This is a genomic window from Micromonospora matsumotoense (assembly GCF_900091525.1).
Lineage (GTDB): Bacteria > Actinomycetota > Actinomycetes > Mycobacteriales > Micromonosporaceae > Micromonospora > Micromonospora matsumotoensis.
The window spans coordinates 29806-143196 of the sequence record NZ_FMCU01000014.1 but is presented as its reverse complement, the minus strand read 5'-3'; the positions used below and the strand labels follow the sequence as shown (position 1 = coordinate 143196).

105 protein-coding genes, 1 tRNA gene and 6 pseudogenes (1 of these 112 only partly in view) are annotated in these 113391 nt (G+C 72.5%); 55 read left to right on the top strand and 57 right to left on the bottom strand.

Annotated elements, in window-relative coordinates:
- A protein-coding gene (pepN, locus tag GA0070216_RS24085) for an aminopeptidase N (RefSeq protein WP_091250608.1) crosses the window boundary here: on the top strand, positions 1-1812 show its 3' portion. 735 nt of this gene lie to the left of the window's left edge; only the last 1812 of its 2547 coding nucleotides appear in the window; the start codon falls outside the window, past its left edge; its stop codon occupies positions 1810-1812.
- A 140-nt stretch (positions 1813-1952) separates the two neighbouring features.
- Here the strand turns inward: pepN and GA0070216_RS24080 are convergent, their stop codons facing one another.
- Both GA0070216_RS24080 and ctaJ read right to left on the bottom strand, forming a co-directional pair.
- The gene (locus GA0070216_RS24080) at positions 1953-2366 is read right to left on the bottom strand and encodes a DUF5130 family protein (protein WP_091250605.1); all 414 of its coding nucleotides are present in this window, start codon (positions 2364-2366) and stop codon (positions 1953-1955) included.
- On the bottom strand, positions 2353-2652 hold the full coding sequence (gene ctaJ, locus GA0070216_RS24075) for an aa3-type cytochrome oxidase subunit CtaJ (protein ID WP_483819058.1): 300 nt from the start codon (positions 2650-2652) through the stop codon (positions 2353-2355). The genes GA0070216_RS24080 and ctaJ overlap by 14 nt, the downstream gene beginning before the upstream one ends.
- A 377-nt stretch (positions 2653-3029) precedes the next feature.
- Here ctaJ and GA0070216_RS24070 point away from each other — a divergent pair, with 377 nt between their 5' ends.
- Entirely contained in the window at positions 3030-3977 is a 948-nt protein-coding gene (locus GA0070216_RS24070) for a poly(ethylene terephthalate) hydrolase family protein (RefSeq protein ID WP_425413186.1), read from the top strand.
- 51 nt (positions 3978-4028) lie between these two features.
- On the opposite strand, the gene GA0070216_RS24065 is transcribed toward GA0070216_RS24070, so the two are convergent.
- The gene (locus GA0070216_RS24065; protein WP_091250598.1) at positions 4029-4931 is read right to left on the bottom strand and encodes a tryptophan 2,3-dioxygenase; all 903 of its coding nucleotides are present in this window, start codon (positions 4929-4931) and stop codon (positions 4029-4031) included.
- Positions 4932-5075: 144 nt separating this feature from the next.
- Here GA0070216_RS24065 and GA0070216_RS24060 point away from each other — a divergent pair, with 144 nt between their 5' ends.
- The 3 genes from GA0070216_RS24060 (at position 5076) to GA0070216_RS24050 (ending at position 7040) form a co-directional block, all read left to right on the top strand.
- Positions 5076-5546, top strand: a complete 471-nt coding sequence (locus GA0070216_RS24060; protein WP_091250595.1) for an Lrp/AsnC family transcriptional regulator — start codon at positions 5076-5078, stop codon at positions 5544-5546.
- Between the two features lie 87 nt (positions 5547-5633).
- On the top strand, positions 5634-6158 hold the full coding sequence (locus GA0070216_RS24055) for a hypothetical protein (protein ID WP_245722672.1): 525 nt from the start codon (positions 5634-5636) through the stop codon (positions 6156-6158).
- A gap of 12 nt (positions 6159-6170) precedes the next feature.
- The gene (locus GA0070216_RS24050; protein ID WP_091250591.1) at positions 6171-7040 is read left to right on the top strand and encodes a class F sortase; all 870 of its coding nucleotides are present in this window, start codon (positions 6171-6173) and stop codon (positions 7038-7040) included.
- Between the two features lie 78 nt (positions 7041-7118).
- Here GA0070216_RS24050 and GA0070216_RS24045 read toward each other — a convergent pair whose 3' ends face one another.
- The 3 genes and pseudogenes from GA0070216_RS24045 to GA0070216_RS36475 all read right to left on the bottom strand — a co-directional run bounded on the left by GA0070216_RS24045 (position 7119) and on the right by GA0070216_RS36475 (position 9450).
- Positions 7119-7664: an HNH endonuclease gene (locus tag GA0070216_RS24045; protein ID WP_091250588.1), complete on the bottom strand. Its 546-nt coding sequence runs from the start codon at positions 7662-7664 to the stop codon at positions 7119-7121.
- 714 nt (positions 7665-8378) lie between these two features.
- A pseudogene (locus tag GA0070216_RS35695) lies at positions 8379-8521 on the bottom strand (IS110 family transposase); the annotation flags it as partial.
- A gap of 464 nt (positions 8522-8985) precedes the next feature.
- Positions 8986-9450, bottom strand: coding sequence for a peptidase inhibitor family I36 protein (locus GA0070216_RS36475; RefSeq protein ID WP_141723174.1), 465 nt, complete (start codon positions 9448-9450; stop codon positions 8986-8988).
- 635 nt (positions 9451-10085) lie between these two features.
- Between GA0070216_RS36475 and GA0070216_RS24035 the strand changes: the two genes are divergently transcribed.
- The 6 genes and pseudogenes from GA0070216_RS24035 (at position 10086) to GA0070216_RS24005 (ending at position 16166) form a co-directional block, all read left to right on the top strand.
- On the top strand, positions 10086-10649 hold the full coding sequence (locus GA0070216_RS24035) for an RNA polymerase sigma factor (protein WP_218108272.1): 564 nt from the start codon (positions 10086-10088) through the stop codon (positions 10647-10649).
- Positions 10646-11587: a CU044_5270 family protein gene (locus tag GA0070216_RS24030; RefSeq protein ID WP_091250579.1), complete on the top strand. Its 942-nt coding sequence runs from the start codon at positions 10646-10648 to the stop codon at positions 11585-11587. Before GA0070216_RS24035 ends, GA0070216_RS24030 begins: the two co-directional genes overlap by 4 nt.
- A 456-nt stretch (positions 11588-12043) precedes the next feature.
- On the top strand, positions 12044-12589 hold the full coding sequence (locus GA0070216_RS35690; RefSeq protein ID WP_245722682.1) for a tyrosine-type recombinase/integrase: 546 nt from the start codon (positions 12044-12046) through the stop codon (positions 12587-12589).
- A pseudogene (locus GA0070216_RS24020) lies at positions 12586-13620 on the top strand (mechanosensitive ion channel family protein); the annotation flags it as partial. The gene GA0070216_RS35690 and the pseudogene GA0070216_RS24020, both read left to right, overlap by 4 nt.
- 704 nt (positions 13621-14324) lie before the next feature.
- Positions 14325-15692 carry an MFS transporter gene (locus tag GA0070216_RS24010; RefSeq protein ID WP_091250576.1) on the top strand — a complete coding sequence of 456 codons (1368 nt, stop codon included), beginning with the start codon at positions 14325-14327 and terminating at the stop codon, positions 15690-15692.
- A gap of 51 nt (positions 15693-15743) precedes the next feature.
- Entirely contained in the window at positions 15744-16166 is a 423-nt protein-coding gene (locus GA0070216_RS24005; RefSeq protein ID WP_091250573.1) for a globin, read from the top strand.
- Between the two features lie 30 nt (positions 16167-16196).
- Here GA0070216_RS24005 and GA0070216_RS24000 read toward each other — a convergent pair whose 3' ends face one another.
- From GA0070216_RS24000 to ettA, 4 genes are all read right to left on the bottom strand, one after another.
- Positions 16197-16778, bottom strand: coding sequence for a type III secretion system chaperone family protein (locus tag GA0070216_RS24000; RefSeq protein WP_091250570.1), 582 nt, complete (start codon positions 16776-16778; stop codon positions 16197-16199).
- 131 nt (positions 16779-16909) lie between these two features.
- Entirely contained in the window at positions 16910-17629 is a 720-nt protein-coding gene (locus GA0070216_RS23995; RefSeq protein WP_176739106.1) for a DUF8185 domain-containing protein, read from the bottom strand.
- Positions 17602-18048: an acyl-CoA thioesterase gene (locus GA0070216_RS23990; RefSeq protein ID WP_091250566.1), complete on the bottom strand. Its 447-nt coding sequence runs from the start codon at positions 18046-18048 to the stop codon at positions 17602-17604. Before GA0070216_RS23990 ends, GA0070216_RS23995 begins: the two co-directional genes overlap by 28 nt.
- 2 nt (positions 18049-18050) lie before the next feature.
- Positions 18051-19727, bottom strand: a complete 1677-nt coding sequence (ettA, locus tag GA0070216_RS23985) for an energy-dependent translational throttle protein EttA (RefSeq protein ID WP_091250561.1) — start codon at positions 19725-19727, stop codon at positions 18051-18053.
- Between the two features lie 326 nt (positions 19728-20053).
- On the opposite strand from ettA, the gene GA0070216_RS23980 reads away from it, so the two are divergent.
- Both GA0070216_RS23980 and otsB read left to right on the top strand, forming a co-directional pair.
- Complete coding sequence (locus tag GA0070216_RS23980; RefSeq protein WP_091250558.1) at positions 20054-21454, top strand: alpha,alpha-trehalose-phosphate synthase (UDP-forming); 1401 nt, start codon at positions 20054-20056, stop codon at positions 21452-21454.
- Positions 21455-21495: 41 nt separating this feature from the next.
- Positions 21496-24057, top strand: coding sequence for a trehalose-phosphatase (gene otsB / locus GA0070216_RS23975; RefSeq protein ID WP_091250770.1), 2562 nt, complete (start codon positions 21496-21498; stop codon positions 24055-24057).
- 158 nt (positions 24058-24215) lie between these two features.
- On the opposite strand, the gene cobA is transcribed toward otsB, so the two are convergent.
- Genes cobA through cobC form a run of 3 tightly spaced genes read right to left on the bottom strand, consistent with a single transcriptional unit; the run spans position 24216 to position 27915 of the window.
- The gene (gene cobA, locus GA0070216_RS23970) at positions 24216-25505 is read right to left on the bottom strand and encodes a uroporphyrinogen-III C-methyltransferase (protein WP_091250555.1); all 1290 of its coding nucleotides are present in this window, start codon (positions 25503-25505) and stop codon (positions 24216-24218) included.
- Complete coding sequence (locus tag GA0070216_RS23965) at positions 25502-26689, bottom strand: nicotinate-nucleotide--dimethylbenzimidazole phosphoribosyltransferase (protein WP_091250767.1); 1188 nt, start codon at positions 26687-26689, stop codon at positions 25502-25504. Before GA0070216_RS23965 ends, cobA begins: the two co-directional genes overlap by 4 nt.
- Entirely contained in the window at positions 26689-27915 is a 1227-nt protein-coding gene (gene cobC, locus GA0070216_RS23960) for an Rv2231c family histidinol phosphate aminotransferase CobC (protein WP_245722671.1), read from the bottom strand. Before cobC ends, GA0070216_RS23965 begins: the two co-directional genes overlap by 1 nt.
- A gap of 136 nt (positions 27916-28051) precedes the next feature.
- Between cobC and GA0070216_RS23955 the strand changes: the two genes are divergently transcribed.
- A complete protein-coding gene (locus GA0070216_RS23955) occupies positions 28052-30184 on the top strand; it encodes a transglycosylase domain-containing protein (RefSeq protein WP_091250553.1) in 2133 nt (710 codons plus the stop codon).
- A gap of 176 nt (positions 30185-30360) precedes the next feature.
- Here the strand turns inward: GA0070216_RS23955 and GA0070216_RS23950 are convergent, their stop codons facing one another.
- A complete protein-coding gene (locus GA0070216_RS23950) occupies positions 30361-31737 on the bottom strand; it encodes a cobyrinic acid a,c-diamide synthase CobB (RefSeq protein WP_091250550.1) in 1377 nt (458 codons plus the stop codon).
- Between the two features lie 179 nt (positions 31738-31916).
- Here GA0070216_RS23950 and GA0070216_RS23945 point away from each other — a divergent pair, with 179 nt between their 5' ends.
- Entirely contained in the window at positions 31917-32732 is an 816-nt protein-coding gene (locus tag GA0070216_RS23945) for an SURF1 family cytochrome oxidase biogenesis protein (protein ID WP_091250547.1), read from the top strand.
- A 520-nt stretch (positions 32733-33252) separates the two neighbouring features.
- Entirely contained in the window at positions 33253-34083 is an 831-nt protein-coding gene (locus GA0070216_RS23940; protein WP_091250544.1) for a hypothetical protein, read from the top strand.
- Between the two features lie 216 nt (positions 34084-34299).
- On the opposite strand, the gene GA0070216_RS23935 is transcribed toward GA0070216_RS23940, so the two are convergent.
- The 4 genes and pseudogenes from GA0070216_RS23935 to GA0070216_RS23920 all read right to left on the bottom strand — a co-directional run.
- Positions 34300-35922 carry an ATP-dependent DNA ligase gene (locus GA0070216_RS23935; protein WP_176739115.1) on the bottom strand — a complete coding sequence of 541 codons (1623 nt, stop codon included), beginning with the start codon at positions 35920-35922 and terminating at the stop codon, positions 34300-34302.
- A gap of 199 nt (positions 35923-36121) precedes the next feature.
- Positions 36122-36328: a hypothetical protein gene (locus GA0070216_RS23930; RefSeq protein ID WP_091250538.1), complete on the bottom strand. Its 207-nt coding sequence runs from the start codon at positions 36326-36328 to the stop codon at positions 36122-36124.
- Positions 36329-36405: 77 nt separating this feature from the next.
- A complete protein-coding gene (locus GA0070216_RS23925; protein ID WP_176739114.1) occupies positions 36406-37758 on the bottom strand; it encodes a dipeptidase in 1353 nt (450 codons plus the stop codon).
- A pseudogene (locus tag GA0070216_RS23920) lies at positions 37751-38614 on the bottom strand (uridine kinase family protein); the annotation flags it as partial. The gene GA0070216_RS23925 and the pseudogene GA0070216_RS23920, both read right to left, overlap by 8 nt.
- Here GA0070216_RS23920 and GA0070216_RS23915 point away from each other — a divergent pair.
- Complete coding sequence (locus GA0070216_RS23915) at positions 38549-38950, top strand: rhodanese-like domain-containing protein (protein ID WP_091250534.1); 402 nt, start codon at positions 38549-38551, stop codon at positions 38948-38950. The pseudogene GA0070216_RS23920 and the gene GA0070216_RS23915 sit on opposite strands and share 66 nt — an antisense overlap.
- A gap of 116 nt (positions 38951-39066) precedes the next feature.
- Here the strand turns inward: GA0070216_RS23915 and GA0070216_RS23910 are convergent, their stop codons facing one another.
- The 3 genes from GA0070216_RS23910 to GA0070216_RS23900 all read right to left on the bottom strand — a co-directional run bounded on the left by GA0070216_RS23910 (position 39067) and on the right by GA0070216_RS23900 (position 42646).
- Positions 39067-40608: a cobyric acid synthase gene (locus tag GA0070216_RS23910; protein ID WP_091250532.1), complete on the bottom strand. Its 1542-nt coding sequence runs from the start codon at positions 40606-40608 to the stop codon at positions 39067-39069.
- A complete protein-coding gene (locus GA0070216_RS23905) occupies positions 40605-41606 on the bottom strand; it encodes a cobalamin biosynthesis protein (protein ID WP_245722681.1) in 1002 nt (333 codons plus the stop codon). The genes GA0070216_RS23910 and GA0070216_RS23905 overlap by 4 nt, the downstream gene beginning before the upstream one ends.
- 155 nt (positions 41607-41761) lie before the next feature.
- Positions 41762-42646 (bottom strand): single-stranded DNA-binding protein, encoded by an 885-nt coding sequence (locus tag GA0070216_RS23900; RefSeq protein WP_091250529.1) that lies wholly within the window; start codon positions 42644-42646, stop codon positions 41762-41764.
- Positions 42647-43088: 442 nt separating this feature from the next.
- Here GA0070216_RS23900 and GA0070216_RS23895 point away from each other — a divergent pair, with 442 nt between their 5' ends.
- The gene (locus tag GA0070216_RS23895; RefSeq protein WP_091250525.1) at positions 43089-43517 is read left to right on the top strand and encodes an HPF/RaiA family ribosome-associated protein; all 429 of its coding nucleotides are present in this window, start codon (positions 43089-43091) and stop codon (positions 43515-43517) included.
- 137 nt (positions 43518-43654) lie between these two features.
- Positions 43655-44707, top strand: coding sequence for an alpha/beta hydrolase (locus GA0070216_RS23890; protein WP_245722669.1), 1053 nt, complete (start codon positions 43655-43657; stop codon positions 44705-44707).
- A 287-nt stretch (positions 44708-44994) separates the two neighbouring features.
- On the opposite strand, the gene GA0070216_RS23885 is transcribed toward GA0070216_RS23890, so the two are convergent.
- Complete coding sequence (locus tag GA0070216_RS23885) at positions 44995-45684, bottom strand: hypothetical protein (RefSeq protein WP_141723172.1); 690 nt, start codon at positions 45682-45684, stop codon at positions 44995-44997.
- A 150-nt stretch (positions 45685-45834) separates the two neighbouring features.
- Between GA0070216_RS23885 and GA0070216_RS23880 the strand changes: the two genes are divergently transcribed.
- Positions 45835-45907, top strand: a tRNA-Arg gene (locus tag GA0070216_RS23880).
- A 95-nt stretch (positions 45908-46002) separates the two neighbouring features.
- Here the strand turns inward: GA0070216_RS23880 and GA0070216_RS23875 are convergent.
- Complete coding sequence (locus GA0070216_RS23875; RefSeq protein WP_091250519.1) at positions 46003-46404, bottom strand: NUDIX domain-containing protein; 402 nt, start codon at positions 46402-46404, stop codon at positions 46003-46005.
- Between the two features lie 237 nt (positions 46405-46641).
- Here GA0070216_RS23875 and GA0070216_RS23870 point away from each other — a divergent pair, with 237 nt between their 5' ends.
- Together GA0070216_RS23870 and GA0070216_RS23865 are read left to right on the top strand one after the other, a co-directional pair.
- A complete protein-coding gene (locus GA0070216_RS23870; protein WP_091250516.1) occupies positions 46642-47277 on the top strand; it encodes an NAD(P)-dependent oxidoreductase in 636 nt (211 codons plus the stop codon).
- A 230-nt stretch (positions 47278-47507) separates the two neighbouring features.
- Positions 47508-48929: a hypothetical protein gene (locus tag GA0070216_RS23865; protein WP_091250512.1), complete on the top strand. Its 1422-nt coding sequence runs from the start codon at positions 47508-47510 to the stop codon at positions 48927-48929.
- A gap of 99 nt (positions 48930-49028) precedes the next feature.
- Here the strand turns inward: GA0070216_RS23865 and GA0070216_RS23860 are convergent, their stop codons facing one another.
- Positions 49029-49619, bottom strand: coding sequence for a TetR/AcrR family transcriptional regulator (locus tag GA0070216_RS23860; protein WP_091250509.1), 591 nt, complete (start codon positions 49617-49619; stop codon positions 49029-49031).
- Between the two features lie 52 nt (positions 49620-49671).
- On the opposite strand from GA0070216_RS23860, the gene GA0070216_RS23855 reads away from it, so the two are divergent.
- The gene (locus GA0070216_RS23855) at positions 49672-50649 is read left to right on the top strand and encodes a ketopantoate reductase family protein (protein ID WP_245722680.1); all 978 of its coding nucleotides are present in this window, start codon (positions 49672-49674) and stop codon (positions 50647-50649) included.
- Positions 50650-50745: 96 nt separating this feature from the next.
- On the opposite strand, the pseudogene GA0070216_RS35685 reads toward GA0070216_RS23855, so the two are convergent.
- The 3 genes and pseudogenes from GA0070216_RS35685 to GA0070216_RS23845 all read right to left on the bottom strand — a co-directional run.
- Positions 50746-51027, bottom strand: a pseudogene (locus GA0070216_RS35685) (hypothetical protein); the annotation flags it as partial.
- A gap of 8 nt (positions 51028-51035) precedes the next feature.
- The gene (locus tag GA0070216_RS34700; protein WP_176739105.1) at positions 51036-51212 is read right to left on the bottom strand and encodes a hypothetical protein; all 177 of its coding nucleotides are present in this window, start codon (positions 51210-51212) and stop codon (positions 51036-51038) included.
- On the bottom strand, positions 51209-51388 hold the full coding sequence (locus GA0070216_RS23845; protein ID WP_091250502.1) for a hypothetical protein: 180 nt from the start codon (positions 51386-51388) through the stop codon (positions 51209-51211). Before GA0070216_RS23845 ends, GA0070216_RS34700 begins: the two co-directional genes overlap by 4 nt.
- 253 nt (positions 51389-51641) lie before the next feature.
- Here GA0070216_RS23845 and GA0070216_RS23840 point away from each other — a divergent pair, with 253 nt between their 5' ends.
- From GA0070216_RS23840 to GA0070216_RS23805, 8 genes are all read left to right on the top strand, one after another.
- Positions 51642-52526, top strand: a complete 885-nt coding sequence (locus GA0070216_RS23840; protein WP_091250499.1) for a helix-turn-helix domain-containing protein — start codon at positions 51642-51644, stop codon at positions 52524-52526.
- The gene (locus GA0070216_RS23835; protein ID WP_091250495.1) at positions 52523-52720 is read left to right on the top strand and encodes a DUF397 domain-containing protein; all 198 of its coding nucleotides are present in this window, start codon (positions 52523-52525) and stop codon (positions 52718-52720) included. Before GA0070216_RS23840 ends, GA0070216_RS23835 begins: the two co-directional genes overlap by 4 nt.
- 210 nt (positions 52721-52930) lie before the next feature.
- On the top strand, positions 52931-53470 hold the full coding sequence (locus GA0070216_RS23830) for a DUF4240 domain-containing protein (RefSeq protein ID WP_091250491.1): 540 nt from the start codon (positions 52931-52933) through the stop codon (positions 53468-53470).
- Positions 53471-53579: 109 nt separating this feature from the next.
- Positions 53580-54413 carry an alpha/beta fold hydrolase gene (locus tag GA0070216_RS23825; RefSeq protein WP_091250488.1) on the top strand — a complete coding sequence of 278 codons (834 nt, stop codon included), beginning with the start codon at positions 53580-53582 and terminating at the stop codon, positions 54411-54413.
- A gap of 203 nt (positions 54414-54616) precedes the next feature.
- Entirely contained in the window at positions 54617-55816 is a 1200-nt protein-coding gene (locus GA0070216_RS23820; protein ID WP_091250483.1) for a sensor histidine kinase, read from the top strand.
- Positions 55806-56999 (top strand): hypothetical protein, encoded by a 1194-nt coding sequence (locus GA0070216_RS23815; protein WP_091250480.1) that lies wholly within the window; start codon positions 55806-55808, stop codon positions 56997-56999. The genes GA0070216_RS23820 and GA0070216_RS23815 overlap by 11 nt, the downstream gene beginning before the upstream one ends.
- Positions 56969-57685 (top strand): response regulator, encoded by a 717-nt coding sequence (locus tag GA0070216_RS23810; RefSeq protein ID WP_091250478.1) that lies wholly within the window; start codon positions 56969-56971, stop codon positions 57683-57685. The genes GA0070216_RS23815 and GA0070216_RS23810 overlap by 31 nt, the downstream gene beginning before the upstream one ends.
- Before the next feature lie 75 nt (positions 57686-57760).
- Entirely contained in the window at positions 57761-58489 is a 729-nt protein-coding gene (locus tag GA0070216_RS23805; protein WP_091250474.1) for a hypothetical protein, read from the top strand.
- 49 nt (positions 58490-58538) lie between these two features.
- On the opposite strand, the gene GA0070216_RS23800 is transcribed toward GA0070216_RS23805, so the two are convergent.
- From GA0070216_RS23800 to GA0070216_RS23760, 9 genes are all read right to left on the bottom strand, one after another.
- On the bottom strand, positions 58539-59288 hold the full coding sequence (locus GA0070216_RS23800) for a lysophospholipid acyltransferase family protein (protein ID WP_091250470.1): 750 nt from the start codon (positions 59286-59288) through the stop codon (positions 58539-58541).
- Positions 59289-59383: 95 nt separating this feature from the next.
- Positions 59384-61444, bottom strand: a complete 2061-nt coding sequence (locus GA0070216_RS23795) for an amylo-alpha-1,6-glucosidase (RefSeq protein ID WP_091250466.1) — start codon at positions 61442-61444, stop codon at positions 59384-59386.
- Positions 61444-61815, bottom strand: a complete 372-nt coding sequence (locus tag GA0070216_RS23790; protein ID WP_091250463.1) for an SCP2 sterol-binding domain-containing protein — start codon at positions 61813-61815, stop codon at positions 61444-61446. The genes GA0070216_RS23795 and GA0070216_RS23790 overlap by 1 nt, the downstream gene beginning before the upstream one ends.
- 211 nt (positions 61816-62026) lie before the next feature.
- The gene (locus tag GA0070216_RS23785) at positions 62027-62443 is read right to left on the bottom strand and encodes a CBS domain-containing protein (protein WP_091250460.1); all 417 of its coding nucleotides are present in this window, start codon (positions 62441-62443) and stop codon (positions 62027-62029) included.
- Between the two features lie 64 nt (positions 62444-62507).
- The gene (locus GA0070216_RS23780) at positions 62508-63533 is read right to left on the bottom strand and encodes an aspartate-semialdehyde dehydrogenase (RefSeq protein WP_091250754.1); all 1026 of its coding nucleotides are present in this window, start codon (positions 63531-63533) and stop codon (positions 62508-62510) included.
- A gap of 280 nt (positions 63534-63813) precedes the next feature.
- A complete protein-coding gene (locus GA0070216_RS23775) occupies positions 63814-65160 on the bottom strand; it encodes a M16 family metallopeptidase (protein ID WP_091250457.1) in 1347 nt (448 codons plus the stop codon).
- Positions 65157-66449, bottom strand: a complete 1293-nt coding sequence (locus GA0070216_RS23770) for a M16 family metallopeptidase (RefSeq protein WP_091250453.1) — start codon at positions 66447-66449, stop codon at positions 65157-65159. The genes GA0070216_RS23775 and GA0070216_RS23770 overlap by 4 nt, the downstream gene beginning before the upstream one ends.
- A gap of 338 nt (positions 66450-66787) precedes the next feature.
- Positions 66788-67003, bottom strand: coding sequence for a hypothetical protein (locus GA0070216_RS23765; RefSeq protein ID WP_091250450.1), 216 nt, complete (start codon positions 67001-67003; stop codon positions 66788-66790).
- Positions 67004-67314: 311 nt separating this feature from the next.
- Entirely contained in the window at positions 67315-68472 is a 1158-nt protein-coding gene (locus tag GA0070216_RS23760) for an alkaline phosphatase PhoX (protein WP_091250447.1), read from the bottom strand.
- Between the two features lie 313 nt (positions 68473-68785).
- On the opposite strand from GA0070216_RS23760, the gene GA0070216_RS23755 reads away from it, so the two are divergent.
- The 3 genes from GA0070216_RS23755 to GA0070216_RS23745 are packed head-to-tail and all read left to right on the top strand — an operon-like array spanning position 68786 to position 70407.
- Positions 68786-69889, top strand: coding sequence for a 3-deoxy-7-phosphoheptulonate synthase (locus GA0070216_RS23755; protein WP_091250443.1), 1104 nt, complete (start codon positions 68786-68788; stop codon positions 69887-69889).
- A 37-nt stretch (positions 69890-69926) separates the two neighbouring features.
- Positions 69927-70169 carry a hypothetical protein gene (locus tag GA0070216_RS23750; protein ID WP_176739104.1) on the top strand — a complete coding sequence of 81 codons (243 nt, stop codon included), beginning with the start codon at positions 69927-69929 and terminating at the stop codon, positions 70167-70169.
- Positions 70170-70197: 28 nt separating this feature from the next.
- A complete protein-coding gene (locus tag GA0070216_RS23745; RefSeq protein WP_091250440.1) occupies positions 70198-70407 on the top strand; it encodes a hypothetical protein in 210 nt (69 codons plus the stop codon).
- 62 nt (positions 70408-70469) lie between these two features.
- Here GA0070216_RS23745 and GA0070216_RS23740 read toward each other — a convergent pair whose 3' ends face one another.
- From GA0070216_RS23740 to GA0070216_RS23730, 3 genes are all read right to left on the bottom strand, one after another.
- Positions 70470-71012 (bottom strand): DUF1360 domain-containing protein, encoded by a 543-nt coding sequence (locus tag GA0070216_RS23740; protein WP_091250437.1) that lies wholly within the window; start codon positions 71010-71012, stop codon positions 70470-70472.
- A 64-nt stretch (positions 71013-71076) separates the two neighbouring features.
- Positions 71077-71394, bottom strand: coding sequence for a hypothetical protein (locus GA0070216_RS23735; RefSeq protein WP_091250434.1), 318 nt, complete (start codon positions 71392-71394; stop codon positions 71077-71079).
- The gene (locus GA0070216_RS23730; protein ID WP_091250431.1) at positions 71394-71714 is read right to left on the bottom strand and encodes a DUF6158 family protein; all 321 of its coding nucleotides are present in this window, start codon (positions 71712-71714) and stop codon (positions 71394-71396) included. Before GA0070216_RS23730 ends, GA0070216_RS23735 begins: the two co-directional genes overlap by 1 nt.
- Positions 71715-71843: 129 nt before the next feature.
- On the opposite strand from GA0070216_RS23730, the gene GA0070216_RS23725 reads away from it, so the two are divergent.
- The gene (locus tag GA0070216_RS23725) at positions 71844-72275 is read left to right on the top strand and encodes a hypothetical protein (RefSeq protein ID WP_091250428.1); all 432 of its coding nucleotides are present in this window, start codon (positions 71844-71846) and stop codon (positions 72273-72275) included.
- A 24-nt stretch (positions 72276-72299) separates the two neighbouring features.
- On the top strand, positions 72300-72626 hold the full coding sequence (locus GA0070216_RS23720; protein ID WP_091250426.1) for a DUF3817 domain-containing protein: 327 nt from the start codon (positions 72300-72302) through the stop codon (positions 72624-72626).
- A gap of 177 nt (positions 72627-72803) precedes the next feature.
- Here the strand turns inward: GA0070216_RS23720 and GA0070216_RS23715 are convergent, their stop codons facing one another.
- Positions 72804-73319, bottom strand: coding sequence for a DUF6232 family protein (locus GA0070216_RS23715; protein ID WP_091250748.1), 516 nt, complete (start codon positions 73317-73319; stop codon positions 72804-72806).
- Between the two features lie 482 nt (positions 73320-73801).
- Between GA0070216_RS23715 and GA0070216_RS23710 the strand changes: the two genes are divergently transcribed.
- On the top strand, positions 73802-74785 hold the full coding sequence (locus GA0070216_RS23710) for a C40 family peptidase (protein ID WP_091250423.1): 984 nt from the start codon (positions 73802-73804) through the stop codon (positions 74783-74785).
- 138 nt (positions 74786-74923) lie between these two features.
- On the opposite strand, the gene GA0070216_RS23705 is transcribed toward GA0070216_RS23710, so the two are convergent.
- From GA0070216_RS23705 to GA0070216_RS23690, 4 genes are all read right to left on the bottom strand, one after another.
- Positions 74924-75913, bottom strand: a complete 990-nt coding sequence (locus tag GA0070216_RS23705) for a sigma-70 family RNA polymerase sigma factor (RefSeq protein ID WP_176739103.1) — start codon at positions 75911-75913, stop codon at positions 74924-74926.
- Between the two features lie 496 nt (positions 75914-76409).
- Positions 76410-77309 (bottom strand): N-acetylmuramic acid 6-phosphate etherase, encoded by a 900-nt coding sequence (locus tag GA0070216_RS23700; protein ID WP_176739112.1) that lies wholly within the window; start codon positions 77307-77309, stop codon positions 76410-76412.
- A 71-nt stretch (positions 77310-77380) separates the two neighbouring features.
- Entirely contained in the window at positions 77381-78295 is a 915-nt protein-coding gene (locus GA0070216_RS23695; RefSeq protein WP_091250419.1) for a MurR/RpiR family transcriptional regulator, read from the bottom strand.
- Between the two features lie 150 nt (positions 78296-78445).
- Positions 78446-79189 carry a dTMP kinase gene (locus GA0070216_RS23690; RefSeq protein WP_091250416.1) on the bottom strand — a complete coding sequence of 248 codons (744 nt, stop codon included), beginning with the start codon at positions 79187-79189 and terminating at the stop codon, positions 78446-78448.
- Between the two features lie 156 nt (positions 79190-79345).
- On the opposite strand from GA0070216_RS23690, the gene GA0070216_RS23685 reads away from it, so the two are divergent.
- The 5 genes and pseudogenes from GA0070216_RS23685 to GA0070216_RS23670 all read left to right on the top strand — a co-directional run bounded on the left by GA0070216_RS23685 (position 79346) and on the right by GA0070216_RS23670 (position 81807).
- Entirely contained in the window at positions 79346-79951 is a 606-nt protein-coding gene (locus tag GA0070216_RS23685) for a nucleotidyltransferase (protein ID WP_091250413.1), read from the top strand.
- Positions 79948-80214 carry a hypothetical protein gene (locus GA0070216_RS23680; RefSeq protein ID WP_091250410.1) on the top strand — a complete coding sequence of 89 codons (267 nt, stop codon included), beginning with the start codon at positions 79948-79950 and terminating at the stop codon, positions 80212-80214. The genes GA0070216_RS23685 and GA0070216_RS23680 overlap by 4 nt, the downstream gene beginning before the upstream one ends.
- Positions 80215-80224: 10 nt before the next feature.
- Positions 80225-80999 (top strand): annotated as a pseudogene (locus GA0070216_RS23675) (metallophosphoesterase family protein).
- Entirely contained in the window at positions 80990-81133 is a 144-nt protein-coding gene (locus tag GA0070216_RS34695; RefSeq protein ID WP_167179460.1) for a GPGG-motif small membrane protein, read from the top strand. The pseudogene GA0070216_RS23675 and the gene GA0070216_RS34695 overlap by 10 nt, the downstream one beginning before the upstream one ends.
- Positions 81134-81312: 179 nt before the next feature.
- The gene (locus GA0070216_RS23670; protein WP_091250404.1) at positions 81313-81807 is read left to right on the top strand and encodes a TspO/MBR family protein; all 495 of its coding nucleotides are present in this window, start codon (positions 81313-81315) and stop codon (positions 81805-81807) included.
- 76 nt (positions 81808-81883) lie between these two features.
- Here GA0070216_RS23670 and GA0070216_RS23665 read toward each other — a convergent pair whose 3' ends face one another.
- Complete coding sequence (locus tag GA0070216_RS23665) at positions 81884-82657, bottom strand: M23 family metallopeptidase (protein ID WP_091250402.1); 774 nt, start codon at positions 82655-82657, stop codon at positions 81884-81886.
- A 278-nt stretch (positions 82658-82935) separates the two neighbouring features.
- Here GA0070216_RS23665 and GA0070216_RS23660 point away from each other — a divergent pair, with 278 nt between their 5' ends.
- From GA0070216_RS23660 to GA0070216_RS23640, 5 genes are all read left to right on the top strand, one after another.
- A complete protein-coding gene (locus tag GA0070216_RS23660; protein ID WP_091250398.1) occupies positions 82936-84276 on the top strand; it encodes an ABC transporter substrate-binding protein in 1341 nt (446 codons plus the stop codon).
- Between the two features lie 74 nt (positions 84277-84350).
- The gene (locus GA0070216_RS23655; RefSeq protein ID WP_091250395.1) at positions 84351-85400 is read left to right on the top strand and encodes a carbohydrate ABC transporter permease; all 1050 of its coding nucleotides are present in this window, start codon (positions 84351-84353) and stop codon (positions 85398-85400) included.
- 1 nt (position 85401) lies between these two features.
- Entirely contained in the window at positions 85402-86367 is a 966-nt protein-coding gene (locus GA0070216_RS23650) for a carbohydrate ABC transporter permease (protein WP_091250392.1), read from the top strand.
- Between the two features lie 69 nt (positions 86368-86436).
- Entirely contained in the window at positions 86437-87510 is a 1074-nt protein-coding gene (locus tag GA0070216_RS23645) for a LacI family DNA-binding transcriptional regulator (protein WP_091250389.1), read from the top strand.
- An 80-nt stretch (positions 87511-87590) separates the two neighbouring features.
- A complete protein-coding gene (locus GA0070216_RS23640) occupies positions 87591-89228 on the top strand; it encodes a glycoside hydrolase family 13 protein (RefSeq protein WP_091250386.1) in 1638 nt (545 codons plus the stop codon).
- Positions 89229-89298: 70 nt separating this feature from the next.
- Here GA0070216_RS23640 and GA0070216_RS23635 read toward each other — a convergent pair whose 3' ends face one another.
- From GA0070216_RS23635 to xylA, 3 genes are all read right to left on the bottom strand, one after another.
- Positions 89299-90711 (bottom strand): MFS transporter, encoded by a 1413-nt coding sequence (locus GA0070216_RS23635; RefSeq protein WP_091250741.1) that lies wholly within the window; start codon positions 90709-90711, stop codon positions 89299-89301.
- 153 nt (positions 90712-90864) lie between these two features.
- Entirely contained in the window at positions 90865-92352 is a 1488-nt protein-coding gene (gene xylB / locus GA0070216_RS23630; protein WP_091250384.1) for a xylulokinase, read from the bottom strand.
- 11 nt (positions 92353-92363) lie between these two features.
- The gene (gene xylA / locus GA0070216_RS23625) at positions 92364-93551 is read right to left on the bottom strand and encodes a xylose isomerase (protein WP_091250381.1); all 1188 of its coding nucleotides are present in this window, start codon (positions 93549-93551) and stop codon (positions 92364-92366) included.
- Between the two features lie 73 nt (positions 93552-93624).
- On the opposite strand from xylA, the gene GA0070216_RS23620 reads away from it, so the two are divergent.
- The gene (locus GA0070216_RS23620; RefSeq protein WP_091250378.1) at positions 93625-94887 is read left to right on the top strand and encodes an ROK family protein; all 1263 of its coding nucleotides are present in this window, start codon (positions 93625-93627) and stop codon (positions 94885-94887) included.
- Positions 94888-95016: 129 nt separating this feature from the next.
- Positions 95017-96693, top strand: coding sequence for a SpoIIE family protein phosphatase (locus tag GA0070216_RS23615; RefSeq protein ID WP_176739102.1), 1677 nt, complete (start codon positions 95017-95019; stop codon positions 96691-96693).
- Between the two features lie 95 nt (positions 96694-96788).
- On the opposite strand, the gene GA0070216_RS23610 is transcribed toward GA0070216_RS23615, so the two are convergent.
- Complete coding sequence (locus tag GA0070216_RS23610) at positions 96789-97301, bottom strand: MarR family winged helix-turn-helix transcriptional regulator (protein WP_091250375.1); 513 nt, start codon at positions 97299-97301, stop codon at positions 96789-96791.
- 93 nt (positions 97302-97394) lie between these two features.
- Here GA0070216_RS23610 and GA0070216_RS23605 point away from each other — a divergent pair, with 93 nt between their 5' ends.
- Complete coding sequence (locus GA0070216_RS23605) at positions 97395-98528, top strand: PP2C family protein-serine/threonine phosphatase (protein ID WP_091250373.1); 1134 nt, start codon at positions 97395-97397, stop codon at positions 98526-98528.
- 65 nt (positions 98529-98593) lie between these two features.
- Here the strand turns inward: GA0070216_RS23605 and GA0070216_RS23600 are convergent, their stop codons facing one another.
- The 7 genes from GA0070216_RS23600 to GA0070216_RS23570 all read right to left on the bottom strand — a co-directional run bounded on the left by GA0070216_RS23600 (position 98594) and on the right by GA0070216_RS23570 (position 107115).
- Positions 98594-100081 carry a sugar transferase gene (locus GA0070216_RS23600; RefSeq protein WP_425413185.1) on the bottom strand — a complete coding sequence of 496 codons (1488 nt, stop codon included), beginning with the start codon at positions 100079-100081 and terminating at the stop codon, positions 98594-98596.
- A 218-nt stretch (positions 100082-100299) separates the two neighbouring features.
- Positions 100300-102042: a substrate-binding domain-containing protein gene (locus GA0070216_RS23595; protein ID WP_091250367.1), complete on the bottom strand. Its 1743-nt coding sequence runs from the start codon at positions 102040-102042 to the stop codon at positions 100300-100302.
- Positions 102043-102211: 169 nt separating this feature from the next.
- The gene (locus tag GA0070216_RS23590) at positions 102212-103243 is read right to left on the bottom strand and encodes a lactonase family protein (RefSeq protein WP_091250365.1); all 1032 of its coding nucleotides are present in this window, start codon (positions 103241-103243) and stop codon (positions 102212-102214) included.
- A 150-nt stretch (positions 103244-103393) separates the two neighbouring features.
- On the bottom strand, positions 103394-103996 hold the full coding sequence (locus GA0070216_RS23585; protein WP_091250362.1) for a GTP-binding protein: 603 nt from the start codon (positions 103994-103996) through the stop codon (positions 103394-103396).
- Positions 103977-104366, bottom strand: coding sequence for a DUF742 domain-containing protein (locus tag GA0070216_RS23580; protein ID WP_091250360.1), 390 nt, complete (start codon positions 104364-104366; stop codon positions 103977-103979). The genes GA0070216_RS23585 and GA0070216_RS23580 overlap by 20 nt, the downstream gene beginning before the upstream one ends.
- Complete coding sequence (locus GA0070216_RS23575) at positions 104356-104778, bottom strand: roadblock/LC7 domain-containing protein (RefSeq protein ID WP_091250357.1); 423 nt, start codon at positions 104776-104778, stop codon at positions 104356-104358. Before GA0070216_RS23575 ends, GA0070216_RS23580 begins: the two co-directional genes overlap by 11 nt.
- A gap of 12 nt (positions 104779-104790) precedes the next feature.
- On the bottom strand, positions 104791-107115 hold the full coding sequence (locus GA0070216_RS23570; RefSeq protein WP_091250353.1) for a sensor histidine kinase: 2325 nt from the start codon (positions 107113-107115) through the stop codon (positions 104791-104793).
- Positions 107116-107537: 422 nt separating this feature from the next.
- On the opposite strand from GA0070216_RS23570, the gene GA0070216_RS23565 reads away from it, so the two are divergent.
- From GA0070216_RS23565 to GA0070216_RS23550, 4 genes are all read left to right on the top strand, one after another.
- Positions 107538-108131 (top strand): hypothetical protein, encoded by a 594-nt coding sequence (locus GA0070216_RS23565; protein WP_091250348.1) that lies wholly within the window; start codon positions 107538-107540, stop codon positions 108129-108131.
- A gap of 13 nt (positions 108132-108144) precedes the next feature.
- The gene (locus GA0070216_RS36650) at positions 108145-109221 is read left to right on the top strand and encodes a hypothetical protein (RefSeq protein WP_091250345.1); all 1077 of its coding nucleotides are present in this window, start codon (positions 108145-108147) and stop codon (positions 109219-109221) included.
- Positions 109222-109471: 250 nt separating this feature from the next.
- Complete coding sequence (locus GA0070216_RS23555) at positions 109472-109675, top strand: hypothetical protein (RefSeq protein ID WP_245722668.1); 204 nt, start codon at positions 109472-109474, stop codon at positions 109673-109675.
- A 75-nt stretch (positions 109676-109750) separates the two neighbouring features.
- Positions 109751-110134 carry a hypothetical protein gene (locus tag GA0070216_RS23550; protein WP_091250341.1) on the top strand — a complete coding sequence of 128 codons (384 nt, stop codon included), beginning with the start codon at positions 109751-109753 and terminating at the stop codon, positions 110132-110134.
- A 276-nt stretch (positions 110135-110410) separates the two neighbouring features.
- On the opposite strand, the gene GA0070216_RS23545 is transcribed toward GA0070216_RS23550, so the two are convergent.
- A complete protein-coding gene (locus GA0070216_RS23545; protein WP_091250338.1) occupies positions 110411-112213 on the bottom strand; it encodes a glycoside hydrolase family 6 protein in 1803 nt (600 codons plus the stop codon).
- A 546-nt stretch (positions 112214-112759) separates the two neighbouring features.
- On the opposite strand from GA0070216_RS23545, the pseudogene GA0070216_RS35680 reads away from it, so the two are divergent.
- Positions 112760-113391, top strand: a pseudogene (locus GA0070216_RS35680) (hypothetical protein); the annotation flags it as partial.

Genomic DNA, 113391 nt, shown 5'->3' with positions numbered 1-113391 from the left:
GTGCGCTACCCGCTGCCCAAGTACGACCAGCTCTGGGTGCCCGACTTCAACGCCGGCGCGATGGAGAACTTCGGCTGCGTCACCCACGCCGAGTCGCACTACCTGTTCCGCTCGCAGGTCACCGACTTCGAGTACGAGCAGCGGGCCAACACGATCCTGCACGAGCTGGCCCACATGTGGTTCGGCGACCTGGTCACCATGCGCTGGTGGAACGACCTGTGGCTCAACGAGTCGTTCGCCGAGTGGGCCAGCCACTGGTGCAACACCCACGCCACCCGGTTCTCCGAGGCGTGGACGACCTTCCTGTCGATCCGCAAGAACTGGGGTTACCGGCAGGACCAGCTCTCCTCCACCCACCCGGTCTACTGCGAGATGCCCGACCTGGAGGCCGTCGAGGTCAACTTCGACGGCATCACGTACGCCAAGGGCGCCAGCGTGCTCAAGCAGCTCGTCGCGTACGTCGGTGAGGAGCCGTTCCTGGCCGGGCTACGGGCGTACTTCGGCAAGCACGCCTGGGGCAACGCCACCTTTGACGACCTGCTGTCGGAGCTGGAGACGGCCTCCGGCCGGGAGTTGCGCAAGTTCGCCGCCCAGTGGTTGGAGACCGCCCAGGTCAACACCCTGCTCCCCGAGGTGACCATCGGCGCCGACGGCGGGTACGAGCGGGTGCTGGTCCGGCAGGAGGCACCGGCCGGTCACCCGACGCTGCGTACCCACCGGATCGGGGTGGGTCTCTACGACCTGACCGACGGTCGGCTGGTCCGCCGGGAACGGGTCGAGGTGGACGTCACCGGCGAGGCGACCGAGTTGTCGGTGCTGCACGGCCGACCGGCCGCCGACGTGCTGCTGCTCAACGACGACGACCTGACCTACACCAAGCTGCGGCTCGACGAGCGGTCGATGGCAACCGTGGTGCAGCACATCGCCGGCTTCGAGTCGTCGCTGGCCCGGGCGCTGTGCTGGACGGCCGCCTGGGACATGGTCCGCGACGCCGAGCTGTCCGCCCGCGACTACGTGGCGCTGGTGCTGGCCGGGCTGCCCGCCGAGACCGACATCAACCTGGTCACCGCCACCCTGCGACAGGCCAGCACCGCGCTGATCTTCTATGCCGACCCGGCCTGGGCGCCGACCGGCTGGGCCGGGCTGTCCCGGACCGCCAAGGACGCGCTGGCGGCGGCCGAGCCGGGCAGCGGCTTCCAACTCGCCTGGGCCCGCGCGTACGCCTCGGCGGCCCGCGCCGACGAGGACCTGGCGACGCTGCGCGGGTGGCTGGCCGGTGCCGACGTGCCCGCCGGCCTGACCATCGACACCGAGCTGCGCTGGACGGTCCTGCAGTCGCTGGTGGCCAACGGGGCGGCCGGCACGACCGAGATCGAGGCGGAGCTGGCCGGCGACCGGACGGCCTCCGGTGAGCGGGAGGCCGCGTACGCGCACGCGCTGGTGCCGACCGAGGCGAACAAGGCGACGGTGTGGTCCCTGCTGACCGGCCCCGACGCGCTGCCGAACTGGCGTAACCGGGCGTTGTTGCAGGGGCTGACCCACCCGACGCAGGTCGCGCTGGTCGCGCCGTACCGGGAGCGCTACTTCGCCACGGTGGCGCAGGTGTGGGCGCAGCGCGACAGCGAGCCGGCACAGGAGTTCGTGCAGTTGGCGTACCCGGCCTACCTGGTCGAGGAGGAGACGGTGGCGGCCACCGACGCGTGGTTGGCCGGCGACGGTCACCCGGCGTCGCTGCGCCGGTTGGTGGCCGAGGGACGCGACGGGGTGGTCCGCGCGCTGAAGGCCCGCGCCCGGGACGCGCACGCCGGCTGAGTCGAGCGGCCCGGGCCGGCGCGGGTGCAAGCCCGCGCCGGCCCCGGAACCGGTCCGCCGGGCCGCCCGCGGATGTGCCGGAGCCCGGTCCGCGTGGTGCGGGCCGGGCTCCGGATTACGTCAGGACGTGCGGGGCGGGCTCAGCCCCGGCCGGCGTGGCTGGCGAGCTGGTCGAGGCCCTGGATGATGCCGCCGGCCAGGTCACCGACGCCGAACGACGCCACCATGGACAGCGCGGCCAGCTTGGCGTACGCGTCGGGGATGCGCTTGCGGGCGTACCTGCCGGTGACGATCTCCAGCTGGCGCTGGTTGGGCGACACGGCGATCAGCACCGACCGGTCCGGCTCGGCGAGCTGGCGGTGCAGCCGCGCGACGTGCTCGCGGACCGGCTCGTCGAGGCCGCCGACGTAGACCGAGAAGACCAGGCCACTGCCCTGGTCGGCCAGGCGCAGCGCCTCGTCGATGCGCAGCAGCTGACGGGTCGAGAACGGGCCGTCCAGCACCTCGGGTGGGGTGCCCGTCCCGGCCTCGGCCGCCTTCTCACCAACGGTCACTTGCGCCTCCGGTTCCACCGGCCGGCGCCTCGATGCCGGCCTGCTGCTGCTTGTGGGTCAGCGCCGGGGCCTGGGCTCCGGCGGCCAGGGCGGTGCCGGCCGAGTCGGTCAGCTGCTCCGGGCGGCCCAGGAACCAGACCGGCGTGAAGTCGAAGCGTCGGCCGGGCCGGTAGCGCTTGGCGCCGCCGCCGCTGCCGTGGTTGGCGGCGTAGACCAGCCCGACGATCACCAGCACCACCGCCGCCGGGATGCCGACGAAGATCAGCAACGTGTCAGTGACAGACAATCCCAACGCCCCCAGGCGGTAAGAGAGACCAGAGCTTCCGGGTCGGGTGGACGATCATGGCGCCGAACTCCCGACTCCGCTGCCATTCACGTTAGCGGAGCCGACGCCCCGCGAGCCTGCGGGGTGCCGATCCCACCTGTCACTCCAGTGTTCCAGTGGCCTCACGGCGGCGACGAGTCGGGTCGGACGTCCCCATCCTGCCGGTTCGACGCCCGGTGTGCCGGGGCGACACGGCCCGCGCGGGTGTGGCGTCCGCCCCATATCCCGCTGACATGACCCGGCCGGGATTGCCGGCCCGCGCGCCGGGGCGCAGAGGATGGCCCGTACCGATCGTCCAGTCTCGATCGGATTCGGTCCACCACCCCCAGGGAGTCCCCGTGCAACCCGTGCCCGCCCTCCACCCCCACCCCGCCCGGTCCCGTCGGCCCTGGCCCCGGCTGGTCGCCCGGCCGCTGCTCGCGCTGGCCCTGGTCGGCGGCGGCGCGGTCGCCCCGCCGAGCGCGACGGCCGCGACCATCGACGGCCGGACCGCCGCAGCGGTCGCCGCCAGCCCCTACGAACGCGGTCCCGCCCCCACGGTGACCAGCATCGAGGCCAGCCGTGGCCCGTTCGCCATCGCCCAGAGCACCGTCGCCGCGTCCGCCGTGAGCGGCTTCCGGGGCGGCACCGTCTACTACCCCACCAGCACCGCCGAGGGCACCTTCGGCGCGGTGGCCATCTCCCCCGGCTACACCGCCAGCCAGTCCAGCGTCGCCTGGCTCGGCCCCCGGCTGGCCTCGCAGGGCTTCGTGGTGATCACCATCGACACCCTCTCCGTGTACGACCAGCCGGCCTCCCGGGGCACCCAACTGCTGGCCGCCCTGGACTACCTGACCGGCAGCAGCGCGGTGCGAACCCGGATCGACCGGAGCCGGCTCGCGGTGATGGGGCACTCGATGGGTGGCGGCGGCAGCCTGTCGGCCGCCAACACCCGGCCGGCGTTGCAGGCGGCCATCCCGCTGACCGGCTGGCACACCGTCAAGAACTGGTCGTCGGTACGGGTGCCGACGCTGGTGATCGGCGCGGAGAACGACAGCACCGCACCGGTGTCGTCACACTCGGAGCCGTTCTACACCAGCCTGCCGGCCAGCCTGGACAAGGCGTACCTGGAGTTGAACGCGGCCGGCCACTCGGCCCCCACCTCGGCGAACGTCACGGTCGCGAAGTACAGCATCTCCTGGCTGAAGCGGTTCATCGACGACGACACCCGCTACGACCAGTTCCTCTGCCCCGCGCCCCGGGGCTCCGCGATCGAGGAGTACCGGGACACCTGCCCGCACTCCTGACCGCACCCCGGCCGGCCCCGTCGCCCCGCACGGCGGCGGGGACCCGGCAGGTCACATCGCGGTGCGGGCCGACCACAGCTCCGGGAAGACCACCCGGGACATGCTGCGCTGCAGCCAGGCCAGCCCGGCCGACCCACCGCTGCCGACCTTGGCGCCCATGGTGCGCTGGACGGCCTTCACGTGGTTCCAGCGCCAGTCGCCGAACTGCTCGGCCACGTCGGCCAGCGCGTCGCCGAGCTGCCGCAGGTGGTTGTCCGGCCCGCCGTCGTCGTAGACCGTCACCCAGGCCGCCTCGACCCGGGGGTGCGGCAGATGCTCGACGGCGACGTCCCGGGTGAGCAACTCGGCGGGCAGGTCGTGACCGTGCCGGCCGAGCAGGGCGACCACCTCGTCCCAGAGGCTCGGTACGGCCAGCGCGGCGTGCAGCTCGTCGTACACCTGGGTCTGCCTGCGGAAGGGGCGGATCAACGCCGGTTCGCGCAGCCCGAGCAGGAACTCCAACTGCCGGTACATCGCGGACTGGAAACCGGAGCCCTCACCGAGCAGGTTGCGGAACCGGTTGAAGTCGGCCGGGGTCATCCAGCGCAGTCCACGCCAGGCGGCGTTGAGCCCCTCCAGGTGCAGGGTGGCCCGGCGCAGCGGGGCGAGCGCCGCCCAGACCCGGTCGGCCCGCAGGTCGTCCCGGGCCTGGCGCAGCTCGTGGCAGGTCAGCCCGAAGTACAGCTCCATGATCTGGCTGACCATCAGGAAGGACATCTCCCCCGGGTCGGCGCTGAGCGGCTGCTGGAGGGTATGCAGGGTGCTGGCGTGCACGTACGCGTCGTAGGGCACCCGGTCGGCGAACTCCAGCGTCGGCTCACCACCGTTGCGGGCGGCCCGGGCGCTGCGCTGCTGCGGGGTGACCGGGCGCACCGCCGGGGTCGCGGCGCGCGCCCGCAGGTCCGTCTGTTCCACCGTCTCGCCTCCTCGGGATGCCTGTCCGACATGATCTCTCGGCGAATGCCGGTTATGGAATGCCGTTTCGACGGCACTCCTACCGATCACCTTCAACATGAAATGTACTTCACCTATAAGACCTGCCGAAGGTAAGGTCACCGCGTGGACGAGATGGACTGGGCGCTGCTGCGGGAGTTGCAGGCCGACGCGCGGCTGTCGTACAGCGAGCTGTCCCGGCGGGTGCACCTGTCCCCACCGGCGGTCGCCGAGCGGGTCCGGCGACTGGAGGAGTCCGGCGTGATCACCGGCTATCACGCGCACGTCGACCTGGCCCGCGCCGGCCGTCCGGTGGTGGCGCTGATCCGGATGTCCTGTTACGGCGCGCGCTGCATCCTGCACGACCCGCAGGTCGTCGACTGGCCGGAGATCCGGGAGATCCACCGGATCACCGGGGACGCGTGCAGCATGCTCAAGGTCGCCGCCGGCTCGATCGGGCAGTTCGAGGCGGTCATCGACCGACTCGCCCCGTACGGGCAGCCGTCCAGCACGATGGTGCTCTCCAGCCCGTTGCAGTGGCATCCGGTCACCCCGTTGCCGACCGGGCCGCCCGCCCCGGGTGCCCGGCACCGCTGAACCCGGGTTTGCCCCCGGGCCAGCGGGAATGCAGGCCCGCACACCCGTCGCAGGATTCCGGCGAATCGTCGCCGGGAGGGGGGAATCATGCGGGGGCTCACTCTGCACCGTCGTGCCATCCACGCCGTACTCGCGATGTTCGCCCTGATCGGGGCGTTCGTCCTGATGACGGCCCCACCGGCGCGGGCCGGCGAGAACACCTTCGTCGAGGTCACGCCGAACAGCGCGCAGGCCGGCACCCGGGTCACCGTCCGGGCCAACTGCGACAACGCCAACAACCAGCAGGCCACCGTGCACTCGGACGCCTTCGGGCGGGTGGTGCTGCGGCCCGACAACGGGTTCCTCACCGGCGCGGTCACCATCCCGGGTAACAAGCAGGCCGGTGACTATCCGGTGGACCTGCGGTGCGCCAACGGCAACACCGCCTCGGCCATGCTGACCGTGCTGAACATGGCCCAGCCGAGCAAGGGTCCGGCGACCGGCGGCGGTGGCACCGCGGGCGACCGGGGCACCGGTTCACTGCTGCTGGTCGGCGGCCTGACCGTGGTCGCCGTGGTCGCCGGGCTCGGCGTCTTCGGCGGCAACCGTCGGCGGACCCGGCCCGGTTCCTGACCGCCCGCCGCCATGGCCCGTACCCGCCACCGTCGGTCCCGGTCGACCGGCCACCGGATGCGGGCGGCGGCCCGGCGGACCGTCCGGGCCGCCGCGCGCTGCCGTCGGGCCGCCGGCCGGGCCCACCGCCGACTCCGTCGGGTCGCCGGTCGCTTCCGCCGGGTGGCCGGCCAGGCGTTCTCCGCCAGCGTGACCACCGCCGACCCGGTCACCCAGGCCCGTCCGGTACGCCCGGTGCCCCGGCAACAGGCATTCGGCGGGCGGTTCTCGGGAGCCGGGCCGGGCCTTCCGGTGCTGGCGATCGCCGCCGTGATGCTGCTGATCGTGACGATGCTCGGGGTGGAACGGGTCACCGGGTTGAGCGTGCTGCCGGACCGGTTCATCGCCGGCCTGCGCCCACCGCCGAAGAAGTTCCCCGTGCTCTCGGGGAGCCCGCCGACCCGGATCGCGATCTCCCGGCTCGACCTGCAGGCCCCGGTGCACCGGGTCGGCATCGCGCCGGACGGCAGCATCGCCGTCCCCGACGTCGCCCGCGCCCAGGAGGCCGGCTGGTACGACCAGGGCCCCACCCCGGGCCAGTACGGCCCGGCCGTGATCGTCGGGCACGTGGACACCACCACCGGGCCGGCGGTCTTCCACGGGCTGAAGGAACTACGTGACGGTGACGAGATCGAGGTGACCCGTGCCGATCACCAGGTGGCCGTCTTCGAGGTCGACGAGGTGCAGCGGTACGGCAAGGAACGGTTGCCGGCCGACCAGATCTTCGGCGACTTCAGCCGCCCCAACCTGCGGCTGATCACCTGCGGCGGGCGCTGGGTCGGCGGCGAGACCGGCTACGCCGACAACGTCGTGGTGTACGCCACCCTGGTCCGGGCCCGCTGACCCGCCCCGGCCGGACGGCCTGCACCGGGGCACGACGGCGGCACCCCGACCGGCGGCGCTACTCGGCGGCGGTCCCGGTCAGGCGGCCTCGGCCTCGCGGAGCGGGTCCCGCAGGTCCAGCCAGTCCGCCCAGCGTGGGTCCGGTGCGCGGTGGCCGAGCACCCGCCAGGCGGTGCCCTTCGGGGCCGCCGGCAGGCTGTGCAGCCGCCAGCCCAGCTCGGCCGGGGTCTTGTCGCCCTTGGTGTGGTTGCACCGGGCGCACGCGGCGACCACGTTCTCCCAGGCGTGCCGGCCACCCCGACTGCGCGGGAAGACGTGGTCGATGGTCTCGGCCGGCCCCCGGCAGTAGGCGCACCGGCCACCGTCCCGGGCGAAGATGGCCCGGCGGGACAGCCCGACGTGGGTGCGGTAGGGCACCCGGACGAAACGGGTCAGCCGCACCACCGAGGGGACCGGGAGCGCGTCGTGGGCGCTGTGCAGGATGCCGTCGCCGTCGGCGACGCAGACGGCCTTGGCGGTGAGCACCAGGATCGCGGCCCGACGCACGGACACGACACACAGCGGCTCGTAGGTGGCGTTGAGAACCAGCGCGCCGGAGCCCACCGTGGGTCGTATGTCAGGCATCGTGCTCACCCTCCCGGTCCAGCCGCTCCCACCGCTGGCTGCGCCGGTCGACCCCCGGGCAGCGGAGGGCCACGACCGACTCCGGCGGGATCACCGTCGTCCGTTGACGCCAATCGTCCCTGATCGGACCTCGTTTTGCACGTACTAATGTCGGAAGCAGCCCCGGCATCACCCAGAAACGGACAGATCCGTCCGCTGGGCAGGGCGGGAGCGTCCAACAGCTCACGACGTTCTACGCCGCTTTTCGCGCTCAGTTGGGCCGGATCTGTGCCCGATGATCATTAAAGCCCATCGGCGTAGGTCACTCGATTTGATCAAGTCAATTCATGATCACTATTGTGCCTGGCGTGAAGCCGCGAGCCACCTCGAAGCGCTGGCCGCAGGTTCTCCTGGCCCTCGTCGTGATGGCGTACTCAGGAGCGCTCGCCGTCCCTGTGGCATGGGCGGTGAAGATCCAGGTTCAGGCGGAGTCGGGCGAGCCGGCCCCGGACGCTGCGGTAGCTGTCTACCTGCTTCGGCTGAGTAGCGGGGATGACGCGGGGCTCCGGCGGGTACTTGCCGCCGACCGCCGTGATGATCTGGCCGACCAGTGGCGCGCGTACCGGGCGGAGATGTCGAGATCAGGCAATCCGCCGAGCCAGCTGGAATCGGGTCCACACTGCGGGTCAGTCCGGTTCGGGACGGTGTCGCCCTGGTCGCCGCAGAGGTTCATGGCTTGTCGAACAGTTGCCGCAGTCGGCCTCGGTATTCGGCAACGGTCCGTCATGCAGCCGTCTGCCGTCCGGGGCCAACCCGACCGCGTGATGACCTTCCTTGCCGCCGTCCAAGCCCAGGAGGACGCCGTGTCCGTCGTTCATCGCACCCGCCTCCACGCATCGCATCGTGGCCCCGGCCGCTGGTCTGGGCGTCGGACTGCCGGCGGCCACGTCAGGAAGAGACCTACCCCGAACACGGGGTGGCCGCGTCCCTATCAGCGGCCCGGCGACGCCACCCGACCCGGCGACAACACCCCCCGGATCATCCGAACGACAGGGGCAGAAAGTCATACCGGGCCGGGCGACCGAGGGTTCCCGGCTGGGGACGATCAAAGGTAACGGGGATACCTCCTGCGGGAGTGGCGCGAGTTCAACTCTCGATGCCTACACCGCGAACAGGTCGATTTTTCACAGTGTGAGTGGCAGCCGGTGCACCGCTTGCGGATCGTTGTGACTCGCCCCGCTCCGCAAGCGACCAGCAGGTCTTGCGTTCCACGCCAGCAGCAGAAGAATGGAAAAATGAGAGACGTGACACGAATGCCGAGCCCACCCATATCCTGGGTCAATTAGCAAGCACGCACACCGTCGATCATGTCATTATAATTCCAGCCAATTCCAATGTTACCGTTCCAATCGAGCGCCTCGGTTGCAAAAAGCTGGACGAAGCTCGAACCATTCCAGTTATAAGCTCTCCCGACGGTACCAGGCGACTGGTTGTTAACGTAACTCGTCACCCTATCGTTCCACTTTCCACCGAGCGGGTAGTTAACCCCACCCAAGTCCACGAATATACAATCGTAGAACCTGATTCTATACCCGGAGAAGCCACTGTCGGCGAACATGCACAGGTAGAGGTACTCGCATCCGTAGTAGGTGGCCAGGGGTGCCACGTCGCGGCTTTCGGCCGGCTTGCTCGCGCCGCTCCAAGTCGGAGCGGGGGGAACGGGCCGCACAGGATTGGGAGACGCGAGGGCTGCTGCTACTGCCTCTTTCGAAAGGACGCGCTGGTCCCGCGGCTGGTCCCGCGGCATGGTGATGTCCACCCCAGGGGCGATCCGGAGAGTGTCTTCGCCAACGACCTCCGAGCCCGGGTAAAGCTCCATTAGCGACTGGAGGGCAACTGACACATTCGGAGATGCGGGCATCACCGAAGTGCCGCTGGCGCGGACGGGGCCGCCAGTCGCGGCCACGGCAATCGCGGCAGCAGAGACGGCCGCCAGGAAACGAACTGACCTCCTGGAAGTTGCCACTCAGTCCTCCCATGCAAGTGGTTGCAGGTCCACTTGAGGAGCAGCGCAGTGCCCTGCGAGCATCAATTCAAGAAAGTCGCAAACGTTCGCTGCCTCAGTGGTTGAAGGAGACGCTAACAGTAACCTGACCGAGAGGAGGGCTCACCCGGAAGGAGTTAACGCTGCATTGGCGGTCATGCATCCCGGCGCGGTTGCAGAGAGTGTGCGTGAGGCCACTGAGAGGCAGGTGGGGTCACCGGTCACGCAACAGATAGTCACCCTCACGGCAAGTAACAGTTAGATAACGATGCTGGTGCTGGCGTCGATGGAGCGAACTTTACGACCGGCTTCTGCATAGATGTGACGTCGCGAGATGTCCTGGGAGGCGGTTCAACCAGTTGATCAATACACATAGGCTCGCTTCAGGTCCACAGACCGTGGACGAGCGTACGGATGCCGAGGTCATCACCGATTCCCTAGCGGAGCCGGCGCGCTTTGGCGTGCTGTACGAACGGCATGCCAGGGTGCTGCACGGGTACGCGTACCGGCGGCTCGGGCGGGATGTCGCAGATGACGTCATCGCAGAGACCTTCATGAAAGCGTTTCGGGCCAGGCATAAGTATGATCCCCGTCACAGCGATGCTCGGCCCTGGTTTTTCGCCATCGCAATCCGAGAAATCGCCCGTCACCACCGTGCTGAGCAAGCCAGATATCGCGTCCTCCTACGCTCTGCTCAGGACTTGGGGGAGGATGACCTGACCGACCGAGTCGTTGAGGCGGCCTCGGCTCGAACACTGCGCAGGCCACTGGTCGAGGCGCTCACCAGGCTCTCACGCCGCGAGCGGGATGTGCTTCTCATGGTCGCGTGGGCCGACCTGACCTACGAAGAGGTAGGCAGAGCACTCGCGATACCACTTGGCACGGTCCGATCGCGGTTACATCGCGCCCGTCAGAAGATCCGCAAGTATCTGCCCGACGACATCGCTGTGGAGTTGACATGAAGGACTTGGACCTGATTAAGCAGTTAGGGGACGAACTCGCCCCACCCGCAGGTGAGTCGCCTACCGCCCTACCCGCGGTCGCCTTTCGCGAATCGCCTCGCCGATGGCCGTTCAAGACATGGCAGGCCGGAGTGGTAACGCTCGCCGTGGTGGGCGCTACCGCAGCCGTGGTGGGCTCCTCATGGTCGCGTTCCGATACTCCACTTGCACATGCGCCCACACCCCGAGCGGCCACTGTCCTCGATAAGGCCGCCGCAGTCAGCCAAGAATCCCCTATCTCACCCTTTCCGAACAGCGCATACATCTTCACCGAGACTGTCAGCAGCTACCCAGAGCAGGTCCAACAGCCTGACGGCTCTTTCACCATCATGCGGCAGGCACCGGTCGTGACACAGGTCTGGCTTCCCGTAGACCCGACGAAGCGGGGCAAACAACGGCAGCGGCCGGCGGCCGGCAACGTCGAGTGGGGCCCCTGGGTTACGGTAGAACCATGCCAGGCGCAGACGGCTTCGACCACGCTTGACCTACCGCAGTGCACGAGGGGGGTTCTGCCCGCGGACTTCCCTACCGAGCCCTCCGCGGTGCTGGCCTGGCTAAAGGGAAATAATCAGGCGGGCGCGCCGAGCCCACAATCGCCCAGCTCCGGACCAATTGAGGGCCAGGACGCCCTGGCTTTGGAGAGGGCAAAGACGCTCCTCGTGACAGGAACATACCTGCTGCCTGACCATCGAAGCGCGATCTTCAAAGCTCTGGCGCAGCTTCCCGAAGTTGTCACAGTAGCCGACGCTCATGACGGTGCAGGCAGGCCAGGTATTGGCATCTCCGCAGGTGGGTTCGAAGCGCTGGTGTTTGACTCTGCATCCTTCGCCTTCTTCGGCACTACCAGCTCAGCCGTCATGAGACAGGGCGCAACTACCGAGGCCGGTAAGGTCCCCTAATCGACCGGGCTGGCTTTTGGACGGCCAAGCCGGGCGTAGCTGACCGCGAAGCCGCTTGGCCTGGCCGTCCAAGACGCGGTGGGCACACCCCGAGGCGATCCCCCGCCTGTACGCGCTGTGGCGGGCCCATCGACCCGGGCTGGGCGTGGCTGACCGGCTACGAACTCGACGGCCAGGGCCAAGCCGTCGCCAAGCGAGATTTACATACGACTGAACGGGTCACGGTGCTTCGACCCTGCTCGTGAGGAGCTGCACGTCGTCCAGCAGTTGCGCCGTTCCGTTGACGACTTCGGCGGCTTCTACCTCGCGTCGCCGAAGAGCGGTTCGGCAGGGACCGTCGATCTGGATGCCGTCGTCGCTGAGGAGTTGGCGGCCCACCTCAAGGAGGTCGGCACGGTCGAGTTTGAGCTTCCGGACATCACTAGCGGGAAGCGGCTAATTCGCCCGGCGGCTCTAGTGTTCACCACACCGACCGGGAAGCTGATCACCGATCGATGCTGGTCTGAGCTGTGGGATGCCTGGCGGTCGGCTGCGGGCTGGCCTAAGGGAGGCACCTTCCACTCCCTGCGCCACTTCTTCGCCACGACCTTGATGAGCAACGGCGTCGAGCCGCAGGAGGTGCAGAAGGCGCTACGGCACGCCAGCCTGCGGATCACGCTGGAGACCCTACGTGCACTGGATGCCGAAGAAGGACCAGCGGCGTGGTCTGGTCGGGCAGTTCCTCCGGCCAGTCAAGAGCGATCCGCCGGCCGATCCGGCTGGTCAAGATCGACTCTAGGTTGTGCCCTGGTTGTGCCAAAAGATCTTGTCTGTACGTTCTTGCAGGATACCGCCGCCCGCATCGCTCAATCAGGGATTGCACGTACTAATCCGGGGTACCCGCAGAACCCTCCGCACGGTGTAGGAAGATCTCCGGTTCGGCGTCGTACGATCATGGGCCGGGACGCTCCCGGCGGGCCGGCCGTCGGCCGTCCGGCCCGCTGCGGTACGAAGACGGGGTGAACGTCGTCAGCCTGTTGTCCACCGTCCTGCCCACCACCCCGAGCCCGGCACCGAGCAGCAGCCCGGGTGCCGGCAGCGGCTCGGGTGCCGACTGTCTGGGCAGCACCTCCTGCGAGTACCTGTTCCGGGTGACCGGATCGGCCTGGTTCGCCGAGGGCAGCTACTGGATCCTGCTCAAGCCGCTGCGGGTGGCGCTGATCCTGCTGCTGGCGTTCGTGGCCCGCTGGGCGCTGCACCGGACGATCAACCGGCTGGTCCGTACGACCGCCCACGGGGCGGTGCCCACACTGCTGCGTCCACTGCGCGAGCGGGTGCCCACCGCCGCGCTCGACCCGACCGAGTTCGTCCCCGAGCGGCGTCGCCAACGGGCCGAGGCGATCGGTTCGGTGCTGCGCAGCATGGTCACCGCCTTCGTCTTCGGCATCGCCCTGCTGATGATCCTGCGCGAGTTCAGCTTCGACCTGGCCCCGCTGCTGGCCAGCGCCGGGATCGCCGGGGTGGCCCTCGGCTTCGGCGCGCAGAGCCTGGTGAAGGACCTGATCGCCGGGCTGTTCATGCTCATCGAGGACCAGTACGGCGTCGGGGACACGGTCGACCTGGGCGAGGCGACCGGAGTGGTCGAGTCGGTGGGGCTGCGGGTCACCACGGTCCGTGACGGTCGCGGGGTGCTCTGGTACATCCGCAACGGCGAGATCATCCGGGTGGGCAACAAGAGCCAGGGCTGGGCGCTGGTCGTGATCGACCTGCCGATCGGGTTCGCCGGCACCGAGGAGGCCAACGCGGTGCTGCGGACGGCCGCCGCCTCGGTGGCGATGGACCCGGAGCTGGCCCCGGAGATCGTCGAGCCGCCCGAGGTGCTCGGGGTGGAACAGGTGACGGTCGACGGCGCGGTGCTCCGCACGGTGGTCAAGACCACGGCGGAGGGGCAGTTCGCGGTCGGCCGGGAGCTGCGCCGCCGACTCGCCGAGGCGCTGGAGAACTCGGGCATCACCGCACGGATCGCGGCGGCCCGGCTCTATCCGGGACTGCCGCCGATCGGCACGACCACCTTCCTGGCGGCCCCCACCACCACCGCCCCGGTCGACCCCACTTCCACCGCCCCCGCCGGCCCCACCGCCACCGGCCCGGCAGCCCCCGCCGGCACCGGCCCGAGCGGCCCGAGCGGCACCGGGTCCGGCGGGACCACCTGACGCCCACCGCGGCAACCACCCGGCTCAGCTGAGCCGGGCCGGTCGCGCCGGACCAAGTCGGACCGGGCCTGGCTGAGTCGGACCGGGCCGGACCGAGTCGCGCCAGACCAAGTCGGGCCGGGCCGGCTGAATCGCGCCGGGCCGAGTCGGGCCGGGCTGCTTCGGGCCCGGCCGGGTCCACAGTGCCGCCCGCCCGGCCAGGCAGGTCCCCGCCCGGCCCTGTCCCGCCCGGCCCTGTCCCGCCCGGCCTTTCCGGCTGGGCCCGGACCGGGTCGCTCCGCACCCGGTGGGACCACCTCCACAGTGCCGTCACCACCTGCGCACCGACCCGAAAGTCGGGGCTCGCATACCGGCTGGCCCCTCGGGTATCGTCCGTTCGTTCAGTCGGGGATGCGACGATCAATCCGTTCGCCCTAGTCAGTTGTCAGACGATCGGGCAGAATCCGGTGCACGCGTTCCCGGGAGCGTGATCACGTCATCGCTGATCCGCGAATCTGACGACGGGGCCCCGCCGGGCCATCACAAGTGGCCGGTGTCGGGGCCCGATGGAGGCGACGGTGTCCGACGAGCGACCCGCCCCGGACCAACCGGCCACCTTTCGTGAGGTGTTCGGGAGGGCCGAGTTCCGGGCGGTCTTCGCCGCCAGCGTCCTGTCCTGGGTCGGCGACTACGTCGCCAAGGCCGCGGTCACCGTGCTGGTCTACCAGGAGAGCCGGTCCGTCGCGCTCTCCGCCGCCGCGTTCGCGGTCAGCTACCTGCCGTGGCTGGTCGGCGGTCCGCTGCTCGCCGCCCTCGCCGAGCGCTACCGGCACCGCCAGGTGATGGTGACCTGTGACGTGATCCGGATGGTGCTCACCACCCTGATCGTGCTGCCCGGCCTGCCGGTCTGGGCGATCCTGGCCCTGCTTTTCACCGCCACCCTCGCCAATCCACCCGGTCAGGCGGCCCGGTCCGCGCTGCTACCGGCGATCCTCACCGGCGACCGGCTGGTGCTCGGACTGTCGCTCAACGCCAGCGCCGGCCAGGCCGCGCAGGTGGTCGGCTACCTGGCCGGCGCGGCGGTCGCCGCGGTCAGCCCGACGGCGGCGCTGCTGCTCAACGCGGCCACGTTCGGCCTCTCCGCCCTGATCGTCCAGTTCGGCGTGCAGGACCGCGAGCCGACGCTGAGCGCGGAGCACCGTACCCATCTGCTGCGGGAGACCGGCGAGGGCTTCCGGATCGTCTTCGGCACCCCGGTCCTGCGGGCGATCAGCCTGCTGGTGTTCAGCGCCATGCTCTTCTCGATCGTGCCGGAGGGGCTGGCTGCGGCCTGGGCCGGGGAACGCTCCGGCAACGGCCTGGACTCCGGCGCCGCCCAGGCCGTCATCATGGCGGCCAACCCGGTCGGTTACATCGTCGGCGGGCTGCTGGTCGGCCGGCTGGTGTCACCCGCCGGCCGGCTCGCCCTGATGCGACCGCTGGCGGTGCTCGCCCCGCTGGCGCTGGTGCCCGCCCTGCTGAATCCCCCACCGGTGGTGGTCGCCCTGCTCGCGGCGGCCTGTGGCTTCGCGGTCGCCGGGCTGATCCCGACCGCGAACGGCCTCTTCGTCCGGGCCCTGCCCAACGGTTACCGGGCCCGCGCCTTCGGCGTGATGGCGACCGGTATCCAGGTGATCCAGGGCAGCGCGGTGCTGGCCACCGGCCTGCTCGCCGACCGCTTCTCGGTGCCGGTGGTGGTCGGGGTGTGGAGCGCCGCAGGGGTGGTGCTGATGCTGTTCACCGCGTTGCACTGGCCGGATCGGGCGACGGTCGACGCCGCCGTGAACGCCGCCGACCGGGCCAACGCCGGCACCGGGCCACCCCCGGACGACCAGCCCGACACCTCGGCCACGCGGCCCGGCGAGCGGGCCCACCAGCGGCACGCTGTGACGTGATCGGCCGGCGGGCGGCGGTCGCGGCACCGGCACACCTGGCAGGATGAGTGGGTGACCTCCGCAGGCGACCCCCGGCCCGTTCCGTCGACGACCCTCTTCGAAGCGGTCGGTGGTGAGCCGACCTTCCGCAGGCTGGTCGACAGGTTCTACGCAGGTATCGCCACCGACCCGCTGCTGCGGCCCATGTACCCGGAGGACGACCTCGGGCCGGCCGCCGAGCGGATGACGCTCTTCCTGATGCAGTACTGGGGCGGCCCGAACACCTACTCCGCCCAGCGGGGGCATCCCCGGCTGCGGATGCGGCACGCGCCGTTCCGGATCGGACCGGCCGAGCGGGACGCGTGGTTGCGCCACATGCGCCGGGCGGTGGACGATCTGGCGCTGCCGCCGGAGATCGACGCCGCCCTCTGGGACTATCTGGAACGGGCGGCCTACTTCATGGTCAACGTGATGGAGGACCCGGCCGCCGGTTGATCCGGCGGACGCGGGTCCCCGGCCGCCCGCTCAGAGCAGGGCGCCCTCGTCGTGCAACCAGTCGACGAAGGTGGTCGCCACGGCCGCCCCGCAGTCCAACATCTCCACCAGCAGCGCGTCGTGCGCCCCGGCGCCGAGCGGCACCTGCAACTCGGCGTAGATCGGCAACTGACCGCGCTCGGTCGGGTCACCGATGTAGGCCTTGCAGAACCGGCGGGTGTGGTTCCACTCGTTGACCACCCGGTAGGCCCGGTCGGCCCAGTCCGGCGGGACGGTCGCGTGCGGACGGGCCCGCATCACCAGGATCTCGTCCTCCGGGCCTTCGAGGGTGACCAGCACGGCGTGCCGCTCCCACATGGCCAGCAGGTTGCCGTCGCCGTCTGCCAGGTAACGCACGTCGAGCAGGTCGAGTGCGTCGCACACCCGGGCCAGGGTGACCGGTGCCACAGAGACTGGCCGGTCGGTCACCACGGGCCGCTCGGTGCCTGGGCAGTCCTCCGCCGGTTGGCGGGGAGCCGGTGGCCCCACCCGGACGCTGTCCACCGAGATCCCGCTTCGAGTTTCCGTGTCGCCGCCACCGGCGGGACCAGGGCGCCATGACCACCACGGCATCGCTCGCGCACCTCACTCCCCAGCGGATCCAATCGCCTACGGTGCGTTGGATCCGAGGATGGACGGTACCCGGACAGCCGGGTTGAGACACCCCCCCAACGGCAGCACCAACCCGGAAGAATGAGCCGGGGTCATACTTTCGGCTGATCCCGCGCCGGACGAATTGCGAGATCGGAGACTTTCCGCGACCAGGCGGCTCCGTATGGTCCCACCAGGCCGACCCACCGGCCGGCCACCCGGACCTGGACCTCCTGGGCCCCGGTGACCTCGGCCGGGCCGAGGAAGCCCATCCGGACCAGGCCCTGCACCAGCCGTTGGGTGATCTCCACCGGCGCGCCGGGGTCGGCGTCCGGAGTGACGGTCACCGCCACGTGGTCGAGCAGCGCGTCCCGCAGCACCCGCTGCCCCACCGCGCGTCCGCGTACCCCTTCGGCGGCGGCCGTGCGCAGGGTGCCGGCCGCGGCCTCGGCGATCCTCCGCAACCCGGCCGCGGGCAGCACCTCGACCGGTCGACTCGCCACCGGCGGCAGCGGCCAGCGCCACCGGTCGTCCCGGCCGGGGGGCAGCGTGGTGTCGGCGGCCGCCAACCGGGCCAGCAACTCGGCCGCCACCACGGTCACGTCGGCGGGAGCCGGGCCGGCCACCGTCCGGACCACCAGCACGTCCCACGGCAACCGGGCCCAGAGCGCGGTACGGCCGACGTCGGGCAACGGGCGCAGCCGGACCACCGTGGCCGGGTCGAGGCGCACCAGCCGGGCGAGGAAGGCCCCCGCGTCGTCGGCACCGGCCAGCCCGTGCCCGGGCCGGACGGTGGACCCGCCGTTCACGCCGCCCCGTCGGTCAGCGCCCACGACTCCAGGAAGGCCCGTTCGTCGTCGCTGATCCGCCGGGGTCGCTTCTCGACCAGGTCGAACGGGACCAGCACCGAACGGGCGGTGCTGGCCAGCACCTCACCGTCGTACAACTCGTAGGCGACGGTGAACGAGGCGGCCCGGATGCGCTCCACCCACAGCTCGATCCGGACGGTCGGCGCGGCCTGGGCGGTGGCCCGGCCGAGCGCGTAGTCGACCGGGCGCAGGTAGTCGACCTCGTGCCGACGGATGACGACCCCGTCGGCGAACGAGCCGACCCCCCACGCCTTGCCGCCGGCGAACATCAACGCCACCCGCGCCTCCTCGTACAGGGTGAGGAAGCGCGAGTTGTTGATGTGGCCGTACGCGTCCAGGTCGGACCAGCGCAGGGTGCAGTGGTAGACGAAACGGTCCGCCATGCTCAGTCGCGGGTCAGCTTGCGGTAGGTCACCCGGTGCGGGCGGGCCGCCTCGGCGCCGAGCCGGTCGATCTTGTTCTTCTCGTACGCGTCGAAGTTGCCCTCGAACCAGAACCACTTCGACGGGTTCTCGTCGTCGCCCTCCCAGGCCAGGATGTGGGTGGCGACCCGGTCGAGGAACATCCGGTCGTGGGAGATGACCACGGCGCAACCGGGGAACTCCAGCAGCGCGTTCTCCAGGCTGGACAGCGTCTCGACGTCCAGGTCGTTGGTCGGCTCGTCGAGCAGGATGACGTTGCCGCCGATCTTGAGGGTCAACGCCAGGTTGAGCCGGTTGCGCTCGCCACCGGAGAGCACCTTGGTCGGCTTCTGCTGGTCGGGCCCCTTGAACCCGAAGGCGGCGATGTACGCCCGGGACGGCATCTCGACCTTGCCCACCATCAGGTAGTCGAGCCCGTCGGAGACGACCTCCCAGACCGTCTTGTCGCCGTCGAGGCCCTGCCGGTTCTGGTCGACGTACGACAGCGAGACGGTGGGGCCCACCCGGACCTCGCCGCTGGTCGGCTGCTCCAGCCCGACGATGGTCTTGAACAGGGTGGTCTTGCCGACGCCGTTCGGGCCGATGATGCCGACGATGCCGTTGCGCGGCAGCGAGAAGGACAGGTCGTCGATCAGCAGCCGGTCGCCGAAGCCCTTGCTGAGCTGGTTGGCCTCGATCACCGTGCTGCCCAGGCGCGGGCCCGGCGGGATCTGGATCTCCTCGAAGTCCAGCTTGCGGGTCTTCTCCGCCTCGGTGGCCATCTCGTCGTAGCGGTCCAGGCGGGCCTTGGACTTGGTCTGGCGGGCCTTGGCGTTGGAGCGGACCCACTCCAGTTCCTCGGTGAGCCGCTTCTTCATCTTGGCGTCGCGGCGGCCCTCGACGGCCAGCCGGGCGGCCTTCTTCTCCAGGTAGGTGGAGTAGTTGCCCTCGTAGCCGATGGCCCGGCCCCGGTCCAGTTCCAGGATCCAGCCGGCCACCTTGTCGAGGAAGTACCGGTCGTGGGTGATCGCCATGACGGTGCCGGCGTACTTGGCCAGGTGCTGCTCCAGCCAGGAGACGCTCTCCGCGTCCAGGTGGTTGGTGGGCTCGTCGAGCAGCAGCAGGTCGGGGGCCTCCAGCAGCAGCTTGCACAGCGCGACCCGGCGGCGCTCACCACCGGAGAGCTGGGTCACGTCGGCGTCCGGCGGTGGGCAGCGCAGCGCGTCCATGGCGAGTTCGAGCTTGGAGTCGATGTCCCACGCGTCGGCGTGGTCCAGCTCCTCCTGGAGCCGGCCCATCTCCTCCATCAGCTCGTCGGAGTAGTCGGTGGCCATCTGCTCGGCGATGGCGTTGAACCGCTCCAGCTTGGCCTTGGTCTCGGCGACCGCCTCCTCGACGTTGCCGAGCACGGTCTTGCTGTCGTTGAGCGGGGGCTCCTGGGCGAGCATGCCGACGGTGTAGCCGGGCATCAGCCGGGCCTCGCCGTTGCTCGGCTTGTCCAGCCCTGCCATGATCTTGAGGAGGCTGGACTTACCGGCGCCGTTCGGACCGACCACACCGATCTTGGCCCCCGGCAGGAAGCTCAGCGTCACGTTGTCGAGCACGACCTTGTCGCCGTGCGCCTTGCGCGCCTTTTCCAGGACGTAGATGTACTGGGCCACGGTGCGGGCTACCTCCGTCGATTGCTGTCGCCTTGGGCGGCGGCGCGGCGCGGGCTGCGACCTTCGCCCGCCGCCGCCGGCCGGGAGCCGGCCACGCGCACGCCACCGTCAATCCTGACAGGTACGGCCCACCGCGCCCACATCACCCCGCCCGGCATCGTCCGCGTCACTACCGCTACCGCTGAGCTGGCGATGTTGACAAGATCACGGTGCGGGTTCAGCGGCCGTGGGACGGGTAGGTAACTCCGGCACGGGGTCCCAGACGCCGCAGCTACGCTCAGTACGCTCATCGCGGTGGACCCGTCAGCACCCGGAGGTGGCCGATCGTGACCGTCCGTAGCTCCTTTGTCGTTGTGGCCAACCGACTGCCGGTCGACGAGGTGAGCACACCCGAGGGACGGCAGTGGCGGCGCAGCCCCGGTGGGCTGGTCACCGCGCTGCACCCCGTCCTGGCCGAGCACCGGGGCACCTGGGTCGGCTGGGCCGGTGGCACCGGCGCCGCCCCGGAGCCGTTCGACCTGGAGGGCATCCGCCTGCACCCGGTGCCCTTGAGTGCCGAGGAATTGGAACGCTACTACGAGGGCCAGTCCAACGCGACCATCTGGCCGCTCTATCACGACGCCGTCGAGACACCCGCCTACAAGCGCCGCTGGCGGGAGGCGTACCGGCTGGTGAACGCCCGGTTCGCGGAGGCGGCGGCGGACGTCGCGGCCGAGGGCGCGACGGTCTGGGTGCAGGACTACCAGCTCCAGCTGGTCCCGGCGATGCTGCGCGAGCTGCGGCCGGATCTCAAGATCGGCTTCTTCCTGCACATCCCGTTCCCGCCGATCGAGCTGTTCATGCAGATGCCGTTCCGCACCGAGATCCTACGCGGTCTGCTCGGCAGCGATCTGGTCGGTTTCCAGCAGCGGCTGGCCGCGCAGAACTTCGTCCGGCTGGCCCGGCACCTGCTCGGGCTGCGCTACGAGGGTCAGATGATCCAGGTCGACGGGCGGCAGGTGAAGGCCGGCGCGTTCCCGATCTCCATCGAGACCAGGGAGATGGAGCGGCTCGCCGAGGACCCGGCGATCCAGGCCCGGGCCAAGCAGATCCGCGAGGAGTTGGGCAACCCGAAGACGATCATCCTGGGCGTCGACCGGCTCGACTACACCAAGGGGATCGAACTCCGCCTCAAGGCATTCCGGGAACTCCTCTCTGACGGAAAGTTGACAGTTCCGGACGCGGTTATGGTGCAGGTCGCCACGCCCAGCCGCGAGCGCGTGGAGCACTACCAGGCACTTCGTGTCAAGGTAGAACGCGAGGTTGGTCGGATTAATGGCGAATTCGGCAGGGTCGGCGTGCCGGCGGTGCATTATCTGCATCAGTCGTACAGTCGCTCCGAACTGGCCGCGATGTACGTCGCGGCCGACGTGATGATGGTGACCCCGCTGCGAGACGGAATGAACCTGGTGGCCAAGGAGTACGTCGCGTCGCGCGCCGACCAGGGCGGTGCGCTCGTGCTCAGCGAATTCGCCGGCGCGGCCACCGAGCTGCGTCAGGCGTTCCTGTGCAATCCGCACGACCCCGACGCCGTCAAGGACGCCCTCCTGCGGGCTGTACACGTAGAGAAGCCGGAGGCCCGCAGACGCATGCGGATCATGCAACGTCATCTGCGCACCCACGATGTGGGGCACTGGGCGAATTCCTTTTTGACCGAGTTGGGCGCACCGGGGACGGAGGCCGAGTGAACGCCCCCACCGCCGAGATCATCACCCCCGCCGCCGGGACCATGGACCCGGAGCTGCTCGCGGCGATCGGACGGATCGCCCGCGTACCACAGCTCCTGGTCGCCTGCGACTACGACGGCACCCTCGCGCCGATCGTCGAGGACCCGAGCAAGGCGGTGCCGCTGCCCGAGTCGGTCGCCGCCGTCCGGGCGCTGGCCGCGCTGCCGCAGACCACCGTCGCGGTGGTCTCCGGGCGCGCGCTGCGCGACCTGGCCGCGTTGTCCCGGCTGCCCAACGAGATCCACCTCGTCGGCAGCCACGGCTCCGAGTTCGACATCGGCTTCGTCGAGCGGCTCTCCCCCGAACTGGTCGCGGTCCGCACCCGGCTGCGCGACGCGCTACGCGAGATCGCCCTCGCCCACCCGGGGGTACGGCTGGAACGCAAGCCGGCCAGCGTCGCGGTGCACACCCGCGGGGTCGACCCCCAGGTCGCCGCCGCCGCCGTCGAAGCCGTCCGCAACGGGCCCGCGAAGTGGGACGACGTCACCGTCACCCAGGGCAAGGAGGTCATCGAGCTGTCGGTGGTCGCCACCCACAAGGGCACCGCGGTCGACCAGCTGCGCACCCAGCTCTCGGCCAGCGCGGTGCTCTTCATCGGCGACGACGTCACCGACGAGAACGCCTTCGGCAACCTGCACGGCCCCGACCTGGGCATCAAGATCGGCCCCGGCGACACCCAGGCGCACTACCGGGTGGCCGAGCCGATCGAGGCGGCCCGGGCACTCGGCCTGCTGCTGGAGACCCGCCGGCACTGGCTCTTCGGCGAGCGGGCGGTGCCGATCGAACGGCACTCGATGCTCGCCAACGGCCGTACCGTCGCGCTGCTCACCCCCGAGGCCAAGGTCAGCTGGCTCTGCCACCCCAAGCCCGACTCGGCGGCGATCTTCGCCGACCTGGTCGGCGGCAGCCCGGCCGGGCACTTCACCGTCGGGCCGGAGCGCGGCGGCATCCCGCTGGGCCAGCGCTACCGCAACGGCACGATGACCGTGGAGACCCGCTGGTCGGGGCTCACCGTCACCGACTGGCTGGACCTGCCGGCCCGGGAGACCACCCCGGACGGCCCGGCCGTCATCACCGGCGACTCCACCCTGGTCCGGGTGCTCACCGGCTCCGGCCGGGCCAAGATCGAGTTCGCCCCGCGCCCCGAGTTCGGCCAGGTCGCCACCCAGCTCCAGCCGATGGACGACGGCCTGCTGGTGCTCGGCTCCAACGAACCCGTCGCGCTCTACTCCCCCGGGGTGACCTGGCAGGTCCGCAACGACGGCGGGTACCAGACCGCGCACGCCGTGGTCGACCTCTCCGCCACCGGCGGCCAGGTGGTGCTGGAGCTGCGCTTCGGCACGCACAGCCTGGAGGACCACGCGGTCGCCATCCACGACCGGCAGGCCAAGGCCGAGCAGCCCTGGAAGGACTGGGTGGCCTCGCTACGGCTGCCCGCCACCGCCCGGGACCTGGTCGCCCGCAGCGCGCTCACCCTGCGTGGGCTCTGCCACGAGGCGACCGGCTCGATCCTGGCGGCGGCGACCACCTCGCTGCCGGAGGAGCTGGGCGGCGTCCGCAACTGGGACTACCGGTACTGCTGGCTGCGCGACGCGGCGATGACCGCGCGGGCCCTGGTCGACCTCGGCTCGATCGAGGAGGCCGAGGCGCTGCTGCGCTGGGTGGACGGCTGCATCGAGCGCACCGGCGGGCACCCCGAGCGGCTGCACCCGCTCTACACGGTGGACGGTTACGAGCTGGGTGCCGAGGCGGTCATCGACACCCTGCCCGGATATGCCGGCTCCCGGCCGGTCCGGGTCGGCAACCTCGCCAACCACCAGCTCCAACTGGACGTCTTCGGCCCGATCGCCGACCTGATCGCGGCCGTCGCCGACGCCCGGGGCTCGGTCCGCGACGACGAGTGGCGGGTGCTGGACAACATGGTCGAGGCGGTCCGCCGCCGCTGGCACGAGCCCGACCACGGCATCTGGGAGGCCCGCCTCCCACCCCGGCACCACATCTTCTCCAAGGTGATGTGCTGGATGACCGTCGACCGGGCCCTGCACGTGGTGCGTCAGCACGACGGCGAGGACCGGCCGGAGTGGGTCGAGCTGCGGGACCGGATCGGCGCCAACGTGCTGGAGAACGGCTGGCACGAGGAGGTCGAGGCGTACAGCGTCGCGTACGGCGACGAGGACATGGACGCCTCCTCGCTCTGGATCGGGCTGTCCGGCCTGCTCCCGGGTGACGACCCGCGTTTCCTCTCCACCGTGCTCAAGATCGAGGCGGATCTGCGCAGCGGACCGGTCGTCTACCGGTACCACTGGGACGACGGCCTGCCCGGCCGGGAGGGTGGCTTCCACATCTGCACGGCGTGGCTGATCGAGGCGTACCTGCGCACCGGTCGGCGCACCGACGCGGAGGAGCTGTTCGCCCAGATGGTCGACACCGCCGGCCCGACCGGGCTGCTCCCCGAGCAGTACGACCCGCTGGCCGAGCGCGGACTGGGCAACCACCCGCAGGCGTACAGCCACCTCGGGCTGATCCGCTGTGCCCTGCTGCTGGACAACATGCTCAAGCAGTAGATCGACTCACCTGCGCCGATGTAGCGGTATCCCCACCTCGGGATACCGCTACATCGGCGAACAAGAGTCGATCAACCGGCGCTCGGCCGGGCGGGCGGGACGGCCGAGGCGGGCGGGACGGCCGGCCGAGGCAGGCGGTCGCGATCGGGCCGGCGGGGTCAGGTGGTGAGGGCGTCGACCACGTCGCCGATCACCACGATGGCCGGTGGACGCAGGCCCGCCTCGACCACGTCCGCCGCCACCGCGCCGAGCGTCGACCGCAGGCTGCGCTGGTCACCCGTGGTGCCCTCCTGGATCACCGCGACCGGGGTGGCCGCGTCCCGGCCGTGCCGGGTCAGGGTGGCGGTGATGGCGGCCAGGTTCTTCAGCCCCATCAACACCACCAGGGTGCCGCGCAGCCCGGCAAGGGCTTCCCAGCGCACCAGGGAGACCGGCGAGTCCGGGGCGACGTGCCCGGACACCACTGTGAACTCGTGCGCCACCGCCCGGTGGGTCACCGGGACACCCGCCGCCGCCGGCACGGCGATCGCGCTGGTCACCCCCGGCACCACGGTCACCGGTACGCCGGCCGCCGCGCAGGCCAGCAACTCCTCCCCGCCACGCCCGAAGACGTACGGGTCGCCGCCCTTGAGCCGGACCACGACCTTGCCGGCGAGCGCCCGGTCGACCAGTATCCGGTTGATCTCCTCCTGGGTGCGGGACGGTCCGTAGGGGATCTTGGCGGCGTCGACCAGTTCGACGTCGGGGCGCAGCTCGTCCAGGAGCAGTCCGGGCACCAACCGGTCGGCGACCACCACGTCCGCCTCGGTGAGCAGCCGCCACCCCTTCACGGTGATCAGTTCCGGGTCGCCCGGTCCCGCGCCGACCAGCGACACCCGACCGACCGGAGCGGCGGGGAGGGTCGCCCCGCTCCCGAGCCCGGCCGGTGCCGGACCCGGCGGGCCCGCGTCGGCCCCGGCCGCCACCGGCTCCCCCGGGTCGACGAGCAGCCCGGTCCGGGCGTTGAGCAGTTCCCGGACGGCGTCGCGGACGCCCATCGCCCGGTGCGGGTCGCCCCCGCCGAGCACCGCGACGGTGACCGGCCCGTGCCGGGTGACCGCCGGCGTCCACGCGGTGGCCGCCGTCCGGTCGTCGGCCCGGACGCAGAAGATCCGCCGTTCGTCGGCGACGTCGCTGACCGAGGCGGCGGCGAGCGGATCGTCCACCGCGACCTGCACCAGCCACGCCCCGTCGAGGTCGTCGGGGGCGAACCGGCGGGGCCGCCAGTGCAGCCGTCCGGCGTCGACGTGCGCGCGCAGGGCCGGGGTCACCTCGGGGGCGACCAGCAGGACGTCGGCGCCGGCGTCCAACAGGGCGGGGACCCGGCGGCTGGCCACGGCGCCGCCGCCCACCACGACCACCCGCCGACCGGCGAGCCGCAGGCCGAGGGGGTACGGGTTGGTGCTCACTTCTCGGAAACCCCCGCCGCGTCGAACGTCGCCACCTCGTGCAGCACCCGGACGGCGCCGGTGACCACCGGCAACGCCAGCAACGCGCCGGTGCCCTCGCCGAGGCGCAGGCCGAGGTCGACCAGCGGGTCGAGCCCGAGGTGACGCAGCGCCACGGTGGCGCCCGGCTCGGCGGAGCGGTGCCCGGCGATCATCGCACCGACCGCGTCGGGGGCGAAGGCGGCGGCGGCGAGCGCGGCGCTGACCGCGATCACCCCGTCGAGCAGCACCGGCACCCGGCGGGCGGCCGCGCCGAGGATCAGGCCGGCCAGCGCCGCGTGCTCCAGGCCGCCGACGGCCGCCAGCACCCCCAGCGGGTCGGCCGGGTCGGGCCGGTGCCGGTCCAGCGCCGTCCGCACCACACCGATCTTGCGGCGGTACGTCTCGTCGTCGACCCCGGTCCCCCGGCCGGTCGCCTCGGCCGGGTCGACCCCGGTGAACGCGGCGATCAGCGCGGCGGACGGCGTGGTGTTGGCGATCCCCATGTCCCCGGTGAGCAGCACGCCCGCCCCGGCGTCGATCAGCTCGCCGGCGATCCGGATGCCGACCCCGATCGCCGCCCGCACCTCGTCCGGGGTGAGCGCGGCGGTGACGGTCATGTCCCGGGTGCCCCGCCGCACGTTCGCGTCGACCAGGCGCGGCGACGCCGGCGCGGCACCGGCCGGACCACCCGTCGCGCCGGCAGCCCCACCGGTCGGGACCGCTCGACCGTCGGCCGCCTCAGCCCCGCCGCTCACCTCAGCGCCGGCGGCCGGGTCAGTGCCGGCGGCCGCCTCGGGTGGGAATGACAGCGGGGTGGCGACGCCGACGTCGACCACGGTGACCGAGGCGCCGGCCTGTCGGGCGAACGCGTTGACGACCGCCCCACCGGCCAGGAAGTTCCCGATCATCTGGGCGGTGACCTCCTGCGGCCACGGGGTGACCCGCTGGGCGTGCACACCGTGGTCGCCGGCGAAGATCGCCACCGCCGCCGGCTCGGGCAGCGGGGGCGGACAGGCTCCGGCCAGGCCGGCCAGGCGTACGGACAGGTCCTCCAGGGCACCGAGCGAGCCGGCCGGCTTGGTGAGCCGGGCCTGGAGGTCCCGGGCGGCGGTCATCGCCGACTCGTCGAGCGGACCGATCGCCGCGATCGTCGTCTCCAGCATCATGCCTCCAGGATCTCCGTCAGTACCTCGATGAACGCGTCGGTGGTCGCCGGGTCGCGGACGGCGATCCGCAGCCAGTCCGGTCCCAGCCCGGGGAAGGTGTCGCCGCGTCGGACGGCCCAGCCGTGCTCGCGCAGCGCCTGGCGTACCCGGTCGGCGCCGGGGCGGTGGATCAGGACGAAGGCGCTGGCCGGGCGGCCCGCGACGCGTACCCCGGGCAGGGCCGACAGGCGGCTCACCAGGTGGTCGCGGTCGGCGGCGAGCCGGGCGGCGATGGCGCGCTCGGCGGCGACGGCGGTCGGCGACGCGACGGCGGTGGCGGCGGCCAGCGCCGGGGTGGAGACGGCCCAGAGCGGCTGGACGGCGGCGAGCCGGTCCAGCAACGCGGCCTCGCCCAGCAGGTAGCCGATCCGCAGGCCGGCCAGGCCCCAGGTCTTGGTGAGGCTGCGCACCACCACCAGGCCGGGCAGGTCGCGGCGACCGGCGAGCGACTCCGGTTCACCCTCGACGCCGGGTACGCCGGTGGTGTCGGCGAACGCCTCGTCGATGACGAGCACCCGACCGGGTCGGGCCAGCGCGGCAAGATCGGCGGCCGGATGCAGCACGGAGGTCGGGTTGGTCGGGTTGCCGATCATGACCAGGTCGGCGTCGGCCGGCACCCGGGCCGGGTCGAGCCGGAAGTCGTCGTCCGGGTCGAGAAGCACCCGCTCGACCCGGTGACCGGCGGCCCGCAGCGCGGCCTCCGGCTCGGTGAACTGCGGGTGCACCACCACCGGCCGGCGTACCCCGCCCAGGGCGCGGGCGAGCAGCACGAAGCCCTCGGCGGCACCGGCGGTGAGCAGCACCTCCGCCGGTGGGCGACCGTGCCGGGCGGCGACGGCGGCCCGGGCCGGCCGGGGGTCGGGGTAGCCGGCCAGGTCGGCGAGGGCGGCGGTGAGCGGGTCGGCCAGCCAGTCCGGCATCGGGTCCCGGCGGACGTTCACGGCCAGGTCGACCAGGCCGGGGGTGGCCTCGGCGTCCCCGTGGTGGGCGAGATCCGGCGCGATGCCGACGGTAGGCCCGGGAGCGGCCGACGGCTCGGGTGCCGTCGTCAGCCCGGAAGTCGCCGTCAGCCCGGGAGTCGCCGGCGGCCCGGGAGTCGCCGGCGGCCCGGGAGTCGCCGGCGGCCCGGCAACGGCGGCTTCCGGGCCGGTCGGCGGCTCGGTGCCGGTCAGTTGCCCACGCATGACCGCGATCCTGCCGGGAAGCCGGCGCGGGGGACAGCCGATCCCGGCGTGGGCCACATCACGGCCGGGGTCCGAACTCCGGGGGCGTTCATGAATTCTTCTCATGGATGAATCGGAAATGTCATAACTTGACCAGGTGAGCAATCGACCCCTTGCTACCGCAGTTCGTTCCGTTCCTCTCCTCCGCGCCGGGCTGATCGCCGGTGTCGTGCTGGCCGCCGTGGCGTACCCGGTGGCCGCCGTGACCGGCCTGGGCGCCAAGGCCACCGCGCACGCCGTGGAGCACAAGACGAACATCCTGCGCACCGCCCTGCCCGCCGAGACGTCCTACCTCTATGCCCCGGACGGCAAGACGATCCTGACGATGTTCTACGAGGAGTACCGGCAGTACACCAAGTTGTCGGACATGTCGCCGAACATCCAGCAGGCCATCGTCGCCGCCGAGGACAACCGCTTCTACCAGCACCAGGGCGTCGACCCCAAGGGCGTCGCCCGCGCCTTCGTGGCCAACGCCCGGTCCAGCGGCGTCTCCCAGGGCGCCTCCACGCTGACCATGCAGTACGTCCGGATGGCGTTGCGGGACAGCGCGCAGACGCCACAGGAGGTCCAGGAGGCCATCCAGCAGACCAGTCTGCGCAAGGTCAAGGAGATGCGGATGGCGCTGGACATCGAGAAGGAGCTGACCAAGGACCAGATCCTGGAGCGCTACCTCAACTCGGCGTACTTCGGCCACCGGGCGTACGGCATCTACGCGGCGGCGCAGATCTTCTTCTCCAAGACCCCGGCCACCCTGACCCCCGCCGAGGCGGCCACCCTCGCCGGGCTGGTGAAGTCCCCCTCCGAGTACGACCCGCTCAGCTCGGACCAGAAGGAGGCCACCGGCCGGCGCAACTACGTCCTCGACAAGATGACCCAGCTCGGCTACCTGTCCCCGGACGCCGCCGCGGTGGCGAAGAGCGAACCGATCCGGACCCGGCCCACCACCCCGGCCAACGACTGCGCCTCCATCACCAGCACGTACAACGCCTGGGGCTTCGCCTGTGACTACGTGAAGAACTGGTGGAGCGCGCAGCCCGCGTTCGGGGAGAACCGGCTGGAACGGATGGACAAGTTGCGCCGGGGCGGCTACCGGATCGTGTTGAGCCTCGACCCCAGGGTCCAGGCCGCCGCCGAGAAGAACGTCGGCGCCAAGGACCGCGTCGGCAGCCCCTTCGCCAACGGGATCGTGGTCGCCGAACCGGGCACCGGACGGATCAAGGCGATGGCGGTGAACCGGACCTACTCCCTGGACGTCGGCGAGAACGGATCCAGCTCGAACCCCGAGGCCGACCCGAAGACGAAGGCCAACTATCCGAACACGGTCGCCCCGCTGCTCGGTGGCGGCACCCTCCCCGGTTACCAGGCCGGCTCGACGTTCAAGATGTTCCCGATGCTGGCCGCCCTGGACGCCGGGATGCCGCTGTCCACCGCGTTCAACTCGCCGCACACCTACCGGTCGGCCGTCTACGACGGGTGGTCCCCGTCCAACGCCAGCGGGGCGATGACCGGCCGGCAGACCATGTGGTCCGGGTTCGGCAAGTCGGTCAACACCTACTTCGTGCAGCTGGAGGAGAAGATCGGCGCGGATCGGGGGGTGCACCTCGCCGAGCAGTTGGGCCTGCGCTGGCGTACCGACGTCGACAAGGAACAGGCGTCGCCCAGCAAGGCGAAGAAGTGGGGCGCGTTCACCCTGGGCGTCTCCGACGCGACCCCGCTGGAGATGGCCAACGCGTACGCCGCGATCGCCGCCGACGGCCGGTACTGCGAGCCGATGCCGGTCAACTCGATCACCAACCGGGACGGCACCCCGGCCACCTACAAGACCGCCGGGGGCATCGAACGGGAGGTCGCCAAGCCCCGCTGCCGGCAGGTGGTGAACGCCGACGCGGCGCGGGCCGCCACCGACGCGGCGCGCTGCCCCACCGGCGACACCCCGGCCAAGGGCACCTGCGGTGGCTGGTCGACGGCGGACAGCGTCCGTCGCACGGTGGGACGCCCGGTCGCCGGCAAGACCGGCACCACGGACAGCACCCGGTCCGCCTGGTTCGTCGGCTACACCCCGGAGTTGGCGGCGGCTAGCTTCATCGCCGACCCGGACAATCCGTTCAACGCCGTCGGCGACGGGCAGTCCCAGGTCCCGGTCAACGCGGTCGCCCAGACCCTGCGGGACGGCCTCAAGGGCACCCCGACCCGCCAGTTCACTCCGCCGTCGGACGCCATCGTCGGCTGACCCCGGGGCCACGGCGGCCGGGCCGAGCGAGTCCGGCCGGCCCCGGTATCGGCCGGACGGCGGTCAGGCCGGGGCGCGCGGCGCTGGTCAGGCCGGGCCGCTCGGCGCTGGTCAGGCCGGGCCGCTCGGCGCTGGTCAGGCCGGGCCGCTCGGCGCTGGTCAGGCCGGGGCGGCGGTCAGGCCGGGGCGGCGACGCCCTCGACCGGCGACGGGAGCGCCGCCGCCGTCACCAACCGGGTCGCGATCTCGGGGTACGCCGCCCAGTGCAGGCCGAGCTGGGAGGCGTGCACCCCCCGCCAGACGAAACCCTCCGGCGTGCCGCCCTCCCAACTCCAGGCGGCCCGCTGCCCCGACCGGGGGGTGAGCACCGCGCCGTGCTGCTTGTAGCCCACCACCGTCGCACCCGTACGGGCGACCACGCTGTCGGACTGGGCGATCGCCTCCCGGTAGCCCACCACCAGGCCGTCCCGGCTCACACCGATCGCGTCCAGCACCCCGCACATCGGCAACCCGTCCAGCTCGCGGGCCAGCCACAGCAGGCCGGTGCCCTCGGCGAGCACCGGACGTCCGGTGCGGGCCAATTCGGCCACCGCGATGCAGAGCCGCCGGTTGGCGGACAGGTCCCGCGCGTACGACTCGGGCAGCGCGCCCCCGACGACCAGCGCGCGGGTGCCGGCGGGCAGCGCCTCGTCGCGCAGCGGGTCGACGGTGACCACCTGCGCCCCGGCGGCCCGTAGCAGCTCGGCGGTCTCCGGGTGGCCGTAGCTGCCGCCGGGGCCCCCGGCGAGCGCCACCACCGGCGTCTCCCCCACCGGGGTCCCGGTGGCCGGCGACCAGGCCGGGACGGAGAGCGCCGGAGCCGAGCGGGCCAGCGCGAGCAGGCGCTCCAGGTCGACCGTGCCGGCGACCGCCTCACCGAGCCGGCGCACCGCCCGGGACGCCTCGGCGTCCCGGGCGAGGACCGGCACCACGCCGTGCCGGCGCGCGGGTAGCACCGGGGGCAGCTCGTGGCGGCGCAGCGCGCCGTAGACCGGCATCCCGACGTCGTCGAGCGCCTCCCGGAGCATGGACTCGTGCCGGCCGGAGGCGACCTGGGTGAGGATCACCCCACCCAACCAGAGCTGCTCGTCGTACGAGCGGAAGCCGTGCACCAGGGCGGCCACCGACTGCCCCATCGCCGCCACGTCGATCACCAGCACGACGGGGCTGCGCAGCGCGGTCGCGACGGCGGCGGTGGACTCCGCCTCGGGACGGCCGGCGACCGAGTCGTACAGCCCCATGGTGCCCTGGACCAGGGCCAGCGCGGCACCCTGCGCGCCGTGCGCGAAGAGCGGCCCGAGGCGGTCGGCACCGATCAACCGGGGGTCGAGGTTGCGGCCGGGACGACCGGCGGCCAGGCCGAGGTACGCGGCGTCCACGTGGTCCGGGCCGACCTTGAAACCGGCGACGTCGAGCCCCCGGTCGACCAGTGCCGCGAGCAGGCCGACGGAGAGCGCGTTGGTGCCGTGACCGGAGGACGGCGCGCTGAACACGAGGCGCGGCACGGCGGTCATCATCGACTCCTCGGTGGTGACGGGTGGTGACAGGAACGGCCGCGAAGAACACCGGCGGCGATCCGCTCGCGTGACCATACCCGCCCGCACCAAGGGGTGGAGACGGCCGATCCGGCACTGCACGGCCGGTCACGGACCGTCGCGGAGGGTGGCCCCCGTCATACGGGTAGCCTCGTGCTGTGTACCGGTTCCTGCTGACCCCACGCTGGCTGGGCATCCTCGCGTTGACCCTGGTCGCCGCCGCCGTCATGGTGCTGCTCGGCAACTGGCAGCTGGACCGCTACCGGGAACGCACCGCCGTCAACGAGCGCATCGACGCCGGCACCGCGGGCACCCCCGCCCCGCTGCGGGCGACGCTGCCCGCCCCGACCGGGGGCGCGGGCACGGTCGGCCCACCCCCCGCCGAGCAGGCCGAGTGGAGCCGGGTCACCGCCAGCGGCCGGTACGACGCCGCGAACATCGTCCTGGTCCGGGGCCGGACGGTGGAGAGCAAGGTCGGCTTCGAGGTGCTCGTCCCGCTGGTGCTCGACGACGGCACGGCGGTGCTGGTCGACCGGGGCTGGGTGCCCCCGGCGGCCGGCGGCGCGCTGGCCATGCCGCAGGTGCCCGCGCTGCCGACCGGCCAGGTGACCGTCATCGGCCGGGTGCACCCCACCGAGACCGGCGGCAACGGCGTCGGCCGGCGCGACGGCCGGTTGGAGACCCGGCGGGTGACCGTGGACAAGCTGGCCCGGGAACTGCCGTACCCGCTGCACGGGGCGTACCTGCTGCTCGACGAGCAGACCCCGGCGAACGACCCGGCCTTCCGGGCGGTGCCGATCGGGCACACCAACAACTGGCAGAACTTCGGCTACGTGGTCCAGTGGTGGTTGTTCGCCGCGATGACGCTCTTCGGTTATGGCTGGGTGGCCCGACGGGAGGCCCGCCGCGCCGCCGGCCTGGACGCCCCGAAACCTCCCGTCGACCGGGCAGCCGAGCCCGCCACGCCCGCCTGAGGGCCACTGCCTCAACGCCGGACCACCGGGCCGACACCCCCCTCAGGTCGTAACGGGCCACCGGGCCGACACCGTCGCCAGGTCACGGCGGGCACCGACCTATGGGTATGCGTCCTTTCGAGCTGATGACGTTGGCGACTCAGCCCACCACTGGTCGGTGGTGATTCGTCTACGTCATCAGCTCGAAAGGACGCGAACAGGTATGCCGGCCTGCCGGCCCCCGCCAGCTTCAGAGCGGGCCGGGCACGTTCGCGACACCCCGGCAACCGCCACGGAATCCACGACCCACGGACCCGACGCCACCGCCCCGACCCCACCGCCCCGACCCCACCGCCCGACGCCACCGCCCGACGCCACCGCCCCGTCACGGCCGACGACCCACGGACCCGACGCCCCAGCCCGTCACGGCCCCGTCACGGCCGATGACCCACGACCCACGGCCCGACGCCACCGCCGGAACGCGCCACGACGCGGGACGCGGTATGGTCCGCAACGTGTTCAACGCGCGTGAGGTGTCGCGGTGACCTCCGATCCCGCCCCGTCGTACCCGTCGGATCCGCCCACGCAGGCGACTCCCGCCCACGACCCGTGGGCGCCGTCGCCGGCCGTTCCCCAGGACACGGCGGGTTTCCATCCACCCCCGGTGCAGCCCCCACACCCCACTGCCCCGTTCCCGGCGGCACCTCCCCCGGCACTACCGGTCGACCCGGCCACCCCGCCGGTCGCCGGTCCGTACTCGGCGGTGCCGGCCCAGTACTCGGCACCGCCCGCGCAGTACTCCGCACCGCCGGCCCAGTACTCCGCACCGCCCGCGCACTTCTCCGCACCGCCGGCCGTGGGGTCTCTCGCGCCGACCACCGGACCGTTCGGGCAGGTCACCGGAGAGTCCGCAGCGTATGGCGGGCCACCCGGGGCGGACCCCTACGCGGCGTCACCGATGGGTCAGCCGGGGCCCTACCCGCCGCTGTTCGCTCCGCCCGCGCCGGGGGCGGCCGTTGGTCAGCCGGCGGCGGTGCAGATCGGCGAGATCCTGGTCAGCCCGCCGGTGATCCGCACCCCGGCCGGGGTGATGCCCCTGGCCGGCGCCAACTGGTACGTGACCGACTACTGGCAGCGCGAGGAGAAGATCGCCAGCTGGGCGATCGTCTGCGCCATTCTCGGCTTCTTCTGCCTGACCATCTTCAGCCTGCTCTTCCTGCTGATCAAGGAGACGCGGCACTACGGCACCGTGCAGGTGACGGTGACCAGCGGCGGCCACCAGTACGTGGCCCGCATCCCGGTCGTCGACCAGGGGCAGGTGCAGCAGATCAACAACCAGGTCAACTACGCCCGGTCGCTGTCGACGGTCTGACCCGGATCGACACGCCTCCGCATCCCTCACCAACGGCGGCCCGCCACGCCCGACGGGCCCTCCACCCCGACGACGTCGCGGCCCGAGGCAGCTCACCCGACGACCCTCCACCCGACGACATCCCGGCCCGAGACAGGTCGACGGCCTTCCACCCGGCGACGGCCCGGCCCGCTCCGCCGGCGGCCCTCATCTCGACGACGACCCTTCCGGGACGGTTCAGCCGGCGGGCCGCCCGGCGTGCAGTGCCCAGACCGTGTCGATGGTGTCGGCCTCGGCGGCCGACTTGTCGTCGCGGTAGCGCAGCACCCGGGCGAACCGGAGGGCGACCCCGCCCGGGTAGCGGGTGCTGGTGAGCACCCCGTCGAAGGCGATCTCGACCACCTGCTCGGGACGGACCCGCACCACCCAGTCACCGCGCTCCACGGCCAGCCCGAGGAAGCGTTCGGTCTGCCAGCGCAGCAGCTCGTCGGTGAGCCCCTTGAAGGTCTTGCCGAGCATGACGAACTCGCCGGTGCGCGGGTCCCGGGCACCGAGATGGAGGTTGGACAGCCAGCCCTCCCGCCGGCCGCTGCCCCACTCCACCGCCAGCACGACCAGGTCGAGGGTGTGCCGGGGCTTGACCTTGACCCAGGCCGTGCCCCGTCGACCGGCGTCGTAGGGGGCGTCCGGAGACTTGACCACCACCCCTTCCTGGCCGGCGTCGAGCGCGGCGGCGAACGCCGCGCCGGCCTGCTCGGGGTCGTCGACCTCCACCCGACCGACCAGCATCGACCCGTCGACCACGTCGGCGAGCCGGGCCCACCGCTGCCGGCCGGGCAGATCGATCAGGTCGTCGCCGTCGAGATGCAGCAGATCGAAGAAGTACGGCGTGAGCGCCGTCGCGTCGGCCGCCGCAGCGGCATCCGCCGCCGCAGTCGCACCGGTCGCCGCGTCCGCTCCGGTCCCGGCGGTCGCCGCCGTCACGCCGGTGGCGGTGGTGGCTCGTCGGGCGGCCCGGCTGGAGGTCTGGGGAAACGGCAACGGTCGGCCGGCGGTGTCCAACCCGATCGCCTCACCGTCGAGCACCAACTCCCGGGCCGGCAACGCGCGCACGGCGGCGACCACCTCGGGCACCCGGGCGGTGATCTCGTCGAGGCTGCGGGTGAAGACCGCGATGTCGTCGCCGGAGCGGTGCACCTGGATGCGGATGCCGTCGAGTTTGACGTCGACCACCGCCGGAACCCCGGTGGCCTGGAGCGCGGCGTCGACCGAGGGCGCGCTCTGGGCCAGCATCGGCGCGAGCGGACGGCCCACCTGCAGCCCGAACCCGGCCAGCGCGGCGGCCCCGCCGGTGCGGGCGGCCACTGCGACGGCCCGCAGATCACCGGCGAGCAGCAGGGCCCGGCGCACCGCCGTCACCGGCACCTCGGCGGCTCGGGCGATGGCGTCGGCGAGCAGGCCGGCCTGGGCACCCTGGCGCAGCTCGCCTCGGAACAGGTCGACCAGCAACCGTTGCTCGTCGGTGGTGGCGACACCGAAGAGGGCGGCGAGCAGTTGCCGACGTCGGGCCTGGGAACCCGGGCCGTGCACGGCGGCGATCTCGTCGATCGCCGCGTCGACGGCGGTCACGGTGAGGGTCGGCTCGGTGGCCGGTGGCGGCAGCTCACGCAGGCTGGCCCAGCCCACCCCGGTCTGCCGCTGGCGCAGCTCACCGGCGAGGTAGCCGGAGCCGACCGCCACCTCGGCCGGGTCGAACGCCCGGAGCGCGCCGGCCAGCAACTCCACCTTGGCGCGTCGGCCGGAGGTGGCCGAGACGGCCGCGGAGGTGGCTGCCAGGTCGAGGAACCGCACGCACCTCATCCTGCCAGCCACCCCCGACACCACCCGGGTATTGCCGTACCCGGGCCGTCTATCTCTGTGCGGGCGCGGTCGGCCCGCACCCGTCAGCCGTCCGGGAGGCGAAGCCACCCGACCGTCCCTGTCCGGGCACGGCCGACCCGGCCGACCCGGTCGGGCCGCCCTCCGGCCGCGCCGGAGGCGCGACGCCCCGCGTCCCGGGTCAGGCCGGGACGGGCTCCTCGACTCGCAGGCCACGGGCGCGGACCCCGTCGGCGACCCGGGACAGCACGCCGTCCAGGGCGACCAGCACGGCCGAGAGCTCGCCGAGCTGTTCCTTGAGCGTGTCCTCGGGCCACGCGGAGACGTCGACGTCTCCCAGAGCGCTCACGGCGGCTTCCAGCCGCGTCATCACGTCGTTCGTACGCATGTTCGAAAGGCTATACCAGGGCACCGTCCGACACGCCGCAAACTCCGACATCGACCCCGAAGTTATGGTTCCGCGACCTAACCGGCCTGCCGCCCCTGCTCGGCCACCCTGGCCAGCAGCAACGCCTCGGCCAGGCAGACCCGGGCGAACTCGCCGAGATGCAGGCTCTCGTTCGGGCCGTGCGCCCGGGCGTGCGGGTCCTCCACCCCGGTGACCAGGATCGCCGCCTGCGGGAACATCTCCTGGAAGGTCGCGATGAACGGGATCGACCCGCCGACGCCGATGTCCACCGGCTCGGTGCCGTCCCAGGCGGCCCGGAACGCGGCGCGGGCGGCGTCGAACATCGGCCCCGACGCGTCGATCACACACGGGTCGCCGTCGTGCTCCAGGGTCACCGCCACCCGGGCGCCCCACGGCGCGTGCTTCTCCAGATGGGTACGGACCGCGTCGTACGCCCGCTTCGGGTCGTCACCCGGCGCCAGTCGTACGCTCAGCTTGGCCTTCGCGGCCGGGACCAGCGCGTTCGGCGCCTCGCCGGTGGCCGGGGCGTCGATGCCGAGCACCGCCACCGCCGGCCTGGTCCAGAGCCGGTCGGTGATCCGGCCGCTACCGATCAGCGACACCCCCTCGACCAGCCCGGCCTCGGCCCGGAACCGGTCCTCCGGGTAGTCGACGGCGGCACCGGTCCGGCCGGTCAGCCCCGCGACGGCCACGTCGCCGGCGTCGTCGTGCAGGGTCGCCAGCAGGCGGACCAGCGCGGTCAGCGCGTCCGGCACGGCACCGCCGAACATGCCGCTGTGCACCGCGTGGTCCAGGGTGCGCAGCTCGACGAACAGGTTGACGACACCGCGCAGCGAGGTGGTCAGGGCCGGTACGCCCACGTCCCAGTTGGTGGAGTCGGCGATCACGATGACGTCGGAGGCGATCTCCTCCCGGTGCTCGGTGAGGAGCCGCTCCAGCGAGTCGGAGCCGTACTCCTCCTCGCCCTCGATGAACAGCACCACGCCGACCGGAAGCTGGTCGCCGAAGGCGCGCAGGGCGGCGACGTGCGCCATGATCCCGGCCTTGTCGTCGGCGGCGCCGCGCCCGTAGAGGCGACCGTCCCGCTCGACCGGCTCGAACGGCGCGGACTCCCACAGCGACAGGTCACCGACGGGCTGGACGTCGTGGTGGGCGTACAGCAGCACGGTGGGTGCGCCGGGCGGGGCGGCCCTCGTTCCGATCACGGCGGGCTGACCGCCCGACCGCACGATGCGGACGTCCAGGCCGCAGCCCCGCAGCAACTCGGCGACCGCCTCGGCGGAACGCTCGACGTGCGAGTGGTCGAAGCCCTCGAACGCGATGCCGGGGATGCGGACGAGGCGTTCCAGGTCGGCACGGACACCGGGCAGTTCCCGCGCGACGGCGGCCCGTACCTCGGACTCGGACATGATCGGTGAGGTCATGACCGGCATCGTATGCCGGCCTTACCGGGGGGCACCCGGACCCGGCCGGCGCACGTAGTAGTGCTCCCGGTCGTGCGGCAGCGTCGGCGCACCGTCGACCACCAGGTCGACGGCGGCGGCGGTCCGGTCGGCCGCGAAGTGGGCCTCCTCCCCGGCGTGCCAGCGCCGCAGCTCCGGCAGCACCTGCGGCCCGTCCCGCTCCAACGCGCGACGCAGCCGCAGCCCGGCCGGCGCGGTGACCTGCACCGACAGGGTCAGCTCCGGCCGGATCGCCGCCCGCGCCGCGCTCATCCCCTCCAGCAGCAGCACCGGCGCGACCGGCACCGGCACCTCGCGGGGCAGGAACGCCCGCCGCACCCAGCTGTACCGCTGGTGGGACCCTGCCCGGCCGGCCCGCAGCGGGGCGAGCACCTGCTCCTCCAGCCGGTCCCAGAAGGTGAGCTGGTCGTCCCAGCCGTCGAGCAGGTCGTCGGTGTGCACCACCGGTGGTCGCCCGCCGTCGGGCAGGCCGGCCAGGGCGTCCGCGAGACGCGCGGTGAAGACGCTCTTGCCCGCGCCGCTCGGCCCGTCGACGGCCACCAGTCGGGTACGCCCCAACCGGGCCGGCCGGCCGAGCACCCGCCGGGCCAGCGTCGCGTACGCCTCGACCAGGGCCACCGTCACCCCGGTGACGCTAGTGGGTGTCCCCCGTCAGCCTGGTTCCGCCGTGGGGAGTGCTGTTCGTCGGGCGGGGGTCCGGGGGGCGGGGCATGATCTGGACGTGCTCAATGACGTGATGAGTCCGGGCGTGGACGCCCTGCTGGAACAGGCCCGCGCCGGGCTGCGGCGGTTGAGTCCTCAGCAGACGGTCGAGGCGGTACGGGCGGGTGCGCTGCTGGTCGACACGCGGACCGAGGGTCAACGCCGCGAGCAGGGGGAGCTGCCCGGGGCGATCGTCATCGACCGGACGGTGCTGGAGTGGCGGCTGGACCCGGCCAGCGACTGGCGCATCCCCGAGTCGACCCGCTACGACCGGGAGATCGTGGTGGTGTGCCGGCACGGCTACAGCTCCAGCCTGGCGGCGGCCAGCCTGCAGGCGTTGGGCCTGCGCAACGCCACCGACCTGATCGGCGGCGTGCAGGCGTGGCGGGAGGCCGGGCTGCCCCTGTCCGACCGGCCCGCCGACGTCCGACTCTGACGGCCAGCCGGTGGCCGCGGCCCCGGGCAGCGCTGGGTGAGCCGGTGGCGGTGGTGCCGCTGACCGGGTCACCGAGGTTGGTCGACGGCCCCGGACGGACGCACCGGCGCTGACGGTCAGCCGGTGGGCGGGGCGCCGGGTGGGATGAACGGGAGGCCGGCGGGGGCGCCGGTCTCGACGAGCCGCCACAGCGCGGCCGTGTCCAGGTGCTCCTCGACCAGGTCGCCGAGCAGGTCGAGGGAGCGTTCGCGGGCGGCGGCGAAGCGGGTGTCCGGTGCGACGGTGAAGCCGTGCCGGCCGGCCGACCGGGCCACCTCGGTGAGGAACCGGCGGCGGAACCCGTCGGACTCGAACGCACCGTGCCAGTGGGTGCCGTGCAGCGCGCCGAGCCGAGCGCCTTCGGGGCGACCGTCGGCGTGGTGCAGCAACGGTGGCAGCTCCGGATCGGCGGCGGAGACGTACCCGTGGTGGATCTCGTAGCCGCGCACCGGGACGTCGGCGGCGGTGCCGACGGCGGGGCGGACGGTCTTGCCCGGAGCGAAGGTGATCTCGATGGGCAGCAGGCCCAGGCCGGGGACGCTGCCCCGTCGGCTCTCCACCGGGTCGTGGATGGCCGTGGCCAGCATCTGGAAGCCGCCGCAGATGCCGAGCAGCGGCCGGCCGGCGGCGGCGTGGGCGGTGACCGCCTCGGCGAGCCCGGTCTCCCGCAGCCACGCCAGGTCGGCGACGGTGGACTTGGAGCCGGGCAGGACGACCAGGTCGGCGGCGGCAAGCTCGGCGGGTTCGACGGTGAGCCGGACCCGGACCCCCGGTTCGGTGGCGAGGGCCTCCACGTCGGTGGCGTTGCTGATCCGGGGCAGCCGGACCACCGCGACGTCGAGCCATTCGGTGCCGTACGGGGCGGCGGGCCGGCCGAGCACCCGCCCGTAGGCGAGCGAGTCCTCGGCGTCGAGCCAGAGGTCGAGTTGCCAGGGCAGCACCCCGTAGGTGGGACGGCCGGTCACCCGGTGCAGCATGTCCAGCCCCGGGCGGAGCAGACCGAGATCGCCCCGGAACTTGTTGATCACGAAGCCGGCGATCAGCGCCTGGTCGGCGGGGTCGAGCAGGGCGACCGTGCCGAACATGGCGGCGAACACGCCACCCCGGTCGATGTCGCCGACCACGATGGTGGGCAGACCGGCGTGCCGGGCGAGCCCCATGTTGACGTAGTCCCCGGCCCGCAGGTTGATCTCGGCAGGGCTGCCGGCCCCCTCACAGATCACCACGTCGTACGCCTCCCGCAACTCGGCCAGGGCCGCGTACGCCGTCTCGGCCAGTGTGGGCCGCAGGGTGCGGAAGTTGCCGGCGGTGACGGTGTCGACGGCTTCGCCGAGCAGCACCACCTGACTGGCCAGATCGCTGCCCGGCTTGAGCAGCACCGGGTTGAACCGCAGGTCGGGGGCGATCCCGCAGGCGGCGGCCTGCATCGCCTGGGCCCGGCCGATCTCGCCGCCGCGCCCGTCCGGGCCGACCACCACGGCGGAGTTGTTGGACATGTTCTGGGCCTTGAACGGCGCGACGGCGACCCCGCGCCGGTGCAACCACCGGCAGATGCCGGCGGTCAGCACGCTCTTGCCCGCGTCGGACGTGGTGCCCGCGACGAGCAGTCCTCCGCTCACCGACCGCTCCCCCGGCCGAGGGAGCCGAGGCGGGCGGCGAACTGTCGGGACGGGTGCCGCAGCAACGCGCGACCGGTGGCGGCGACCAGCCGGCCGCCGGTCAGCGGCCAGACGGCGGCGAGGGTGAGGGCGGCCAGGCCGACCGTCCCGGAGAGCCGGGCGGCCCGCTTCAGGTGCCTGGCCTCGGGGCGGGGGCCGTCGCCCAGGAAGGGCCGCACCTCGCAGCGCCCGAAGTAGACGTTCCGGCCGCCGAGCCGGACGCCCAGCGCGCCGGCCATGGCCGCCTCGCACTGCCCGGCGTTGGGGCTGGGATGGTCGTGGCGGTCCCGTCGCCAGACCTGCCGGGCCCGCTCCCGGTCGCCGTGCACGGTGGGTGCGGCGGCGACGGTGAGCAGCCCGGTCAGTCGGGCCGGCACCAGGTTGAGCAGATCGTCGAGCCGGGCGGCCGGGGTGCCGAACCGGGCGTAGCGGGGTGAGCGGTGCCCGACCATCGCGTCGAGGGTGTTCGCCGCCCGGTAGCCGAGCAGGCCGGGCAGACCGGCGAGGGCGCCCCAGACCAGCGGGGCGACCACGGCGTCGGAGGTGTTCTCGGCGACCGACTCGACGGTGGCGCGGGCCAGTTCACCCTCGTCGAGCCCGGACGGGTCACGACCGCAGAGATGCCCGAGCCGGTGCCGGGCCGCCGGCAGGTCACCGGCGCGCAGGGCGGTGCCCATCACCTTCGCCTCGTGGCGCAGGGTCCGGCCGCCGAGCACGGTCCAGGTGCCGGCGGCCACGACCAGGACCCGGGCCGCCGGGTGTCGCCGGGTGACCCGGCTGACGGCCACCCCGAGCAGCACCGGCGCACCCACGGCCACGGCGGTGAAGACCGCTCCGGCCCGACGATCGGCGCGGTAGACCCGGCGTTCCAGGGCACCGGCGGCCCGACCGAAGCCGGCCACCGGATGCCAGCGCCGGGGATCGCCGAGCAGGCTGTCCAGCGCATACCCGGCCACCATGCCGACCGCGTCCGCCGCCGCTGTGCGCCGCCCCACCCGCACCACCTCCGGCCGGCCAGCCTAGTCGTACGCGGGGTGACCACGTCGCCGTCGCCACCCCGCCCCCGTCCGTACGCACCGCGGCCCGCGCCCCTTCCCCGGCGCGGGCCGGGGTCTCAGGCCGGGACCGGCACCCGGCCCCGGCCACGTCGGCCCCGGCCCGCCGGGCCGAGAGCCACCTCGCCCGGCGTCGCGGCGACCGCACCACCCGACCGACCGCCACCACCGGACCGACCCGCACCACCGGACCGGCCCTCATCGCCGGGCTCACCTGCGCCGCCCGGCTCACCTGCGCCACCGGGCTCATCCTCGCCGCCAGGCCGGTCCTGGTCGCCGGGCTCGGTCCCATCGCCGGACCGGGCCGTCGGCTCGTCACCGGTGTCGGGCCCGTCGTCGGGCAGCGGGGTCAGGTCGTCGTCGGGGTCGTCGTCGAACGGGTCGGCCGGCGGGGCGTACCCACCGCCGGAGAGGTCGTGGCCGGGGCGGGGGAAGCCGAAGCCGGACAACTCGAAGTCGTCGTCGAGCGGGCGGTCGTCCGGCCCGGCGGGGGCCTGCCCGACCGGCACCGGTTCGGTCGGCTCGCCCTGCACCCGCTGGGCGGCCTCGTCGTCCTCCACCGCGCTGGTCGCCATGCTCGGCCGGTTGCGCAGGAAGCGGGACCGGCCCCGGGACAGGTCGTGGCCGACCGCGACCGCCTCCAACTCGTAGAGGACCCGGTGGTTGCCGGCGTCGTCGGTCCAGTCGCGGGTGTAGAGCCGCCCGGCGACCACCACCGGATCGCCGACCATGACCGAGGCGGCCACCCCCTCGGCCAGCTTGCGCCAGCAGTTGACCCGGACACGGAGGCTGTTGCCGTCCACCCACCGGCCGCTGTCCCGGTTGAGGCGGCGGGCGGTGGAGGCCACCTTGAAGTTGGCGACCAGGGTGTTGCTCTGCGCGGTACGGCGCCACTCCGGCGCGGTGAGCACGTTGCCCACGATCGTGACGTAGGTGTCGAACATGGTCCCCTCCCAGGGGTCCTGCGGATGTGACAGCGAGTCGACTCGGGACCGAGCCTGGCCGGCCCGGACGACCGGCGCGACTGCATGACCTCGTCCTGTGGACAACCGGAGCGCCTGTGGACAACAACCTGATCAAGGTCCCGGTGTGCTAGGCCGACCGGCCCTGGAGGAGGCCCCACCGGCCGGGCCAGGATGAAACCAGACCCGGATCGGGGCCGCCGCCGGGTCGAAGGGGCGACCGGAACCGGGAGGGAGGAGCCGGCATCGAACGACAGCGACACCGAGAAGACGGCGTTACCCGGAGTGAGGTCGCCCCCGACTGGGTAATGAGTTGATCAACCAGGCACCACCAGGCACGACGTCAGACGAGAAAGGCAGTGCTGATGATTCGGACCCCGCTGCGTACCACCGGTTCCGTCCGCACCGAGCGGGAGGTGCGGCGATGAGCGCGGTGGCGAACCCGGCAACCGTGGCCGAGTGCCTGCGGATGGGCGCGGGCTTCTCCCAGGGCGACCGGAACTGGATCGTCGAGCAGTTCGGCACCCTGGACGCCCGGCTGGCCGCCTTCCACGCCGACGCCACCGAGCTGGAGGTGTCGGTCAAGGACCGGGAGGCGCGTGGGCAGAAGGTCACCCTGGAGTGCTGGATCGCCGGCCGCCAGAAGATCGTCACCACGTCGAGCGAGGAGGACCTGCGGGCCGCCCTCAACGACGCCCGCGACGACCTGCGCCGCAAGCTCAACGACGCCAAGACCCGGCAGGAGCCCCGGCACAACAAGCACATCCGGGAGATGGCCCAGCCCGTCCCCGCGCCGCTGCCGGACCTCGACTCCGACAACGACGCCGACCGGGTGGACGCCGAGACCGCCTGACCTGCCGACCATCGGTTTCGCCCCGTCCGCGCGCCACGCCGGGCGGGGCGACCCGTCTCCCATCCGGGCGACGGGGGTGCCGGTCATCCCGACTGAGGGGCTACCGTCGGGTAGCCGGCGGGCGTAGCGTCGCGGCTGTGGAACAGGACGTGCTGGGGCCCCCGTACGAGCGGCAGACCATCGACCTCGGGACCGACGACGAGGGGCCGGTGGTGGCAACGCTGGTCCGGCGGCGTGCCGAGCGCCCGACCGGCCGGGCGGTGCTCTATGTGCACGGCTTCGTCGACTACTTCTTCCAGACCCACCTGGCCGACTTCTACGCCGAGCGTGGCTGGGACTTCTACGCCCTCGACCTGCGCAAGTACGGCCGCAGCCTGCTGCCCCACCAGACTCCGAACTTCTGCCGCGACCTGAGCGACTACTTCCCCGAGCTGGACGCCGCCACCAAGATCATCCGCGACGAGGACGGGCACGACACCCTGCTCGCCATGGGCCACTCCACCGGCGGCCTGATCATCTCGCTCTGGGCACACGCCCGCCGCGACGCCGGTGGAGTCGACGGGCTCGTCCTGAACAGCCCCTTCTTCGACATCAACGCCCCCTGGCTGATCCGTCGACCCCTCGCGGCGGCCGTCTCCCGACTGGGCCGCCGCGCGCCGCACCGCATCCTCCCCTTCGGCCTGGGCACCGTGTACGGCGAGAGCCTGCACGCCGACCATCGCGGCGAGTGGACGTACGACCTGGCGTGGAAGCCGCTCGCCGGGTTCCCCGTGCGGGCCGGCTGGCTGGCCGCGATCCGCACCGCCCAACGGCAGCTCCGCGCCGGGCTGGACATCCCCGTGCCGGTGCTGCTGGCCTGCTCGACCCGGAGTTTCCGGGGCACCCGGTGGCACGACTCGGCAGCCCTGGCCGACGCGGTGCTGGACGTGGAGCACATGGTCCGCTGGGCGCCCCGGCTCGGCCGGCACGTCACCGTGGCCCGCTTCGACGGCGGCAAGCACGACCTGGTCCTCTCCGGCCCGGCCGTACGCGAGCAGGTCTTCACCGAGGTCGGCCGGTGGGCCGAAGCCTTCCTCGGCGCCGGCCCGACCCGCCTCGCCGCCGCCGAACCGACCGAAGTCCAGGCGCCTGTCACAGGCACCCCGACCGACTCGGAATCCCCGACCCCCACCGCTCTCCCGACCACCTGACCAGTCACACCGGCCGCCGAGGGCCGAGCGCCGGGGGCCGAGCGCCGGGGTCACCACGTCGAGGCCCGCCGCCCCGAGCCTTCGCGGCAACGATCACCCGCCCACGCCACGTGATCGACCCTCCGGGGCCGATGTCGCGGTAACGCCAGCATGATCGACTCGCTTGGGCCGATGTGGCGGTAACAAGCAGAGCGGGATACCGCCACATCGGCCCAAGCGAGTCGATCAAGACGCCTCACTCAAAGGCGGAGGGCGGGCAGGGGGCCGGGGGACCAGCAGGCTGCGGATCAGGGGGCGGGTAGGACAGCGAGCGCGCGGTCGAGGGTGGCCACCGGGTGGCCGGGTCCGAGATCGTCGTCATGCCCGCCGGGCAGGACCACGCCGAGGCAGCGCAGGCTGATCTCCCCGACGTCGTCGGGTCGTACCCCGAAGACGGGAGCGCCGACGTAGCCGGCGGGGAGCGCGGCGTCGATCCGCAGCGAGTCGCCGTCGCGGACGGCACGCTCGACGGCGACCTCCAACGGGCGACCGCCGTCGACGTCGACGCCGAGGGCCAGCACGATCGCGGTGACCGGCCCGACGCCGAACCCGGCGAGGTCGTCCGCCCGGACGGCGATCGTGGCCGGCACCGGCTGCACCCGCCACCGCCAACCCTGCCCGGCGGCGAACCCGTGGAGTTCGCCGGTCGGCAGGGCGGCCACCCCGAGCCGCGCATCGCGTATCCACTGCGCCGGCAGGTCCGCCAGCGCCAGCGACTCACCGGCCACGCCGGCCGGCTCGGTGATGCTGGGCCGCAGGCCGAGCCGTTGCGCCTGTGCGGCGACCCCCTCGGCGGTCAGCAGGAATTCGCCGCCCGGGTGGCTGAGGAAGAAGGCGGTACCGGGGCCGCCCGCCGCGTGGACCGGCAGGATGGCCCGGCCCAGGAGCTGGCACAGCTCGGAGGCGACCTCGTTCTCGGCGTCCGGTTCCAACAGCACGGACCCGAGGGTACGGGCCGACGCGCCGACGGAAGCCAGGTGCCCGGATCGGGGGTGTCGTGCGACGCTGATCACGCGTGTCCGGACGCGACCCGTTCCCCCGTACGGCAGGGGGTCGGCGGTACCCTCTTGGCGCGACACGTACGCCGCGCGCCCGTAGCTCAGCGGATAGAGCAGGGGACTTCTAATCCCAAGGCCGCAGGTTCGAATCCTGCCGGGCGCACACTCCTACCGCAGGTCGGCAAGCCCGGCAGGCCCGACGTCGTCGATCATCTCGACGACACGACTGTCCGGGCTTCGTCGCGACGAGGCAGCCGTTCAGGACTCAGGCAGCGAACGCAGCAGTGCCGGCAGACCGCCGTGCACGAGGGGAAGGCCGTCCAATTCGTCGATCCCGACCCAGGCGATGTCGTCGTGCTCGTCGGGTGCGCAGTTGGTCGGCGAGCCGATCCAGTCGCCGACGTGCCAGACCCCCAGGTGAACGGCATCCTCACCACTGCCGGCACGCAGGTCGCCCAGCCGGGTGACGGACTCCGCCACGATGTGGACGCCGAGTTCCTCGTGCATCTCACGCGCGAGGGCCTGCGGTGCCGACTCCCCCGCTTCGACGTGCCCGCCGGGCAGATCCCAGCGGTCCGGGTATGCCCGGCGGGTCGGGCTGCGGTGCACCAGCAGGACCGCACCGTTGTCCACGAGGGCGCCCACGACGACGACATGCATGACGGGATTCGAGCACAGGGGTAGGACGATCCCGTTCCACCCGGCGGGGACGGCCGACCCGACCACCCCGGCACCGCTCCGGGCGGCGGCGGGGCGGCGGGGCGGACCGGGCCGGGCACGCCGAGGGAGCGGGCCACGGCCTCACGCTGGTCGGTTTTCCGGTGGTAACCAGCTCCCCCGCTACGGTCGGCGGCGGTGTCGGCAACCGGGCCGACATGGGGGAAGCGAGGTGTCGCTATGAGCAGGGTGGTGGTGTTCGGTGCGGGCGGCCGGGCTGGTCGGGCGGCGGTCGCCGAAGCGCGCCGACGGGGTCATCAGGTCACTGCGGTGGTCCGCGATCCAGGCGCGCACGGCAGCCTGCCGACGGATGGCGTACGCCTGGTGGTCGGTGATGCGACCGACCCGGACAGTGTCGCCAAGGTCGCCGCTGGACACGATGCCGCCGTCAGCGCCGTCTACGACGCCTCGGCGCGGCCCGACGCGTTCTATCCCGGCGTCGCCCGTGCCCTGCTCGACGGGCTGGCCGCCGCTGAGGTGGGCCGGTTGCTGGTGGTCGGCCTGGCGGCGGTGTTGACGACCGCGCAGGGGGTGGCGCTGATGGACTCGCCCGGCTATCCGCAGGAGTACCGGGGGTTCGCCCTCGCCCATGCCGCCGGCGTGCAGGTGCTGCGGGCCGCGCCCGCCGGGGTGGACTGGCTGGTCGTCAGCCCAGCCGGCGATTTCGACCACGGCGGCGGGCGCACCGGGCGGTACCGCGCGACGACCGCCGACCTGGCCAGTCGCATCTCGTACCCGGATCTCGCCGTCGCGCTGATCGACGAGATCGACGCCCCGGTGCACCACCGGACCCAGGTGGGCGTCGAGACCGCCTGACGTGGTGGAGGGTCAGGGATGGGGCGGCGGACCGCGGGTGAGCCGTCCGAGCCGCGCATGCGTATGGTGACGATACGGTCACTGCACGTTATTAGCGATAGGACAAGCATTCGCCCGGGAATTGGGAATGACCTTACTCACCATCGATGAAGATTGATGCACGTCACTCGAATCGGTTGTATGGAGTGCGCTGCCCACCGGCAGTGTCCACCACCATTCGAGGAGCGCCCTTGCCCCGGTCCCCGTTCCGGACCCGACGGCCCCGTACCCTCACCGCCGTCGTCGCCGCTGCCCTGGCCACCGCTCTCGCGGTGGTCTCCGCCCCAACCCCCGCCCTGGCCTGGGGGCCGGGCACCGAGCCGGCCCAGCCGTACGCGCAGCCGTCCATGCCCACCGTGCCCAAGCGCGGCTGCCAGTCCACAGTCGCCAACCCGGCCGCGCCGACCGGGGCGACCCCCGCCGTCCAGGTGATCTACGCGTGGCACGACGGCGTCGGCAACAACTACGAGGCCAACGTCGAGTACATCGCCAAGGTGGTGGACCGGATCGACTGGGCGCTCGACGAGTCGACCAACTACGACCAGCACTACAACTTCAGCTGCCGCACCGGGTACGACACCAGCACGTACGCCGGTTACGCCCGCTCCCTGATCGTCCCCGAGAAGATCGACGCCGGGGCGAATCCGAGCACCCCCGCCAGCACCGTCCGCAGCGACCTGGTCTCCGCCGGATACCAGGACAGCAACCGGATCTACCTGGTCTTCACCGACTTCGCGTCGAACTCTGACGCCTACCAGTGCCCGACCGGCGGCAACTCCAGCGGCGTGCACTGCTCGGCGGTCACCGAATCGTGGACCACCGGCGTCGCCGGGCACGAACTGTTGCACGTCCTCGGCGCGGGGCACGCCTGGATGGCCGAGACGGGCGCCTCCTACGTCCCCGACATCATGTACGGCTGGTGGGACAACTGGAACACCGATCCGGGGTTCCGCACCTACTACGACCCGAGTGAGCTGTCGGCCAGCTTCTACATCGACCCGAGCCCGTCCACCGCGAAGGTGAACGTGGCGAACCACCCGATGCTGACCGCGCCGGTCTGCTGCGACGTCGGCGCGAACAACGACCTGCTCACCGCCGAGCAGCGCACCGTCGAGGCCACCACCCCGGGCAGCAGCACGTCGACGTTCGCCTCGTCCGGCGGGTGGCACCAGGTGACGCCCGCCTGCGGCATCTCGGGGAACTCCTGCACCTACTTCGACGGCCGTCGGTCGGTCCAGTTCAACACCTACACCGGGCCGTCCAACACGTCGTCGATCTCGCTGACGAACCGGGCAACGGTCACCGCCGGCCGGACCTACAAGTTGTTCACCCGGTTGCGCAGCGGCACGGCGGTCAACACGCAACTCCAGCTCGCCTGGTACAACTCGGGCGGCACCCTGCTGTCGACCAGCACCGGCGCCACCGACACGCTCGCCAGCAACTGGTTGGAGTACCGGACGACCGCCACCGCCCCGGCGAACGCCGCCAGCGTGCGGCTCACGGTGAACGTGCCGGCGCAGTCCACCACCGGCAACCAGGCCATCAACCTGGACAGCCTCCAGCTCAACGACTGCACCGCGAACACCAGCGGCACCTGCCGCTACGACACCTGAGGCACCGGCGTGGTGCGGGCGACACCCGCCCGCACCACGCCCGGCCTCCTGTGCGGCCCGCGTTCCCCCGCCACCAGCGGTACGGACGCGGGCCGCACTTCATCGCGCCGGTGGGCGGAGGCCGGCGAGGACGAGGGTGACCACGCCGTCCGCGTCGGGTCGGTAGGCGGGGTGGCCGTACGCCGCGCAGATGCCCTGGAGGGCCATCATGATCGCGCCGACCCCCACGTCATCGCGGACGGTTCCGGCCCGGACGGCGGCGGCCAGCAGGTCGGCGACGGCCCGGCCCAGGGCCTCGGCACCCTCGGCCAGCACTCCCGAGTGGGTGGCCATCAGCGTGGAGAGGGTACGGGCGAGGCCCTCGTGGGCGTGCAGGTGCGCCACGAAACCCCGCAGGAAGGACGCCAACGCCTCGTCGGCGGGGAGGGTGGCCTGCAACTCCCGGGCCCGGTCGCACAGCGCGCCGAGTTCCTCCCGGTAGACCGCCTCGGCCAGGGCTTCCCGGGTGGGGAAGTGCCGGTAGAGCGTGCCGGTGCCGACCCCGGCCAGCGTGGCGAAGTCGTCGAAGCGCAGGTCGAAGCAGCCCTCGGCGAAGAGTGCGCGGGCCCTGGCGATCAGGGCGTCGCGGTTGCGGCGGGCGTCGGCGCGCAGCGGCTTGGCGTCCGCGCGCAGCGGCTTGGCGTCGGTCATGCGGGACCTCGTGTTGACAAGTGGAGACTGTCTCCATATTTTGAAAGTGGAGATGGTCTCCAATTATATCCCCGAGGTGCGCGTGAAGATCCTGATGTTCGGCCGGGGCGTGATCAGCGCGACCTACGGATGGGCCCTGGAACGGGCCGGGCACCACGTCGAGTTCTACGTCCGGCCGGGGCGGGCGGCGGCGTACGGGGAGGCGATCGACCTCGAACTGCGCGACGCGCGGCGGCGGCCGTGGGGCAAGCGGGTCGCCGAGAAGTGGCCGGTGCGCTACCGCGAATCGTTGGAGCCGGACCACGACTTCGACCTGATCGTGCTGAGCGTGCAGCACTACGGCTTCGCCGAGGCGGCGGCCTTCCTCGGGCCCCGGGTGGGCGGGGCCACGGTGCTCGTCTTCAACAACCTGTGGACAGAGCCGCTGGCCGCGACAGCGCACCTTCCCGCCGACCAGGTGGCCTGGGGCTTTCCCGGGGCCGGCGGCGGTTTCGGCGACGACGGCGTACTGCGTGCGGCGCTGCTGCCCGTGGTCTTCCTCGGCACTCTCGACCGTCCGCCGACCGCACGCGAGCAGGCCGTGCGCCAGGTGTTCCGGGGAGCAGGGTTCAGGGTCCGGGAGAATTCCGACTTCCGTGGCTGGCTGTCGGTCCACTTCGTCCAGAACGCCGGCCTGCACACGCAGAGCCTGCGGCGGGGCTCACTGTCCGGTCTGACCACCGGGGACATCCGCGAGGCGATCCTCGCCACCCGCGAGCTGCTGCCGCTCGTCGAGGCCCGGGGCGTCGATCTGCGGCGGCACCGCGGCGAGTTGCTGCCCTTCACCGCGCCTCTCTGGCTGGCGGCACCGGCCATGTCCTGGCTGATGGGGCATTTCCCGCCGATGCGCACGGTGACGCAGGCGCACGCCAACCCCGAGGAGCTGCGCGCGGTCTGCCGCGACACCCTGGCGGAGGCGCGCCGGCTGGGCGTGCCGGTGCCCCGGCTGGAGGCGGCCGAACCCTACTTCGCCGCCGCGACGACACCCTGACGTCCCGTCACCCACCACCGGCCGCACCGCGCCCGCCGGCCGCCCGACGCCCGACGCCCGACGCCCAGGGTCCGCCCGGCGCGGCACCGGCGGCACCCCGACCGGAGAAGGCCCCCGGCGTACCTGGCGGGCCACCCCGACCCGGCTCGGCGCGCGCGGCACCGGCGCAGGCGACGACACCGCCAACCCCGCCGGCTGTACGAAGATCGACCGCCGGGCCACCGCGTCCCCCTTGGCGTCCAGTTGGTAGACGTCGAGCCAGCACCACCCGTCGTAGGTGATCCAGTCGAGCACCCGGATGACCCGGCACGTGATCGGCCTGACGAACTGCACGCTGGCCGCCCGGCCGACCACCACCAGGTCACCCGCCTTCGGCAGCGGCGTCCTCACCGCCACCCCCAGACGTGCCGGAACCTGCGCCACTGCCTGATCCGGCCCCGGGCGGCCTCCACCAGCGGGCAGAACCCGGTCTCGGCGCACTTCCCGCAGCGCCCGCGCCGGTGCTGGTCCAGGCACTCCCACGCCAACAGGACCAGCAGCGGCAGCTCGCGGTGGGCCGTCACGACGCCGCCGGAGGCCAGTGGCCAGGGGCGAGGAGGGTACGGCGGCCGGCGCGGCAGGGCAGTTCCGCGCCGCAGCGGCACACCCTGCGCCAGCGGGTCCAGCTCCAGGTCGGCCGGTGCCGTCGGGCCAGGGTCAGGGCGGCGGCAAGCAGGTAGTCCTCGTACGTCACACGCATCGGGTGTCCTTTCCGGAAATAGCGCCGCCCCGCCCACGCGCTATTCGCAGTGAGCGGGACAGCGGGCTATTGTCGACGCCATTTCTGACGCCCCAGATCCCCCTCCGGTGATGCACAGATTGCGACACGGCCAGTACCTTGCGCAACGCTCCGGCCTCGTTCTACCCTCGTGTCGATTTGACCCACGAGGAATGGAGGAAGGAAATGCTCGGGGAGAAACAATCCTGTTGCAGGAGGGGTGCGGTGATGTTGCATGACGGATGAAACAAGCGGGTCCACCGTCCCCCGACGGCAGCTCGGCAGGCTGCTCACCCAGCTCCGTGAGGACGCCTCGGTCTCGCTGGACTCCGCCGCCGAGGGGCTGGACTGCTCACGGCAGAAGGTGTGGCGCATCGAGAAGGGCCTGGTGCCGGTCCGGGTGGTGGACGCCCGCGCCATGTGCGAGATGTACCGGGTGCCGGAAGAGATGACGTCGATCGTCGCCGGCCTCGCCAAGGAGACCCGCGCCAAAGGATGGTGGCATTCCTACGGCGACGTCGTCCCCTCCTGGTTCTCGCTCTACGTCGGCCTCGAATCGTCCGCCGTCCTCATGCGCAGATATGACGCGGAACTGATCCCCGGCCTGCTCCAAACCCGCGAGTACGCGGCAGAACTGTTCCGCCGCAAGAATCCCACCATGAGCGGGGCAGAGCGGGAGAAGCTCGTCGAGGTGCGGATGCAGCGCCAACACGTCCTGGTGCGCCGGCTGCCCAGCGCGCCCACCCTCAAGGTGGTGCTGAGCGAGGCGGTGCTGCGGCGCACCATCCCCGACCGGCAGGCGATGGCCGGGCAGCTGCGGCACCTGCTCGACATGACCGCGCTGCCCAACGTGAGCCTGCGCGTCCTGCCGTTCACCGCCGGCCCGCCGCTGGCCAGCGAGACGGGCACCTTCGTGATGCTGGGCTTCCCCCAGGCGTTCGGGCGGGCGTCGACCGAGCCGACTACCGTCTATCTGGAGAACATCACCGGCGCGCTCTATCTGGACAAGCCGGCCGAGGTCGCCGCCTACGACCGCGTCTGGGCCGACCTGGAGACGCTCGCGCCGGACGAGGCAGCATCAGAGAAGCTGATCAACGCGATCATCGAGGAGCGAGCATGACTGACCTGGCCGGGGCCGTCTGGCGCAAGAGCACCCGCAGCGGCGGGAGCGGGGGCGACTGCGTCGAGGTGGCCGACAACCTGCCCGGCCTGATCGGCGTACGCGACAGCAAGGACCAGTCCGGTCCGGCGCTGCGTTTCCACCCGACCACCTGGGCCACCTTCGTCCGCGCGGTACGCAGCGGGCTGCGCTGACCGTCATCGGGGCCGCCCACCACCGGGAGGGCGGCCCCGACGCCGCAGCGCCACCCTCCCGGTCACCCGGCGAACGCCCTTGGCGCGCTCCCGACCAGGAGTCGAACGCCCTGGGCGCGCTGCGCGACCACGGCGTCCTGTGGTGCGGCGGTCCACACACCGGAAGCAGACGCCCGGAAAACGTCGGGGCGGGCCGCTACCGTGCGGCGTATGAGTGAGACGGAGACCGCGAACCGGCTGCCCACGGCCGAGGAGGAGGCCCGGTTCTGGGGCCTGCTGGAGGCCGCCTGGGAGCGGCTCGGCCCCGAGCCGGCCGCGCTGCGCCGGGCGCTGCTCACCCGTGACCGGGCCGCCGACGACGACAGCGTCTATGCGATCGACGGCTGGCTGGACCCCTTCCTCGACCAGTTGGGCCAGCTCTGCGCCGACCTGTCCGGCCCCGAGCTGACCGACCTGGACCGGGTGGCCGAGCGCAAGCTCTACGACATCGACCGGGCCGACGTGCACGCGGTGATCGACGGTTCCGACGACGGCTTCCTCTATGGCCGGGGCCACGTGGTGGCGCTGGGGCGGGAGTTCTACGAGGCGGTCCGGGCCGACCCGACCTGGGCGTTGCCCGACGGCTACCTCCAGGGCATGGGCTACTTCTTCGACCGCCTGCACCAGCAGCGCTTCGGCGAGTCGCCCCGGACCGACTCCGGCATCTCCCGGGAGTCGTGCATGAACCCGACCGGCTGGGCCCACCAGTGAGCCGCCCGCCGGCCCCGCGTCCGGGCAGCGGGCCGCCGACGGGCCAGCGACCGGGGGTCCGCTCCCTGCCGCTCCTTCTGCGCTGCAGGCGGCCGACCGGGGTGCCGCCGTGCTGAGCGAGTGCGACGTGGCGCTGCCGGACGGCGGCACCCTGCACGTCTACGACACCGGCGACGACGGCACCGGCCGGCTGCCGGTCGTCTGGCACCACGGCACCCCCAACATCGGCGCCCCACCGGCCCCGCTGTTCGCCGCAGCCGACCGGCTCGGCCTGCGCTGGGTGTCGTACGACCGGCCCGGTTACGGCGGCTCCACCCCCCGCCCCGGGCGGGACGTGGCCTCGGCGGCCGGCGACGTCGCCCGGGTCGCCGACGCGCTGGGCCTGGGCCGGTACGCCACGATGGGCCACTCCGGTGGCGCACCGCACGCGCTGGCCAGCGGCGCGTTGCTGCCCGACCGGGTCGTCGCCGTGGTGGCCGTCGCCGGCCTGGCCCCCTACGACGCGGCCGGGCTGGACTGGTTCGCCGGGATGACGGCGTCCGGGAAGGCATCGCTGCGGGCCGCCGCGCAGGGCCGGGCGGCCAAGGAACGGCACGAGGCGTCCGACGCCGACTACGACCCGGAGTTCACCCCGGCCGACCTCGCCGCCCTGGCCGGGCCGTGGGCCTGGCTCCACGACGTGGTCGGCCCGGCGGTGCGCGGTGGCCCGGGTGGGTTGATCGACGACGACCTCGCGTACGTCACCCCGTGGGGCTTCGCCCCGGCCCGAGTGTCGGCCCCGGTGCTGCTGCTGCACGGGGAGCGGGACCGGGTGGTGCCCGCCGACCACAGCCGCTGGCTGGCCGACGTCTGCCCGGCGGCCGAGCTGCGGATCACCGCCGACGACGGGCACCTCTCGGTGCTCGGCGGCGCACCGGCCGCCCTGGAGTGGCTTTCCCGCTGACCAGCCCCGGGCGGACCCGACGCGGGCGGGCACGCGGCGGACCCGACGCGGCACGCGCTCCGGGTGCCGGGCCGGCACGCGAAACGCAACGCGACACGGCGCGCACCAAAGGTGAATAGTTAACAGCTCGTGTTATTCTCCGGCGTCGATGCACCGCCGAGCAGACCCGGACAGGTCACCGCCCGAAGGACGCCCGCCCCCTGATGTCGGCCCTCCCCGCTCCGACCTCGTCACCGTCGTTGCTGGATCGGCCGGCCGGTGGCGCGTTCCAACTCATCTTGACCACCCTGCCGGCGCTGCTGCGGTTGACCTGCGGGCTGTTCGGTGCGGTGACCGCGCTGGCGGTGCGTACCCCACCGGTGCGGGTGTCGCTGCTGCTGGCCGCCGTGGCCGCGCTGACCGGCTGGTCGGTGTGGTACGCCGTGCGGGCCCTGCGGGTCGGCATCGGCCCCGGGCTGGTCGCCGGGGACGTCGCGTTCACCGTCGCGGCGAGCCTGCTGGCCCCGCTGCTGGTCGCCCCCGAGGTGCTGCCCGGCGAGGGTAGCTGGCTCGCCGTGCTGGCCAGCACCACCGTGATCAACGCGCAGGCCACCGCCCCGGCCCGCTGGTCGGTGCCGGCGGGACTGCTGGTCACCGCCGGCTACGCGGCCGGCACCTCGGCCGCCGGCAACACCGTCGAGGCGTCCGCACACGCGGCGACCCTGCTGGTGCAGACGGCCTGCGCGGCGATGATGACGGCGGTGATGCGCCGCTGGATCGGGCGGGCCGACGCCGCCTTCGCCGACTTCCAGCGGCTGCGCCGGGACATGGTGCTGGCCCGGACGGCCCGGGAGGTGGAACGGCGGCAGAACCGGGACCTGCACGACACGGTCCTGGCCACGCTCACCATGGTCGGGCTGGGTGCCCTGCCGGCCGGCTCGGCGGCGTTGCGCGACCGGGCCGGGGCGGACCTGCGGACCCTGGTCGGGCTCGCGCACGCCCGATCGACGCCGGTGGCCGGGCAGGCCGACGCCGACACCGGCCCGGTGGACCTCGACGCCGGCCTGCGCGTGCTGCTCACCAGCCGCCCCGAGCTGACCGTGACCGCCACCCTGCCGCCCTGCGCGGCACCGACGGGGGTGACCGCCGCGCTCGTCGACGCCACCGCCGCCGCGCTGGACAACGTGGCCCGGCACGCGCCCGACGCCGACGTGGTCGTGCGGCTGGGGCGGGGCGGCGGCAGCGTCGTGATCGAGGTGATCGACGACGGCCCCGGTTTCGACCCGGCCACCGTCCCGGTCCACCGGTACGGGCTGCGCGAGTCGATCCAGGGCCGGCTGACCGAGATCGGTGGACGGGCGGAGGTGACCTCCGCCCCTGGCGACGGCACCCGGATCAGGCTGGAGTGGCCGCATGTCGACTGACCTCGGCGCGACCACGTCGGTCCGCGTACCCCGGCCGGTGGTGCGCGCGGAGGACCCGGCGGGCAGCGACGGCGCGATGGTGGACGTGGCCCGGGTCTCGGACCGGGGCGCCCGGATCGCGGCGGTGGCCATCGCGCTGGTCTGGCACCTCGCGATCGGGCTGCCGGCGTTGCTCGGCGGGTGGCCCGAACTGGCCGCCCCGACGGTGGTCGCGGCGGGCTGGCTGGCCGCCCTCGCCGTCGGCGGGTGGGCCGGACACCGGCTGCTGCACGGCCTGCTGCCGCCGGTGGTGCCACTGGCGGCGATCCTGCTGGCCGTGGACGCGGCGGTCTTCGCGGCGGCCGGCGAACGGCAGCTCTTCGCTGCCGGGAACTGGGCGTGGACCGGGCTGGCCTGGTTCTTCGTGGTGGTGCTCTGGGGCCGCCCGATCCGCTGGATGATCATCCTGCTGGCCGGCCACTCGGTGATCGCGCTCGCCGCGCTGATCGGCGACGGCGCGACCGCCCCCGCCGACCTGACCCGCTACGCGATGTACGTCTATGGCACCTCGTCGCTGCCGGTGGCGGTCTTCACCGGGGCCGCGGTGATCGCCACCCTCGCCCGGCAGCGGGCCGACACCGCCGCAGCCACCCTCGCCGTCCGCGCCGAACGGGACGCCGCCGAACGGGCCTGGGCGGACCGGCGGGCCCGACTGGCGCTGGTCGGCAGCGCCGCCGAGCAGGTGCTGGCGGAGCTGGCCGATGGTCGCGCCGACCCGACCGACCCGTTCGTGCAGCGCCGGTGCGTGCTGGCGGCGACCCGGTTACGTCGGTTGATCGCCGAGTCCGACGACGTGCCGGACCCACTGCTGCACGAGTTGCGAGCCGCCGCCGACCTGGCCGAACGCAACGGGCTGCCGATCGAGCTGATCGCCATCGGCACGCCACCACCCCTGCCGGTGGAGGTCCGCCGACGGCTGGCCGACCCCTTGGCCGCCGCGCTGGCGGACGCCACCGGCTGGGCCCGACTGACGGTGGTGGCCGGCCCGGACGAGGTGGTGATCAGTCTGGTGGCACCCGACGTGGACGGTCCAGGGTCCACCGATCCGCCGGCCACCCCGGTGGGCAACGACGACCAGGTGGAACACGTACTCGAACGGGACGGGGAGATCAGGTGGACGCAGACCCGATGGCGTCAGCCGTGAGCGGGGATCGCCCGGTCGGAGTGTCGATCGTCGACGACCATCCGGTGGTGATCGACGGGGTACGGGCCTGGCTGGCCACCGAGCCCCGGCTGCGGGTGCTCGCCACCGGCGACGACCCGGACCTGGTGCTGCGCACCGCGCCGGAGGCCGACGTGATCCTGCTGGATCTGCGGCTGCACGGGCGGATGATGCTCGACAAGCTGGCCGAGCTGAGCGCCGCCGGCCGGCGGGTGGTGGTCTACTCCGAGCACACCGACCCGGCGACCATGCTGGCCGCGCTCGACGCCGGGGCGACCGCGTTCCTGGCCAAGCACGAGGGGCGGGAACACTGCGTGGCGACGGTGCTGGCCGCTGCCAGCGACCGCCCGTACGTGCCGCCGGCGCTGGCCGGGGCGATGGTGGGTGATCCGCGCCCGGACCGGCCGGCCCTGTCGGACAAGGAACGGGAAGCGCTGCTGCTGTGGTTCCAGTCGATGTCGAAGGCGTCGGTGGCCCGCCGGATGCAGATCAGCGAGCACACCGTCAAACAATATGTGGACCGGGCCCGGATCAAGTACACCCGGGCGGGTCGACCGGCCGCCACGAAGGCCGCGTTACTGGCCCGGGCGATCGAGGACGGCCTCATCCGGCCGGAGGAGATCGGCATCTACCGGTCACAGGCGTCGTACGACCGGCCGACCCCCTAACGGGTGTCATGACAGCGCACCGGGGGTCGGCGAGGCTGAACGCCAGGAGACCAATGGGCGGGGGAGGTCGTGACGATGCGCGAGGACAAGTCCCCGTTCTTCATCGCACCACATCGGTTCGACGCGCCGGAGGACGATCTCGCCCCGGTGCTCGATCGCCGCTACGAACTGGTCCCGGAACACGGTGAGCGGATGCTCGGCCGCTATCCGACGTCGGTGGCCGGCTGCCTGATCAGCCCGACCGGAGCCCGTCGGCACTGGGTGCTGCCGGCACCCGCCACGGTCACCGTCACCGACCGACGGCTCGCGTACGTCTGCCTCGCCGGTGACCTGGCCCTGGTCGCCGGAAAGATCGACTCGACGGGTGTCCGGCACCGGCGCAACGTTCGGCTGCCACGGCTGGTCAGCGGGCAGATCCGCTGGCAGTGGCCGTCCCGACTGGAGCTTCGGCCGACCGGCCCGTCCACCGCGCAGGGCACCGCTACGGAGGCGGAGCTGCTGGTGGTCTGCGACGCGCTGCGGACGATCCAACAGCCGGCCCTGGCGCTGGGCGGCGCGGTGGGCACGGTGACCGAGCTGGCCCGGCTGATCCGCCGGACGGTGGCCTGTTTCCGGGTGACCCGACCCGAGCTGGTGGAGCTGGCCCCGCCGGAGCGGGACGTGCTGATCCGACGGGCCACCGCCGCGCCGATGACCGGTGAGGGGCGGGTGACGCTGCCGGGTTCACTGCCGGTGGAGTTCCTGTCCCGCGAGGACTACTACCGCGTTCCGGAGCGGGCCGGCAAGGACGCCGTCGGCAGCTGAGCCGGCACCTCGGCCGCGCCGCGACCGGCTCCGCGCGGGGAGCAGCCGATCAGGAGGTGGCCGAGCGGCGGGGACGGCGGTCCAGCTCGGCGGCTTCCTGGAGGTTGGGTGCGGTACCGCCCAGGTGGGCCGGCTGCCACCAGGTGTCGTCCGGGCCGGACGGCTTGTCCGGGTACTCCTGCTGGGCCCGGTCGACCAGCGCGGTCAGCCGGATCTTCAGCTCGGCCGTCATCGTGTTGGCGTCCGGGTACGCGCCCGGGTCCATCGGCTCACCGAGCAGGATCGTGATCGGGGTGTGCCGCCGGGTCAGGGTCTTCGGCCGGCCCTTGGTCCAGAGCCGCTGGGTGCCCCACAGCGCCACCGGCACCAACGGCACCTCCGCCGCCTGCGCCATCCGGGCCGCCCCGCTCTTCAGCTCCTTGACGGTGAACGAGCGGCTGATCGTCCCCTCCGGGAACAGACCGACCGCCTCGCCACGGCGCAGCGCGTCCACCGCCGTGTTGTACGAACCGACCCCCGCCGACCGGTTCACCGGGATGTGCTTCATGCCGCGCATCAGTGGGCCGGAGACCTTGTGCGCGAAGACCTCGTGCTTGGCCATGAACCGCACCAGTCGCCGGGACTCGTGCGCCCCGTACCCGCAGAAGATGAAGTCGAGGTAGCTGACGTGGTTGCTGGCCAGCACCACCCCACCGGTCCGGGGGACGTGGTGGTTCCCGTCGACGGTCAGGCGCAGGTCGAGGACCCGGAACAACGTCTTGGCAGCGGTGATCACGGGCGGGTACACGAGTTCCGGCATCCGGTGACTTTACCCCGCGTGGGTGGGACGACCGCAGGACGGAGCCGACCTGCCGAGGCGCGCGGCCGACGCCCCCGATCAGCGGGAACCGCCGGTCAGTCGGCCAGCTTGTCCAGATCGAGGCGGCCCCGGGCGAAGGCGTCCACCCGCCCCCAGCGACCCGGGATGTCCAACACCTCGATCCGGCCCATCCCGACCGGCAGCACCGGCTCCACCGCCAGGTGCCCCTCGTGCGGCTCCAACCCGAGCATGGTGCGCAGCAGCAGCAGCGGGGCCCCCGTCGACCAGGCCTGCGGGCTGCACGCCGTCGGGTACTCGACCGGGAACTTGGTCTGCTCCCGGGGATAGCCGCCGAACGCCTCGGGCAGCCGCCCGTCGAAGTAGGTGGCCGCGTCGAGGATGCCGCTGGCGATGGTGGCGGCCTCGTCGGCGAAGCCGTACCGACGCAGTCCCCAGGCGATGAAGGAGTTGTCGAACGGCCAGATCGTGCCGTTGTGGTAGCCGATCGGGTTGTACCGCACCTCCCCCTCGGCGAGGGTCCGTACGCCCCAGCCGGTGAACAGGCGGGGTCCGACCATGTGCCGGGCGATCTTCTCGGCCCGGTCGTGGTCGACGATCCCGCTCCACAGCAGGTGCCCGATGTTGGAGCTGAGCACGTCGCACTGCCGGCCGTCCGGGTCGAGGGCCAGCGCGTAGTACTCCCCGTCGGCCACCCACCAGTCCCGGTTGAAGCGTTCCTTCAGCGCCGCGGCCTCCCGCTCCAGCCGGTCGGCGAACGCCGGGTCGTCCCAGAACTCCCGGGCCATCCGGGCCGCCCGCACCTTCGCGTCGTACGCGTAGCCCTGCACCTCACAGGTGGCCCGGGGGAACGGCGGCAGGCTGCCGTCGGCGTACGAGATGGAGTCCCAGGAGTCCTTCCAGCACTGGTTCTCCAGGCCGGTCTCGGTGTTGCGCCGCTCGTACCAGATGTAGCCGTTGCCGGCCAGGTCGGCGTAGTCGTCGATCCACTTCAGCGCGGCCCGGCACTCCCGTTCCAACTCCTTGACCAGCGCGACGTCCCCGCTCCACCGCTCGTACTCGTCGAGCAGCACCACGAACAGCGGGGTGGCGTCCACCGAGCCGTAGTAGGGCGAGTGCGGCTGCTCCTCGAACGCGGCCGTCTCGCCGTAGCGCATCTCGTGCAGGATGCGGCCCGGGTCCTCGTCGCGGAAGTCGTCGAACCGGCTGCCCTGTAGGGACGCCAGGATGCGCAGCGTGGTCTTGGACAGCTCCGGGGCGAACGGCAACACCTGCAGACAGGTCAGGATGCTGTCCCGACCGAACATGGTCATGAACCAGGGCAGGCCGGCGGCGGGCAGGGTCTGGCCGCCCAGCGACAACGGGGCGAACCGCAGCGCCGCCAGGTCGATCAGGCTGCGCCGGTAGATGGCGGCCAACTTGTCGTGCTCGCTGTTGACCTTGGGGGCCTTGGCGATCCACTCCTCCAGGTCGTGCTGGAGGGCGAGCCGCTCGTGGCCGTGCACCGTCACCCCCAGCCGAAGGTCCCGGCCCCCGGGGCCGACCGCGAAGGTCTGCACGTCGATCTCCGCGTCCCACTGCTCGTTGGGCTCCAGGTGCACCGAGTACGCGAAGCCGTTGCGGTCGTAGCGGGCCGGCCGGGACGACGAGATGACCGTCTCCCGCCGGAAGTTGCCCCGCCGGTAGCCCAGCCGCAGCCGGTCGGATTCGGCCTCGGCGTACAACTCGCCCTTCTTGTTGAGGATCTCGTCCTTGACCTGGAAGAGGTCGGCGAAGTCGGCCCCGGCGTCCATCCGGACCTCCAGGTCGACCGCCTTCTCGTCGTGGTTCAGGATGGTCAGCTGTTCGCGGAAGCTGCCGCCGACGGCGCGTTCCCGGATGATCGACAGCTTGGCGTCGACGTAGTGGGTGGCCATCCCGGGCACCAGGAAGAACCGCGCCTCGTAGTACTGGAGGTCGTCGTAGGACAGCGCGTTGAGCCGCTCCCCGTTGATGGTCAGCACCCACCGGGACAGGAAGCGCATGTCGAGGGAGAACAGGCCGGTCGGCTCGCTCGGCGTCGCCTCGATGTCACCGGTCTCCTCCGAGACGACGAACGTGTTGCCGTCCAGGATCCGGATCGTGTTGCTCTGTCCCATCACCGCACCTCCCGCTGGTGGAGCCGGCGCGGCCCCTGGGCGTCCGGGGAGCCGGGGAAGATCCGCTCGATCTGGACCACCAGCCGGGCGTCACCGGTCACCGTCATGTCGCCGCGCAGCAGCGCCGCCAGGCCGTTCTCCCGGCCTGCGGCCAACTCCTCGAACAACGCCGGCGTCGTCCCGATGACGGTGTCCGCCTCCCGGTCCTCCTGGCTGACCTCCACGTTTCCCCGGTCCACCCGGAGCAGCCAGTGGGTGGTCTGCGGCCCCTCGTGCAGATCGAAGCGCAGCGTCCCGGCCGCCTTGTTCAGCAGCGGTTCGTAACCCCGCCGGTCCAGGCTCTCGAAGAACCTCGTGGTCGCGTCCGCCATCGGGCCCTCTCCCCCGTCGTCCCATCCGCCTGCCAGTACCCGCACCGGGTGCCCGCCCGGCCCGCCGCCAACCTCGCCCGGATCGGGTGAGGTCCCCGCCCGGCGGCGGCCGACCCGGGCCCCGCAGGCAGCGGACACCGGCATCCCGCAGACAGCGACGACGCCGGCCCCGGGGCTTCCCGGGGGCCGGCGTCGTCGTCCGTGGCGGAGGTCAGTTGTTGGGATCGTCGGCGCTGATGTCCGCGAGCACCGACTGGGGTTCCCGCTCCACCGCGAGGTCACCCATCGACACCAGGCCCACCAGCCGACCGTCGTCGATCACCGGCAGCCGGCGTACGGCGTAGGTGCGCATCAGGTCCGCGGCGGCGACCGCGTCGTCGTGCTGGCTGACCGTGATCACGTCCCGGCTGGTGATCTCGTGGAGGCGGGCGCGGTTCGGATCGAGATCCGCGGCCACCCCCCGGACCGTGATGTCCCGGTCCGTCACGATCCCCACCACGTCGTCGCCGTTGGTCACCACCACGTCGCCGATGGCGCTGTCCCGCATCTCCTGCGCCGCGGCGGCGAGGGTGTCGTTGCCGTCCATCGTCACCAACCGGGTCGTCATGAACTCTCCGACCGTTGTCATGGTGCTCCCCTCTCGGTGTCGGCACGGCGGTCTACCCACCGCCCCCGAGCAGGTAACGCTCCGGTCAGCGCAGTTCGGCCGCGACCAGCTCGGCGAGCTGCACCGCGTTCAGCGCGGCGCCCTTGCGCAGGTTGTCGTTGGCGCAGAACAGCGCCAGGCCGTGCTCCACGGTCTCGTCGGCCCGCAGCCGGCCGACGTAGGTCGGGTCCTGACCGGCCGCCTGCAACGGCGTCGGCACGTCCGACAGGGCCACCCCGGGCGCACCGTCGAGCAGCTCCCGGGCCCGCTGCGGGGTGATCGGCCGGGCGAACCGGGCGTTGATCTGCAACGAGTGGCCGGTGAACACGGGCACCCGGACGCAGGTGCCGGAGACCAGCAGGCCGGGGATCTCCAGGATCTTGCGGCTCTCGTGGCGCAGCTTCTGCTCCTCGTCGGTCTCGAAGGAGCCGTCGTCGACGATCGAGCCGGCCAGCGGGAGCACGTTGAAGGCGATCGGCCGGGCGAACGAGCGCGGCGCGGGGAACTCGACGGCCGACCCGTCGTGGGTCAGCGCGGTGGCCCCCTCGACGACCTTGCGGACCTGCTCGTCCAGCTCGGCGACGCCGGCCAGCCCGGCCCCGGAGACCGCCTGGTAGGTGGCGACGACCAGGCTGATCAGCCCGGCCTCGGCGTGCAGCGGGCGCAGCACCGGCATCGCGGCCATGGTGGTGCAGTTCGGGTTGGCGATGATGCCCTTCGGCCGGTCGGCGATCGCGTGCGGGTTGACCTCGGCGACGACCAGCGGCACCTGCGGGTCGGTGCGGAACCCCGACGAGTTGTCGATCACCACCGCACCGGTCGCGGCGACCCGGGGGGCCAGCTCCATCGCCGTGCCCTTACCGGCGGAGAAGAGCACGATGTCCAGCCCGGAGTAGTCGGCGGTCGCCGCGTCCTCCACGGTGACCTCGCCGTCCCGCCAGGGCAGGGTGCGCCCTGCCGACCGGGCCGAGGCGAACAACCGCACCTGCTCCGCCGGGAACTCGCGTTCCGCCAGCACCTGCCGCATGACGCCACCGACCTGGCCGGTGGCTCCCACAATGCCGATCCTCATGCCCGCGAGGCTACCCAGCCGCAGGCCCACGGCGGGAAACGTTTCCCACCGCCCGGGTCGCCGCCCGCCCGCCCGGCCACCGCCCCGGTCGGCCCCCGGACCGCAAACCACCCGACGGTACGCCCCGAATCCCCGCAGGATCGGCCGTGACCAGGCCGTCCGGCCGCAGCATCCGCACCGCCCCCGGCCCGGCGGTTCCCGGGGCGGCGCGACCGGAATCACACCGCCCCGGGCCCGACCAGCCGGTCAGCCGGCATGGTCGGTCACCTCGCCGAGCCGGTCAGCCGGCGTGGTCGGTCACCTCGCCGAGCCCGGAGGCCACCAGTTCGTCGCGGATCAGCGCCGCGTCACCCTCGATGACCAGGGTCAGCGCCTCCGGGTGCAGGTGGGTGGCGGCAGCCGCGGAGACCTGCGCCACGTCGGCGGCGAGCAGCGCCTCCCGCAACCGGGCGTGGTAGTCGTCGGGCAGGTCGTGCACGACCAGGGTGGTCAACGCCGAGGCGATCGCCCGGGGGCTCTGCAACTCGACCGAGAGCTGGCCGGCCCGCCAGGACCGGGCGACCGCCAACTCGTCCTCGGTCACCCCGCCAGCCCGGGTACGGGTGATCTCGCCGACCGCCTCGACCAGGGCCGGCGCGGTCACCGCCGTCTGCACCCCGGCGCTGACCGCGAACCGACCGAACCGGCGGGACGAGGCGAAGTCGCCCCGGATGCCGTACGTGTAGCCGCGTACCTCACGGATCAGGTGGTTGAGCCGGGAGGTGAACGCCCCGCCCAGCACCGTGCCGGCGAGCGCCATCGGCACGTGGTCGGGGTGGGCGCGGTGCGGTGACGGGTGACCCAGCCGCAGCGTGGACTGCACCGAGCCGGGCCGGTCCACCAGGATGATCCGCCGGCCGGCGGGCAGCGGCACCTCGATCGGGCCGCCCCGCTCGACGGGACCGCCGCCGGTGCCGGCGAAGGCCGCCGTGCCCAGCGCGTCCAGGTCGATCCGGTCCAGGTCACCGGCGACGACCAGGGTGCCGGGGCGCAGGAACCACTCGGAGTGGAAGACGGTGACGTCCTCCACATCCAGCCCGGCGACCGAGTCGGGATCGCCGTACAGCGGGCGGCCCCACCGGTTCTGCGCACCGAACAGGTCGGCACGCAGCGCCGCGTCGGCGCGCGGGCCGGGGTTGGCCCAGTCCATCCGCAGCGCGGTCGCCTCGTCGTCGCGGACCCGGCGCACGTCGTCCGGGTCGAGCCGGGGCGTCCGCACCGCCTCGGCGAGCAGCTCCACGGCCGCGCCGAGCCGGTCCACCGGCACCTGGACGCTGACCTGGAAGGTGTCCCAGTCCAGCCCGGTGGCCAGTTCGGTGCCGAGGCCCTCGACGGCCAGCGCGAAGGTGGTGGCGTCGCGCTGCGCGGTGCCCTCCTCCAGCGCCTTGGCCAGCACCGCGCCGAGCCCCTCCTTGCCCACCGGTTCCCGCCCGGCGCCCGCGTCGAGCAGCAGCAGCGCGACGGCGAGGTTCTGCCCGGGCAGGTGCGCGGCGACCACCCGGCCACCGGCGACGTCCCGGCGGACCACCGTCGGGAACCGGTACGGGCGGGCGGTGCCCGGACCCGGACGGGTGGTGATCAGCGTCATGAGGTCTCCTCCGGCAGGTAGGTCAGGGTCACCCGGTCGGCGGGGGTGAGCACGTCGGCGGCCAACTCGGCGATCTGCGTGGCGGTCACCGACAGCCAGCCGGGCAGCCGGTCGGCGGTCTTCGCCGGGTCGCCGAACTGGGTGGCGTACCGGCCGAGCGCGTCGGCCCGACCGTCCACCGTGGCCATCTGCCGCCACCAGGCGGTGCTGAGCAGCGCCTTGGCCCGGTCCAGCTCGGCGGCGGTGACCGGCACGGTGGCGAGTTCGTCGACCACCTCGGCGACCCCTTCGGCGAGCCGTTCGGCGCTCACCCCGGGGCGGGCGGTGGCGGTGGCGATCACCGGCGCCGGGGCGTGCGCCAGATCCACCCCGTACGCGCCGACCAGGTCCGGTTGGGCGAGCCGTTCGCCGTCGGCGAGCCGCTGGTAGAGCCGGCTGCCCCGGCCGCTGCCGAGCACGGTGGCGGCCACCGTGGCCACGTCGTAGCCGGGACTGCCGAACGGGTGGGTGCGGTGCGCGACGTAGACCCGGGCGGCGGGCACGTCGGCGGTGACCGTCTCGACGGCGGGCCGGTCGGTGCGGGCGACGGTGTGGCCGTCCGGCGCGGCGGGGATGTCCCCACGGGCCGGGATCGCCCCGAAGTACCGCTGCGCCAGCGCGAACACCTCGGCGGCGGTGGCGTCGCCGACCACGGTGAGTACGGCGTTGTCCGGCGCGTAGTAGGTCTGGTGGAACGCCTGGAAGGTGGCCAGGTCGGCGGCGTTCAGGTCGGCCATCGACCCGATCGTCGCATGGTGGTAGGGGTGCCCCGGCGGATAGAGCAGCGGGAGCAGCCGCAGCCAGGCGTCGCCGTACGGGACGTTCTCGTAGCGCTGTCGACGCTCGTTCTTGACCACGTCCCGCTGGTTGTCCAGGGTGTGCTGGGTCAGCGCGGGGACCAGCCCGCCCATCCGGTCGGCCTCCAGCCAGAGGGCCAGTTCCAGGTGTTCGGCCGGGACGGTCTCGAAGTAGTTCGTCCGGTCCGGGTTGGTGGTGGCGTTGAGCGAGCCACCGGAGCCCTGGATCAGTTTCATGTGTTCGGTCTTGGCGACGTTGACCGAGCCCTCGAACATCAGGTGCTCGAAGAGGTGGGCGAAGCCGGTCTGGCCCGCCGGCTCGTGGCGGGAGCCCACGTCGTACCAGAGGTTGACCGCGACCGCCGGGGCGGTGCGGTCCTCGCTCACCACCACGCGCAGGCCGTTGTCCAGTCGGGTCGTCTCGATGGGCCAGGGGTAACCGCTGTCGGGCATGACCCGACGCTATCCGATCTCCAGGTCGCGGTGGCGACGTGTCATCACCCGGCCACGCCAGGCAGCAACCAGCCCTCCGGGACCGGCCCACCGGGACCGCCCACACGACGCCCGGACCGCCCACACGACGCCCGGGTTGAGAGGGCCCGCCTCTTGATCGACTCAATGGTGCCGATAGTGCGGTATCAACCGGGCATCGACACCGCCATTTCGGCGACATTGAGTCGATCAAGAGGGCGGGCCCAGTCGCGGGGCGGGTCAGTCGCGCGGGGTGGGCCAGTCGCGCGGGGCGGGTCAGTCGGGGGGTGGGTCAGTCGCGGGCTCTCAGTCGGGGGCTCTCAGTCGGGGGGTTCGATCGGGGTGACGGTCTGCTCGGAGGTCCGGTGCTCCAGCACCGTGTCGGGGGCGGCCCCCTGGTCGGCCGTACGGCGATCCGATTCGGCGAGGATCGCCTCGGCCTGGGCCTGCGGGTCGTCGCTGCCCACCGCTGCCTCCTCGGGCAGCAGGTGGGCCCGGGACTCCACCCGTTCCTGGTCGCTCTGCTCGTGGGTCATGCGGTTGTCGATACCCCGTCGACGCCCCCGCCACGCCACAAGATCCCCCGCCCCGGACCGGGACCCACCGTCCAAGGCCACCCTCGATCCGGGATGTAGTGGCCGCTCACCAACCCGAGGCCACTACATCTTGGATCGAGCACGATCATCGACGCAGGTCGAGCACGATGATCACGGAGCCGGACGAGACGGCGGGAGGGAGGTGAGGCGGACGGGACGAGACAGCGGGAGGGCGGGACGGCGAGACGGCGGGACGGGACGGGACGGGACGGCGGGAGCACGATCATGGGGCGAGACGGGAGTGGGCGTGGTCAGGACCGGAACGGGCCGCGCACCTCGTAGGTGATGCCACCGGCCGAGACGCCGGCCGTGCCGCGCTGGGACGAGAAGTAGAGCCGGCTGCCGTCCGGGGAGAACGCCGGACCGGTGATCTCCGACGAGGACTGCCCGGTGACCCGCAGGAACGGCGTCACCACCCCGGTCGGGGTGATCAGGTTGATCTCCAGGTTGCCGCCGTCCTCGGCGACGTAGAGGTCACCGGAGCGGCTACCGGTGATGTTGTCCACCCCGGTCAGCGGGGCGGTGCCGCCGGTCACCAGCGAGTCGTCGTACGCCAGGTCGATGCGCTGGCCGACCACGTCGTACGCCCAGACCCGGTTGTCGCCCTTGGTGGTGAACCAGCAGGTGCCGTCGGCGTACCAGCAGCCCTCGCCGCCGGTGAACCGCTTCGCCCCGGCGACCTGGTTGCGGGTCGCCGTCGGCGCGCCGTCCGGGTCGGGGACCCGGGCCCAGCTCACCGGGCCGCTGGTGGCGGTGCCGGCGACCAGCACCTCCAGGGTGCCCGCGGAGAGGTCGCCCCAGACGGTGGGGCGGAACCGGTAGAAGCAGCCGTCGGTCTCGTCCTCGGTCAGGTAGATCACCTGGCGGTCCGGGTCGGCCGCCGCCGCCTCGTGCGTGAACCGGCCCAGCGCCGGCCGCTGCACCGCGGCGGTGCCGCCCTGCGGGTAGGTCTCGTAGACGAAGCCCCGGCTGGTCTCCTCGCAGGAGAGCCAGGTCCCCCACGGGGTCGCGCCACCGGCGCAGTTCTGGCGGGTGCCGGAGAGGATGCGGTACGCCGAGACGATCGTGCCGTCGGCGGCGAACCGCACCGCCGACGCGCCACCGCTGGGGGTGATCTCCGAGTTGGAGACGTAGATCCACCCGGTGCCGGCGGCGAAGCAGGCCCCGCCGTCGGGAGCGTTGTGCCAGGTGTACGAGGTGCCGGGCACCGCCTGCCGGGAGCGGGCGATCACCCGGCTGGTGAAGCCGGCGGGCAGTTGGATGCCGTTGCCGTCGGCGGTGCCGAGCGGCCCGTAGGGGCCGGTGCCGGGCTGGGCGGGCGCGGCCAGCGCGGCACCGGACCAGAGGCTGCCGGCGAAGGCGGCGGCCCCACCGGCGACGGTGGCGCGCAGGACGGTACGACGGTCCATCGGAACCTCCGGGGGATGCGAGCGGTGCCGCCGAAGTTACCGACGGTGGCAGTGACGGAGGTGAACGTCAGGCGAGGGTTGGCCGACGACCGGATGAGCCCTTCCCGCCGCCTCGGGTACGCTTGCCGGCGTGACGCGTGCGTATCGATGGTTTAGGCAGCCGGCTGCGGAGCCGGTGACCTCACCATGAGCTGACGTCACCGCGTTTCGAGCCGGCCGGGCAGGAGCCTTGAGCTTCCTGCCCTTCTGTTTACGAGCAGCCGGCTCGACCCGGGCACCGGCCCCGGGCACGGTCGGCGGAAGGACTCCCACCGTGACGACCCCGGACAACGGGCCGACCCCGGACAACGGCGCGGTCATCGACCAGCGGATCGACCGTGTCGTGCCGCTGACCACCCCCGCCCTGCTCCTGCACGAGCTGCCCCTGGACCCGCCGCTCGCCTCGGCCGTGCTGGCCGGCCGACGTGCGGTCGGCCGGGTGCTGGACCGCGCCGACGACCGGCTGCTGGTGGTCGTCGGTCCGTGCTCGGTGCACGACCCGGCGGCGGCGCTGGAGTACGCGCACCTGCTGCGCGAGGCCGCCGACCGGCACGCCGACGACCTGCTGGTGGTGATGCGGGTCTACTTCGAGAAGCCGCGTTCCACGGTCGGCTGGAAGGGCCTGATCAACGATCCGGCGCTGGACGGCTCCGGCGACGTGAACACCGGCCTGCGCACCGCGCGGGCGCTGCTGCGTGACGTGGTCCGGCTGGGGCTGCCGGTGGGGTGCGAGTTCCTCGACCCGATCACCCCGCAGTACATCGCCGACACGGTGGCCTGGGGCGCGATCGGGGCCCGGACGGTGGAGAGCCAGGTGCACCGGCAGCTCGCCTCCGGCCTGTCCATGCCGATCGGCATGAAGAACCGCCCGGACGGCAGCATCGCCACCGCCGTGGACGCGATCCGGGCCGCCGAGGTGCCGCACGTCTTCCCCGGCATCGACGTCTCCGGCACCCCGGCGATCATGCACACCCGGGGCAACGCCGACGGGCACCTGGTGCTGCGCGGCGGCGGGGGCCGCCCGAACTACGACGCCGAATCGGTGGCCGGGGCCCTGGACCTGCTCCGGGCGGCCGGGCTGCCGGAGCGGCTGGTGGTCGACGCCAGCCACGCCAACAGCGGCAAGGACCACCGCAACCAGCCGAAGGTGGCCGCCGACGTGGCCGCCCAGCTCGCCGCCGGGCAGCGCGGCATCGTCGGCATCATGCTGGAGAGTTTCCTGCTGGCGGGCCGGCAGGAGCTGGACCCGACCCGGGAGCTGACCTACGGCCAGTCGGTCACCGACGCCTGCATCGGCTGGGACACCACCGCGGAGGTGCTGGAGCACCTCGGGGCGGCCGTCCGGGCCCGGCGGGCCACCCTGCCCACCCCGGCCTGACGGGTTTGACCGTTTCGACCCCGGGTAGCAGGGCGGGGTGACCGACGACGCACCCGTGACCGACGACCTGCCCGGGACCGACCAGCCGGACATCCGGCAGCTCGACGAGTTGCTGGACGAGATCTACCACGGTCAGGAACGGCTCAGCCAGGCCGACATCTACCACTCGGCGGTCAGCGCGGACCTGCCGGCGGAGCTGCTCACCCGGGTCGCCGCCCTCCCCGAGGGGGAGTACGCGGTGGACGAGGTGGCCGACCTGCTGGGTGGGTCGGCGGCCTGACCGCCGTCGCCGGCGAGAGGAGATCGAGATGTCCGACCACGAGGAACACCACGAGCGGATGCCCGCCCTCGGCCAACCCCCCGAGGGACAGGACACCCTGCCCGAGCCGGATTTCGCCAACGAGCACGACCGGACCGCCGTCGACCGTGACGTGATCACCGGCGCGGACGCCGACGAGCGGGAACCGGAGACGTCGCGCGGCTGGGCGGGTGAGGACCACGGCACCACCCCCACCTGAGCGGGTGGATGACGGAAAGGGGCCGGCGGACACGATCCGCCGGCCCCTTCCGGGTGTACGGGTCACTTCTCGTCGGGTCGTCCGCCCTCGGCGGCCTGCTGCGCCACCGCGTACCCCATCTGGAGGAAGTCGGACGCGGCGACGGCGGTCAGCGCGGTCGCCACCAGCCGGGTCAGCCGGGGGGCCAGCACCAGGCCGCCGGTGAGCCCGGTGGCCACCCAGACGGCCAGGCAGAACGGGCAGCTGAGCAGCTCGCCGATCGCGTGCCGGGTGGAGCTGCCCTGGTCACGGACCTGCTCCATCACCTCGCCGCTGCCGATCGGGCGGTCGTAGCGGGTGAACGGGGCCCGCAGCGGGCTGGTCACCGCGTCCTTGGAGAGCAGCCGGCTCAACTTGTGGGTGGCGACGGCGAGCAGCACCACGTCACCCGGGGCGGGGCGTTCGGGCACCGGCCGGCCGGTCGCCTTGACCAGCGCCGCGATCGACGCGGTCACCCCGGCGTAGGTGCCCATCGCCGCCAGGTAACCACCCAGCGGCCGGTGCTCGTGCGGCGCGTACGCCTGGCGCAGCTGCGCCACCTTCTGCTTCAGACCACCATCGGTCACCGGGGCTCCTCGTTCGTCGCTCGCGTCAGTGGGCGGTTCGTCGTGCGATCGGGCACGAGCCGGGTCAGCCCGCTGTCAGGTTCTCGGCGACCTCGCGTTCGAGGTTGGCCAGGGACTCGTCGGCCAGTCCGGCGGCCGACCCGGCGGGCAGTTCCAGCCGGACCCGGGCACCGCCGGCGTCGCCCGGCGTGACCTCCAGTTCAGCCGCCCCGTCCGGGCCGTCCCAGCGGGCCCGCAGCTCGTGGTCGTACCGGCGGGTCGGGGCCGCGCCGTCGGCCCGCAGCGGCTCGGGCAACCAGGCGTCGATCCGGTCGGGGTCGGTGGCGGTGCTGAACACCACCTCGGGTGGCGCGGACATGCCGCGCTCGGCGGGGGCGGCCATCACGCGCCCCGCAGCCGGTGCGGGTCCACCTCGCGGCCCGGGTGCCGGGCCAGGTATTCGGTCTCCAACTCGGCGGTGCGCCGCAGATGGTTGGCGAGCGCCGAGTCGGCGGCGTGCCGGAGCGTGTCGAGCCGGGTGCGGTGCAGGCTCTGCAGCTCGCGGATCAGGTCGTCGTCGCCGAGCTCCGCCGGGTCCACCCCGAGCAGTTCGCCGTCGGCCTCGGAGATCACGGTGGCGGTGCGGTGGACGTGGTCGCCGTCCCACTCGGGCATGCGCTGTTCCGGGCTGCCGTCGCCGGACCGGTGTGCTGATTCGGTCATGTCGTCCCCCTCGGGTTCGACCGGGCTGGTGTCTAGACGGTTGCCCAGCGGGGGTGTCACCAAACCCACCGGCGCGCTGGCTACGACGCCGCGTCGGAGACACCGTGCCGTCCCGGTACCCTCGACGGCATGAAGCGGCTCTGGACACCGGCGTGGATCCTCCGCCACGTGGCCCTGGTCGTCCTGGTGACGGGCTTCCTGGCGCTGGGCTGGTGGCAGATCAGCCGGGCCGCTTCCGGCAACACCCTGAGCTGGGCGTACGCGGTGGAGTGGCCGATCTTCGCCGGCTTCGTGGTCTTCGTCTGGTGGCGTGAGGTGCGGCACACGCTGCGCGGCCCGCGCGCCGGGTCGCCGCCGACGGCCGCACCGGCCGGGCCGATCCCGACCGGTGCGACCACCCCCGGACCGACCACCCCGGCGGTACGCCGTCCGGTGCGGGTCGCCCGGGTGCCGGCCGCCCCGGTCGACGGTGCGGACGACGCCGACCTGGCCGCGTACAACCGCTATCTGACCTGGTTGAACGACAATCCGGGCGCGAGGCCCGGCGACTATCCCGGCTGAGGCCGGTCGGAAGGACGGACGACGGTGGGCGGAGCCCTTACCCGGTACCGCGTGATCGCCTGGATCGTGGGCGTGGCGCTGGCCGTGCTGGTCCTGATCGGCATGCCGCTGAAGTACGTGTTCGACGAGCCGATCGTGGTGGCGGTCGTCGGCACCGCGCACGGCTGGCTCTATCTGCTCTATCTGGCCGCCACCTTCGATCTGGGGCGTCGGGTGGACTGGCCGTTGAAGCGGATGCTGCTGGTGATGCTCGCCGGCACGGTGCCGTTCGTGTCGTTCGTGGCGGAGCGGAAGGTGACCCGCGAGTTGACCGCCGCGCGACCCCGCACCCCCGAGCCCGCCGTCCTCTGACCGCGCACCGGCGGGGTGCCTCCGCCGGAAGCAGCCAGGCGTCCCGCGCCGGGCAGTAGCCGGGCGTCCCGCGCCGGGCAGTAGCCAGGCGTCCCGCGCCGGGCAGTAGCCAGGCGTCCCGCGCCGGGCAGGCAGCGGCCGGGCGTCCTGCGCCCCGGGCGGCCGCGTGGGACTGCGTCAGCGGGTGGGTCGCCAGTAGGTGGCGGTGGGTGCCGGGTCGTCGGCGTCGGGGTAACGGTGCTGTTCCCGGGCCTGGTGCAGGGCCTCGACCACCTGGTCGAACTGTTCCCGGTCGTCGCTGCTGAACAGCAGCAGCTCGGTGCCGAGGCAGTGGCCGTGCAGTTCGTGGGCCGGTGGCCGCCAGCGGTCCCCGAGCAGCACCAGCAGCACGGGCAGCAGGCACACCGCACCCAGCCCCAGGTACGCCCCGGCGGTGAGCCGTTCCAGCCCACCGGTGAAACCGAGCAGCACGCCGACCGTGCCCGCGCCGACGGCGGCGAGCGTGACGATCCGGGCGGCGAGCCGGTCGTGCGGCCCCCGGCCGGTACGCAGGTGGGTGAGGTCGGCCACGGCGTAGCTGCTCCGGCCCGCGGTGAACCGTTCGGTGGTCACCACGATCCCGGGCCGGGCGTACAGCAGGGTGGTCGGTCGGGACCAGCGTGGCGGTCGGGTGCTGGCGCGGTCTGCCTGCACGGCGTCCTCCCAGGGGCCGACGGGGCCGGTGGGTCCCACCGCGACGCGACCTGCGCACGGCGGGATTCCCGGCCGGGGCTCCATTCTGTTGCCGGCACGCCCGACCCGCTCCCCGATTTCCGACAGTTCCGGCGGGCGCCACCTGCACCGTCGCCGACATCTGGCCACCAATTCGGTTTTATCCGGCTTTACCCGCCCGATCCGCACCGGTATCCGCCTGGAACGACGAATAAGACCTTCCTCGCCAACCGCCCAGAACCCGGTTCCGACGGTCCGCCGGGCACCACCGGCGTCACCTGCCACAACGACCCGCCGCACCGCTCCGCCAACATTCGCCGCGGCTTTGTCTGCGCGTCACTCCCGCCACAGGTTAGGTTGATCGGGCCGGCACGGTAAACGGCCGTCCATCCGGACGGGCCCGGCCGGTGTCACCGGGGGCGTCAGCATCCTCCGGTGACCGGTGGGAGAGGAGTCTTCCGCTCTTGTCGTCCTTACGGATGCTGCTGCGAACCCTGGCGGTCGCCGGCCTGTCGGCCGCGTTGATCGCCCCGTCGGCGCCGGTCCGGGCCGAACCATCGGTCGCCGACCTCACCGCCAGGATCGAAAGGTCCTCGGCGGATCTGGAACGGATCGTCGAGTCGTACAACAAGCTCAACGAGGAGATCAAGACGAACCAGGCCACCGCGTCCGGTCTGCACGCGCGGATCGGCCCGCTGGAGGCCCAGGCCACCCAGAGCCGGGCTGCGGTGGGGCAGATCGCCGCCACCGCCTACAAGACCGGTGGGCTGCGCACGGCCGAGGCGATCCTCGACCCGGCCGGCGGCTCCCTGGTCGACCGGCTCGGCACCCTCGACCAGCTCACCCGGCACCGCCAGCAGCAGATCGACGGGTACACCGCCGATCAGCGGGCGTTGCTCGACCAGAAGGCCCGGCTCGACAGCACCCTGGCCCGGCAGGCCGCCCAGTCCCGGGCGATCGTCAAGACCAAGAAGCGCATCGAACAGGACCTGGCGAAGCTCTACGAGATGCGCCAGGCCGCGTACGGCCGGGCGACCGAGGCCCCGGCGAAGAAGCCGAAGAGTTCCGCTGCCCCCGACGCACCCGACGCACCGGCCGTCTCCGGCAGCGCCGGCGCGGCGGTGCGGTACGCCTACGGGGCGATCGGCAAGCCGTACGTCTGGGGCGCCGAGGGTCCCCACGGGTACGACTGCTCGGGCCTGACCCTCGCCGCCTGGCGGTCCGCCGGCAAGCGGCTGCCGCACAACGCGGCGATGCAGTGGAACGCCACCTCCCGGGTCAGCCGTGGCGAGCTGCGCCCCGGTGACCTGGTCTTCTACTCGGGGTTGGGGCACGTCGCGCTCTATGTGGGCGGCGGTCAGGTGATCGACGCGCCGAGCGCAGGGCGCAACGTGCTCAAACGGAAGATGAACATGATGAGCATCGCCGGCTACGGCCGGGTCGGCTGATCGGCACGGCAACGGCGAACGGCCGGCGTCCCCCTATCGGACGCCGGCCGTTCGCCGTTATTACTACCAGCTCAGGAAGCTGACGAGCCGCTTCGACGCCACCGGACCGACGGGTCGGTGCCGCACGGCGAGAGCCGGTCAGGCCGCCTGGAGGCCCTCGGCGCGGGCCAGCTCGCGCAGCCGGCCGAGCGCCTGGATCTCCAACTGACGGATCCGCTCCCGGGAGAGCGAGAAGCGCGACGCGACCTCGGTCAGCGAGTGCTCCCGCCCGTCCTCCAGGCCGTACCGGGCCCGCATGATGCCGGCGGACCGGTCGTCGAGGTGGTTGAGCAGACCCTCGATGCGTTGCCGCTCCAACCCGGTGAGGACGATGTCCTCCGGTGACGGGGCGTCGCTGTCCGCGACCAGGTCACCGAGGTTGGTGTCGCCGTCGTCGCCGACCGGGGTGTCCAGCGAGACGGTGTCCTGCGACCAGCGGCGCAGCTCGTTGACCCGTTCGACGGTGACGCCCAGCGACGCCGCGATCTGCTCCGGCTCCGGGTCGCTGCCCAGCTCACGGGTGAGCTGACGGGCCACGTTGCGCATCCGGTTGACGTCCTCGACCAGGTGCACGGGCAGTCGCACCGTCCGCTCCTGCTGGGCGATCGCCCGGCTGATCGCCTGACGGATCCACCAGGTGGCGTAGGTGGAGAACTTGTAGCCGCGCTCGTAGTCGAACTTCTCGACCGCGCGCACCAGACCGGTGTTGCCCTCCTGGATCAGATCCAGCATGGGCATCCCGGACCGCACGTACCGGCGGGCGATCGACACGACCAGCCGCAGGTTGGCCCGGATGAAGAGATCCTTGGCGCGTTCCCCCTCGACGACCAGCCGCTCCAGGTCGTCCCGGTCGATCCCGTCGGGAACCCGGTCCTCGCCGAGCAGGTGCTCGGCGTAGAGCCCGGCCTCGATCGCCTTGGAGAGATCGACCTCCTTGGCGGCGTCCAGCAGTGGCGTCCGGGAGATCTCGTGAAGGTAGACGCCGACCAGGTCACGCTCCTCGGCGACCTCGTCGGTTCGCATGCCGATGTTCTTGTCCACGGTGTCCACGGTCCCCTCGCTCGCGCCGGTTGCCCGGTTCCTTGCCATCCACGTCCATCAGCCATCCCCGCAACGCCCGCGCTGCTCACCAGTGCTGACACCTGCACAACAGTTCAGACGGGTCGGGGATTCCATGTCGTGAGTCGAAAGTGTCACGAATGCCTGAGTCCCAGCTGAAAGCCCGGTCCACGTTTGCTGTCAGCGGCCCCCGAGGGCAGCTGACGGACCCCGGATCACCACTGGCGGGACGCGGTGTCATCGTCCGCTTCCGGAGTGTCGCACCATTGCCACACTCCGCCACGGAGCGACCCTCGTCACCATCCGGCTGCGATCCCGGTCACTGCCAGATACGGGCCGGTGGACCGGTCGGTTCATCCGGCACTCCTGGATTACCCCACGCCCGGAACAACAATCCGCGCTGTGGCGGACGTCCCGGCGGCATGGTGTTCTCCATCACCCCGGTCCGGCGTCCGCGCCGGTGGGACACCACGGAAGGGGTCAGGAGCGGCACCGGGCGGGTCGTCAGGGGCGGGGACGGCACGGGTCAGGAGGCGAGCAGGGCGATCGCGCCGCGGACCTGGTGCGCGGTGCTCGCCAGCGCGGCCCGTGCCACGTCGACCTCGGCGCCGGACAGCAGCGAGACGAGAGCGGTCTTCAGATCACCGTCGGCCTCGTGCAGGGCACGCCGGGAGACCTCCTCGGTGCACCCGGTCGCCTCGACCAGGATGGAGATCATGCGACCCCGCAGCTTGGCGTTGCTGGCCACCATGTCGATCATCAGATTGGAGTAGACCCGACCCAGGCGCACCATCACCGCCGTGGAGAAGGTGTTCAGCACCAACTTCTGCGCGGTGCCCGCCTTCATCCGGGTCGACCCGGTCACCACCTCCGGACCGGTGTCGACCCCGATGACCACGTCGACCTCGGCTGCCGCCCGGACCTCCGGATTGGCGCAGAGCAGCACGGTCGAGGCACTCCGCTCCCGGGCCGCACCGAGCGCACCGAGGACGTACGGCGTGCGTCCACTGGCCGCCAGCCCGACCACCAGGTCCCCGGCGGCCACGCAGTTGGCGGCCTCCGCGGCGCCACCGCGCAGGTCGTCCTCGGCGTCCTCCACGGCCTGCCACATCGCGTCCGGGCCGCCGGCCAGGTGCGCGCAGAACCAACTGCGCGGCGAGTTGAAGGTGGGGGCCAGCTCGGCGGCGTCGATCACCCCGAGCCGGCCGGAGGTGCCGGCGCCGAAGTAGTGCACCCGGTGCCCACCGCGCAGGGCGGTCACCGCGAGATCGACGGTCACCGCGATCTCGTCCAGCACGGCGGCCACCGCGGCCGGCACCCGCCGGTCGGCGTCGTTGATGACGGTGAGCACGTCCCGCGTCGACATCAGGTCGAGGTCGGTGCTGTACGGGTTGCGCCGTTCGGTAGGTGCACCGACCCGGACCACCGGCCGCAGGTCGACCACGCCCTCGTTGCCCTGCTGCGCCGCCCTGTCGTCCGGCCCGGTCCGGCCGGTGGTCACGAGCGCCTCCGACTGCCGCCCACCCGGCGTGTTCGCACCGCCTCGGCGGTGACCTCCAGCGCCCGGCGGGCCCGCGCCCGGTTCCGGGCGGCCACCCCGACGAAGAGGCAGTCCACCACGGTGAGCTGGGCCAGCCGGCTCGCCATCGCGCCCGAGCGGTACGTCGTCTCGCGGGCGGCGGTGGTGAGGACGTAGTCGGCGATCTCGGTGATCGGCGAGCGGGGGAAGTTGGTCAGCGCGACGGTGACCGCGCCCCGGGCGCGGGCCTGTTCGAGCACCTCGATCACGTCCGAGGTGGTGCCGGTGTGCGAGATGCCGACCGCCACGTCGCCCTTGCCGAGCAGCGCGGCGGAGGTCAGCGCGGTGTGCACGTCCGGGAAGTAGAACGCGATCCGGCCGATCCGGTGCAGCTTCTGCTGGAAGTCGGAGGCGACGAATCCGCTCGCGCCGGCACCGTAGACCTCGATCCGGCCCGCGCCGACGATCGCCTCCACGACCTGCTCGCAGACGGCCGGGTCGAGCTGCTCGGCGGTCTCCTCGACGGCCCGTGCGTCGTTGAAGGCGATGGTGGCGATGATCTGGGCCAGGTCGGCGCCGGGCGGGATGTCCCCGCCGACCACCCGGGCGTCCGGCGGCTCGATCCGGCGGGCGGCCTCGGCGGCGAGCCGGATCCGCAGCTGCGGGTAGCCGTCCATGCCGACCGACCGGCAGAACCGGATGACGGTGGCCTCGGAGGTCTCGGCGGCGGTGGCGAGGTCGGTGATGGTCCGTCGGGCGGCATCGGCCGGGTTGGCGACGACCAGTCGGGCGACCCGCTGCTCGGCGGGGGACAGCGACGGGAGCAGGCCACTGATGTGGACGATCAGCCCACCCGGCTCGTGACTCGCAGAAATCTTCGGACTCTTCGCCACGGATGAAACTTACTTTCATGAGCCGCGAGCGTCAACCACGACCGCGCGTATTCGACAGGAAGTATCCCCCCGACCGGGGAGGCGTTCCGGCACAGACTCCCATTTGCGCAGCCTGACGCGCCTCCGCCGGTCCGGTGGAATCGCCTCGGTCTACGGTCGGGCCTGCGCGGCGACCGGCTCCCGGGCGACGCCGTCGGTCGCCGGGGCGGACGGCCCGGTGTCGTCCGGCGGATCATCGACCACCGGCCCGGCCCCCTCCTCCGGCGGCAGCCAACGCGCCAGGTGCGCCCGGATCCGCCGGGACACCTCGTCCGGCCCACCACCCGCGTCGACCACCACGAAGCCCGGATACTCCGGCAGCGACCGGTAGGCCGCGTCGGCGGCGGTCAACCAGCCCATCGTCTCGTGGTCCTCGCCCCGCAGCTCGATCCGCCGGTACGCCTCGGCCGGGTCGACGGCCAACAGGAAGGTGACCTGTGGGGCGGGGAAGACCCGGTAGCCGGCCCGGGTCAGCCGCTCCCACCGCTGCCCACCGTGCGCCCGGATGCTGGCGTACTGGCAGGCGGAGTAACGGTCCATCACCGCGGTGCGACCGGTCACCAGGCAGCTGAGCAGCGCGGCGGCGATGGCCAGCCAGCGCAGCACGGACTCCACGGCGAGCATCCCGGTGCGGCCCACCAGCAACTGCGGGTCGGTGCGGCCGAACCGGTGGGCGACCCGGCCGAGCCAGCGCCGACCGCTCGCGTTGCGGTGGTAGGTGGCCGGCCGGCCGGCCGAGGTGAGCGCGGCGGCGAGCAGGTAGGCCTGGGTGGTCTTGCCCGAACCGTCGATGCCGATCAACGCGACGCGACGCAGTCGGGCCCCGCCGTCGGTCCCGCGCCGTGATCTGACCACCTTCCACAGACTATCCGACCCACGCTTGCCCCCTGCCCGATTGATCCCCTGGCGAGGGTGATGACCGGATCGGTGCGCCGACCCAGGTGTGGGCGGGCCGACAGCCGGGTACGCAACGTCATTTCCCACCGACCATCCACCGATCGGAGAGACCAGATGGCCGAGCGCGGGGACGTCAGCCTCCTGCACACCCTCAAGCGGGTCGCCGCCGTGCTCAAGCAGAACGAGATCCCCTTCGCGCTCGGCGGCAGCTTCGCCGTCTATGCGCACGGCGGTCACTCCAGCGAGCACGACGTGGACTTCCTGCTCCCCGAGGAGCATGTCGAGCGGGCGCTTGAGGCGCTGACCGACGAGGGCTTCACCGCCGAGCGCCCGCCGGAGGACTGGCTGGTGAAGGTCTACGACGACGGGCGGATGGTGGACCTGATCCACCGGCCGGTGGAGACCCCGGTGACCCACGAGACCCTCGCCGACACCGTGGTCCGCCCGGTGGACGCCATCCGCATGCCGGTGCTGTCGGCGACCCGGCTGATGGTGCACAAGCTGCTCAGCTTCTCCCAGCACTACTGCGACTTCGCCCGGGGCCTGCCGCTGGCCCGGTCCCTGCGCGAACAGATCGACTGGGAGCGGGTCCGCAAGGAGACCCGGCACTCGCCGTACGCCGAAGCGTTCCTGATGTTGCTGGACCGGCTCGACGTCGTCCCGTACGGGGGCACGCCGGTGCCGTACGCCCGTATCCCCGAGGAGAGGGAGACCCCGTGACCGAGCACAGCGCCGGCCCGCCGGACGAGTACGTCGAGGCGGAGATCCAACGGCTGCTGACCGAGGACCCCGACGTCGCCGAGCAGGGCATCACCGTGGTCCGCCGGGAGCGCGGCCTGGTCCTCACCGGCGAGGTCGAGAGCCCGCACCGACGGGCGGAGATCCTGCGTCGGGTGGCCGAGCGGTTCCCGGACGAGGCGATCACCAGCGACATCGGGGTGATCCGCGCCCAGGCGCCGGTCCAGGTCGAGGAGCTGCCGTGAGGAGGACCCGATGATCCGGATCGCCGCCGTCGGCGACGTCCACCTGGACGCCGATGTGCTGGGCCGGTTCCGCCCGGCCCTGGAGGAGCTGCCCGACTGCGCCGACGTGCTGCTGCTCGCCGGCGACCTGACCCGGCACGGGACCGAGGCCGAGGCCCGCTGCGTCGCCCAGGAGTTCGGCGGGCTCGGGGTGCCGGTGATCACCGTGCTGGGCAACCACGACCACCAGTGCGACCAGGTGCCGCAGGTGGTCAAGGTGCTGGAGGACGTCGGGATCACCGTGCTGGAGGGGACCGGCACGGTGCTGGAGTGCCCCGGTGGCCGGCTCGGGGTGGCCGGGGTCAAGGGCTTCGGCGGCGGGTTCGCCGGCCGGTGCGCCAGCGACTTCGGCGAGCCGGAGATGAAGTCCTTCGTCCGCACCGGCAACGAGAGCGCGGCGGCGTTGGGCGAGGCGCTGCGGGGGCTGGACTGCGACCTGCTCGTCGCGCTGACCCACTACGCCCCGGTGCCGGACACGCTGGCCGGTGAGCCGCTGGAGATCTACCCGTTCCTCGGGTCGTACCAGCTCGGTCAGGCGATCGACTCGGCGCCGACGGCGCTCGCCCTGCACGGGCACGCGCACGCCGGCACCGAACGCGGTGTCACCCCCGGCGGGGTCCGGGTACGCAACGTCGCCCACCCGGTGATCAAGCAGGCGTACAGCGTCTTCCACCTGGGAGATCAAATCGACTGAGAAGCAGGTTTTCGGAATCGGGCCGCCGGGTATTCAGCAGCCATGGAGCTGATTCTCTGGATTCTCGCAGTCGTACTCGTGGTCGCCGGCATCCTCGCGCTGTTCCGCCGGCAGATCCTGTGGGGCGTCGTCCTCATCGTGGTCGGCCTCCTGGTCGGCCCGGGTGGTGTCAGCATCTTCAGTTGACGCCGGTCCCTACCACCTGACCCGCCGGGGTCGTCGCCCCCGGAAGCTCCGTCCTCCCAGACAGGAGCCTCCGGCACCGACGACCCCGGCGTTCTGTCGTCCGGTGGGCCCACCGGTGGTGCCCCGGCGTGGGGCACGGTGACGGTTTTGCCGGGGCGTACCGGGGAAGTATCTTGATTATGGAGACAACCCGGAGCGGCCGGCGGACCGGCGCGGCGCGGACCTGGTGGATGCTGCTCGGCTTCGGCGCGGCCGTCACGGTCGCCGCCGCGATCGGCGGACTGGGGGTGTCCGGCACCAGCGACGAGTACGCCGCCCTGCGGCAACCGGCCTGGGCCCCGCCCTCGTGGCTGTTCGGCCCGGTCTGGACCCTGCTCTACGCGATGATCGCGGTCGCCGGTTGGCTGGCCTGGCGGCGGGTCGGCTTCGGCCCCGCGCTCTGGGCCTGGTCGGTGCAGCTGGTGCTGAACGCGATCTGGACCCCGCTCTTCTTCGGCGCCGGCCGGTACGGGCTGGCCTTCGCCGAGATCGTGCTGATGTGGCTGGCGATCGCCGTGACGGTGGTCGCCTTCTGGCGGATCTCCCGGCCGGCGGCGGCCCTGCTGCTGCCCTACTGGGCCTGGGTCACCTTCGCCGCCGCGCTGAACTTCTCGATCTGGCAGCTCAACAGCTGACGGTCGCCGCCCCGGGTCGACCCGGGGTCGTCGTCGGGCCGGGGGCGGGTCCGCCCCCGGCCCGACGAATCCGGTCTCAGCAGCGGGGCACGTTCGGGATGTAGCCGTCGTGGCCGGTGTAGACGTAGGCGTCGGCGATGAACCGGCCGGAGCCGATCCGGTCCCAGATCGCGCTGGTGCCGTAGGTGCCGGTGACCGTGGTGCCGCTGGTCTGGCAACCGATGGTGACCTTGGCCCCGTCGGCGACCGTGCCGACCGACGAGTAGCCGGTGCCCGGCCCGGACCGGACGGTCAGCGGGGTGCCGGCGGTGTCGACCGTGCCCGACCCGGTGCCGCTGGTGCAGTTGTTGCCGCTGGTGTACGTCTTGGTGCCCCAGTACAGCGCGAGCGTGCCGTTGAACCGGACCTTGATGTCGTCGCCGTTGAGGCGCTGCTCGTAGTGCAGGTGCGGGCCGGTGGAGCCACCGGTGCTACCGACCCAGCCGATCACCTTGCCGTAGCCGACGCTCTGCCCGACCGAGACGTTGAAGCCGTTGAGGTGGGCGTAGTAGGTCGTGTAGCCGCCACCATGGTCGATGCGGACGTATTTGCCATAGCTCGTCCCGCCGAGGTCGGTGACCCGGTCGACGGTGCCGGGGGCGCTGGCGACCACCGGGTCGCCGAGGTCGTCGGTGCGGTTGAAGTCGACCGCGTAGGCCGGGCTGTGGTCCGAGCGGGTCTGGCCGGACCAGGACTGGTTGCACGGGAACGGCACCTTGAAGGTGGGCGCGGCCCATGCCGGGGCCGCCGGGACCAGGACCCCGGTGACCAGCAGGGAGGCCGCCACCAGGCTCCACCACCGTCTACGCATCCAGCACCTCCGATGTCGAGAATCTTCAATACCTTGCCTCGATCGTGGCAGATATCGACATCAATGGGAAGCCACCGCACCCCCTGTCCACCCCTAGCCCGGTGAGCACGGGTGGGAGCGCGCCCACCTGCGGTGGGAGGGTTTCGTGATTGTTACCGGGCCGTGTCCACCAGGGGGGTGGACCGATCGGGATGCAAGCGCTTACATGTGGGGACGACTCATCGGACCGGCGTCGGGTTCCCCCACCTGTGGGCGCGCCGGCAAGGAAGGAGAACGGCATGGCGTTTGCCAGATCACGCCAGGCTCTCGCGATCGCCGGCGTGCTGGGGCTGGCCCTCGGCGCCGCCGCCTGCGGCACCGGCAACGACAAGAAGAGCAGCAACGCGGGCTCGGCCGAGTGCGCCGCATATGAGAAGTACGGCGACCACGACGGCAAGAAGGTCACCGCCTACTCGTCGATCCGGGACATCGAGGCCGACCGGCTGGCCCAGTCCTGGAAGCAGTTCGAGGACTGCACCGGCATCGAGATCGACCACGAGGGCTCCGGCGAGTTCGAGGCCCAGCTCCCGGTCCGGGTGCAGGGTGGCAACGCGCCCGACCTCGCCTTCATCCCGCAGCCGGGTCTGATCAAGCGGTTCGTCGACGGCAACAACCTCAAGCCGGTCGCCGCCGCCACCAAGACCGAGGCCGAGGCGAACTACTCCCCCGACTGGCTGAAGTACACCACCATCAACGGCCAGTTCTACGGTGCCCCGCTGGGCTCGAACGTCAAGTCGTTCGTCTGGTACTCGCCGAAGACCTTCAAGGAGAAGGGCTGGGCGCCCCCCACCACCTGGGACGAGCTGATCAAGCTCTCCGACACCATCGCGGCCAGCGGCACCAAGCCGTGGTGCGCCGGCATCGAGTCCGGTGACGCCACCGGCTGGCCGGCCACCGACTGGATCGAGGACGTGCTGCTGCGTACGGCCGGACCCGAGGCCTACGACAAGTGGACCACCCACGGCATCCCGTTCAACGACCCGCAGGTCGTCGACGCGCTCAACCGGGCCGGCACGATCCTCAAGAACGAGAAGTACGTCAACGGCGGCTTCGGCGGCGTGAAGAGCATCGCCACCACCTCCTTCCAGGAGGCCGGCGTCCCGATCACCACCGGTAAGTGCGCCCTGCACCGGCAGGCGTCCTTCTATGCCAACCAGTGGCCCGAGGGCACCAAGGTGGCCGAGGACGGCGACGTCTTCGCGTTCTACTTCCCGTCCATCGACCCGGCCAAGGGCAAGCCGGTGCTGGGTGGCGGCGAGTTCGTCGCGGCCTTCACCGACCGCCCCGAGGTCCAGGCGGTGCAGACCTACCTCGCCTCCGGCGAGTACGCCAACAGCCGCGCCAAGATCGGCGACTGGGTGTCGGCGAACAAGAAGCTCGACCTGGCCAACGTGCCGAACCCGGTGGACAAGCTCTCCGTGGGCATCCTCCTGGACCCGAAGACCGTGTTCCGCTTCGACGGTTCCGACCTGATGCCGGCCGCCGTCGGCAACGGCACCTTCTGGAAGGGCATGGTCCAGTGGATCAACGGCAAGGACACCGCCTCGGTGCTGAACGGCATCGAGAGCACCTGGAAGTGAGCTGAGACGGTGGCCCGGTCCGTACCCACGGGCCGGGCCACCGTCTGATACCGAGCCCTTGAGAGGGAGGGTCGATGGAGTTCGACTTCGCTGAGGAACAGCCGAAGTTCCTCATGCTGATGTACGGGCTGATCGCTTTCGTCGCGGTGGTGGGCGGTCTGCTCCTGCTCCTCGACGTGGTGCCGGCCTGGTTCGCCCGCCGTCGGGAGGCGCAGTTGGTCGCCGCCTCGACCGGCGGTGCCCCGCTGCCCCGCCGACGCAAGCCGCGGGAAGGGCTGTTCGCGCTCTTCTTCCTGCTGCCGACGCTGCTGCTGCTCACCATCGGGCTGGTGGTGCCGGCGCTGCGGACCGTGCTGCTCTCCTTCATGGACGCCGGCAGCGACGAGTGGGTGGGGCTGCGCAACTACAGCTGGATGTTCTCCGAGGACTCGATCGTCCGGGTCCTGCTCAACACCCTGATCTGGGTGCTGCTGGTGCCGCTGGTGGCCACCACCTTCGGCCTGCTCTACGCCGTCATGGTGGACAAGGCCCGGTTCGAGTCCATCGCCAAGTCACTGATCTTCCTGCCGATGGCCATCTCGTTCGTCGGGGCCAGCATCATCTGGAAGTTCGTCTACGCCTACCGCAGCGAGGACCAGGACCAGATCGGCCTGCTCAACCAGATCGTGGTCACCCTCGGCGGCGAACCCCGGCAGTGGCTGCTCGACTCACCGCTGAACACCTTCCTGCTCATCGTCATCATGGTCTGGATCCAAGCCGGTTTCGCCATGGTGGTGCTGGCCGCCGCGATCAAGGCGATCCCCGGCGACATCGTGGAGGCGGCCCGCCTCGACGGGGTCACGCCGTGGCAGATGTTCTGGCAGATCACCATGCCGAGCATCCGACCGGCGCTGATCGTGGTGGTGGTGACCCTGTCGATCGCCACGCTCAAGGTCTTCGACATCGTCCGGACGGCCACCAACGGCAACTACGACACCAGCGTGATCGCCAACGAGATGTACAACCAGGCGTTCCGGTACGGCGAGGCCGGGCAGGGCTCCGCCCTGGCGGTCTTCCTCTTCATCCTGGTCATCCCGATCGTGATCTACCAGATCCGCAACCTGCGTCAACAGCGGGAGGGCTGAGATGACCACCGCCACGCCCACCGTCGGAGCCGGCGCCCAGGCCGCCGGGAAGCCGACCACCACGGCCGGCCGGGTCCGTAACCGGCTCAACAGCCGGACCGCCACCCTGGTCTCGCTCGTCATCGCGCTGCTCTGGACGATCCCGACGTTCGGCCTGTTCGTCTCCTCGTTCCGCCCCGAGGCCGACATCAAGTCCACCGGTTGGTGGACCTTCTTCACCGACCCGCAGTTCACCCTGGAGAACTACCAGGACGTGCTCTTCGGGTCCTCCTCGTCGTCGGGGCAGCTGGCCAGCTACTTCATCAACTCGCTGGCCATCACCATCCCGTCGGTGCTCTTCCCGCTGGCCTTCGCCTCGCTGGCCGCGTACGCGCTGGCCTGGATCAACTTCCGGGGGCGCGACTGGCTCTACATCGCGATCTTCGCGATGCAGATCGTGCCGTTGCAGATGGCCCTGGTGCCGCTGCTGAAGTTCTTCTCCACCGGGGTCACCGTGGCCGGCGTGCAGGTGATGCCCGCCTGGGACCTGGTGGACGAACAGAAGTTCGCCCAGGTGTGGTTCGCGCACACCTGCTTCGCCCTGCCGTTCGCGGTGTTCCTGCTGCACAACTTCGTCTCGCAGCTCCCCCGGGACCTGATGGAGGCGGCCCGGGTCGACGGGGCCACCCACCCCAAGATCTTCCGCACCATCGTGCTGCCGCTGATCACCCCGGCGCTGGCGGCCTTCGCGATCTTCCAGTTCCTCTGGGTCTGGAACGACCTGCTGGTCGCGCTGATCTTCGCCGGGGGCGGCAACGAGACCGCCCCGCTCACCGTCCGGCTCGCCGAGATGGCCGGCACCCGGGGCAACGAGTGGCAGCGGCTCACGGCCGGCGCGTTCGTCTCGATCGTCGTACCGCTTGTCGTGTTCCTGTCGTTGCAGCGGTTCTTCGTGCGCGGTCTGCTCGCCGGCAGCGTCAAGGGTTGAGGTCCGCCCGCCGCCGCCCGGCAGCACCGGGCGGCGGCGGGCGGCGGCGCGGAGCGGGGGAACCACAGCGTGACCAGGATCGACGACGTGGCCCGGCTCGCCGGGGTCTCCACCGCCACCGTCTCCCGGGCGTTGCGCGGCCTGCCGACGGTGTCGGCCGCGACGCGCCGCCGGGTGCTCGCCGCCGCCGAACAGCTCCAGTACGCGGTCTCGCCGAGCGCCTCCCGGCTGGCCGGCGGCCGGACCGGCACGGTCGCCGTGGTGGTCCCCCGGATCACCCGCTGGTTCTTCGGCACCGTCGTGGAGGCCGTCGAGGAGTTCCTCCACCAGTCCGGCTACGACCTGCTGCTCTATAACCTCGGCGGGCGCGAGCAGGTCCGGCAACGGGTGCTGCGCAACGCCAACCTGCACAAGCGGGTCGACGCGATCATGCTGGTCGCCACCCCGCTGCGGCCGGCCGACCTGACCGCCCTGGCCGAGCTGGACCTGCCCGGCATCACGATCAGCTCCGGCAGCACGGTGCCGGGTTGGCCCTGCGTCCGGATCGACGACGTCGCGGCGGCCCGGACCGCCACCCGACACCTGCTCGACCTGGGCCACCGGCGGATCGCCCACATCTCCGGCGACCCGAACGACGAGTTGGCCTTCACCACCCACACCGACCGTCGCCGGGGCTACCGGGAGGCGCTGCGCCACGCGGGCCTGCGCCCCGACCCCGGTCTGGACATGGAGTCGCAGTTCACCATCGACGGCGGCAACCAGGCCACCGTCGAGCTGCTGGCCCGGGGCGAACCACCGACGGCGATCTTCGCCGCCTGCGACGAGATCGCGATGGGCGCGATGACCGCGCTGCGCGACGCCGGGTTGCGGGTCCCGCAGGACGTCAGCGTGATCGGCGTGGACGACCACGATCTGTCCGGCGTGCTGGGGCTGAGCACCATCGCCCAGCCCGCCGCCGAGCAGGGCCGGATCGCCGCCCGGCTGCTGCTCGATCCGCTGGGCACCGGCACCGTCGAGCCGTACGCCGGCCGGATGCCGGCCCCGCGCGGGGTCGGCGTCGACGGCACCGCGCCCAGCCCACCGGTGATCCTGCCCACTCGCCTGGTGGTACGGGAGTCGACCGCGCCTCCCCGGGCACACTGAACGGATTCGACCGCACGGCACGGCAGGCTCGACACAGGGAGAAGGCTCTGAACACCGACGCGAGGCAGCAGGAACAGTCCATGGGCGTGGCCCACGGATGGTGGACCGAAGCCGTCATCTACCAGATCTACCCGCGCTCCTTCGCCGACTCCGACGGCGACGGCATCGGTGACCTGCCCGGCATCACCGCCCGGCTGGGACACCTGGCCGAGCTGGGTGTCGACGCCGTCTGGTTGTCGCCGTTCTACCCGTCGCCGCAGGCCGACGCCGGGTACGACGTCGCCGACTACCGGGACGTCGACCCGCTCTTCGGCAGCCTGGCGGACGCCGACGCCCTGATCGCCGAGGCCCGCGCGAAGGGCCTCAAGGTCATCGTCGACCTGGTGCCCAACCACACCTCGTCGGCGCACCGGTGGTTCCGGGCCGCCGTCACCGCCGCCCCCGGCAGCCCCGAGCGGGCCCGGTACGTCTTCCGCGACGGCCTCGGCCCGGACGGCGCGACGCCGCCGAACGACTGGCAGAGCGTCTTCGGTGGTCCCGCCTGGACCCGGCTCGTCGAGCCCGACGGCCGGCCCGGCCAGTGGTACCTGCACCTGTTCGACCCCGCCCAGCCGGACCTCAACTGGGACAACCCGGAGATCCGCGCCGAGTTCCTGGACGTGCTCCGGTTCTGGCTGGACCGGGGCGTGGACGGCTTCCGGGTAGACGTGGCGCACGGCCTGATCAAGCAGGCCGACCTGGCCAACTGGGAGGAGCCGCAGGAGATCCTCTCCGGCAACGAGGTGGACAAGCCCCGCCCACCGATGTGGGACCAGGACGGCGTACACGAGATCTACCGGGACTGGCGGCGGGTGCTGGACTCCTACGACGGCGCACGGATCCTGGTCGCCGAGGCGTGGGTGGAGCCGGCCGAACGGATCGCCCGCTACGTCCGCCCCGACGAGATGCACCAGGCGTTCAACTTCGAGTACCTGCTCGCCGCCTGGACGGCCCCCGCCCAGTACGCGGTGATCACCCGCTCCCTGGAGGCCACCGACGCCGTCGGCGCCCCCACCACCTGGGTGCTCTCCAACCACGACGTCATCCGGCACGCCTCCCGGATGGGCCTGTCGGCCAAGGGCGGCCGGCCCAACGGCATCGGCATCGGCGACCCCCAGCCGGACGCCGCGCTGGGCCTGCGCCGGGCCCGGGCGGCCACCCTGCTGATGCTGGCCCTGCCCGGCTCGGCATACCTCTACCAGGGCGAGGAGTTGGGGCTGCCGGAGCACACCACGCTGCCCGACGAGTCCCGGCAGGACCCGACCTGGGAGCGCAGCGGCCACACCCAACGCGGCCGGGACGGCTGCCGGGTGCCGATCCCGTGGGAGGCCGACGCCCCGTCGTACGGCTTCGGCCCGACCGACGCCAGCTGGCTGCCGCAGCCGCCGCTCTGGGCCGAGTACGCCCTGGACCGCCAGCAGGGGGTGTCCGGCTCGACGTACGAGACGTACCGGACCGCGTTGCGGCTGCGCCGCGAGCACGGCCTGGGCCGGGGCACCCTGGGGTGGCTCTCCTCCGGCGACGAGGTGCTGAGCTTCCGCAACGCCGGGCTGACCGTGCTGACCAACTTCGGGGCCGCCGCCGTGCCGCCGCCGGCCGGGGAACTGCTGCACAGCAGCGCGCCCCTGGACGCCGACGGCCGGGTCCCCACCGACGTGACGGTCTGGGTCCGCCACTGACCCACCGGCCCGGCACCGGCACCGGCTTCGGTGCCGGTGCCGGGCCGCAGTGCCCGCGGCGGACGGCCGGTCAGCGGCGGTCGGCGCGCTGGTGCAGCAGGTCGCGTACCGCATCGATGTCACGGGGCGAGGTACGCGAGGCCAGCCAGTACATCAGCCCGGTGGGGATGAAGAAGAGCTGGAAGGCGGCGAGCCCGACGGCGTAGTTCAACGGCGGCGGGAAGGCCGCCCGCAGGGCGTGGAAGACCGCTCCGACCAGCCCGTTGCCGGCCGCCCGCCCGACCCCGTTGACCAGGTTGCCCAGGCTGTAGACGGTGCCCCGGTGTTCCGGCGGGTTGACGTCGGCGATCAGGGCGAACCAGTTCGGCGAGTTCGCCGAGGTCAGCGCCAACGCCACCAGGGCGGTGAGCAGGCTCAGCCCGACCGTCGGTTCGGTCACCACGCTGGCCAGCACGGCACCCACCACCGCGCCGGTGCCGCCCCCGTCGGGCACGTCGATCCGGATCGGCACGAAGAACAACACCAGGTAGAACGGCAGTGCCGCGAGGATGCCGACCGCCGCGACCTGGGCCCGCCCCCGGGGGTTACGCCGTTGCCGCGCGTCCCCGACCAGCCCACCGACGATGGAGAACACCCCACCGAGCTGGAACAGGGTGGCGAAGACGCTGCCCACCACGACCGCCGTGGCCGCCGAGTAGCCCTGGGCCTGGGCCCGCTCGGCGAACAGCACCGGCAGCCACACCAGCGAGCCGAACGCCGCCTGCGCGGTGAGGCCCTGGAGGATCAACCACCGGTTGGTCCGTCGGTCCAGGATGCGCGGCAGGTCGGCCCGGGTGATCTGGTAGTCGTACTCGACGCCGGCGTCGATCGCCTCGGCCAGCTCCGGCTCGCTCTGCCCGCGCCGGATGTCGTACGTCAGCAGGTAGGCCACCGTGGCGGCCAGGCCGACCACGGTGAGCAGCAGGAACGGGCGTCGCCAGTCGGTGGCCCCGAGCAGCCCGCCGGTGAGCGTGCCGGCCAGGGTGCCGACCCCCTGGGACAACCCCCAGAAGCTCATCACCAGGCCCCGGCGGCGCGGCGAGATCAGGTCGGTGACCACGGAGAACCCGACCGAGCCGACCGCGCCCAACCCGACCGCGGCGACCAACTGCGCGGCGAGGAACGTCGGGAAGCCGGTGGCGAGCGCGCTGCCGCCGGTGCCGGCCGCCCAGACCAGCGTGCCCACCATCAGCAGCGGCTTGCGGTTGGTCCGGTCACCGACGTACGCCCAGGCCACCGCCGCGACCGCGCTGACCAGGAAGCTTACGGCCGTGACCAGGCCGAGCATCCGCTGCGGCACCCCCAGCGCCCCGGAGATCGGCCCGTACAACGGGGGTACCAGGCCGATCGCCACGTTGTCCAGCGAGGCGAGCACCACGAACACCGCGACGCTGTAGAGGCGGTGCGCCGCGTTTCCGCGCCGGGAGATTCTGCTGCCGGTCATGTCCGGCAGCCAACCAGGTACGGCTCCCGGCCCGACGGGCACCCCCGCCGGCCCGGCACCACCGCCGGCCCGGCCCACCGGGGCGGAACCGGTCGTCGGCCGGTGACCGACCCCCGTGCGTCGGTCACCGGCCGACGATGTCGGTCGGGTGTGTCACTCCCCGGTCGCGGCCACCCGGTCGAGCGTGTGGTCGCGGGCCTCGGCGTACCGCTGCCGGATGGCGGGGACGGGCTCCGCCGCGTACTCCTCGGTGTCCTTCAGCGCCCAGGTGGGCGGCGTCGCCCCACCCAGGGCGACCCAGGCGGCCTGGCGGGCCGCGCCGTCGGCGACGTACTCCCCGGGTGGGGGCACCACCACCGGACGACCGAAGACCTGCGGCGCGATCCGGCGCACCGCCGCCGAGCGGGCCCCGCCGCCGACCAGGATCACCCGCCCGACCGTCGCGCCCTGGGCCACCAGCGCGTCGAGGCCGTCGGCCAGCGCGCAGAGCATCCCCTCCACCGCCGCCCGGGCCAGGTGGGCCGGGGTGGCGGTGCGCAGGGTGAGGCCGTGCACCGAGCCGGTGGCGGTGGGGCGGTCCGGAGTCCGCTCCCCCTCCAGGTACGGCACCATGACCAGGCCGTCCGCCCCGGGCGGGGCGCTCAACGCCAACTCGGACAGCTCGTCGAGGTCGACGCCGAGCAGCGCCGCCGCCGAGTCGAGCACCCGGGCCGCGTTGAGCGTGCAGACCAGCGGCAGGAACCGGCCGGTGGCGTCGGCGAAACCGGCCACCGCGCCACCGGCGTCGGCGGCCGGGCTGTCCGCCACCGCGAAGACCGTGCCGGAGGTGCCGATCGAGACGACCACGTCGCCCGGGCCGGCCCCGACCCCCAGCGCGGCGGCGGCGTTGTCCCCGGTGCCGGGGCCAAGCAGGATGTCCCCGCCCGGCGGCGGCGATCCCGGGGCAGCGTCGGGCCGCCCGGCGGCACCGGCCAGCACGGTCGGGTCGAGCACGCCGGCCCGCTCGGCCGGGCCGAGCACCGTGGGCACCTCGACGACCCGGCCGAACGCCCGTTCCAGCAGGTCAGGGCGGTATTGCCCGGTCGACGGGGACCAGTAGCCGGTGCCACTGGCGTCGCCCCGGTCGGTGCGTAGCGCCGCCAGGCCGGGGGCACCCGCCAACCGCCAGGTCAGCCAGTCGTGCGGCAGGCAGACGGCGGCGACCCTGGCGGCCTGCGCCGGCTCGTGCCGGGCCAGCCAGCGCAGCTTGGTGGCGGTGAAGCTGGCCACCGGGACCAGACCGACCGCGTCGGCCCAGAACCGGCGGCCGGTCTCCCCGCCGCCGGCCTCGGTGATCAGGTCCCGGGCGGCGTCGGCCGACCGGGTGTCGTTCCACAGCAGCGCCGGCCGGACGACCTCACCCGACCCGTCCAGGCAGACCATCCCGTGCTGCTGGCCGGCGACCGACACGGCCGCCACGTCGGCCAGCCCGCCGGCCGCCTCGACGGCGGCCAGCAGGGCATCCCACCAGGCCCGTGGGTCGACCTCGGTGCCGTCCGGGTGCGGCGCGCGGCCCTGACGGACCAGCGCGCCGGTCTCCGCGTCCCGGATCACCACCTTGCAGGACTGGGTGGACGAGTCCACCCCGGCGACGAGCGGCATGTCGGGCCGCCTCAGCGCGCGCCGAGCAGGTGCTCGACGGCGAGCTGGTTGAGCCGTACGAAGCCGAAGCCCTTCGCGGCCGTCGCGTCCACGTCGAACTCCTCGAACGCGGACCGGTCGGCGAGCAGGTCGGCGTAGCCCTCGCCCGCGCTCAGCGTCGGGCTGGCCAGCTCGTCGACCTTGCTGGCGGCGAGCGCCTCCACCACCTCCGGGTCGGCCCGGAACGCCGCCGCCCGCTCCTTGAGCAGCAGGTAGGTCGCCATGTTGGCCTCGGCCGACGCCCACACCCCGGCGATGTCCTCGGTGCGGGAGGGCTTGTAGTCGAAGTGACGCGGGCCGTCGTACGCCGGGCCACCGTTGGGGCCGCCGTTCTCCAGCAGGTCGACCAGGGCGAACGCGTTCATCAGGTCGCCGTGGCCGAAGACCAGGTCCTGGTCGTACTTGATGCCCCGCTGACCGTTGAGGTCGAGGTGGAACAGCTTGCCCTGCCAGAGCGCCTGGGCGATGCCGTGGGCGTAGTTGAGGCCGGCCATCTGCTCGTGCCCGACCTCCGGGTTGAGGCCGACCATCTCGGGCCGGGCCAGCTCGGAGATGAACGCCAGCGCGTGCCCGACGGTGGGGAGCAGGATGTCGCCGCGCGGCTCGTTCGGCTTGGGCTCGATGGCGAACCGCAGGTCGTAGCCCTGGTCGACGACGTACTGGCAGAGCACGTCGACGGCCTCGCGGTAGCGGTCCAGCGCGGCCCGGATGTCCTTGGCCACGTCGTACTCGGAGCCCTCCCGGCCGCCCCACATCACGAAGGTCTTGGCACCCAGGTCGGCGGCGAGGTCGACGTTGCGCAGCACCTTGCGCAGCGCGTAGCGCCGGACGTCGCGGTCGTTGCTGGTGAAACCGCCGTCCTTGAACACCGGGTGGGTGAAGAGGTTGGTGGTGACCATCGGCACGACCAGCCCGGTCTCGTCCAGCGCCTTGCGGAACCGGGCGAGCTGGGCCTCCCGGGCGGCGTTGTCCGCGCCGAACGGGATCAGGTCGTCGTCGTGGAAGGTGATGCCGTACGCGCCCAACTCGGCGAGCCGGTGTACGGCCTCGACGGCGTCCAGCTCAGGGCGGGTGGCGTCGCCGAACGGGTCACGGGCCTGCCAGCCCACCGTCCAGAGCCCGAAGGAGAACTTGTCGGCAGGGGTGGGACGGGGTGCCATGGCAGACCTCCGGAAGCGATGATGGTGGTGGCGGTGAGTGTGTTACCCGCAATTTGTTCAGTGGTTGAATTAAATGGCCGTGCTGTGGCACTGTCAAGAGGTGACCGAGACCCGGACCGTCGGCGCGGTCCGCCAGGGAAGCCTGCGCGAACTCAACCTCGCCGTGGTGCTGCGGCGGATCGCCAGCACCACCCGGCCGCCCTCCCGGGCCGAGATCGCCGCCGACACCGGCCTGACCCGGGCCACCGTGTCGGCGGTCGTCGACGACCTGATCGCCGGCCGGCTGGTCACCGAGGCCGATCCCGCGCCCCGCACCGGCGCCGGCCGGCCCGCCCGGGGGCTGCTGCTCGGCGGCACCGGCCCGGCCGGGCTCGGCCTGGAGGTCAACGTCGACTACCTCGCGGCCTGCGTGGTCGACCTCACCGGCGCCGTCCGGCACCACGAGGTACGCCGGATCGACCTGCGCCCCCTCTCCCCCGCCGACGCGCTCACCGGCCTGGTCGACCTGGCCGGCCGGGCCCGTGCCGCCGCCGACGACGCCGGGCTCACCCTCGCCGGGGCGGCCCTGGCCGTGCCCGGCCTGGTCGACGCCCGTGGGCTGGTCCGGCTCGCCCCCAACCTCGGCTGGCGGGACGTGGACGTGCCGGGCCTGCTCGCCGGCCACCCCGCCCTGACCGACCCGGTCGACGGGGTGCCGCCCCTGGTGGTGGAGAACGAGGCGAACCTCGCCGCGCTGGGCGAACTGCACGCCCGCCCCGGCGGCCCGGAGAGCTTCCTGCACGTCTCCGGCGAGATCGGCATCGGTGCCGGGATCGTGCTCGACGGGGCACTGTTCCGGGGCTCCCGGGGTTGGAGCGGCGAACTCGGTCACGTACCGGTCGATCCGGGTGGTCCCACCTGCCGCTGCGGCGCCCGGGGCTGCCTGGAGACGTACGCCGGGCAGGAGGCCGTGCTGGCGGCGGCCGGGCTGGCCGGGGCGGACCTGCCGGCCGACACCGCCGCCCGCCGACTGGCCGACCTGGCCGGGTCCGGCGACCCGGCCGCACTCGCCGCGCTGCGGGCCGCCGGCACCGCCCTCGGGGTCGCCGTCGCCGGGGTGGTGAACCTGCTCGACCTGGACACCGTCGTGCTCGGCGGCGGATACGCGACCCTCGCGCAGTGGCTGTGCCCGCCGGTGCTGGCCGAACTCGACGACCGGGTGCTCACCAGCGGCTGGTCCCCGGTGACGGTCCGTCCGGCGGCGCTCGGGGCCGAGTCCGCCGCCGTCGGCGGGGCCGGTTCGGTGGTCCGCCGGATCATCGCCCGTCCGTCCGGTTGGCTGTCCCGCCCGCAGTGACCCACGGTTGCTGGCTGGCCGATCGCCGACCCGCCTCGGTACGCTTTCCCTGAGGCAAGGATTTCCTACCGAGGAGAGCACTCCCAGCATGCGCAGAGGTCGACAGGCCGACGCGCCCGGCGACCGGCGGTGACGACCACCCGCCGGGACGGGCACGCCGGCCCGGTCAGCGGGGGTGGACAGGTGGCGCACACCCCGACCCACCCGTCCTCGGACGGGTCGTTGCCGGCCGACCCGCAGCTGGCCCGGGAGTTGCTCGACGGTCTCGCCGAGGCGGTGGTCACCACCGATCGCACCGGCCGGGTCACCCTGGCCAATGCGATGGCCGGGCAACTCCTGCCGGAGCTGACCCCCGGCACCGACCTGGCCGCACACACCGTGCCGGCGCTGGCCCGCGCGGTCGCCGAGGGCACCGGGACGTTCGACGCCGAGCATCATGGCCGCCGACTGCGGGGCGTCTGCCGTCCCCTCGCCGCCGGCGGCTGCGCCTGGTATGTCCGGGATGTCACCGACGAACAGACCCGCACCGACGCGCTGCTCGCCGAACGCTCCCGCACCGCGTTCCTGGCCCGGGCGGGCAGCCGGCTCGGGCTCTCCCTGCACCGCGAGCAGACCCTGCGGGCCACCGTCACCCTGCCGGTGCCCTACCTGGCCGACGTCGCGGTGGTCGTGCACCGGTCACCGCAGCCCGGCGAGGACCTCCCACACTGGCTCCGGTACGCCGACGGCGAATCCGGCCCGGTCGGCGGGGTCGGCAGCTGGCAGCTCGCCGGCTCGGTCCCCGGGCTCACCGAGGCGCTGCACGGCGAGTCCACCGACCCCAGCCCGTGGCTCGACGCCGAGCTGACCGACCTGGCCGGCGTGCTGCCGGAGACCTTCGGCCGCCCCGGCACCGTGCTGATCAGCCCGATGCTCAGCGTGGGCGGGCCGGCCGGCGCGTTGATCCTGGTCCGGTGGCACGGGCGGGCCGGCTTCGACCCGCGCGACATCGAACTGGTCCGGGAGTTCGCCGCCCGCGCCGGGTCCGCGATCGCCGCCGCCGACCTGTACGGCGAGCAGGCCCACCTGGCCCGGGTCCTCCAGCACAGCCTGCTTCCCCCGGCGTTGCCCCCGGTACCCGGTGTCACCCTCGCCGGCGGTTACCGCGCCGCCGGGGACAGCCTGCGCATCGGCGGCGACTTCTACGAGGTCTTCCCCACCGCCACCGGGTCCCTGTTCGCCCTCGGCGACGTCTGCGGCAAGGGGGTCGGCGCGGCCGTGCTCACCGGCCGGGTACGCCAGTCGTTGCAGACCCTGCGGCTGGTCGAGCAGCGCCCCCGGGAACTCGTCGAACTGCTCAACCGGGCGCTGTTCGACTCCCCCGACGCCGCCCGGCGCAGCCAGTTCACCACCCTGCTGCTGGGCACCACCGGGCCGGGGACCGACGGCGGGGTACGGGTCCGGATCGCCGGCGGCGGGCACCCGTCCCCCCTGGTGGTACGCGCCGACGGGAGCATCGTCGCGGTGCGGGTGGGCGGGATGCCGATCGGGGCGTTCGCCTCGGCGACCTTCGTCGAGGTGGAGGTCCGGCTCGCGCCGGGAGAGCTGCTGCTGGCGTACACCGACGGGGTGACCGAGGCGCGCGGTGCCTCGACGGCCGTCGAGATGTTCGGCGAGCACCGACTGCGGCAGGCGCTCGCCTCGATGGCCGGGCTGCCACCGGCCGCCGTGATCGACCGGCTGCTCCAACTCGTCGACGAGTGGCTGGACGGTGAGAGCCACGACGACATCGCGATGCTGGCCGTCTGCGCGGCGGACCCCGGGTGACCCGACCGGCCCCGGACGATCCCGCCCGGGAGGAACCGGACCGGGCGGCCGGCGAGGAACCGGACGGTCCGCGCCGACCGGCTGGCGGGCCCGGGTCAGGCCGAGCGGACCGCCGGCGGACCGTCCGGGGCCGGACGGGGCCGGACGGGTGGGGGCGGCGCCGACCGGAACTCGACCGCCGGCCGGGTCTCCCCCTCCCGGGCCCGGGCCACCCGGTCGAACTCCACGAGACCGCGCAGCAACGCCTGCCGACCCTCGCCGCTCATCCCGGCCAGCACGTCGGCGAGCCGCTGCCGGCGGTCCCGGCGCAGCTCAGCGAGGAGGCGGGCTGACTCCGGGGTCAGGTGCAGGGCGATCTCCCGCCGGTCCGACCGGCCCGGCTCCCGCTCCAGCATGCCGGCGGCGACCAACCGGTCGCAGAGCCGACTCGCCGAGGAGAGCAGCATGTTCAGCAGGGCGGCGAGCCGGCGCAGATTGATTCCGTCGTACCGTTCGACCACCATGACGGCGCGCAACTGCGCGCTGGACAGCCGGCTGGTGGTGTTCTCCCGGGCTGCCTCCCACAGAGACAGCAGGGCCGCCGTCGCACCGTCCAGCTCGGCGGCCATACTCACGTCTGGTCCGCGAGGACCGCTTTCCTCGGCCATGGTGGGCCCGAGAATACCCCCCGTACCAGGGAATCTGCGCTCTCAGGAGGCGTGATGACGAGCGGACCCGAGGCCCGGGCCCGGCAGGTGCTGACCGAAGCGCCGGTGGACCTGCTGCTGGACCGGCTCGCCGGGGAGCTGGTGCGGGCCTATCGGATCACCGACGTGGAGCTGTTCCAGGTCGACTACCGGTTGTCGGTGCTGCTGCCGCTGGGTGCCGGGGAGCCGTTGGCGGGCCCCGGGCACCCGGCCTGGCACTGCTTCGACCATCAGCAGCCGGTGCTCGCCGAGGGCGTCGGCTGGTTCCCCGTCGGGATGCGGGGCGAGCGGCGCGGGGTGCTGCGGTTGGCCCCGGTGCCCGACGACCGGGCCACCGTCGAGGAGCTGACCCGCATCGGCACCGCCCTGGGGCACGAGTTGGCCGCCGTCACCGCCGGCACCGACGTCTACCGGGCCTCCCGCCGGGCCCGCCGGCTCACCCTGGCCGCCGAGATGCAGTGGGAACTGCTGCCGGGGCGCAGCCGGGACCGGCCCTCGTTCCGCCTCGCCGGCCAGCTCGAACCGGCGTACGCGGTGCGTGGGGACAGTTTCGACTGGTCCGACGACGGCGACCGGCTGTGGCTGTCGACCATCAACGGGACGGGTGAGGGGGTGGCCGCCTCGATGCTCACCGCGCTGGCCACCCACGCGCTGCGCAACGCCCGCCGGGGCGGGCTGGACCTCGCCGACCAGGTCGCCCTCGCCGACCAGGCGATCTATGCCCTGCACCGGGGCGAGCAGCACCTCTCCGCCCTGGTGATGGAGCTGGACCTGGCCTCCGGCGTGCTGACCGTGGTGGACGCCGGATCACCCCGGTTGATGCGGCTGCGCGACGGCGAGGTCACCGAGCAGGTACTGGACAAACAGTTCCCGTTGGGCATGTTCGAGGGCACCGACTACCAGCACCAGCGCTTCGAGCTACGCCGCGACGACCGGCTCTTCGTCCTCAGCGACGGCGTGCTCGACGCGACCGACCAGCACGTCCGGTACGGGGAGACGGCGCTGGACCGCTTCCTGCGGCGTACCGGGCCGATGACGCCCCTGGCCGCGGTCCGTTCGCTCATCGGCGACCTGCGCGCCTTCGTCGCCGGTGAGCTGATCGACGACGCGGTGGTCGTCTGCCTGGACTGGACCGGTCCGCAGCCCTGAACCGGGGGCCCGGCGGGGACGGTGCAGGTGCAGGTGCAGGTGCAGGTGCGGGGCGGGGGCCGGGGTCAGTAGGCCCCGCGCCCGCGCAGCACCGCGCCGAAGGTCTTCCACAGGATGGTCAGATCGGCGGCCAGCGACCAGTTCTCCACGTAGTAGAGGTCCAGCCGGATGCCGTCCTCCCAGCTCAGGTCGGACCGGCCACTGACCTGCCAGAGGCCGGTCATGCCCGGCTTGACCAGCAGGCGACGGGCCACGTCGCCGTCGTAGCGGGCCACCTCCGAGGGCAGCGGTGGGCGGGGACCGACCAGGCTCATCTGGCCGAACAGCACGTTGACCAGTTGGGGCAGCTCGTCGAGCGACCACTTGCGCAGCAGCCGGCCGATCCGGGTGACCCTCGGGTCGTCCCGCATCTTGAACATCAGCCCGTTGGTCTCGTTGCGGGCCACCAGCTCGGCGAGGAGCGCGTCGGCGTTGACCACCATGGTGCGGAACTTCAGCACCCCGAACTCCTGGCCGCCCTGCCCGACCCGGGTCTGCCGGAACAGCACCGGGCCCCGGCTGTCCAGCTTGACGGCCAGCGCGATCAGCGCCACCAGCGGCAGGAGCAGCAGCAGCGCCACCGCCGCGGCCGACCGGTCGACGAGCTCCTTGACCAGCTTGCGGGCCCCCCGGAACTCGGGTGCCTCGACGTGGATCAGCGGCAGCCCGGCCACCGGCCGGGTGTGGATGCGCGGGCCGGCCACGTCGGTGAGCGCCGGGGCGACGACCAGGTCGATCCCGGTGCCCTCCAGCTGCCAGCCCAGCCGGCGCAGCCGGGTCGCGGTCAACTCGCCGGACGCGGTGACCGCCACGGTGTCCGCGCCGATCGCCCCGGCCGCCTCCGGGATGCCCCGCAGGGAGCCCACCACGGGCACGTCGCTGAGCCGCTGCGGCACCGGGGCGAGCAGCGCGTCGGGGATGCACGCGCCGACCACGTGATAGCCGGCGTACGGCTCCCGGCGCAGGGTGTGCACCAACTCCAGCACGTGTGCGGTGTCCCCCACGACCAGGACCCGACGGGACCAGCCGTCGCCCCGGCAGCGGGCCCGGTGCAGCGCCTTGCGGGCGGCGAACCGGGTGGCCACCAGCCCCACCGTGCCGACGGCGAAGGAGATGCCGAGGAACCCCCGGGAGACCCCGACGTCGAAGATGTAGCCGGCGATCGCGACACCGCCGGCCAGGCGCAGGCTGGCCCCGCTGACCCGCCGGTACTCGTCCGCGCCGTAGCCGAGCACCCGGTCGTCGTAACAGCGCAGCGCCTTGAGCGAGACCAACCAGACCAGCACCAGGGCCGGTGCCACCACCACGTACGGGATCTCGGAGCCGCGCGGCACCGCGTCGCCGAAGCGGGTGGCGTAGCCGGCGAGGACCGCCAGCGACAACACGGCGGTGTCCAGCACCACCAGCATGCGGACGTAGCCCCGCTGGTTGGTCTTGGATCGAGTACCCGCCGACCGGCCATCGAGCGCCGACGGCGGGGTACGGACGGGCGTGGACAGCGTCGCCGAGGTCACCCAGCCTCCCCCACATCACACTGGTCGGCTCCGAGCCTGATGCTCACCTCTGGAGAGGTGATCCGGTCGGAGCACTCCCGACATCCTGCCCCACAATGATGCTCACCTATTGCTTCGGACGCATTACTGTCAGCTTTCCTTCGCCGCTGAGGGGGACAAACCCCACCACCGCACCGATTCTCACCCGGCGCACCGACCCTTTAGCACTGTGCGAGGGCTCAACGCGGTGCATTCGGACGCAACGCGATGGCCTTCAGGAAGATGTCACCGATCTTGGAGGGGTCCTCGGTGACGAACGCCCCACCACCCGTGACGTTGGTGATCGACTGGAGTTCGGTCTTGGAGACCTCGCTGCCGATGCCGATGACGACCACCTGCACCGGACGCTCCGGGTCGTTGAGCTGCTTGAGCCGGTTGATCAGCGCGCTCTGGGAAATGCCGTTCTTGTCCTCGTTCTTACCGTCGGTGAAGAGCACCACCGAGTTGACCCGGCCGGGTTCCCAACCGTCCTGGACCGTCTTGTACGCCGCCAGCATGGTGTCGTACAGGCCGGTGTCGCCGCTGGACGGGCGGATGCCGGCGAGCCCCTGCTCCAGCTTGCCCCGGTTGCCGGAGAGCGGGTTGATCGGCTCGATCTCCCGCCAGTCCCGGGAGCCGACCAGCTCGGTGGAGAACGTCCACAGCCCGATCGACCAGGAGTCGTCGAAGAGGTTCAGGCCCCGGCTGGCCGCCGCCACGGTCACCTGTTCCCGGCTGGCGTTGTTGGCCGACGGGACGGGGGCCTTCATCGAGCCGGAGACGTCGATGACGCAGAGCATCCGTCCCGACTGGGTGGCGATCGACCAACCGGAGACCGCACGGTCTATGGCCACCGGGTCCAGGCCGCCCGCGGCGGTCCCACCGGCCGGCGGCACCGCCGTGCCACCACCGGCCGGGCTCGGCGCGCCCTGCGGCGCCTTGAAGCCGTCACCCCAGTTGCCGTCCGGGGCACGCAGCGACTGGACGGCCAGCCGGTTCTTGAAGCCCTGCGTGGTGAGCAGTTCGAAGAGCACCTTCGCGGCCGACGCCTTGGTCTGGTCGATCCCGGGGAGCACCGCGTACGGGTAGTCCAGCGGCATCGGCGACGGCTCCAGATAGAGCGCGGCCAGCGGAATCGGCGGCTTGGTGTTGTTGTACGCGATGACGTCTTCCTCGGAGAGCGCGGCAGCCCCGAGCGCGCTGGCGATGGACGTCGGGTCGTTGGAGCGCGGGAACCGGGCCAGCAGGTCCTGCCGCAGCGCCGAGCGACCGGTGGCCAGTGCCCGTAGGGCGGCCGTGGTCGCCTGCTGGGCGTCGCCGCCCCCACCGCTGGCCGCCGCGGTCAGGGAGAGCAGGCCGGAGAGCCCGGCGGCGTCCTGGGTCGGCTCCACGATGCCGGCCCGCAAGGGCTTGTCGCTGCGTACGGCGCGCAGCATGTCGTTCCAGGTGAGCTTCTTGTCCGGCCAGCCGAACTTGGTGGCGGCCACCGGCTGCGGCATGGCCACCACGACCGGGCTGCGGGCGATCGAGGCGCCGTTGCCGGGCGCGAACGCGGTGGCGCCCCCGCTCTTGAGGCGCAACAGCCAGGTCGACGAGTCCGGGATCCAGACGTCGGGGGTGACCGCGGTGCCGCTCGCCTGCCCCACCCCGGCGAGGCTCGCCCCGTGCTTGCTGGCCACTGCGGCGGCCACCTCCACCGGCTCGGAGGCGGTGACGTTCACCTTGATGCAGGTGCCACCGACCGCCGCGCCGTCGGCCACCCACTGGGTCGCCGCCGCCTCGACGGCCGGCGCGACCTCGGGCGCGGCGGCCACGCCGAGTTGGATCTCCCCTGAGCAGGACGAGCCGGCCAGCTGCTGGTAACCGACCCAGGAGCCGCCGACCACGACGACGAGCGCGGTCGCCGCTGCGGCGGCGCCCGCTCCACGGATACTTGAACGCATGCGATGGCGGCCTGACACGCTGACCATCTTGCGTATCTCGTGCGCTTACTGCCACAACCGTTCGGACGAAAGTTACGCAGGAGAAACAGTTGATCACTATTTTCGCACTCTGCGTAATCGGGTCGTCTCGTGACGTGGCGCTGGTCCACCCTGGATAACCGGGGTTTCGTCAGGGCAGCACGCAGGTCGGGCTGGGGGTGGGCACCGGCTCGCCCACCGGCGACGGCACGCCCGAGTCGGGGTCGACCCAAAACACCCGAATCATGTCGGCCCGTTCGTCGGCCACATAGAGGTGCCGCCCACTCAACGCGAAGTGCCGGGGCCACTCCCCACCGGTGTCCACCTCCTCGACCAGCCGGGGCAGGTCCCCGTCGAGGGCGAAGACCGCCACCGTGCCCACCCCGCGATTGCCCACGTAGAGGAACCGGCCGTCCGGCCCGACGGTGATCTCCGACGGTTGGACGTGGCCGGCCCGCGCGCTGGCGTCCACCCGACCCCGCTGGTGCAGGACCCCCTCGGCGGTCACCTCGTAGGCGGTCACCGTCGCGTCCAGCTCGCCGGCGAGCCAGCAGCGCCGCCCGTCGGGGTGCCGGGCCAGATGCCGGGGACCGGTGCCGGGGACCGTCCGCACCCGGGGGGCGCGCGGCGTCAGCCGGCCCGACGCGGCGTCCAGGTCGTACCGGTAGATCGAGTCGGTGCCCAGGTCGATGGCGAGCAGCGGGCCGGTGCCCGGATCGGGTGACACCATGTGACAGTGCGCCTGCTCCTGACGCTCCGGGTCCGGGCCGTGCCCCTGGTGGACCACCAGGTCGGTACGCTCCCCGGGCACCCCCCGCTCGTCCAGCGGCAGGACGGCGACGCTGCCCCCGCCGTAGTTGGCGACGAAGAGGTGCCCGCCGTCGGGGGCGACCGCCAGGTGTGCCGGCTCGGCACCCCCGGTCGACCACACCCCCAGCGGGGCCAGCCCGCCGTCCGGGGCGACATCGAAGGCGCTGACCTGCCCCTCGGGCAACTCGTTGACCGCATAGAGCACCGGTCGGGAGGGGTGGCGGACGAGGAAGGACGGCGCCGGGGTCGCCGCGACCGTGCCGAGCAGGGTCAACTGCCCCGACTCCGGGTCACGCCGGGCGGCGACGATGCCCTCCCCGCGCCCACCCGTCTGTGCCGTGTAACCGCCGATGTGGACGATCGTGCCCGTCACCGAACCACCCTCCGCCGAATCCTGCCGTCGATCTCCAGGCTTCCCGGAATCACCGGCTGTCACCCCTGATTTCCCGGTTCTCCTCACCCCGACGCGGGTGACCCGGGTGCCAGGTCGACCACCATGTGGTCGCCGGGCCGACCGGGCCGGTCAGCCCACCGGCACCGGTTCCCCACGCTGCCGGGCCACGTGCTCGACCAGCGAGATCAGCACCAGCTTGCCGGACTGCCGGTCCCGCGCGTCACAGAGCACCACGGGCACCTCCGGCTCGATGTCCAGCGCCTGCCGCACCGCGTCGGCACCGAACCGACGGGTGTCCTCGAAGCAGTTGACCCCCACCACGAACGGGATGCCGCGCTGCTCGAAGTAGTCGATCGACGGGAAGCAGTCGGGCAGTCGGCGGGTGTCGGCCAGCACCACCGCGCCGAGCGCGCCGAAGGCCAGCTCGTCCCAGAGGAACCAGAACCGGTCCTGCCCGGGGGTGCCGAACAGATAGACCTGGAGATCGTCGGTGATGGTGATCCGACCGAAGTCCATCGCCACCGTGGTGGTCGACTTGCCCTCCACCCCGGAGAGGTCGTCGGTGCCGACGCCGGCGTCGGTCAACACCTCCTCGGTCTGCAACGGCCGGACCTCACTGAGCGCGCTCACCAGCGTCGTCTTGCCGGCACCGAAACCACCGGCAATGAGGATCTTGAGGGCCAGGGGCAACCGGGCCGGTGAGGGGTCGCGCTCAGAGCGCACGTAGTCCACTGACCACCGCCTTGAGAATGTCGTTGTCGGGAAGGCCGGCGGCGGCCGGCGGTTCGTGCACGGTGACCAGCCCACGGGCGAGCAGGTCACCGAGGAGGACCTGGACCACCCCGAGGGCGAGATCCAGGTCGGCAGCGAGATCCACGATCGCCACCGGTTGCCGGGCGTACTCCACCAACCGACGGTGCTCGGGTTGGAGCCCCGGCTGGCCGTACGGGTCGACGCCCGCCGCAGCCAACACGAAGGCCACCAGGTCGAAGCCACCGACGGCGGGCCGCACCCGACCGCCGGTGAGGGTGTACGGACGCACGACCGGCCCGGCCGCGCCGTCCAACCACTCGTGCTGGTGACCCGGCTGCTCAGCCCGCATCGGCGATCCCCGCCGCCGCCCGGGCCGGCGCGGTCAGGTTCTCGCCGACCCGGACGACCAGCATCGCCATCTCGTACGCCACCAGCCCGATGTCCGCGTCCGCCGCGCAGGCCACCGCCAGACAGGCGCCCTGCCCGGCGGCGGTCACGAAGAGGTAGGCGTCCTCCATCTCCACCACGGTCTGCCGGACGCCACCGGCGGCCAGTTGCCGGCTGGCACCCTTCGCCAGGCTGGAGAAGCCCGACGCCAGCGCGCAGAGGTGCTCGGCGTCGGAGCGGTCCAGCTCGGCGGAGGCGCCGAGCAACAGGCCGTCGGCGGAGAGGATCACCGCCTGCCGGGCCGCCGGCACCCGCTCCACCAGCTCGTCGAGCAACCAGCCGAGATCGGCGTTCTGCCTTGTCGTGTGCACCACTAGGCGTCCCTCTCAGTCGCGGTCGAATCGGGCGTCGCCGCCGGGCCGGCCGACGACGGTGGCGCACCGACACCGTCGGGCCGTCCCGGCTCGTCGCCGACGGTCGGGGCGGGGCGGCGACACCGGGTGGACACCGCTGCTGTCCAGGCGTCCCCGGGCGGTACCGGCCTGGAGAGCCGACATCTGCCGGCGTACCTCCTCGGGCGAGCGTGCGGCGGGCGCGTCCTGGCCGGCCGGGGGGTGCGGGTGGGCGACCGGCCCCCGGCGGCGGACCCGGCGGGGCAGGCCGTCGCCGTCGGAGGCAGCCTCCACCGACGAGGTACGGGCCGGAGCGAACGGCGGCACCGTCTGTTCCGGCCGTTCCCGGGTGGTCCGGACGGTCCGCGGTCGGGGCAGGGTGGTCAGCCGGGACACCGACGCCGCCGGACGGTCCCGGGCCGGCGGCACGATCGGCGGTTCCTCGGTGATCAGGTCGGCGGGGACGCGCACCAGCGCGGTGAGCCCGACCGGGGTTCCGGCCCGCAGGGTGACCCGGACGTCGTGCCGGGCGGCCAGCCGGGACACCACGAACAGGCCGAGTCGGGCACTGTCGGCCGGATCGAACTCCGGCGGGGTCGCCAGCCTGCGGTTGGCGTCCTCGATCGCCTGGGGGGACATCCCGAGCCCGTGGTCGGTGATCTCGACGAGGTAGCCGTCGACGACCGGCGTCCCGGTCACCTCGACCCGTCGCTCGGGCGGGGAGAACGCGGTGGCGTTCTCGATCAGCTCGGCGAGCAGGTGGATGACGTCGGCGACGGCCCGACCGAGCAGGCCGGCCGGCCCGACCCGACCGATGTCCACCCGGTCGTACGCCTCGACCTCGGAGATCGCGCCGCGCAGCACGTCCAGCAGGGCGACCGGCTGTCGCCAGCCCCGCCCCGGTGCCGCCCCGGCCAGAATGACCAGGTCCTCGGCGTGCCGGCGCAGCCGGGTCGCCAGGTGGTCGACGCGGAACAGCTCGGCCAGCTCGTCCGGGTCCTCGGCGCGGCGCTCCATCCGGTCGAGCACGGCGAGTTGCCGGTGCACCAACCCCTGGCTGCGCCGGGCGAGGTTGAGGAAGACCTCGTTCAACCCCCGCCGCAGCGTCACCTCGTCGATCGCCGACCGGACCGCCACCCTGCTGACCTCGGTGAACGCCCGGCCGACGTCGCCGATCTCGTCTGCGCCGTAGGACAGCGGTGGAGCCTCCCGGGCCACGTCGACCGGCTCGCCCCGGCGCAACCGGGCGACCACGTCGGGCAGCCGGTGCTCGGCCAGCTCCAGCGCGGCGCTGCGTACGGCGGACAACCGGCGGGCCAGCGTCCGGCCGACCCGGACGGCGACCAGCAGCGACGCCACGATCGCCACGAGCCCCAGCACCCCGGCCACACCGAGCCGGACCAGGATCTTGACGGCGACCGGCACGGAACGTTCGGCCAGCCCGTCGGCCTGGCTCAGCTCGAAGTCGCGTAGCTCCTGCTGGACCGCTTCCTGACTGGCCTGCCAGGTCCGGGCGTCGACCGGCGGGACGGCGGCCGGCCCGGCGGTCAGCAGCTGCTCCTGCATGGTGCGCAGCCGGACGAACGCCTCCCCCTCCATCAGCCGCTGGTAGGCGGCCCGGTCGGCGGCCGGCAGGTCCGCCACGGACGACTCGGCGACGAACCGCTCGTTGGCGATGGTCTGCACCAGGCGTAGGTGCTCGCCCTCGGTGAACCGGCCGGTGACGAACGCACCGGCCAGCACCGCGTCGGTCTGGCCGAGCAGCTCGCGGGAACGACCGAGCGCGGTCAGGGCGAGTGCCTGCCGGTTCAGCTCCGCGTCGGGCAGCGCCGCCGTCGCGGCGAACGCCTGGAACGCCGAGGAGATCATGCCGCTGTAGAGCCCGATCGCGCCGGCCCGGTCGACCTGCCGCCGGTCGATGAACCCCCGACCGGCCGGCAGCGCCTCCAGGGCGGCGCCGAGCGCGTCCAGCCGGGCGTCGAGCAGGTCGCCGGCGGCATCCCGCAGTTGCTGCCCGGCCATCAACCGCCGCAGTTCGACGATCGCCTCGTCGGTGCGTCGCCGCTGTACGGCCAGGGCGGGCAGGGTCTCGGTGCCGGCCAGATGGATCACCGAGGCCCGACGTTCCCGTTGCAGCTCGGCCACCACCCGTTCGCCGGGCCGGCCGAAGTCCGACAGCAGGGTCCGGGCGGCGAGCAGGTCGAGAGCCGGCCCGAAGGTCAGCGTCGTGGCGAAGATCCAGAGCGCCAGCAGGGCGGCCACGGGGGTGACGACCAGGGCGGTCAGCTTGGCGCGGATCGGCCAGTCGCGGGTGTCCATGAGTCCTCGCCCGGGCGGGAGTGTCGGCGGTGACGCCGGCACCGGCCGGGCGGTTCCGGCATCGGCGCCGGGCACCGGCGCGGCACCTTGGGCAGAATACGTAATCCTGACGCTCAGCACTACCGTGCGTCTCCCGGCGTCACCACTGCGTCGTCGCCCCCGAATTGGCCGATGCGCTCCGGCGGATCGGCCCGCAACCGGGTTGATCAGGCATCGACGACACCCGGCGCAGCACCCGGCGACCCATCGGCCGGCACCGGGAACCGGCGGAAAAACGTGCGCGGCGCTACCGCCCCGATTGATCCCGCGCGGACGACGTGACCGTTTCGTCACTATCCCGTCCGGCTCCGGCGGAGGAAATTCGCCGGATCGGGATTGGTGATCAGTGCGGGGAGGGAATACCGCAGGGCGAAGGAGGAGCCATGTCGCCCACGCAGATAGTCCTACTGGTTCTCGTCGTACTGGTGGTGGCGGCGCTGGTCGCCGTGGCCGTGGTGGCCAACCGCCGGCGTGCCCTCAGGTCCCGGTTCGGCCCGGAGTACGACCGGGTGGTCGCGGAGCAGGACAGCCGCGGCGCCGCCGAGCGCGAACTGCGCGAACGGGAGCGCCGGCACGCGGAGCTGGAACTCACCCCGCTCAGCCCGCAGGACCGGGCCCGTTACGCCGCCGCCTGGGAGGAGCTCCAGGTCCGCTTCGTCGACTCGCCGGCCGAGACCGTAGGCGACGCCGACGAACTGGTCAGCCGGCTGATCGCCGACCGGGGCTACCCGACCGGGGAGTTCACCGAGCAGGTCGCCCACCTCTCCGTCGAGCACGCCCGCACCCTGACCCACTACCGGGAGGCGCACGAGATCCGGCTGCGCAACGAGCGCGGTGAGGCCGGCACCGAGGACCTCCGCCAGGCCGTCGTCCACTACCGGGCCCTCTTCGCCGACCTGCTCGGCGAGGAACCGGTCGGGCACCGCCTGGCGGAGCAGCAGCACCCGGACAGCCCGCAGGACGCCACCACCCGCTGAGGAGAACCCCACCATGCGCCAGGACGAGCAGCAGCTCAACAACGACCACCCGGAGGTCGTCCGGTCCACTCCGGTGGCGGTGCCGCGCCCGGACGCTCTGGACACCGACACCGACACCGACACCGCCGGCCGGCACGGCAGGGACCGGCACGCCGGGACGCCGGAGGACGCCCTCGACGACCGGGGCACCTTCGACGAGCCGACGGCCGCCGACGACCCGCACAGCACCCGTCCGTACCCGCTGGACGACGCCGACCGCGACGACGCGGCCGACCGGGACGGCGTGGCCGACCGGGACGGCGTGGCCGACCGGGACGGCGTGGCCGACCACGACGGTGACCGTCGGCCGGAGTTCCACGAGCCGGCTCCCCTGCCGACCGCCTTCGGGGCGACCAGCGTGGGCGACGCGGTGGCCGCGTCGGCCCTGGCCGGCGGGCGACCGCAGGACGAGCGGGACGCCCGGGACGAGGACACCGTCGCGCCCGGCGACGGGGCGCCGGGGCAGACCGGGCCGTTCGACGACGAGCGGGCCGACCCGACCGCGGCGGACCGGCTGCACGACCGGGACCGCTGGTCGTCCGGGGCCACCGACCCGCACCCCACCACGCAGGACACCGACCTGCCGGAGAGCACCACCGATCCGGACGCCACGACCGGCCCGGACACCACCGCCGACGACGGCATCGCGACCGGCCCGGACACCACCGTCGACCCGGACACCACGGCCGGCGGCGGCATCGCGACGGCGGCAGCCGGCGGAGCGGCCGGCGCGGTGGCTGCGGCGGACGCCGGTCGACCGGCCGCCGGAAACGTGCCCAGCGACGCCGCCAGCCTGTTCGAGGCGGACGCCGCGCAGGGCTTCCGGGACCGGTGGCGTGACGTCCAGCTGCGGTTCGTCGACGATCCCCGGGCCGCCGTCGGTGAGGCGCAGTCACTCGTCGAGGAGGCGATCCGGGCCCTGTCCGAGGCGCTCGCCGCGCAGAAGGAGAAGCTGGGCGGCTGGCAGGGTGCCGGTGAGGCCGACACCGAGCAGCTCCGGGTGGCGGTCCGCCAGTACCGCGACTTCCTGGACCGGGTGCTGGGTCGCTGAGCCGGCACCGGGTGGCCGGCCACCGCCGCGCGGCACCGGACCGGCACCCCGGTCCCGGTCCGGGGTGCCGCCGCTGACCGGCCACCCGACAACCCGCACCAGATCCGACGACCACCGCTGCACCACTCGACGCCCCGGCCGGAGCCACTCCCGCCGGGGCGTCGTCGGATCACCGCCGATGGGACCCGGACGGGCAGCATGAAAGGGCGGTCCGCCGCCGCCCGGCTGCTCGACATCCGTCGGGTGATCGGTGGCTGGCCTCTTCGTCGCGTACGGGGTGATCGTCGGGCTGGTCGGTCTCTTCGACTCGGCTGCCGAGATCGACAAGGCGCAGGGCGTCCGGATCAACCTGTGGGCCGGGCTGGCGATGCTGCTGTTCGGGCTGTTCATGCTGGCCTGGCAGTGGCTGCGTCCGGTGGTGCCGCCCACCACCGAGGAGGCCCGGGAGGTCTGACGGCTCCCGGCATGGCGTCGCCCGGACGGGGTACCCGGGGCGTGGGAACGCGTCTGGGGACAGGAGGGCGGCGCCATGACCGATCGTGACCGGAACCGACCGTTGGAGGAGCGCCCGGAGGTGGCCGACGCGGTGGCCGACGACACCACCGTGCCGCAGTTGGCCCGGGCCGGTGGCACCGACCCGGCCAACCCGTCGTTCGTCGAGCCGGCCGGGCGGTCGGCCACCGGTGGCCAGACCGAGGAGCTGATCGGTGACCCGTACGGGGCCGGCACCGGAGCCACCGGGACCGGCACCGGAGCCGGTGGGGACAACATCCGGACCGGGGCCGAGCAGCCCTGGGAGCCGGAGGACCTGGTCATGGCGCGCGGGCAGGACCTGACCCCGGCGAACCTGGAGCGGGCCCGCCGGGACCTGGCCGAGCTGGGCCGGGCCGCGGTGGAGCGCACCGTTCCCTGAGCCCTGCTGCGCTCTGAGCCCTGCTGCGCTCTGAGCCCTGCTGCGCTCTGAGCCCTGCTGCGCTCTGAGCCCTGCTGCGCTCTGAGCCCTGCTGCTCTGCTGCTCTGAGCCCTGGCCCTGCGCGTTGCGCATTTGCGCCCTGCGCTCCTGCCCGAGCGGCCGTGAGCACGGGCCCGGGGACACGGGTGGGCCCCCGGCCCGACCTTTCGGTCGGACCGGGGGCCCGGGTGCGCCCGCCGCGTCAGTGCCTCACTCCAGCCGCGGCGGGCTGGTTCGTCAGAGCGCCGGGTAGGCGTTCTTCATGAGCTCCTGGAACTGGGCGGAGAACCAGGCGCCGGAGATCGGCGCGTTCGGCAGGGCACCGCTCATGCTGTTGCCGTTGCGGGCGTTACCGGTGTAGGTCGGGTCGCACATCCGGTCGAAGCCCTTGCCCTCGTTGTTCGGGATGAGGGAGCTGGAGCCGTCGGACTCACCCGGGGGCTTCACCCAGACGTAGGCGTCGATGCCCGGCTCGGGGTTGGCCTTCGGCCGCTCGCCGAGACCGGCACCGACCTGGTTGCACCAGTTGCCGGCGTGGAAGCGACGGTCGACACGACCACCGTTGACGTAGGTGTCGACGCTGGTCGACGCACCCGGGCCGGTGGGCCGGGCGGTGCCGCCCCAGCCGTTACGGGAGGTGTCGATCAGCATGCCGATGTTGCTGTTGAAGCCAACCGAGACCAGCTTGGTGCGGAACGCCTGGGCGAAGGTCAGCTCGTCGACGTAGAAGTTCCAGTCGATCCACTTGGACTGGCGGACGGTCTGGCCGTTCACCGAGTCGGTGATCTTGATGTACGGCTCCTTCAGGGCGGAGTAGTTCGCCGTGTTGGTGATGAAGCCGTGCACGTAGTTCACGTTGCTGCCGGAAGCGACAGCAGCGGTCTTCAGGACGTCGGCGGTCGGGCCGAAGTTGGTGTCCCAACCCAGCCAGCCGTGGTGGCCGGCGTCGATGTAGTTGTAGACGCTGCCGATCGGGCCCAGCTTGGACAGGGCGTAGCCCACGCCGTTGACGTACGCGCCGTTGGCCTTCACCACGTCACACTGCACGGTGCCACCGGCGTTGCCGGAGGTGTTGGTGACCAGGTTCGGCAGCGAGTCGATCTCGATGATGTTGATGATCCGCAGGCTGGCGTACTTCGGGTTGCTCTGGATCGCGGCGATCGGGTCGATGTACTCCGCCTTGTAGCGCGGCAGTTCGTCGGCCGCCAGCTCACCGTTGGAGGCGAGCGCCGAGCAGTCCCGGCCGGGCAGGTTGTAGATCACGAACTGGATGTAGCCGGCACCCTGGGCGAGCGCGGCGTCCAGGTGGTCCTTGACGCCCATCGCACCGTTGGAGCTGCTGTCGGTGGTGCCGTTGATCGCGGCGATCCGGTCCAGCCACACGGCGGTCGGGTTGTTGGAGACCCGGCTGCCACCAGCCTCGGCGTCCGCCTTGGCCTTCCACTCCGGGTTCACGTAGCCCTTGACCCCGACGTACGGGTTGTCCACCTTCTGCCCCGGAGGAGGCGTGGTGGGCGGAGGCGTGGTGGGCGGCGGGGTGGTGGGCGGAGGCGTGGTCGGCGGCGGGGTCGTCGGCGGAGGCGTGGTCGGCGGAGGCGTGGTGGGCGTGACGCCACCGTTGCAGACCACCCCGTTCAGCGTGAACGAGGTCGGCTTCGGGTTGCTGCCGCTCCACGAGCCGTTGAAGCCGATGGTGGCGCTGCCCCCACTAGCGAGCGAGCCGTTGTACGACTCGTTGGTGACGGTCACGTTCTGACCGCTCTGCGACCACTTGGCCGACCAGCCCTGCACCACTCGCTGGCTGCTGTTGGGGAAGGTGAAGCCGAGGTTCCAGGAGCTGATCGGGTCACCGACGTTCCGGATGGTGATGCTCCCGGTGAAGCCACTGGACCAGTCGTTGGTGGTGTAGTCGATGCTGCACTGGGTGGCGGCCTGCGCCGCGGTGACCGGGATGGTCACGAGCCCGCCCGCGACCAGCACGCTCGCCCCGGTGATGGCGAACGCCCGGCGTCGGGCGGACAGACTTCTCCACAGATTCATGCCTTTTGCACTCCTTGGGCGAGACCGGCACCGCGTGGGGACCGGCAAGTGGCGCGTGAGCGTCCTGGGGTACGGACGACCCCGGCGCCAACGGGACATCTCGGGGGGTGCCCGACCCGGAGGACGGGCGTGGTGGTGGTGAGCTGCACCGGCCCCGTGGGACCGATCGGCGGCGACGTCGCCCGGTGCACCGGTTGCCCTCGACATCTGCCGTGCGCGGTGTGGCTCCCCGAACCGCGTGCAGCGATTCTTGCATGGGAGCGCTTCCATGGCAATGGCTCGATACCTCGCGGCAACCTGGCCGCAACGCCCGGACCGACACTCAGGCCCTGACGAGCCTATCCCCGCCCAGCTCGGCCGGCAGCACTCCAACCGCGCGTCGAGGCGGCAATGCCGACACAAGCGCTCTAGCTCTCTTAAGCCCCGGATGATCGGTAAAGCCGAAAACACGAATCTTTCCCCGAATAAGTCATGAAACCGTCTAACGTCGGTCATAGCTCGACTGTCGTCGGGCTCAGGACAACAGGGGATGGAGTGACGCAGGTCATGGCTAACAAGATGCTCGGGAAGGTTGTCGCGGGTGCCGCTCTCGGTGGCGCGTCCCTTCTGGTGTTCACGCCGGGGATCGCGTTCGCGGATGGTCACCACGACGGCGAGAGCCGGGACGGCAAGGTCATCGCCAAGCCGCACGTCGTCAAGCCCGGCGAAGAGGTCAAGCTCATCGCCATCTGCCCGGAACCGCAGGAACACGCCTTCGTCTGGTCCAAGGTCACCGGCAAGGTCAAGCTCAAGCCCGCCGAGGGCCGGGGCGAGGACCACGGCAAGGGCGAAGAAGGCAAGGGCGAGGACCACGGCAAGGGCGAAGAAGGCAAGGGCGAGGACCACGGCAAGGGCGAAGACCATGGCAAGGGCCCCGACGGCAAGGGCCCCGACGATGACGGCCCCAAGCCGCAGCCGCCGGCCGAGGGTGGACAGCCGCCGGCCGACGGTCAGGGCGGTGGCTTCATGGCCGCCGACCAGGGCCCGGACCACGGCGGCAAGGGCGAGGAGGGCAAGGGCGAGGAGCACGGCAAGCCCGGCGAGCACGCCAAGCCCGGCGCGGAGGAAGAGCACGGCAAGCCCGGCGCGGGCGAAGAGTCCGGCGAACACGCCAAGCCCGGCGCGGAGGAAGAGCACGG

Bases quoted from the DNA above. Each gene is read 5' to 3' on its own strand.
- GA0070216_RS24055 (WP_245722672.1), top strand. From the start codon at position 5,634: ATGCGGGGGCTCACTCTGCACCGTCGTGCCATCCACGCCGTACTCGCG.
- GA0070216_RS24050 (WP_091250591.1), top strand. From the start codon at position 6,171: ATGGCCCGTACCCGCCACCGTCGGTCCCGGTCGACCGGCCACCGGATG.
- GA0070216_RS24045 (WP_091250588.1), bottom strand. From the start codon at position 7,664: ATGCCTGACATACGACCCACGGTGGGCTCCGGCGCGCTGGTTCTCAAC.
- GA0070216_RS36475 (WP_141723174.1), bottom strand. From the start codon at position 9,450: ATGCCGCGGGACCAGCCGCGGGACCAGCGCGTCCTTTCGAAAGAGGCA.
- GA0070216_RS24030 (WP_091250579.1), top strand. From the start codon at position 10,646: ATGAAGGACTTGGACCTGATTAAGCAGTTAGGGGACGAACTCGCCCCA.
- GA0070216_RS24010 (WP_091250576.1), top strand. From the start codon at position 14,325: ATGGAGGCGACGGTGTCCGACGAGCGACCCGCCCCGGACCAACCGGCC.
- GA0070216_RS24000 (WP_091250570.1), bottom strand. From the start codon at position 16,778: ATGCCGTGGTGGTCATGGCGCCCTGGTCCCGCCGGTGGCGGCGACACG.
- GA0070216_RS23990 (WP_091250566.1), bottom strand. From the start codon at position 18,048: ATGGCGGACCGTTTCGTCTACCACTGCACCCTGCGCTGGTCCGACCTG.
- otsB (WP_091250770.1), top strand. From the start codon at position 21,496: ATGGACCCGGAGCTGCTCGCGGCGATCGGACGGATCGCCCGCGTACCA.
- GA0070216_RS23965 (WP_091250767.1), bottom strand. From the start codon at position 26,689: ATGCTGGAGACGACGATCGCGGCGATCGGTCCGCTCGACGAGTCGGCG.
- cobC (WP_245722671.1), bottom strand. From the start codon at position 27,915: ATGCGTGGGCAACTGACCGGCACCGAGCCGCCGACCGGCCCGGAAGCC.
- GA0070216_RS23950 (WP_091250550.1), bottom strand. From the start codon at position 31,737: ATGACCGCCGTGCCGCGCCTCGTGTTCAGCGCGCCGTCCTCCGGTCAC.
- GA0070216_RS23935 (WP_176739115.1), bottom strand. From the start codon at position 35,922: ATGAGGTGCGTGCGGTTCCTCGACCTGGCAGCCACCTCCGCGGCCGTC.
- GA0070216_RS23930 (WP_091250538.1), bottom strand. From the start codon at position 36,328: ATGCGTACGAACGACGTGATGACGCGGCTGGAAGCCGCCGTGAGCGCT.
- GA0070216_RS23925 (WP_176739114.1), bottom strand. From the start codon at position 37,758: ATGTCCGAGTCCGAGGTACGGGCCGCCGTCGCGCGGGAACTGCCCGGT.
- GA0070216_RS23915 (WP_091250534.1), top strand. From the start codon at position 38,549: ATGAGTCCGGGCGTGGACGCCCTGCTGGAACAGGCCCGCGCCGGGCTG.
- GA0070216_RS23905 (WP_245722681.1), bottom strand. From the start codon at position 41,606: ATGGTGGCCGGGTATGCGCTGGACAGCCTGCTCGGCGATCCCCGGCGC.
- GA0070216_RS23900 (WP_091250529.1), bottom strand. From the start codon at position 42,646: ATGTTCGACACCTACGTCACGATCGTGGGCAACGTGCTCACCGCGCCG.
- GA0070216_RS23895 (WP_091250525.1), top strand. From the start codon at position 43,089: ATGAGCGCGGTGGCGAACCCGGCAACCGTGGCCGAGTGCCTGCGGATG.
- GA0070216_RS23875 (WP_091250519.1), bottom strand. From the start codon at position 46,404: ATGCATGTCGTCGTCGTGGGCGCCCTCGTGGACAACGGTGCGGTCCTG.
- GA0070216_RS23870 (WP_091250516.1), top strand. From the start codon at position 46,642: ATGAGCAGGGTGGTGGTGTTCGGTGCGGGCGGCCGGGCTGGTCGGGCG.
- GA0070216_RS23860 (WP_091250509.1), bottom strand. From the start codon at position 49,619: ATGACCGACGCCAAGCCGCTGCGCGCGGACGCCAAGCCGCTGCGCGCC.
- GA0070216_RS23855 (WP_245722680.1), top strand. From the start codon at position 49,672: ATGGTCTCCAATTATATCCCCGAGGTGCGCGTGAAGATCCTGATGTTC.
- GA0070216_RS23845 (WP_091250502.1), bottom strand. From the start codon at position 51,388: ATGCGTGTGACGTACGAGGACTACCTGCTTGCCGCCGCCCTGACCCTG.
- GA0070216_RS23840 (WP_091250499.1), top strand. From the start codon at position 51,642: ATGACGGATGAAACAAGCGGGTCCACCGTCCCCCGACGGCAGCTCGGC.
- GA0070216_RS23835 (WP_091250495.1), top strand. From the start codon at position 52,523: ATGACTGACCTGGCCGGGGCCGTCTGGCGCAAGAGCACCCGCAGCGGC.
- GA0070216_RS23830 (WP_091250491.1), top strand. From the start codon at position 52,931: ATGAGTGAGACGGAGACCGCGAACCGGCTGCCCACGGCCGAGGAGGAG.
- GA0070216_RS23820 (WP_091250483.1), top strand. From the start codon at position 54,617: ATGTCGGCCCTCCCCGCTCCGACCTCGTCACCGTCGTTGCTGGATCGG.
- GA0070216_RS23815 (WP_091250480.1), top strand. From the start codon at position 55,806: ATGTCGACTGACCTCGGCGCGACCACGTCGGTCCGCGTACCCCGGCCG.
- GA0070216_RS23805 (WP_091250474.1), top strand. From the start codon at position 57,761: ATGCGCGAGGACAAGTCCCCGTTCTTCATCGCACCACATCGGTTCGAC.
- GA0070216_RS23800 (WP_091250470.1), bottom strand. From the start codon at position 59,288: ATGCCGGAACTCGTGTACCCGCCCGTGATCACCGCTGCCAAGACGTTG.
- GA0070216_RS23795 (WP_091250466.1), bottom strand. From the start codon at position 61,444: ATGGGACAGAGCAACACGATCCGGATCCTGGACGGCAACACGTTCGTC.
- GA0070216_RS23790 (WP_091250463.1), bottom strand. From the start codon at position 61,815: ATGGCGGACGCGACCACGAGGTTCTTCGAGAGCCTGGACCGGCGGGGT.
- GA0070216_RS23785 (WP_091250460.1), bottom strand. From the start codon at position 62,443: ATGACAACGGTCGGAGAGTTCATGACGACCCGGTTGGTGACGATGGAC.
- GA0070216_RS23780 (WP_091250754.1), bottom strand. From the start codon at position 63,533: ATGAGGATCGGCATTGTGGGAGCCACCGGCCAGGTCGGTGGCGTCATG.
- GA0070216_RS23775 (WP_091250457.1), bottom strand. From the start codon at position 65,160: ATGACGCTGATCACCACCCGTCCGGGTCCGGGCACCGCCCGCCCGTAC.
- GA0070216_RS23770 (WP_091250453.1), bottom strand. From the start codon at position 66,449: ATGCCCGACAGCGGTTACCCCTGGCCCATCGAGACGACCCGACTGGAC.
- GA0070216_RS23765 (WP_091250450.1), bottom strand. From the start codon at position 67,003: ATGACCCACGAGCAGAGCGACCAGGAACGGGTGGAGTCCCGGGCCCAC.
- GA0070216_RS23760 (WP_091250447.1), bottom strand. From the start codon at position 68,472: ATGGACCGTCGTACCGTCCTGCGCGCCACCGTCGCCGGTGGGGCCGCC.
- GA0070216_RS23745 (WP_091250440.1), top strand. From the start codon at position 70,198: ATGTCCGACCACGAGGAACACCACGAGCGGATGCCCGCCCTCGGCCAA.
- GA0070216_RS23735 (WP_091250434.1), bottom strand. From the start codon at position 71,394: ATGGCCGCCCCCGCCGAGCGCGGCATGTCCGCGCCACCCGAGGTGGTG.
- GA0070216_RS23730 (WP_091250431.1), bottom strand. From the start codon at position 71,714: ATGACCGAATCAGCACACCGGTCCGGCGACGGCAGCCCGGAACAGCGC.
- GA0070216_RS23725 (WP_091250428.1), top strand. From the start codon at position 71,844: ATGAAGCGGCTCTGGACACCGGCGTGGATCCTCCGCCACGTGGCCCTG.
- GA0070216_RS23705 (WP_176739103.1), bottom strand. From the start codon at position 75,913: ATGGCAAGGAACCGGGCAACCGGCGCGAGCGAGGGGACCGTGGACACC.
- GA0070216_RS23685 (WP_091250413.1), top strand. From the start codon at position 79,346: ATGGCCGAGCGCGGGGACGTCAGCCTCCTGCACACCCTCAAGCGGGTC.
- GA0070216_RS34695 (WP_167179460.1), top strand. From the start codon at position 80,990: ATGGAGCTGATTCTCTGGATTCTCGCAGTCGTACTCGTGGTCGCCGGC.
- GA0070216_RS23670 (WP_091250404.1), top strand. From the start codon at position 81,313: ATGGAGACAACCCGGAGCGGCCGGCGGACCGGCGCGGCGCGGACCTGG.
- GA0070216_RS23665 (WP_091250402.1), bottom strand. From the start codon at position 82,657: ATGCGTAGACGGTGGTGGAGCCTGGTGGCGGCCTCCCTGCTGGTCACC.
- GA0070216_RS23660 (WP_091250398.1), top strand. From the start codon at position 82,936: ATGGCGTTTGCCAGATCACGCCAGGCTCTCGCGATCGCCGGCGTGCTG.
- GA0070216_RS23655 (WP_091250395.1), top strand. From the start codon at position 84,351: ATGGAGTTCGACTTCGCTGAGGAACAGCCGAAGTTCCTCATGCTGATG.
- GA0070216_RS23650 (WP_091250392.1), top strand. From the start codon at position 85,402: ATGACCACCGCCACGCCCACCGTCGGAGCCGGCGCCCAGGCCGCCGGG.
- GA0070216_RS23640 (WP_091250386.1), top strand. From the start codon at position 87,591: ATGGGCGTGGCCCACGGATGGTGGACCGAAGCCGTCATCTACCAGATC.
- GA0070216_RS23635 (WP_091250741.1), bottom strand. From the start codon at position 90,711: ATGACCGGCAGCAGAATCTCCCGGCGCGGAAACGCGGCGCACCGCCTC.
- xylB (WP_091250384.1), bottom strand. From the start codon at position 92,352: ATGCCGCTCGTCGCCGGGGTGGACTCGTCCACCCAGTCCTGCAAGGTG.
- xylA (WP_091250381.1), bottom strand. From the start codon at position 93,551: ATGGCACCCCGTCCCACCCCTGCCGACAAGTTCTCCTTCGGGCTCTGG.
- GA0070216_RS23620 (WP_091250378.1), top strand. From the start codon at position 93,625: ATGGCCGTGCTGTGGCACTGTCAAGAGGTGACCGAGACCCGGACCGTC.
- GA0070216_RS23610 (WP_091250375.1), bottom strand. From the start codon at position 97,301: ATGGCCGCCGAGCTGGACGGTGCGACGGCGGCCCTGCTGTCTCTGTGG.
- GA0070216_RS23605 (WP_091250373.1), top strand. From the start codon at position 97,395: ATGACGAGCGGACCCGAGGCCCGGGCCCGGCAGGTGCTGACCGAAGCG.
- GA0070216_RS23595 (WP_091250367.1), bottom strand. From the start codon at position 102,042: ATGCGTTCAAGTATCCGTGGAGCGGGCGCCGCCGCAGCGGCGACCGCG.
- GA0070216_RS23580 (WP_091250360.1), bottom strand. From the start codon at position 104,366: ATGCGGGCTGAGCAGCCGGGTCACCAGCACGAGTGGTTGGACGGCGCG.
- GA0070216_RS23570 (WP_091250353.1), bottom strand. From the start codon at position 107,115: ATGGACACCCGCGACTGGCCGATCCGCGCCAAGCTGACCGCCCTGGTC.
- GA0070216_RS23565 (WP_091250348.1), top strand. From the start codon at position 107,538: ATGTCGCCCACGCAGATAGTCCTACTGGTTCTCGTCGTACTGGTGGTG.
- GA0070216_RS36650 (WP_091250345.1), top strand. From the start codon at position 108,145: ATGCGCCAGGACGAGCAGCAGCTCAACAACGACCACCCGGAGGTCGTC.
- GA0070216_RS23550 (WP_091250341.1), top strand. From the start codon at position 109,751: ATGACCGATCGTGACCGGAACCGACCGTTGGAGGAGCGCCCGGAGGTG.
- GA0070216_RS23545 (WP_091250338.1), bottom strand. From the start codon at position 112,213: ATGAATCTGTGGAGAAGTCTGTCCGCCCGACGCCGGGCGTTCGCCATC.